General features: G+C 63.0%; 104 protein-coding genes, 5 tRNA genes, 1 pseudogene and 1 riboswitch (1 of these 111 cut by a window edge). Of the genes and pseudogenes, 46 read left to right on the top strand and 64 right to left on the bottom strand.

What is annotated here, in order from left to right; all coding sequences use genetic code 11:
• The 3 genes from AC56LW_RS20740 to AC56LW_RS20730 all read left to right on the top strand — a co-directional run.
• Positions 1 to 1,806 carry the 3' portion of a M28 family peptidase gene (locus AC56LW_RS20740; protein ID WP_499637237.1) on the top strand. The gene continues 447 nt to the left of window position 1, outside the view, so only the last 1,806 of its 2,253 coding nucleotides appear in the window; the start codon falls outside the window, past its left edge; its stop codon occupies positions 1,804 to 1,806.
• A 109-nt stretch (positions 1,807 to 1,915) separates the two neighbouring features.
• On the top strand, positions 1,916 to 3,547 hold the full coding sequence (locus AC56LW_RS20735) for a M28 family peptidase (RefSeq protein WP_499637235.1): 1,632 nt from the start codon (positions 1,916 to 1,918) through the stop codon (positions 3,545 to 3,547).
• 103 nt (positions 3,548 to 3,650) lie between these two features.
• Positions 3,651 to 4,502 carry an alpha/beta fold hydrolase gene (locus AC56LW_RS20730; RefSeq protein ID WP_332533316.1) on the top strand — a complete coding sequence of 284 codons (852 nt, stop codon included), beginning with the start codon at positions 3,651 to 3,653 and terminating at the stop codon, positions 4,500 to 4,502.
• A gap of 76 nt (positions 4,503 to 4,578) precedes the next feature.
• Here the strand turns inward: AC56LW_RS20730 and AC56LW_RS20725 are convergent, their stop codons facing one another.
• Entirely contained in the window at positions 4,579 to 4,860 is a 282-nt protein-coding gene (locus AC56LW_RS20725; protein WP_499637233.1) for a PEP-CTERM sorting domain-containing protein, read from the bottom strand.
• 236 nt (positions 4,861 to 5,096) lie between these two features.
• Here AC56LW_RS20725 and AC56LW_RS20720 point away from each other — a divergent pair, with 236 nt between their 5' ends.
• The 3 genes from AC56LW_RS20720 to AC56LW_RS20710 all read left to right on the top strand — a co-directional run bounded on the left by AC56LW_RS20720 (position 5,097) and on the right by AC56LW_RS20710 (position 10,542).
• Positions 5,097 to 6,122, top strand: coding sequence for an AI-2E family transporter (locus tag AC56LW_RS20720; protein ID WP_499637231.1), 1,026 nt, complete (start codon positions 5,097 to 5,099; stop codon positions 6,120 to 6,122).
• Positions 6,123 to 6,329: 207 nt separating this feature from the next.
• Positions 6,330 to 6,905, top strand: coding sequence for a hypothetical protein (locus AC56LW_RS20715; RefSeq protein WP_499637230.1), 576 nt, complete (start codon positions 6,330 to 6,332; stop codon positions 6,903 to 6,905).
• A 91-nt stretch (positions 6,906 to 6,996) separates the two neighbouring features.
• Positions 6,997 to 10,542: a pectinesterase family protein gene (locus AC56LW_RS20710; protein ID WP_499637228.1), complete on the top strand. Its 3,546-nt coding sequence runs from the start codon at positions 6,997 to 6,999 to the stop codon at positions 10,540 to 10,542.
• 83 nt (positions 10,543 to 10,625) lie between these two features.
• Here the strand turns inward: AC56LW_RS20710 and sodC are convergent, their stop codons facing one another.
• Together sodC and AC56LW_RS20700 are read right to left on the bottom strand one after the other, a co-directional pair.
• On the bottom strand, positions 10,626 to 11,147 hold the full coding sequence (sodC, locus tag AC56LW_RS20705) for a superoxide dismutase [Cu-Zn] SodC (RefSeq protein WP_258837106.1): 522 nt from the start codon (positions 11,145 to 11,147) through the stop codon (positions 10,626 to 10,628).
• 133 nt (positions 11,148 to 11,280) lie between these two features.
• On the bottom strand, positions 11,281 to 11,847 hold the full coding sequence (locus tag AC56LW_RS20700) for a cysteine hydrolase family protein (RefSeq protein WP_499637226.1): 567 nt from the start codon (positions 11,845 to 11,847) through the stop codon (positions 11,281 to 11,283).
• A gap of 331 nt (positions 11,848 to 12,178) precedes the next feature.
• Here AC56LW_RS20700 and AC56LW_RS20695 point away from each other — a divergent pair, with 331 nt between their 5' ends.
• Positions 12,179 to 12,520, top strand: a complete 342-nt coding sequence (locus AC56LW_RS20695; RefSeq protein ID WP_499637224.1) for a hypothetical protein — start codon at positions 12,179 to 12,181, stop codon at positions 12,518 to 12,520.
• A 57-nt stretch (positions 12,521 to 12,577) separates the two neighbouring features.
• The gene (locus AC56LW_RS20690; RefSeq protein WP_499637222.1) at positions 12,578 to 12,949 is read left to right on the top strand and encodes a hypothetical protein; all 372 of its coding nucleotides are present in this window, start codon (positions 12,578 to 12,580) and stop codon (positions 12,947 to 12,949) included.
• Positions 12,950 to 13,023: 74 nt separating this feature from the next.
• Here AC56LW_RS20690 and AC56LW_RS20685 read toward each other — a convergent pair.
• The 20 genes and pseudogenes from AC56LW_RS20685 to AC56LW_RS20590 form a co-directional block, all read right to left on the bottom strand.
• Positions 13,024 to 13,224 (bottom strand): annotated as a pseudogene (locus AC56LW_RS20685) (hypothetical protein); the annotation flags it as partial.
• Positions 13,225 to 13,273: 49 nt separating this feature from the next.
• Entirely contained in the window at positions 13,274 to 14,416 is a 1,143-nt protein-coding gene (locus AC56LW_RS20680) for a nucleotidyltransferase family protein (RefSeq protein ID WP_499637220.1), read from the bottom strand.
• The gene (locus tag AC56LW_RS20675; RefSeq protein WP_499637218.1) at positions 14,413 to 15,045 is read right to left on the bottom strand and encodes a Cap15 family cyclic dinucleotide receptor domain-containing protein; all 633 of its coding nucleotides are present in this window, start codon (positions 15,043 to 15,045) and stop codon (positions 14,413 to 14,415) included. The genes AC56LW_RS20680 and AC56LW_RS20675 overlap by 4 nt, the downstream gene beginning before the upstream one ends.
• 183 nt (positions 15,046 to 15,228) lie before the next feature.
• The gene (gene rpoC / locus AC56LW_RS20670; protein WP_183554430.1) at positions 15,229 to 19,476 is read right to left on the bottom strand and encodes a DNA-directed RNA polymerase subunit beta'; all 4,248 of its coding nucleotides are present in this window, start codon (positions 19,474 to 19,476) and stop codon (positions 15,229 to 15,231) included.
• 226 nt (positions 19,477 to 19,702) lie between these two features.
• Positions 19,703 to 23,812 carry a DNA-directed RNA polymerase subunit beta gene (gene rpoB / locus AC56LW_RS20665; protein WP_183554432.1) on the bottom strand — a complete coding sequence of 1,370 codons (4,110 nt, stop codon included), beginning with the start codon at positions 23,810 to 23,812 and terminating at the stop codon, positions 19,703 to 19,705.
• Positions 23,813 to 24,106: 294 nt separating this feature from the next.
• Positions 24,107 to 24,481 carry a 50S ribosomal protein L7/L12 gene (gene rplL, locus AC56LW_RS20660; protein ID WP_183554434.1) on the bottom strand — a complete coding sequence of 125 codons (375 nt, stop codon included), beginning with the start codon at positions 24,479 to 24,481 and terminating at the stop codon, positions 24,107 to 24,109.
• Between the two features lie 60 nt (positions 24,482 to 24,541).
• The gene (rplJ, locus tag AC56LW_RS20655) at positions 24,542 to 25,078 is read right to left on the bottom strand and encodes a 50S ribosomal protein L10 (RefSeq protein ID WP_183554436.1); all 537 of its coding nucleotides are present in this window, start codon (positions 25,076 to 25,078) and stop codon (positions 24,542 to 24,544) included.
• A 273-nt stretch (positions 25,079 to 25,351) separates the two neighbouring features.
• Positions 25,352 to 26,050: a 50S ribosomal protein L1 gene (gene rplA, locus AC56LW_RS20650; RefSeq protein WP_183554438.1), complete on the bottom strand. Its 699-nt coding sequence runs from the start codon at positions 26,048 to 26,050 to the stop codon at positions 25,352 to 25,354.
• Positions 26,050 to 26,481: a 50S ribosomal protein L11 gene (gene rplK, locus AC56LW_RS20645; protein ID WP_137172442.1), complete on the bottom strand. Its 432-nt coding sequence runs from the start codon at positions 26,479 to 26,481 to the stop codon at positions 26,050 to 26,052. The genes rplA and rplK overlap by 1 nt, the downstream gene beginning before the upstream one ends.
• A gap of 113 nt (positions 26,482 to 26,594) precedes the next feature.
• Positions 26,595 to 27,266 (bottom strand): transcription termination/antitermination protein NusG, encoded by a 672-nt coding sequence (nusG, locus tag AC56LW_RS20640; protein ID WP_499637216.1) that lies wholly within the window; start codon positions 27,264 to 27,266, stop codon positions 26,595 to 26,597.
• A 2-nt stretch (positions 27,267 to 27,268) separates the two neighbouring features.
• On the bottom strand, positions 27,269 to 27,655 hold the full coding sequence (secE, locus tag AC56LW_RS20635) for a preprotein translocase subunit SecE (RefSeq protein ID WP_183554440.1): 387 nt from the start codon (positions 27,653 to 27,655) through the stop codon (positions 27,269 to 27,271).
• 36 nt (positions 27,656 to 27,691) lie between these two features.
• Positions 27,692 to 27,767 (bottom strand) — tRNA-Trp (locus tag AC56LW_RS20630).
• A 102-nt stretch (positions 27,768 to 27,869) separates the two neighbouring features.
• A complete protein-coding gene (gene tuf / locus AC56LW_RS20625; RefSeq protein ID WP_183554297.1) occupies positions 27,870 to 29,063 on the bottom strand; it encodes an elongation factor Tu in 1,194 nt (397 codons plus the stop codon).
• Positions 29,064 to 29,149: 86 nt separating this feature from the next.
• Positions 29,150 to 29,224: transfer RNA gene (locus tag AC56LW_RS20620), tRNA-Thr, on the bottom strand.
• Between the two features lie 39 nt (positions 29,225 to 29,263).
• Positions 29,264 to 29,337: transfer RNA gene (locus AC56LW_RS20615), tRNA-Gly, on the bottom strand.
• Between the two features lie 36 nt (positions 29,338 to 29,373).
• Positions 29,374 to 29,458 (bottom strand) — tRNA-Tyr (locus AC56LW_RS20610).
• Positions 29,459 to 29,626: 168 nt separating this feature from the next.
• On the bottom strand, positions 29,627 to 31,162 hold the full coding sequence (locus AC56LW_RS20605) for an HDOD domain-containing protein (RefSeq protein ID WP_499637214.1): 1,536 nt from the start codon (positions 31,160 to 31,162) through the stop codon (positions 29,627 to 29,629).
• Positions 31,163 to 31,164: 2 nt separating this feature from the next.
• On the bottom strand, positions 31,165 to 32,817 hold the full coding sequence (locus AC56LW_RS20600) for a response regulator (RefSeq protein ID WP_499637212.1): 1,653 nt from the start codon (positions 32,815 to 32,817) through the stop codon (positions 31,165 to 31,167).
• A gap of 146 nt (positions 32,818 to 32,963) precedes the next feature.
• Positions 32,964 to 33,899, bottom strand: a complete 936-nt coding sequence (locus AC56LW_RS20595) for a J domain-containing protein (protein ID WP_499637210.1) — start codon at positions 33,897 to 33,899, stop codon at positions 32,964 to 32,966.
• Positions 33,900 to 34,032: 133 nt separating this feature from the next.
• Positions 34,033 to 35,181 carry a class I SAM-dependent methyltransferase gene (locus AC56LW_RS20590; RefSeq protein WP_499637208.1) on the bottom strand — a complete coding sequence of 383 codons (1,149 nt, stop codon included), beginning with the start codon at positions 35,179 to 35,181 and terminating at the stop codon, positions 34,033 to 34,035.
• A gap of 66 nt (positions 35,182 to 35,247) precedes the next feature.
• Here AC56LW_RS20590 and AC56LW_RS20585 point away from each other — a divergent pair, with 66 nt between their 5' ends.
• From AC56LW_RS20585 to ttcA, 3 genes are read left to right on the top strand one after another with little or no spacing between them, the layout of a single operon-like run.
• The gene (locus AC56LW_RS20585; RefSeq protein WP_499637206.1) at positions 35,248 to 36,084 is read left to right on the top strand and encodes an SDR family oxidoreductase; all 837 of its coding nucleotides are present in this window, start codon (positions 35,248 to 35,250) and stop codon (positions 36,082 to 36,084) included.
• Between the two features lie 2 nt (positions 36,085 to 36,086).
• Positions 36,087 to 36,485 carry a dihydroneopterin aldolase gene (locus AC56LW_RS20580; RefSeq protein ID WP_258837096.1) on the top strand — a complete coding sequence of 133 codons (399 nt, stop codon included), beginning with the start codon at positions 36,087 to 36,089 and terminating at the stop codon, positions 36,483 to 36,485.
• Entirely contained in the window at positions 36,482 to 37,435 is a 954-nt protein-coding gene (ttcA, locus tag AC56LW_RS20575) for a tRNA 2-thiocytidine(32) synthetase TtcA (RefSeq protein ID WP_499637204.1), read from the top strand. The genes AC56LW_RS20580 and ttcA overlap by 4 nt, the downstream gene beginning before the upstream one ends.
• Before the next feature lie 89 nt (positions 37,436 to 37,524).
• Here the strand turns inward: ttcA and AC56LW_RS20570 are convergent, their stop codons facing one another.
• From AC56LW_RS20570 to AC56LW_RS20560, 3 genes are all read right to left on the bottom strand, one after another.
• Positions 37,525 to 38,376 carry a transposase gene (locus tag AC56LW_RS20570; protein ID WP_499637203.1) on the bottom strand — a complete coding sequence of 284 codons (852 nt, stop codon included), beginning with the start codon at positions 38,374 to 38,376 and terminating at the stop codon, positions 37,525 to 37,527.
• 219 nt (positions 38,377 to 38,595) lie between these two features.
• Positions 38,596 to 39,024: a DoxX family protein gene (locus AC56LW_RS20565; protein ID WP_499637201.1), complete on the bottom strand. Its 429-nt coding sequence runs from the start codon at positions 39,022 to 39,024 to the stop codon at positions 38,596 to 38,598.
• A gap of 35 nt (positions 39,025 to 39,059) precedes the next feature.
• Positions 39,060 to 39,842, bottom strand: a complete 783-nt coding sequence (locus tag AC56LW_RS20560) for a DODA-type extradiol aromatic ring-opening family dioxygenase (RefSeq protein WP_499637199.1) — start codon at positions 39,840 to 39,842, stop codon at positions 39,060 to 39,062.
• Between the two features lie 122 nt (positions 39,843 to 39,964).
• Here AC56LW_RS20560 and AC56LW_RS20555 point away from each other — a divergent pair, with 122 nt between their 5' ends.
• A complete protein-coding gene (locus AC56LW_RS20555) occupies positions 39,965 to 40,828 on the top strand; it encodes a LysR family transcriptional regulator (RefSeq protein WP_499637197.1) in 864 nt (287 codons plus the stop codon).
• A gap of 19 nt (positions 40,829 to 40,847) precedes the next feature.
• On the opposite strand, the gene AC56LW_RS20550 is transcribed toward AC56LW_RS20555, so the two are convergent.
• Positions 40,848 to 41,954 carry an S-(hydroxymethyl)glutathione dehydrogenase/class III alcohol dehydrogenase gene (locus AC56LW_RS20550; protein WP_332531961.1) on the bottom strand — a complete coding sequence of 369 codons (1,107 nt, stop codon included), beginning with the start codon at positions 41,952 to 41,954 and terminating at the stop codon, positions 40,848 to 40,850.
• A gap of 104 nt (positions 41,955 to 42,058) precedes the next feature.
• Between AC56LW_RS20550 and AC56LW_RS20545 the strand changes: the two genes are divergently transcribed.
• From AC56LW_RS20545 to pqqE, 7 genes are all read left to right on the top strand, one after another.
• On the top strand, positions 42,059 to 43,123 hold the full coding sequence (locus tag AC56LW_RS20545; RefSeq protein ID WP_499637195.1) for a GlxA family transcriptional regulator: 1,065 nt from the start codon (positions 42,059 to 42,061) through the stop codon (positions 43,121 to 43,123).
• A gap of 129 nt (positions 43,124 to 43,252) precedes the next feature.
• Positions 43,253 to 43,696, top strand: a complete 444-nt coding sequence (locus AC56LW_RS20540; RefSeq protein ID WP_499637193.1) for a SixA phosphatase family protein — start codon at positions 43,253 to 43,255, stop codon at positions 43,694 to 43,696.
• A 143-nt stretch (positions 43,697 to 43,839) separates the two neighbouring features.
• Positions 43,840 to 43,980, top strand: a complete 141-nt coding sequence (pqqA, locus tag AC56LW_RS20535) for a pyrroloquinoline quinone precursor peptide PqqA (protein ID WP_499571611.1) — start codon at positions 43,840 to 43,842, stop codon at positions 43,978 to 43,980.
• 91 nt (positions 43,981 to 44,071) lie between these two features.
• Entirely contained in the window at positions 44,072 to 44,989 is a 918-nt protein-coding gene (gene pqqB / locus AC56LW_RS20530) for a pyrroloquinoline quinone biosynthesis protein PqqB (protein WP_499637289.1), read from the top strand.
• Positions 44,986 to 45,714: a pyrroloquinoline-quinone synthase PqqC gene (pqqC, locus tag AC56LW_RS20525; RefSeq protein ID WP_499637191.1), complete on the top strand. Its 729-nt coding sequence runs from the start codon at positions 44,986 to 44,988 to the stop codon at positions 45,712 to 45,714. Before pqqB ends, pqqC begins: the two co-directional genes overlap by 4 nt.
• Complete coding sequence (pqqD, locus tag AC56LW_RS20520; RefSeq protein ID WP_499637189.1) at positions 45,711 to 45,980, top strand: pyrroloquinoline quinone biosynthesis peptide chaperone PqqD; 270 nt, start codon at positions 45,711 to 45,713, stop codon at positions 45,978 to 45,980. The genes pqqC and pqqD overlap by 4 nt, the downstream gene beginning before the upstream one ends.
• Positions 45,977 to 47,149: a pyrroloquinoline quinone biosynthesis protein PqqE gene (gene pqqE / locus AC56LW_RS20515; RefSeq protein ID WP_499637187.1), complete on the top strand. Its 1,173-nt coding sequence runs from the start codon at positions 45,977 to 45,979 to the stop codon at positions 47,147 to 47,149. Before pqqD ends, pqqE begins: the two co-directional genes overlap by 4 nt.
• A 25-nt stretch (positions 47,150 to 47,174) precedes the next feature.
• Here pqqE and AC56LW_RS20510 read toward each other — a convergent pair whose 3' ends face one another.
• The 3 genes from AC56LW_RS20510 to AC56LW_RS20500 form a co-directional block, all read right to left on the bottom strand.
• The gene (locus AC56LW_RS20510; RefSeq protein WP_499637185.1) at positions 47,175 to 48,938 is read right to left on the bottom strand and encodes a M14 family metallopeptidase; all 1,764 of its coding nucleotides are present in this window, start codon (positions 48,936 to 48,938) and stop codon (positions 47,175 to 47,177) included.
• Positions 48,939 to 49,067: 129 nt separating this feature from the next.
• The gene (locus tag AC56LW_RS20505) at positions 49,068 to 50,681 is read right to left on the bottom strand and encodes a S41 family peptidase (protein ID WP_499637184.1); all 1,614 of its coding nucleotides are present in this window, start codon (positions 50,679 to 50,681) and stop codon (positions 49,068 to 49,070) included.
• 144 nt (positions 50,682 to 50,825) lie between these two features.
• Entirely contained in the window at positions 50,826 to 54,398 is a 3,573-nt protein-coding gene (locus AC56LW_RS20500; RefSeq protein ID WP_499637182.1) for an indolepyruvate ferredoxin oxidoreductase family protein, read from the bottom strand.
• Positions 54,399 to 54,587: 189 nt separating this feature from the next.
• Between AC56LW_RS20500 and AC56LW_RS20495 the strand changes: the two genes are divergently transcribed.
• Entirely contained in the window at positions 54,588 to 55,097 is a 510-nt protein-coding gene (locus AC56LW_RS20495; protein WP_183554481.1) for an Lrp/AsnC family transcriptional regulator, read from the top strand.
• A gap of 101 nt (positions 55,098 to 55,198) precedes the next feature.
• Here the strand turns inward: AC56LW_RS20495 and AC56LW_RS20490 are convergent, their stop codons facing one another.
• From AC56LW_RS20490 to AC56LW_RS20470, 5 genes are all read right to left on the bottom strand, one after another.
• Complete coding sequence (locus tag AC56LW_RS20490) at positions 55,199 to 55,849, bottom strand: GNAT family N-acetyltransferase (protein ID WP_499456350.1); 651 nt, start codon at positions 55,847 to 55,849, stop codon at positions 55,199 to 55,201.
• 48 nt (positions 55,850 to 55,897) lie between these two features.
• Positions 55,898 to 57,544 (bottom strand): diguanylate cyclase, encoded by a 1,647-nt coding sequence (locus AC56LW_RS20485; protein WP_499637180.1) that lies wholly within the window; start codon positions 57,542 to 57,544, stop codon positions 55,898 to 55,900.
• A gap of 110 nt (positions 57,545 to 57,654) precedes the next feature.
• Positions 57,655 to 58,752 carry a multifunctional CCA addition/repair protein gene (locus AC56LW_RS20480; RefSeq protein ID WP_499637178.1) on the bottom strand — a complete coding sequence of 366 codons (1,098 nt, stop codon included), beginning with the start codon at positions 58,750 to 58,752 and terminating at the stop codon, positions 57,655 to 57,657.
• A gap of 3 nt (positions 58,753 to 58,755) precedes the next feature.
• Positions 58,756 to 59,472: a glutathione S-transferase family protein gene (locus tag AC56LW_RS20475; protein ID WP_332531950.1), complete on the bottom strand. Its 717-nt coding sequence runs from the start codon at positions 59,470 to 59,472 to the stop codon at positions 58,756 to 58,758.
• Between the two features lie 150 nt (positions 59,473 to 59,622).
• A complete protein-coding gene (locus AC56LW_RS20470; protein WP_499637177.1) occupies positions 59,623 to 61,647 on the bottom strand; it encodes a lytic transglycosylase domain-containing protein in 2,025 nt (674 codons plus the stop codon).
• A gap of 32 nt (positions 61,648 to 61,679) precedes the next feature.
• On the opposite strand from AC56LW_RS20470, the gene AC56LW_RS20465 reads away from it, so the two are divergent.
• Positions 61,680 to 62,285 carry a 5-formyltetrahydrofolate cyclo-ligase gene (locus AC56LW_RS20465; RefSeq protein WP_499637175.1) on the top strand — a complete coding sequence of 202 codons (606 nt, stop codon included), beginning with the start codon at positions 61,680 to 61,682 and terminating at the stop codon, positions 62,283 to 62,285.
• Positions 62,286 to 62,430: 145 nt separating this feature from the next.
• Here the strand turns inward: AC56LW_RS20465 and metF are convergent, their stop codons facing one another.
• The 6 genes from metF to metK form a co-directional block, all read right to left on the bottom strand.
• On the bottom strand, positions 62,431 to 63,261 hold the full coding sequence (gene metF, locus AC56LW_RS20460; protein ID WP_332531947.1) for a methylenetetrahydrofolate reductase [NAD(P)H]: 831 nt from the start codon (positions 63,259 to 63,261) through the stop codon (positions 62,431 to 62,433).
• Positions 63,248 to 63,604: a phage holin family protein gene (locus AC56LW_RS20455; protein ID WP_332531946.1), complete on the bottom strand. Its 357-nt coding sequence runs from the start codon at positions 63,602 to 63,604 to the stop codon at positions 63,248 to 63,250. Before AC56LW_RS20455 ends, metF begins: the two co-directional genes overlap by 14 nt.
• Positions 63,605 to 63,693: 89 nt before the next feature.
• Positions 63,694 to 65,106, bottom strand: coding sequence for an adenosylhomocysteinase (gene ahcY, locus AC56LW_RS20450; protein ID WP_332531945.1), 1,413 nt, complete (start codon positions 65,104 to 65,106; stop codon positions 63,694 to 63,696).
• Between the two features lie 29 nt (positions 65,107 to 65,135).
• Positions 65,136 to 65,208, bottom strand: a riboswitch (S-adenosyl-L-homocysteine riboswitch).
• A gap of 96 nt (positions 65,209 to 65,304) precedes the next feature.
• Positions 65,305 to 65,928, bottom strand: a complete 624-nt coding sequence (locus tag AC56LW_RS20445) for a glutathione S-transferase family protein (protein WP_499637174.1) — start codon at positions 65,926 to 65,928, stop codon at positions 65,305 to 65,307.
• Positions 65,929 to 65,958: 30 nt separating this feature from the next.
• Positions 65,959 to 66,756: a PhzF family phenazine biosynthesis protein gene (locus AC56LW_RS20440; protein WP_499637172.1), complete on the bottom strand. Its 798-nt coding sequence runs from the start codon at positions 66,754 to 66,756 to the stop codon at positions 65,959 to 65,961.
• Between the two features lie 95 nt (positions 66,757 to 66,851).
• A complete protein-coding gene (gene metK / locus AC56LW_RS20435; protein WP_332531942.1) occupies positions 66,852 to 68,018 on the bottom strand; it encodes a methionine adenosyltransferase in 1,167 nt (388 codons plus the stop codon).
• A gap of 184 nt (positions 68,019 to 68,202) precedes the next feature.
• Between metK and AC56LW_RS20430 the strand changes: the two genes are divergently transcribed.
• The 3 genes from AC56LW_RS20430 to dapF are packed head-to-tail and all read left to right on the top strand — an operon-like array spanning position 68,203 to position 70,770.
• Entirely contained in the window at positions 68,203 to 69,054 is an 852-nt protein-coding gene (locus AC56LW_RS20430) for a lysophospholipid acyltransferase family protein (protein ID WP_499637170.1), read from the top strand.
• Entirely contained in the window at positions 69,051 to 69,914 is an 864-nt protein-coding gene (locus AC56LW_RS20425; protein ID WP_499637168.1) for an LpxL/LpxP family acyltransferase, read from the top strand. Before AC56LW_RS20430 ends, AC56LW_RS20425 begins: the two co-directional genes overlap by 4 nt.
• 4 nt (positions 69,915 to 69,918) lie before the next feature.
• Positions 69,919 to 70,770 carry a diaminopimelate epimerase gene (dapF, locus tag AC56LW_RS20420; RefSeq protein WP_499637166.1) on the top strand — a complete coding sequence of 284 codons (852 nt, stop codon included), beginning with the start codon at positions 69,919 to 69,921 and terminating at the stop codon, positions 70,768 to 70,770.
• A gap of 51 nt (positions 70,771 to 70,821) precedes the next feature.
• Here the strand turns inward: dapF and AC56LW_RS20415 are convergent, their stop codons facing one another.
• Positions 70,822 to 72,468, bottom strand: coding sequence for a tetratricopeptide repeat protein (locus tag AC56LW_RS20415; protein WP_499637165.1), 1,647 nt, complete (start codon positions 72,466 to 72,468; stop codon positions 70,822 to 70,824).
• A 483-nt stretch (positions 72,469 to 72,951) separates the two neighbouring features.
• Between AC56LW_RS20415 and AC56LW_RS20410 the strand changes: the two genes are divergently transcribed.
• The 4 genes from AC56LW_RS20410 to xerC all read left to right on the top strand — a co-directional run bounded on the left by AC56LW_RS20410 (position 72,952) and on the right by xerC (position 77,217).
• Positions 72,952 to 74,001 (top strand): porin, encoded by a 1,050-nt coding sequence (locus AC56LW_RS20410; RefSeq protein WP_499637163.1) that lies wholly within the window; start codon positions 72,952 to 72,954, stop codon positions 73,999 to 74,001.
• A 206-nt stretch (positions 74,002 to 74,207) separates the two neighbouring features.
• Entirely contained in the window at positions 74,208 to 75,488 is a 1,281-nt protein-coding gene (locus AC56LW_RS20405) for a porin (protein WP_332531936.1), read from the top strand.
• Positions 75,489 to 75,595: 107 nt separating this feature from the next.
• Positions 75,596 to 76,261 carry a DUF484 family protein gene (locus tag AC56LW_RS20400; RefSeq protein WP_332531935.1) on the top strand — a complete coding sequence of 222 codons (666 nt, stop codon included), beginning with the start codon at positions 75,596 to 75,598 and terminating at the stop codon, positions 76,259 to 76,261.
• 5 nt (positions 76,262 to 76,266) lie between these two features.
• Positions 76,267 to 77,217: a tyrosine recombinase XerC gene (gene xerC / locus AC56LW_RS20395; RefSeq protein ID WP_499637161.1), complete on the top strand. Its 951-nt coding sequence runs from the start codon at positions 76,267 to 76,269 to the stop codon at positions 77,215 to 77,217.
• Positions 77,218 to 77,252: 35 nt separating this feature from the next.
• Here the strand turns inward: xerC and AC56LW_RS20390 are convergent, their stop codons facing one another.
• Positions 77,253 to 77,975, bottom strand: a complete 723-nt coding sequence (locus tag AC56LW_RS20390) for an autoinducer binding domain-containing protein (RefSeq protein ID WP_499637159.1) — start codon at positions 77,973 to 77,975, stop codon at positions 77,253 to 77,255.
• Positions 77,976 to 78,113: 138 nt separating this feature from the next.
• Here AC56LW_RS20390 and AC56LW_RS20385 point away from each other — a divergent pair, with 138 nt between their 5' ends.
• From AC56LW_RS20385 to AC56LW_RS20350, 8 genes are all read left to right on the top strand, one after another.
• Complete coding sequence (locus AC56LW_RS20385; RefSeq protein WP_499637157.1) at positions 78,114 to 78,992, top strand: alpha/beta fold hydrolase; 879 nt, start codon at positions 78,114 to 78,116, stop codon at positions 78,990 to 78,992.
• 144 nt (positions 78,993 to 79,136) lie between these two features.
• Positions 79,137 to 80,216 carry a CobW family GTP-binding protein gene (locus AC56LW_RS20380; RefSeq protein ID WP_332531931.1) on the top strand — a complete coding sequence of 360 codons (1,080 nt, stop codon included), beginning with the start codon at positions 79,137 to 79,139 and terminating at the stop codon, positions 80,214 to 80,216.
• Positions 80,217 to 80,471: 255 nt separating this feature from the next.
• Entirely contained in the window at positions 80,472 to 80,921 is a 450-nt protein-coding gene (gene dksA / locus AC56LW_RS20375; protein WP_183554535.1) for an RNA polymerase-binding protein DksA, read from the top strand.
• Between the two features lie 267 nt (positions 80,922 to 81,188).
• Entirely contained in the window at positions 81,189 to 82,448 is a 1,260-nt protein-coding gene (locus tag AC56LW_RS20370) for an STAS domain-containing protein (RefSeq protein ID WP_499637155.1), read from the top strand.
• 373 nt (positions 82,449 to 82,821) lie between these two features.
• The gene (gene hslV / locus AC56LW_RS20365) at positions 82,822 to 83,358 is read left to right on the top strand and encodes an ATP-dependent protease subunit HslV (protein WP_183554537.1); all 537 of its coding nucleotides are present in this window, start codon (positions 82,822 to 82,824) and stop codon (positions 83,356 to 83,358) included.
• A 13-nt stretch (positions 83,359 to 83,371) separates the two neighbouring features.
• Positions 83,372 to 84,709 carry an ATP-dependent protease ATPase subunit HslU gene (gene hslU, locus AC56LW_RS20360; RefSeq protein WP_332531928.1) on the top strand — a complete coding sequence of 446 codons (1,338 nt, stop codon included), beginning with the start codon at positions 83,372 to 83,374 and terminating at the stop codon, positions 84,707 to 84,709.
• 20 nt (positions 84,710 to 84,729) lie between these two features.
• A complete protein-coding gene (locus AC56LW_RS20355; protein ID WP_499637153.1) occupies positions 84,730 to 84,933 on the top strand; it encodes a hypothetical protein in 204 nt (67 codons plus the stop codon).
• Positions 84,934 to 85,081: 148 nt separating this feature from the next.
• Complete coding sequence (locus AC56LW_RS20350) at positions 85,082 to 85,813, top strand: helix-turn-helix domain-containing protein (protein ID WP_183554543.1); 732 nt, start codon at positions 85,082 to 85,084, stop codon at positions 85,811 to 85,813.
• A gap of 47 nt (positions 85,814 to 85,860) precedes the next feature.
• Here AC56LW_RS20350 and AC56LW_RS20345 read toward each other — a convergent pair whose 3' ends face one another.
• The 16 genes from AC56LW_RS20345 to gpmA all read right to left on the bottom strand — a co-directional run bounded on the left by AC56LW_RS20345 (position 85,861) and on the right by gpmA (position 101,782).
• A complete protein-coding gene (locus tag AC56LW_RS20345; RefSeq protein WP_499637151.1) occupies positions 85,861 to 86,493 on the bottom strand; it encodes a hypothetical protein in 633 nt (210 codons plus the stop codon).
• Between the two features lie 44 nt (positions 86,494 to 86,537).
• A complete protein-coding gene (gene gspF / locus AC56LW_RS20340; RefSeq protein ID WP_258837063.1) occupies positions 86,538 to 87,758 on the bottom strand; it encodes a type II secretion system inner membrane protein GspF in 1,221 nt (406 codons plus the stop codon).
• 3 nt (positions 87,759 to 87,761) lie between these two features.
• The gene (gene gspE / locus AC56LW_RS20335) at positions 87,762 to 89,183 is read right to left on the bottom strand and encodes a type II secretion system ATPase GspE (RefSeq protein ID WP_183554549.1); all 1,422 of its coding nucleotides are present in this window, start codon (positions 89,181 to 89,183) and stop codon (positions 87,762 to 87,764) included.
• Between the two features lie 4 nt (positions 89,184 to 89,187).
• On the bottom strand, positions 89,188 to 91,587 hold the full coding sequence (gene gspD / locus AC56LW_RS20330; protein ID WP_499637149.1) for a type II secretion system secretin GspD: 2,400 nt from the start codon (positions 91,585 to 91,587) through the stop codon (positions 89,188 to 89,190).
• Entirely contained in the window at positions 91,587 to 92,360 is a 774-nt protein-coding gene (gene gspN / locus AC56LW_RS20325; RefSeq protein WP_499637147.1) for a type II secretion system protein N, read from the bottom strand. The genes gspD and gspN overlap by 1 nt, the downstream gene beginning before the upstream one ends.
• Positions 92,357 to 92,875, bottom strand: a complete 519-nt coding sequence (locus tag AC56LW_RS20320; protein ID WP_183554555.1) for a type II secretion system protein M — start codon at positions 92,873 to 92,875, stop codon at positions 92,357 to 92,359. The genes gspN and AC56LW_RS20320 overlap by 4 nt, the downstream gene beginning before the upstream one ends.
• Positions 92,872 to 94,089 carry a type II secretion system protein GspL gene (gene gspL / locus AC56LW_RS20315; RefSeq protein WP_499637145.1) on the bottom strand — a complete coding sequence of 406 codons (1,218 nt, stop codon included), beginning with the start codon at positions 94,087 to 94,089 and terminating at the stop codon, positions 92,872 to 92,874. Before gspL ends, AC56LW_RS20320 begins: the two co-directional genes overlap by 4 nt.
• 17 nt (positions 94,090 to 94,106) lie before the next feature.
• A complete protein-coding gene (gene gspK / locus AC56LW_RS20310) occupies positions 94,107 to 95,078 on the bottom strand; it encodes a type II secretion system minor pseudopilin GspK (protein ID WP_499637143.1) in 972 nt (323 codons plus the stop codon).
• Positions 95,078 to 95,740 (bottom strand): PulJ/GspJ family protein, encoded by a 663-nt coding sequence (locus AC56LW_RS20305; protein ID WP_332531921.1) that lies wholly within the window; start codon positions 95,738 to 95,740, stop codon positions 95,078 to 95,080. The genes gspK and AC56LW_RS20305 overlap by 1 nt, the downstream gene beginning before the upstream one ends.
• Positions 95,737 to 96,141, bottom strand: a complete 405-nt coding sequence (gene gspI, locus AC56LW_RS20300; RefSeq protein ID WP_499637141.1) for a type II secretion system minor pseudopilin GspI — start codon at positions 96,139 to 96,141, stop codon at positions 95,737 to 95,739. The genes AC56LW_RS20305 and gspI overlap by 4 nt, the downstream gene beginning before the upstream one ends.
• Entirely contained in the window at positions 96,138 to 96,605 is a 468-nt protein-coding gene (gene gspH, locus AC56LW_RS20295; protein ID WP_332531978.1) for a type II secretion system minor pseudopilin GspH, read from the bottom strand. Before gspH ends, gspI begins: the two co-directional genes overlap by 4 nt.
• 18 nt (positions 96,606 to 96,623) lie before the next feature.
• Entirely contained in the window at positions 96,624 to 97,079 is a 456-nt protein-coding gene (gspG, locus tag AC56LW_RS20290; protein ID WP_183554567.1) for a type II secretion system major pseudopilin GspG, read from the bottom strand.
• A 140-nt stretch (positions 97,080 to 97,219) separates the two neighbouring features.
• Positions 97,220 to 97,996 (bottom strand): HesA/MoeB/ThiF family protein, encoded by a 777-nt coding sequence (locus tag AC56LW_RS20285; RefSeq protein WP_499637139.1) that lies wholly within the window; start codon positions 97,994 to 97,996, stop codon positions 97,220 to 97,222.
• A gap of 39 nt (positions 97,997 to 98,035) precedes the next feature.
• Positions 98,036 to 99,514: a S41 family peptidase gene (locus tag AC56LW_RS20280; protein WP_499637137.1), complete on the bottom strand. Its 1,479-nt coding sequence runs from the start codon at positions 99,512 to 99,514 to the stop codon at positions 98,036 to 98,038.
• 17 nt (positions 99,515 to 99,531) lie between these two features.
• Positions 99,532 to 101,016 (bottom strand): murein hydrolase activator EnvC family protein, encoded by a 1,485-nt coding sequence (locus AC56LW_RS20275; protein WP_499637288.1) that lies wholly within the window; start codon positions 101,014 to 101,016, stop codon positions 99,532 to 99,534.
• Positions 101,017 to 101,035: 19 nt separating this feature from the next.
• The gene (gene gpmA, locus AC56LW_RS20270; RefSeq protein WP_499637135.1) at positions 101,036 to 101,782 is read right to left on the bottom strand and encodes a 2,3-diphosphoglycerate-dependent phosphoglycerate mutase; all 747 of its coding nucleotides are present in this window, start codon (positions 101,780 to 101,782) and stop codon (positions 101,036 to 101,038) included.
• Positions 101,783 to 101,871: 89 nt separating this feature from the next.
• Here gpmA and AC56LW_RS20265 point away from each other — a divergent pair, with 89 nt between their 5' ends.
• The 4 genes from AC56LW_RS20265 (at position 101,872) to AC56LW_RS20250 (ending at position 104,461) form a co-directional block, all read left to right on the top strand.
• Positions 101,872 to 102,273, top strand: a complete 402-nt coding sequence (locus AC56LW_RS20265) for a rhodanese-like domain-containing protein (protein ID WP_499637133.1) — start codon at positions 101,872 to 101,874, stop codon at positions 102,271 to 102,273.
• Between the two features lie 41 nt (positions 102,274 to 102,314).
• On the top strand, positions 102,315 to 102,578 hold the full coding sequence (grxC, locus tag AC56LW_RS20260) for a glutaredoxin 3 (RefSeq protein WP_183554577.1): 264 nt from the start codon (positions 102,315 to 102,317) through the stop codon (positions 102,576 to 102,578).
• A gap of 170 nt (positions 102,579 to 102,748) precedes the next feature.
• The gene (secB, locus tag AC56LW_RS20255) at positions 102,749 to 103,207 is read left to right on the top strand and encodes a protein-export chaperone SecB (RefSeq protein WP_183554579.1); all 459 of its coding nucleotides are present in this window, start codon (positions 102,749 to 102,751) and stop codon (positions 103,205 to 103,207) included.
• 225 nt (positions 103,208 to 103,432) lie between these two features.
• Entirely contained in the window at positions 103,433 to 104,461 is a 1,029-nt protein-coding gene (locus AC56LW_RS20250; RefSeq protein ID WP_332531915.1) for an NAD(P)H-dependent glycerol-3-phosphate dehydrogenase, read from the top strand.
• A gap of 215 nt (positions 104,462 to 104,676) precedes the next feature.
• Here AC56LW_RS20250 and AC56LW_RS20245 read toward each other — a convergent pair whose 3' ends face one another.
• The 4 genes from AC56LW_RS20245 to mscL are packed head-to-tail and all read right to left on the bottom strand — an operon-like array spanning position 104,677 to position 107,366.
• Complete coding sequence (locus AC56LW_RS20245; protein ID WP_332531914.1) at positions 104,677 to 105,018, bottom strand: cupin domain-containing protein; 342 nt, start codon at positions 105,016 to 105,018, stop codon at positions 104,677 to 104,679.
• A gap of 11 nt (positions 105,019 to 105,029) precedes the next feature.
• Positions 105,030 to 105,716 (bottom strand): DUF2461 domain-containing protein, encoded by a 687-nt coding sequence (locus AC56LW_RS20240; protein WP_499637131.1) that lies wholly within the window; start codon positions 105,714 to 105,716, stop codon positions 105,030 to 105,032.
• 28 nt (positions 105,717 to 105,744) lie between these two features.
• On the bottom strand, positions 105,745 to 106,956 hold the full coding sequence (locus tag AC56LW_RS20235) for a trypsin-like peptidase domain-containing protein (RefSeq protein WP_499637129.1): 1,212 nt from the start codon (positions 106,954 to 106,956) through the stop codon (positions 105,745 to 105,747).
• Positions 106,953 to 107,366, bottom strand: a complete 414-nt coding sequence (mscL, locus tag AC56LW_RS20230) for a large conductance mechanosensitive channel protein MscL (protein WP_183554587.1) — start codon at positions 107,364 to 107,366, stop codon at positions 106,953 to 106,955. The genes AC56LW_RS20235 and mscL overlap by 4 nt, the downstream gene beginning before the upstream one ends.
• A 224-nt stretch (positions 107,367 to 107,590) precedes the next feature.
• Between mscL and petA the strand changes: the two genes are divergently transcribed.
• The 6 genes from petA (at position 107,591) to AC56LW_RS20200 (ending at position 111,866) form a co-directional block, all read left to right on the top strand.
• A complete protein-coding gene (petA, locus tag AC56LW_RS20225) occupies positions 107,591 to 108,205 on the top strand; it encodes a ubiquinol-cytochrome c reductase iron-sulfur subunit (RefSeq protein ID WP_499637127.1) in 615 nt (204 codons plus the stop codon).
• Between the two features lie 2 nt (positions 108,206 to 108,207).
• Positions 108,208 to 109,620: a cytochrome b gene (locus AC56LW_RS20220; protein WP_332531910.1), complete on the top strand. Its 1,413-nt coding sequence runs from the start codon at positions 108,208 to 108,210 to the stop codon at positions 109,618 to 109,620.
• A gap of 30 nt (positions 109,621 to 109,650) precedes the next feature.
• Positions 109,651 to 110,415, top strand: coding sequence for a cytochrome c1 (locus AC56LW_RS20215; RefSeq protein WP_332531909.1), 765 nt, complete (start codon positions 109,651 to 109,653; stop codon positions 110,413 to 110,415).
• 98 nt (positions 110,416 to 110,513) lie between these two features.
• Complete coding sequence (locus tag AC56LW_RS20210; protein ID WP_183554595.1) at positions 110,514 to 111,125, top strand: glutathione S-transferase N-terminal domain-containing protein; 612 nt, start codon at positions 110,514 to 110,516, stop codon at positions 111,123 to 111,125.
• 132 nt (positions 111,126 to 111,257) lie between these two features.
• Positions 111,258 to 111,764, top strand: a complete 507-nt coding sequence (locus AC56LW_RS20205; RefSeq protein WP_332531908.1) for a ClpXP protease specificity-enhancing factor — start codon at positions 111,258 to 111,260, stop codon at positions 111,762 to 111,764.
• A 26-nt stretch (positions 111,765 to 111,790) separates the two neighbouring features.
• Positions 111,791 to 111,866: transfer RNA gene (locus tag AC56LW_RS20200), tRNA-Thr, on the top strand.
• 599 nt (positions 111,867 to 112,465) lie between these two features.
• Here the strand turns inward: AC56LW_RS20200 and AC56LW_RS20195 are convergent.
• A partial coding sequence (locus tag AC56LW_RS20195; protein ID WP_499637124.1) for an HNH endonuclease occupies positions 112,466 to 113,494 on the bottom strand: 1,029 nt, incomplete at its 5' end.

Below are 113,494 nucleotides of genomic sequence, written 5' to 3'. Positions count from 1 at the left end.
GCGGCGCCGCGTGACGCCCTGCCCGGCGCGGCCACCATCAGCGCCCTGCTCGAGACTGCCCGCGCATTGCGCGCCGCGCCGCCGGCCAACGATATCGTGCTGCTGTTTGCCGACGGCGAGCGCGTTGGCATGCTCGGATCCCGAGGATTTGTCGAACAGCACCCGCTGGCCCGCCGCATCGGCATGGCGCTCCGGTTCGATGGCGCCGTCGACGGTCCGCTACGCATGCTGGAGGCGAGCAGCGCGGGTGCACCGGCCCTGGCGGGCTGGATGCGGGCGGCGCCCGAGCTGCGTGGCGCATCCGCGAATACGACACTGGCATGGCTGCTGGGCGACGCGCCCCATATCGGCCCGCTCACCCGGCTCGATGCGCCGGTGCTGCTGTTCGGGGGCGGCGAGCCACGCGCGGCCGGCGCCGCGCCGCGTCAGTTGGGCGACGCCATGCTGCGGCTCGCCCGCGCCTATGGTGCGGCGCCGCTAACACCGGGCGGCCAGGCAGCACACGTCTACTTTTCGCTGCCCATCGTCGGCCCCGTCCACCACGCGGCGTGGCTGGTGTGGGCGCCGGCGATCCTGTCGTGCCTGATGCTGGCCGGCGCCTGGCGTGGACAGTTCGGCGAAGACGGCGTGCTGGACGCAGCGCAGGGCGCGTTCGGCGTGTGCTTCCTGCTGCTGGTGGTACGCGTGGGCACCTGGAGCTGGGATGGCGAACTGGCCGCCGCCGGCCTGGCCAGTGAACACCGGCTGCCTTTGACCGTTGCCGTCGTCACGGCCTGTGTGTTCGTGGCCGGGTTGTACCTGTTGCGGCGCAGTGTCGGCACGGCCGCGACGGTGCTCGGCGCGCTGGCCTGGCCGACGCTGGTGCTGCTCTTTGCCGCCGTGTTCCTGCCAACGCTCGCCCCGTTGCTGGCCTGGCCGCTGGTGGCGGCGCTGGGCGCCTTCACGCTGCTGCATACGCGCTGGGGCGAACGGCAAGGTCCAAATATACGCCTGCTGGTGCTGCTGGCCGGCCTGGTGCCGGCCGCGAGCCTGCTCCCGCCGGCCCTGCGCGATGCATGGACCCTGCTTGCACCGGGCCACATGCATGTTCCGCCGATGCTGATGGCGCTGCCCATGCTGTGCTTTGCCAGCCCGCTGCTGATGCTGCGGAGCAGGGCCGCCGTCACCGGCGCGCTGGCACTGGCGCTGGCGGCCTGCCCGGCACTGCCGGATAGCACTGCAGCACGATATGAACAGGCGGCAGAACCCGGGAACCTTGAGGGGCTGGTCTATTACAAGGACATGAACTCGTGGCGTGCCTACTGGCTGCTGCCGCAGCAGCCGCTCGACGACTGGCGCCGCGGCCTGTTCGCAGGCCGCACGAAGCCGACGGTCTTCGTCGAGATCTTCGGCCTGCGCAGCGCGCCCCAGTGGTACGCCGTCGCGCCGCGCGACGATACGATCGCCTTCCCCGAGTGCTTCATCCTGCGCAACCACGTCGGGAATGTACGGCTGGCCAGATTCACGGTGCGCTCGGCCAACCGCGCCCCGCATATCGCGTTGGCCATGCACGGCGCCAGGGCGCTGCGCTCGCGCGTCGACGGCGTGACGCTCAGCGCGACGGAAAGCGCGTGGTCGCTGTCGCTGTACGGGATGCAGGACCGGGTGCTGCAGCTGGAAATCGAAAGTGAGCCAAACGAGATCTTCGCCATCACGGTGCAGGAACACATCCCCGGCCTGCCACGGCATCTCTTGCCAGCGGACCGGCAAGGCGTGGCGCCGCAGCTGGGCACGACGATGTCGACCGATATCCTGCGGTTTTACTGACAAGTTGTCATAAAATGGCCGCGCGCGCCACGAGTGCGCCCTTCCCGATGAATGGCTTGATTAACCATGCAGCGTCAACTTCGCAGCATTCACTTCGCAGCAGGACTCCATGCACAAGATCGTCTCTTCCCTCATCCTCTCCGTCCTCGCCGGCAGCCTGGCGCTGGCCTTCCCGACCCATGCCCAGACCAGGGCCAAAGCCACCGTGCAAGAAGCGCCGCTGCGCGCGCACATGGCGTTCCTGTCGTCCGACGCGCTCGAAGGCCGCGGTACCGGCCAGCGCGGCGGCGAGCTGACCGTCACGTATCTTGAAACGCAGGCCGCCGCCGTGGGCCTCAAGCCCGGCAACGGCAAGAGCTTCCGCCAGCCGGTCAAGATCGCCGGCGTGCGCTCGCTGCCCGAGAAGAGCAATGTCGGCATCGTCGCCAATGGCAAAGCCGTGCCGCTGCAGTTCGGCGCGGACTGGGTCTGGGGCCCGGGCGACGGCAAGGCCGATCACACGCTCGACGCCGAGATGGTCTTCGTCGGCTACGGCATCGTGGCGCCGGAAGAAAAGTGGGATGACTTCAAGGGCATGGACGTCAAGGGCAAGGTGATCGTGATGATGGTGAACGATCCGGCGCCGACCGCCGCCGAAGCGAACCGCTTCAACGGCGCGGGCCTGACCTATTACGGTCGCTGGACCTACAAGCTCGAAGAAGCGGCGCGCCAGGGCGCAGCCGGCGTCCTGCTGATCCACACCGATGCATCGGCCTCGTACGGCTGGAGCGTGGTGCAGAACAGCTGGGCCAATGCCGAGCGCTTCCAGCTCACCGAAGGCAAAGTGGGCAGCGGCCTGCAAGGCTGGATGACCGACGACACGGCGCGCAAGGTGTTCGCGGCCGGCGGCCAGGATCTGGACAAGCTGCGCGCCGCCGCCGAAGACAGGAACTTCAAGCCGGTCGCACTGAATGCCCGCGTCAAGGGCGAGGCGCGCGCGCAGGTGCGCTCGCTGGAAGAATTCAACGTGGCCGGCGTCGTGCCGGGCACCGATCCGAAGCTGAAAGACGAAGTGGTGATCTACTCGGCGCACTGGGATCACATGGGCAAGCAAGGCACCGAAGGCGACACGATCTTCAACGGCGCCGTCGACAACGCATCGGGTACCGGCGCGCTGCTGGCGATGGCCGCCGAAGCGGTGAAGAACCCGGCCAAGCGCAGCCAGATGTTCCTGTGGGTCGGCGCCGAAGAGCAAGGCCTGCTGGGAAGCGCCGCCTATGTGGCCGCACCGCTGTGGCCGATCGCCAAGACCGCCGCCAACCTGAACCTCGATAGCCTGAACTGGGTTGGCCTGGTCAAGGATGTCAGTGTGCCAGGCAGCGAGCGCACCGAACTGGGCGCGATGGCGGCCAGCGTCGCCAAATCGATGGGCATGGTCATTGCACCGACCAAGCCAGACCTGAGCGGCGGCTACTTCCGCAGCGACCACTTCAGCTTCGCCAAGGCCGGCGTACCCGCCTTCTCGGTCGGCTACGGCAGCAGCTGGGTCAAGGATGCCGACGCGAACAACGCCAAGGCCAAGACCTACCGCGCCAAATACCACCAGGTGGGCGACGAATACGATCCGAGCTGGGACTTGTCGGGCATGGTGCAGCAGGCGCAGTTCACGCTGAACCTGGGCCGCGCAGTGGCCGATGCACCAAAGATGCCGACCTGGAAAGCAGGCGACCCGTTCGGCAAGGCGCGCGAGTCGGCGAAATAATTCGCTCCGGTAGCAGGACCTGAACGGGCTGGCGTGCATGACGAGTGCGCGCCAGCCCGTTTCTCGTTGTAGCATCACGCCATCGAGCGATGAAAGGCATGCAATGCAGGAGAACGAACTGACGCTGGGCGATGGCCGGGTGCTGCACTATTACGACTGGAAGCCGGAGTTCGAGGAACCCGAGCTGACGGTATTCTGGCACCACGGCACGCCGAACATCGGCAAGCCACCTGCACCGCTGTTTGCTGCCGCGCTCGAAATGGGCATCCGCTGGATCGGCTACGACCGGCCTGGCTACGGTGGCTCGAGCGCACGCAGCGGTCGCGATGTCGCCTCGTGCGCCGAAGACGTCGCGCGCATCGCCGACCAGCTCGGGATCGAGCACTTCGCCGTGATGGGGCATTCGGGCGGCGGGCCGCACGCGCTGGCCTGCGCCGCGCTGCTGCCCAAGCGGGTCATTGCCGCCGTCAGCATCGCGGGCCTGGCGCCGTTCGATGCGGCGGGCCTGGACTGGTTCCAGGGAATGACGGCATCGGGCGCGGCAGCGCTGCGGGCCGCTGCGCAAGGGCATGCGGCCAAGGTGCAGCACGAGGGGCTCAATCAGGAATTCGATCGCGAGATGTTCACGCCCGAGGACTGGGCCGAGCTGTCCGGGACCTGGTCGTGGTTCGACAGCGTGGTCCGGCCGGCGCTCAGCGAAGGCCCGGGTGGCCTGATCGACGACGACCTGGCGTATGTCGCGCCGTGGGGCTTCGACTGCGCGCGCATCGTGCAACCGGTGCTGCTGGTGCATGGGGCGCAGGACCGCGTGGTGCCGTGTGCGCACAGCGAATGGCTGGCGCGCAGCTGCCGCTCGGCGCGGTTGTGGCAGCGGCCGGATGACGGACATATCTCGGTATTGAACAGCGCGGCGTCGGCGCTGGCGTGGTTGCGGGAGCAGGCCAGCGACGGGTGAAGTGGCGCTCGAAAATTCCCACGTCAGACGCCTGGTCCGCGGCAGCTGTCACGTCGGAACCAGCAAGGGAAACAGATCAGATCGACTTGCGGCGGCGGGCAGCCTCCAGACCAGCCAGGCCAACACCCAACAGCATGATGCTGACTGGTTCCGGGACGTCAGCCCGAATCGGGGCGCGATTATGGTTCAGGATGGCCAATGCTTGCGTCCAGCCACTTTCAATATTGGCAGAGCCATTGCTGAAGCTGATTGAACCGATACCGCCAGTACCAGGGTGCCGTGCAACGGTCAGAGCATAGGTTGCGCTCACACTGGCAATGACGAGGAAAAGGCCGGCAACGGCTATTTTGATTTTCATTACAAGTTCCGGTGGAAATAAATTACAAAAATTACTTAGAGCAATTTTTATGCCAGTAGGAAATTAATAAGTAAAAACAGCTACTTACCGAGAATCACTTTTGTAGGACTAGTCCTATGTAAAGTTTTCCGACAGTCAACTTTATTTGAATGCCATACGATTGCTGTTCAGGTCTGTCGTCACACCAGTTTTCGCCGGTGGCCTGATGGGCGCAAGCAACTACCCTCCGCTAGACCATGACCACTTACAAATTCAATCTCCCGCGCGAGGCGGCGACCGCGATGTTCGCCATCTGCCTGCTTCTGGCCCTGATGCTGCATGCGGTACCGGCGCTGCTGGCCGGTCTCCTGGCATTCGTGCTCACGCGCGGCCTGCTGAGCATCCTGCGCACGCGTGACCTGTACAAAAAGCTGCGCTCGCATGAATTCATTGCGAGCTTCGTGGTCGGCCTGGGGTCGATCGCGGTGCTCGCCATCATCAGCGTTCTGGTGGTCCGGTTGCTTGAGGGCGAATCGTTGCGGGCGTTCTCGCTGAAGGTGGCCGAGACGATCACGCAGATCAAGCAATTCCTGCCGCCGGCGCTGGCCGAGTACATGCCTGAATCGCTGTTCGAGATGCGCGAAATGGCGTCGGACACCTTGAAAGAGCATGTCAATGCGGTCGCGGGCTTTGGCTCGGGCATCCTCCGCAGCCTGCTGTTGACTGTGATTGGCTGGATCACGGGGGTGCTGGCCGCGGTGAGCATTACCGTCACGCCAACCGACGAAGGGAGGCATTCCGTCTTTTACCGGACCTGGCACCGCCACTGGAGCATGCTGGCCACCGCTTTCAAGAACGTGGCCTGGGCACAGACCAAGATTGCCGCCATCAACGCGACACTGACGGGGGTGTACCTGTTGGCCGTCATGCCGGCCCTGGGCTGGGACCTCCCCTATGTCAAAACCCTCATCCTGGCGACGTTCCTCTTTGGCCTGCTGCCCGTCGTGGGCAATATCGTGTCGAACACCCTGATCTGCACGATCGCGCTGAGCGTTGCGTTTCCGGCCGCCGTCATTTCAGCGGTGTTCCTCCTTGTCATCCACAAGCTGGAATATTTCCTGAGCGCGCGGATTCAGGGTCATCGCATCGGCGCGAAAGTCTGGGAACTGCTCATCGTGCTGTTTGCGTTCGAAATCATGTTCGGACCGGCCGGTATGGTCGCCGCCCCCGTCATCTACGCCTTCGTCAAAGCAGAGTTGAAACGTGTTCGCTGGCTGAACTGACGCTGGGCAAGCTGGCGTGAGTTATTAAAATTGTTGTAAGAATCTTGTATCTTTGGTTTACCAAATTGCAAATTTGGTCAGGCCAATCTAGAATCGATGAACCGGTTAGGCGATGCATCGTCCGGTGGCCTGACGCATCAACCAGATCGGCACCGGCTCTGACATCGAGCCTTCTTCGCAGTTAAAAAACTACAAGCCGGAGACATCTTGAAAACCAAACATCTACTGCAGGCCCTTGCGCTCGTCGCACTGGGTCAGGGGGGCGTGCACGCGGCGCCCCTGATGCTGCAAGACGCCAGCATCATCGCCACCTACAACGGCTCCGCCGACGGCATGCTCGGGCTGGATCACGGCTTCGCGGCCGGCCCGGGCGCCAATACCAGCAAGCTCGACCCTACCGATACGGGCGTGGAGTTCTTCACGTCGGATTTCCTGTTCGGGATCGACTTTTCCGCTGACGGCTTGCTGACCGTGATCGCCAACTATGCCGTCGCGCCCGGCGCCTACAGCATGCGGTTCGATCTTGGGAGCGCACTGCCGGTCACGGCGTTTACATTGACCGGTGCCAGCGGCGTCACCGGCATCCCGGGCCTGTCGATCATCGACAGTCACACGATCGCGCTCGACCTGAGCGGGGTCGACTGGAGCGAATTCGGCGCACTGAGCGCGCGCCTGGAAACCGGTACGGCGGTGGCCGTGCCCGAACCCGGGGCGCCCGCGATTCTGATGGGCGGCCTGGCCGCACTGGCGCTCGTACGCAACGGGCGCAAACCACGCGCCTGACCTCGCGTCTCTCGCCATTCAAGGACAGTCCGGCAGCGCGTCAAGCGCGGCGGCGGGCTCGCGGCCTCATTTCCTCCACCAGGAGAAACACATGCACTATCCAGGTTTGCATGCAGCGCTGTGCGCTGCCCTACTCTTTGCCAGCAGCGGACACGCTGCGGCAGCAGTCGATCCGGCGCGCCAGAGCGCCCCCGCCGATGGCTGGGCCAGCCAGGCCGGCGGCACCGTCGGCGGCGCGAATGCCGTCCAGTCCCAGATCTACACGGTCACCAACCGCGCCCAGCTGCTGGCCGCGATCCAGAATGGCGGCGTCGACCACAAGATCATCAAGCTCGTCGGCGTGCTCGACATGAGCGAAGGCCAGCCCTATGCCAGCAGCGCGGACCAGGCGGCACGCGGCGCGGTGCGTCTGAAAAGCAATACGACGCTGATCGGCGACGCCAATGCGGGCATCGTCAACGGCCACATCATCCTGTCGAACGTCTCGCAAATCATCATCCGCAACCTCAAGCTCGTCAATCCCTGCGACGTCGCGCCCGTCTGGGATCCGAACGACGGATCGAGCGGTAACTGGAACAGCGCCTTCGACGCCATTTCCGTGACGGGCTCGACCCATGTCTGGATCGACCACAACAGCTTCACCGACGCCCCGCGCACCGACAATTTCCTGCCTGTCGAGAACGGCAAGGTGAAGCAGTGCCATGACGGCGCGGTCGATATCACGAACGCGTCCGACTACGTCACCGTGTCGTACAACGTCTTCGGCGAGCACAACAAGAACAATCTGGTCGGCAGCGGCGACGGTGCAACGGCTGACGAGGGCAAGCTGCGCGTCACGTTCAGCAACAACGTGTTCCGCGACGTCACCAGCCGCGCCCCGCGCGTGCGCTATGGTCAGGTGCACCTGTTCAACAACTACTATGCCGGCTCGACGTCACATCCGGTCTACGCCACCAGCTACTACGTCGGCGTGGGCCACGCCGCCAAAATCCTGTCGCACAACAATGTGTTCGAAGTCGCGGGCGCCACCGCCTGCAGCGACGTCGTCGAGAATTTCGGCGGCACGATTCCCGGCGCCTTCAAGGACACCGGTTCGCTGCTCAACGCCAAACCGCTGGGCGCCTGCGGCGTGCCCACGACCGTCACCTGGACCCCGCCGTATGCCTTCAGCGCACGGCCGATCCCGCTGGTCAAGGCCAATGCGCTGGCGCAGGCCGGCGGCGGCAAGCTGGTGACGACCATCAGCGGCACCGGCAAGGTCGTCGTCGATACCGGCCCGACGCTGGCCTGCCCCGCGACCGGCCTCTACTTCTGCGACGACTTCCAGAATGGCGGCAGCGCCAAATGGGACCTGAAACCGTTGCCGGGGCCGAACGGCACCTTCAGCGTGGTGACGGAAGCTGCCGGCAGCGCCAACAAGGTGCTGCAATACACGGCAGCCACCACCGGCGGCGTGCTCGCCCTGATCAAGGACAGCGAGATGGGCGCCGTGCCGTCGGGCGACTACTTCGTCGAAGCCCGCATCCGCCCGATGACCAATAGCACCACCGGGAACAAGTTCCTGTTCCTGGTCACCCGCTACGTCGATGTCAACAACTGGTACGGCGCCGGCCTGAACGTGCAGAATGCCACCACCAGTACCCAGGTCGAGATCGTCAAGATGCTGAATGCGGCGCTCAACCGGCAGCGCGCGGTGCGCAAACCGATCGCGATGGACGCCCAGTTCTATACGGTGCGGTTCGAGATGGTCGGCACCACGCTGACGGTGTATCTCGACGGTGAAAACCTCGGCTCGGTCACCGACAGCAGCTTTGCCGCGCGCGGACGGGTCGGCCTGTACACGGCCAACAAGAGCTTCCAGATCGACGACGTGCGCATTGGCGACCCGCGCATGAAACCGGTGCAGCTCACGCTTGCCCCCGGCACGCCTACGTGGGCCGCCGAAGCCGGCGATGCCCCGCTGCAGGTACAGGTCACCGCGGTGGCGGCCGACGGCACGCCCGACAGTTTCACCGCCGAGTCGAGCAACGCTGCGGTGGCCACCGTCACGCTCGACGGCGCGACAGCCACGATCACGCCAGTGGGCGCGGGCACGGCGACCATCCTGTTCCGGGCCGGTTCGGATGCGACCATGACGCGTTCGGTTGCGGTGACGATTTCGCCACAATTTGTCCAGCCGACCCAGGTGTACCAGCTCGATGGCGTGGTCGCTCCGGCGGCGATGGAAGGCGCCGCCTACATCGACAGCACGCTCAGGCTGGTATTCGACAAGCCACCGGTCCTTGGTACGGGCGGCACGATCCGGGTCTTCCGTCAGGCGGACGATGCGCTGGTGGATGTAATCAAGCTGACCGGCGAAACCGACATGCTGGGTTATCCGGGCCAGGACCAGATCCGCAAGGTCAACACGACGCCGATCCAGATTGCCGGCAACACGGTGACCATCAAGCTGCACAGCAACAAGCTGGACTACAACACAGGGTATTACGTGGCGATCGCCGACGGCGTCTTCACGGGCACCAGCCTTGGCGGTGTGCCGTTCCGGGGCATCGGCAAACCGGCTGGATGGGCGTTCACCACTCGTTCCACCGTGCCGAGCGGCGCGAGCGTGACGGTTGATGATGACGGGGTGGCCGATTTCCGCACCGTACAGGGCGCGCTCAGTTACGCGATGAAGAACTTCGCCAAGGCCGAACCGGTGACGATCCGGGTGATGAATGGCGCGTACGAGGAGCTGCTCTTTTTGCGTGGCAAGGACAATGTCAGCATCGTGGGCCAGAGCCGCGACGGCGTGGTGATCCGCTATACCAACCACAACACGCTCAACCCATTTACCGGTGCCAGCCAAGTGGCGAACGCTACTGCGGCGGCGACCGGCGGGCGCGCCGTGATGCTGGTCGAGACGTCGGACATGCTCGTGCTCGATACCCTCAGCATCGACAACACGACGCTGCGCGGCCCCACCACCGGCCAGGCCGAAACGCTTTACTTCAACAATGATGGCGGCCGCCTGATCGCGAAAAACAGTGCGTTCTACAGCGAGCAGGACACGCTCAACCTGAAGGGGTTCAACTGGTTCTACCGCAGCCTGGTATCGGGCAACGTGGACTTCATCTGGGGCGGCAGCCGCGCCGCGCTGTTCGAAGAAAGCGAAATCCGCACGATCGGCGACACCTCCAGCCCGACCAGCGGTGGCTATGTGCTGCAGGCACGCGTGATCAATCCGGCCGACAAGGGCTTTGTCTTCCTCAACAGCGCGCTGACGCGTGGTCCGGGCCGTGGCCCGCTCAAGAGCGAAGTGCCGGACGGCGCCACCTGGCTGGCGCGCAGCCCGGGCGGCACGGCGAGCTACGACAACATCGCGTTCATCAACACCCGGATGGACCGGCATGTGGCGCCCGCAGGCTGGGCCGGGCTGGGCGTGAACAGCCAGCCCGCACCCAACCCGGTGGTGCCCAATGCGGTAAGCGGCTGGCGTGAATACGGCAGCACCGACCTTGCCGGCGTGCCGCTGGACCTCTCGCGGCGGGTTGGCGGCTATTTGCTGAGCGCCGATGAAATGGAAGCCGGGTTCTCGACCCGCGCCCAGGTGTTCTCGGCGTTTGGGGCCGGAGAAGGCTGGAATCCGCAGCCGTAACGAACGGTTGAAATGACGCAGGGCCCATCGCTTGGTGTACAAGCGATGGGCCCTGCGCGTTTGCTGCTTGTGCGTCTACCGGATTACTGGATCACGCCGCAAGCCATGCGGGCGCCGCCACCACCCAGTGGCGCCGGATGATCAGCGTGATTGTCGCCACCGACGTGCACCATCAGGGCCTTGCCCTTGAGGTCCGCCATTTTCATGCGCGGGGCCAGCACCGGATTGGTGGCCATGCCTTTTGCGTCAACGGAGAGGCCCGGCAGATCGCCCAGGTGGCCATCGCCCCATGGGGTGCCGTGCTTCTTGGTGTTGGCCGGATCGAGGTGACCGCCGGCGGCACCTGCAGGCACGGTCTTGCCATCTGCCTGGTTCGGTGCGCAGCTGCCGTTGGCGTGCACGTGGAAGCCGTGCAGGCCTGGGGTCAGGTCCTTGAGTTCAGGAGTGAACACGACGCCGTATTGGGTTTCGCTGATCTTCACGGTACCGATGCTGGCGCCTTCGCCTTTATCAGTCGCCATTTTCAGCGTGACCGACATGTCGGCCGCGCTGGCGGAGGCGCACACGGCGCCGAACAGGACAGCACTCATCCATTGTTTGTTCATGGTTCACTCCTTGGCAAAATTTCGGGATATTGAAAAGACAAGTGAGTGTAGACCATTCCATCCGGAGGGGGTGTTCGGCTGACCAGGCTTCAGGGCAACGGAAGCAGCACGCTGGTCGGCGCCGGATTCCATGTCACCCGGTGCCCGCTTCGTAGCGACGCAGCACGTCATCACACGACATGACTTCGGCGTATTCGCCGTGCAGGTTCGCAAGAGCCATTAAATGGACGTCCTCGGCGCTACGGTGCGTGCCGCCGAAATCCGTCTTGTCGAATGTGAAGGCCGCATCCGACACTACGATGGTGGAAAAGCCCAGATTGCCTGCTGTGCGTGCAGTCGCCTCGACCGAATTGTTGGTGCTGACGCCGACAATCACCAGATGCGTGATGCCGCGGATATGCAGCCAGCGCTCGAGGCCGCTGTGGATGAAGGCATCGGGGACGTTCTTTTCGACCACATGCTCATGGGCCAGTGGATGGAAGCGGGGTTGGAATTCCACGCCGGATTGGCCCGGTGCGAAGACAGAGTCCGGTGAGCGGCTGATGTGGCGGACGCTGACAATAGGGTGCCCTGCCGCTCGCCAGGCCGCATGCAGGCGCGCGATCATGTCTTCGGCGGTCGGGTTGTTGCGGGGTGGCAGGGTCGCGGATTGCATGCCCTGTTGCATGTCGATGATGATCAGGGCTGGTGGCTGGGGCATGCTGATTCCTCCGTGGCGGAATGGCTAAGCTAACACAGCAGGATGTTCGGCAACCAGTGTCAATCTGATAGGTCGCGGACCTTGGAAAATCTGCATCTACCAGATATTGGCGGCGTCTTTTCGCTCGCCATTTTTGCGGCAGATATGCAGCCGTTCCTGAGACAGCGTCTGGACCCACTGCGGAGATAACTTTGCTGCTTGACTGCGCATAAGTCGCAACGAGGCGGAATGGCTGACTATCCTCAGGTGGTGCATTCCACCAAACCATCTGGTCAACGAGGACATCAATCATGAGGGCGTCCGGAATGCTACCTTCGATTCACTGTGCAATATGAAACTCGTCACGCTAACGATGCTGGTCTACCCAGCGACAGTGTTTGCCGAGGTCAGTGACAAGGCGCCCTCCGCAGAGTTCTTCTGGAAAATTGGTCTGGCTGCAGCAATCATCTGCTTCGTCGGCGCCCGCATGAAACCGTGGCTCGGCATCATCTGCTTCCTACCCGTTGCGATATGGTTTGGGGGCCTGTTCCTGGAACCTCATTCACGTGATGTTGGCCCGCACTTACGCCTCGAACAAGGCGCTGCTTACTTCTTGCAGGCATATGCGGCCTTTGGCATCTCGTTGTGTGGACTCTTCGCGGGTTATGTCTTGCATCGCAAAAGCGTGACCTGACGTATGCAGACAGAGCATGACGATCATGTCCACATCGATCTACGTTGAGACGACCTCATGAACATTCATCGCTTATACCCGTTCATTTTTCTACTCGTGTCACCTGTCATCGCCGCTGACACCGATCCCGGGCCATATCTGCAAACAGCGGCCTCGTACCGCATCTATGGCGGCGGACTTGGAGCTCCAACAGCGCCCAAGCCGAACGACAAGAAAGGGGCATTTTCCATCGAAGGCCATGCTGCCCGGCAGATCTTCGATGCCATCGGGCCGGACAAACATGACCCGTGCACGGAAGGCAGCGGGATGCGCGTCCGCCACAAGGATCACGAACATCTGACTTGCACCTTGAGCGAAAAGAACGACTACGCGTGCAGCTTCGGATTCGACCTTGTGAGCGGCAAGAGCATCGGTGGCAGTATCTGTTGATGGCGCTTGCCGAAAACGCAGGCGAAAAAAAACGGCACCCCTCAGGGTGCCGTTTTCGCTTTCAACTAAGACGATTACTCGCCGTCGTCGTGCTGCTCAGCCGAAGCCGAAGCCGAAGCAACTTGCTGGTCTTCCATCGCTTGCAGCTCGGCGGCCATATTGGCCTTCTCTTGCTGCAGCAGTGCCTGGCGCTCTTCCGCTTCCCACACTTCCTTCTCTTTGCGAGCGCAGTGGAATGCCAGACCCGTACCGCTCGGAATCAGGCAGTCGACCACCCTGATACACTCAACTACAAGCCCATAACTCCCTCAACGTTGAAACCCGTTACTGGAAATCAGGGATATAGCTCTCTCGCAAAATTTTAGTTCGCGCTTCGATTGACAGTGGACCGAATTGCAGAGCGGCCTTTTGCTCACGACTAACCCTCTCAGAAATATCATCCATTTCCAAAGAGAGCAAGGTAAGCGCTTCCCATTTTTTTTCGGAATCAAATATCACCCTAGATCCATCGGGAACCTTTAACCCTTGAGCCCAACTGCGATTTCTTGTTAGCAAGTCCAAAAATCGGGTTGTCTCTGCCAGAATAGCCAATTCATTTGCGATTCCGACAGTAAGGGCAGTAATATCAGAATGCCAAATTGCCGATGCGATATCAAAGCTTGACAACTCAATTTTGGCACCATCCACTTCTGCATCGGCTTTAACGTTCTTCACTAATCTAATAGCCTTTTTTAAACCACCCAGTGCCAAAGCATCCCTCTGACTTATTTTAAATATGTGTTTAAACGGCATATTTAAAATTCTGACGGGCACAGACTTATCGAGAATTTCAACGCCCCTATCGCTTTCGCTGTTAGTATCTTGGTACTCGTCAGTATCAAACCAGTTAGCAGGAACAACGTCTACGGGACGACGAAGAGAACCTCCAGTAAGGTTAATTGCTTTTGGACCATCAGTTTTTACTTTTGCGGCTGGAAATGCCGATTCCAAAATCGTTTCAGATTCTTTTCTCAGCAATACTAAGCTATCAAGCGTGTTATACGAGACAGGATTTTTATATGAGCCTTGTTTCGCTTTACTGCCTTCCGTGCTGTACCTATGATAACTTGAGTCAAGCGTTAGAATATCGACATCACTCACCCCACGAATATGTAGATTGGCAGCGACTGAACCCTGAATGCGGAATTCAACTGTAATATCCTTTTTTTCTAACCCTTTTTTTAGTTGATTACCGACGCGGTCAGCCTCTTCAAGGCTAATTTTTGTATAGTCCGGATCCACTTCCTGCATTGCACCGAGTACATATTGAGTATGTTTCTGACTTGGGCTCCGCTTTGTATAACTCTCGCTTTTCAAGCTTTTAGCTAATACCTCGCTAATAGATTCAAGGCTTATCTCTTCAAGCCGATCTGCTCCACTGCGACGGGAATTCAGTGACTTAAGCTTGCTTTCAATATCACGTTTCATGTGGCCAATTTCCTTGTGAGCTTCATGGTGCCGAAGGTGTATCTTCCATGGCCATTAAAATATTCTCCATGACCGATCTTTAGATCGTTATCAAAAGTAATCTCCGCAGATCCTTTATGAGAATGCAATTCCGCCTCCCCTATTCCTGGGTCATTTTTATAGTTATATAACAGTCTGAATCCTTCAGCCTGATCATGAACTAGTGCGGCAGCTATGCTATTTGAGCGCGATTGTTTGGTCTTAAGCTGAACTCTTAACTTGTCCCAGCTCTGTATAATGGTAACCTCAGCCTCCCACTTAAAGCCCATGGTTTTATCTGGGTTAATCGTTTGTCCTTCACACAGCCAAGCTCCGGCGAGATCGGGGACTTTTAACAGGCCTGCTAAGCGGGGCTGCTTCCAGACACTTGACTCAAACCACCAATACAATACTGCATAAATCAACCCTGCGGTAAGTGGCCATAAAACCAGCGGAGGAACATAGTTATTCCAACCGAATTTCTCTGCGAGATTTATGAGCATGATTACCCCGCCCCCAATAGCTGACGCGATAATCGATGCTGCTACGGTCAAATATCGCCCAATTGCTGCGCGGTTAAGTCCGCCAAGTACTGAATACTCATGCTCCATATGCAATTCTCCTTGTAAGGAAGTAATTATATATCATAATTAACATAAGTTGTAATTATGCTAATTGCATAGGAAATATTATCTACATTTAACTTGAATTCTTTACTCGTACGATGCTTCGTTATTATCTGGCCAAAAAAAACGGCACCCCGCAGGGTGCCGTTTCATTTTCAACTAAGACGATTACTCGCCGTCGTCGTGCTGCTCAGCCGAAGCCGAAGCAACTTGCTGGTCTTCCATCGCTTGCAGCTCGGCGGCCATATTGGCCTTCTCTTGCTGCAGCAGTGCCTGGCGCTCTTCCGCTTCCCACACTTCCTTCTCTTTGCGAGCGCGGTGGAATGCCAGACCCGTACCGCCCGGGATCAGGCGACCGACGATGACGTTCTCTTTCAGGCCGCGCAGACCGTCGCGCTTGCCCATGATCGCCGCTTCGGTCAGCACGCGGGTGGTTTCCTGGAACGATGCGGCCGAGATGAACGAATCGGTCGACAGCGATGCCTTGGTAATACCCAGCAGCACGTTTTCGTACGTTGCCGGCAGCTTGCCCACCGCGTTCATGCGGTCGTTCTGGTCCAGCAGCTCCGAACGCTCCACCTGTTCGCCGATGATGTAGTCGGTGTCGCCTGCTTCGACGATCTGAACACGACGCAGCATCTGGCGAACGATCACCTCGATGTGCTTGTCATTGATCTTCACGCCTTGCAGACGGTACACGTCCTGCACTTCGTCGACGATGTAGCGGGCCAGCGATTCGATACCCAACAGGCGCAGGATGTCTTGCGGGTCGGCCGGGCCGTCGACAATCATCTCGCCCTTGTTCACGACTTGACCATCGTGGACCAGCACTTGCTTGTCCTTGGTGATCAGGAACTCGTGCTTGTTGCCGTCCATGTCGGTGATCTCAAGGCGTTGCTTGCCCTTGGTCTCTTTACCGAATGCGACAGTACCCGTGACTTCCGCCAGCATGCCGGCGTCTTTTGGCGAGCGTGCTTCGAACAGCTCGGCAACGCGTGGCAGACCACCGGTAATGTCTCGCGTCTTCTGCGATTCAGTCGGGATACGTGCCAGCACTTCACCGACGGACACTTGCTGACCGTCCTTGACCATGATCAGCGAGCCGACCTGGAAACCAATGGCCACGGCGTGTTCGGTGCCCGCGATCTTGACTTCTTGGTTCTCTTCGTTCAGCAGCTTGACCTGCGGACGCAGCACCTTGCCAGCCGAACCACGACGCTTCGGATCGATCGCGACCAGGGTCGACAGACCGGTCACATCGTCCACCTGGCGAGCGACGGTGACGCCTTCTTCCACGTTTTCGAAGCGGATGGTACCAGCGTACTCGGTAATGATCGGACGGGTCAGCGGATCCCACGTTGCCAGGGCGATACCAGCTTTGACAGCCTGGCCATCCTTGACGATCAGGGTCGCACCGTACGGCACCTTGTGACGCTCGCGCTCACGGCCATGATCGTCCGTGATCAGCACTTCGCCCGAACGGGTAATGACGATTTGCGCGCCCTTGCCGTTGGTGACGTAACGCATGGTTGCCGTGAAGCGAACCGTACCGTTCGACTTGGCTTCGACCGACGATGCCACTGCTGCACGCGATGCCGCACCACCGATGTGGAACGTACGCATGGTCAGCTGGGTACCCGGCTCACCAATCGACTGTGCTGCCACGACGCCGACTGCTTCACCGCTGTTGACCAGCATGCCGCGGCCCAGGTCGCGGCCATAGCACTTGGCGCACAGGCCGAAGCGCGTGTCGCAGTTCAGTGGCGTGCGGACCTTCACTTCGTCGATGCCGACGCGTTCGATCTCTTCGACCATGTCTTCGTCCAGCAGCGTGCCGGCTTCGAACAGGGTTTCCTGGGTTTCAGGATTGACGACATCGGTACCGGTGACGCGGCCGAGGATACGGTCGCGCAGGGCTTCGATGACTTCACCACCTTCGACCAGCGCCTTCATGTGCGTGCCGTTGTTGGTGCCGCAATCGTCCTCGATCACCACCAGATCCTGCGTCACGTCGACCAGACGACGGGTCAGGTAACCCGAGTTTGCGGTCTTCAGCGCGGTATCGGCCAGACCTTTACGAGCGCCGTGGGTCGAAATGAAGTACTGAAGCACGTTCAGGCCTTCGCGGAAGTTCGCGGTAATCGGCGTTTCGATAATCGAACCATCCGGTTTCGCCATCAGACCACGCATACCGGCCAGCTGACGAATCTGGGCTGCCGAACCACGGGCGCCCGAGTCGGCCATCATGTAAATCGCGTTGAACGATTCCTGGGTGCCTTCGGTGCCATCACGCTTGGTGACCGGCTCGATCTTCAGCTGGTCCATCATCGCCTTGCCGACTTCATCGGAGGTCTTGCCCCAGATGTCGACGACCTTGTTGTAGCGCTCGCCGGCGGTGACCAGACCCGAGCTGTACTGCTGCTCGATCTGTTTCACTTCGGCTTCAGCGGCAGCGATCATGCCCTTCTTGACGTCCGGGATCATCATGTCGTCGACGGCGATCGAGATACCGGCGCGCGTCGCCAGGCGGAAGCCCGACTGCATCAGCTTGTCGGCAAACACGACGGTCGCACGCAGACCGCACTTGCGGAACGACGTGTTGATCAGCTTCGAGATCTCTTTCTTCTTCAGCGAACGATTCAGCACCGAGAATGGCAAGCCTTTTGGCAGGATCTCGGACAGGATCGCACGGCCGACCGTGGTCTCGTAGCGGGTCAGGGTCTGGTCGAAGCCACCTTCGGCGTTACGTGGGAATTCCACGATACGCACGGTGATGCGGGTCGCCAGTTCGACTTCCTTGTTGTCGTACGCGCGGATGACTTCCGACACGTCCGGGAACATCATGCCCTCGCCCTTGGCGTTGATTGCCTCGCGCGATGCGTAATACAGACCCAGCACGATATCCTGGGACGGCACGATCGACGGTTCGCCGTTCGATGGGAACAGGATGTTGTTCGACGCCAGCATCAGCGTACGTGCTTCCATCTGTGCTTCGATCGACAGCGGGACGTGGACAGCCATCTGGTCACCGTCGAAGTCGGCGTTGAACGCCGCGCAGACGAGTGGGTGCAGCTGGATGGCCTTGCCTTCGATCAGGACCGGCTCGAACGCCTGGATACCCAGACGGTGCAGCGTCGGCGCGCGGTTCAGCATGATCGGGTGTTCCTTGATGACTTCCTCAAGGATGTCCCACACAACTGGCTCTTGCACTTCGACGAGCTTCTTCGCAGCCTTGATGGTCGTAGCCAGACCCATCAGTTCGAGCTTGTTGAAAATGAATGGCTTGAACAGTTCCAGAGCCATCAGTTTCGGCAGACCGCACTGGTGCAGTTTCAGCTGTGGACCGACCACGATGACCGAACGGCCCGAGTAGTCGACGCGCTTGCCCAGCAAGTTCTGACGGAAACGACCGCCCTTACCCTTGATCATCTCGGCCAGCGACTTCAGCGGACGCTTGTTGGCGCCGGTCATCGCTTTACCGCGACGGCCGTTGTCCAGCAGCGAATCGACTGCTTCCTGCAGCATGCGCTTTTCGTTACGCGTAATGATCTCTGGTGCGCGCAGTTCCATCAGGCGCTTCAGGCGGTTATTACGGTTGATGACGCGGCGATACAGGTCGTTCAGGTCGGACGTGGCGAAACGGCCACCGTCCAGCGGGACGAGCGGACGCAGTTCTGGCGGCAGGACCGGCAGAACTTCCATGATCATCCATTCAGGCTTGATGCCCGAACGCTGGAACGCTTCAAGCACTTTCAGGCGCTTGGCGTATTTCTTGATCTTGGCTTCGGACTTCGACTCTTTGAGTTCCACGCGCAGCGCGTCGGCATCACGGTGGATGTCGATCGAGCGCAGCAGTTCACGGATACCTTCGGCGCCCATGAATGCGGTGAAGTCGTCGCCGTACTCTTCGTACTTGGCAGCGTAGTCGTCTTCCGACATGATCTGGCTCTTCTTGAGCGGGGTCATGCCTGGATCGGTGACGACGTATGCTTCGAAATACAGCACGCGTTCGATGTCCCGCAGCGTCATGTCCAGGACCATGCCCAGACGCGATGGCAGCGACTTCAGGAACCAGATGTGCGCGACTGGCGAGGCCAGCTCGATGTGGCCCATGCGCTCACGACGCACCTTGGCCAGCGTGACTTCAACGCCGCACTTCTCGCAGATCACGCCGCGGTGCTTCAGGCGCTTGTACTTGCCGCACAGGCATTCGTAGTCCTTGATAGGACCAAAGATCTTGGCGCAGAACAGGCCATCACGCTCAGGCTTGAACGTACGGTAGTTGATGGTTTCCGGCTTCTTGACTTCGCCGAACGACCACGAACGGATTTTTTCAGGCGACGCCAGGCCAATCTTGATGGCGTCGAAACTTTCGTTTTGCTGAACTTGCTTGAATAGATCGAGCAGTGCTTTCATGTATCACTCCAGGTGATTGAATTCTTTACTGACTTGCTTGCCGCCAGCTCCTCACTGATTTTCGCCAGTGCTTGCAAACCCCCGACCCTAGAAACCGTCATTCCCGCGCAGGCGGGAATCCAAGTGTGCCGGCTGATTCACCGGGCTTAGGCCCCGGACTGCTCCGGGGGCGACGACTTCGAAGGTCGAAGAGCCAGCCCGAAGGCTGGCGGCCTTGCTGGCCTGCTTAGTTGCGCTCGAGATCGATATCGATACCCAGCGAACGGATTTCCTTCACCAGCACGTTGAACGACTCTGGCATGCCGGCTTCGATCACGTGGTCGCCTTTGACCAGGTTCTCGTAGACCTTCGTACGGCCGTTCACGTCATCCGACTTCACAGTCAGCATCTCTTGCAGCACGTACGATGCGCCGTACGCTTCCAGTGCCCACACCTCCATCTCACCGAAGCGCTGGCCGCCGAACTGGGCTTTACCGCCCAGTGGCTGCTGCGTCACGAGCGAGTACGGACCGGTCGAACGCGCGTGCATCTTGTCGTCGACCAGGTGATGCAGCTTCAGCATGTGCATGAAGCCAACGGTGACCTTGCGCTCGAATGCTTCGCCGGTGCGACCGTCGAACATCGTGACCTGGTTCTTCGACGGGGTCATGCCGAGGTTCGCAGCGATGTCGTCCGGGAACGCCAGATCCAGCATACGACGAATGTCTTCTTCGTGGGCGCCATCGAAGACCGGGGTCGCGAACGGCACGCCGTTCTTGAGGTTGCCCGCCAGGGTCAGGATCTCTTCATCGCTGAAGCTGTCCAGGTCTTCCTTGCGGCCGGTTTCGTTGTAGATCTTGTCCAGGAACACGCGCAGGTCTTGTGCCTTCGCTTGCGCCTGCAGCATTTCGCCGATGCGCCAGCCCAGGCCCTTGGCTGCCCAACCGAGGTGGGTTTCCAGGATCTGACCGACGTTCATGCGCGATGGCACGCCCAGCGGGTTCAGCACGACGTCAGCAGGACGACCGTCCGCCATGAACGGCATGTCTTCCACTGGCACGATACGCGAGACCACACCCTTGTTACCGTGACGGCCTGCCATCTTGTCGCCCGACTGCAGGCGGCGCTTGACGGCCAGGTAGACCTTGACCATCTTCTGCACGCCTGGCTGCAGCTCGTCGCCTTGCGTCAGCTTCTTGCGCTTCTCTTCGAAGGCCAGATCGAACTGGTGACGCTTCTCGTTGATCGATTCCTTGATCGCTTCGAGGGCGTTCGCGGTGTCGTCTTCTGCCGGACGGATGTCGAACCAGTGGAACTTGTCCAGGTCCGCCAGGTACTCGGCAGTGATTGCCGCGCCCTTGGCCATCTTCTTCGGACCGCCATTGACGATCTTGCCGATCAGCATGCGCTCCAGACGCTCGAAGGCATCGCCCTCGACAATACGCATCTGGTCGTTCAGGTCCAGGCGATAGCGCTTGAGTTCATCGTCGATGATCTGCTGGGCGCGCTTGTCACGCTGGATGCCTTCGCGGGTGAACACTTGGACGTCGATCACGGTGCCGACCATGCCCGAAGGCACGCGCAGCGAGGTGTCTTTCACGTCCGACGCTTTTTCGCCGAAGATCGCGCGCAACAGCTTTTCTTCCGGTGTCAGCTGGGTCTCGCCTTTTGGCGTGACCTTACCGACCAGCACGTCGCCAGCCTGCACTTCGGCGCCGATGTAGACGATGCCCGATTCATCCAGGCGCGCCAGCTGGTTTTCTGCCAGGTTCGAGATGTCGCGGGTGATTTCTTCCGCGCCCAGCTTGGTGTCACGTGCGACGACCGACAGCTCTTCGATGTGAATCGACGTGTAGCGGTCATCCTTGACGACGTTTTCCGAGATCAGGATCGAATCTTCGAAGTTCAGACCGTTCCACGGCATGAACGCCACCAGCATGTTCTGACCCAGGGCCAGTTCGCCCAGGTCGGTCGATGCGCCGTCGGCGATCACGTCGCCACGGGCGACGCGGTCACCAACCTGCACGATCGGACGCTGGTTGATGTTGGTGTTCTGGTTCGAACGGGTGTACTTGATCAGGTTGTAGATGTCGACGCCGACTTCACCAGCCTGTGCTTCATCGTCGTTCACACGAATGACGACGCGACCCGCATCGATGTAGTCGACCATACCGCCACGCAGTGCCTGCACGGTGGTACCCGAGTCGACTGCCACGGTGCGTTCGATACCGGTACCGACAACGGCCTTCTCAGGACGCAGGCAAGGCACGGCCTGACGCTGCATGTTGGCGCCCATCAGTGCACGGTTCGCATCATCGTGTTCCAGGAACGGAATCAGCGACGCAGCGACCGACACGATCTGGCCTGGTGCAACGTCCATGTACTGGACGCGCTCTGGCGAGACCAGGATCGTTTCGCCGGCTTCACGCGACGAGACCAGCTCGTCGATCAGTTGGCCGTTTTCATTGATCGCGGCGTTTGCCTGGGCGATGATGTAGCGGCCTTCTTCGATGGCCGACAGGTAATCGATCTGGTCGGTGACCTTGGAACCGTCGACCTTGCGGTACGGGGTTTCCAGGAAGCCGTATTCATTCAGGCGGGCATACAGTGCCAGCGAGTTGATCAGACCGATGTTCGGGCCTTCAGGCGTTTCGATCGGGCACACGCGGCCGTAGTGGGTCGGGTGCACGTCGCGCACCTCGAAGCCGGCACGTTCGCGGGTCAGACCGCCAGGGCCCAGAGCCGAAACGCGACGCTTGTGCGTCACTTCGGACAGCGGGTTGGTCTGGTCCATGAACTGGGACAGCTGCGACGAACCGAAGAATTCACGGATCGCGGCCGAAATCGGCTTGCTGTTGATCAGGTCATGCGGCATCAGGTTGTCCGCTTCGGCCTGGCCGAGACGTTCCTTGACTGCACGTTCCACGCGGACCAGGCCAGCACGGAACTGGTTCTCTGCCAGCTCACCGACGCAACGGACGCGACGGTTACCCAGGTGATCGATGTCATCGACTTCGCCGCGGCCATTGCGCAGCTCGACGAGGATCTTGATTACGGCCAGGATGTCTTCGTTCGACATGGTCATGTCGCCGGTCAGTTCATCACGGCCGATACGGCGGTTGAACTTCATGCGGCCGACAGCCGACAGGTCGTAGCGTTCCGGCATGTAGAACAGGCCGTTGAACAGGGCTTCGACCGATTCTTCGGTTGGCGGTTCGCCAGGACGCATCATGCGGTAGATCGCCACGCGCGCCGCGGTGCGGTCGGCGGTGTCGTCGGTGCGCAGGGTTTGCGAGATGTAGCCGCCCTGGTCCAGATCGTTGGTGTACAGCGTCTGGATTTCGGTCACGTCTGCGTCGCGCAGCTTGCCCAGCAGTTCTTCGGTCAGCTCGTCGTTGGCAACGGCGATGACTTCACCGGTGTCCTGGTCGACGATGTTCTTGGCCAGCACGCGGCCCAGCAGGTAGTCTTCAGGGACCGAGATGGTCTTGATGCCGGCAGCTTCGATGTCACGGACGTGCTTCGCGTTGATCCGCTTGTCCTTGGTGACAATGGTCTTGCCCGACTTCGGATCGACGATGTCGAAACGCGCGACTTCGCCACGCAGGCGCTCAGGGACGAACTCGAGTTCGCCGCCGTCGTTGCGCACGACGAAGTTGTCGAAGACGAAGAAGTTAGCCAGGATCTGTTCCGGCGTCATGCCGATGGCCTTGAGCAGGATCGTCACTGGCATCTTGCGGCGACGGTCGACGCGGAAGAACAGGATGTCTTTCGGGTCGAACTCGAAGTCGAGCCACGAGCCGCGGTAAGGAATGATCCGTGCCGAGAACAGGAGCTTGCCCGACGAGTGCGTCTTGCCGCGGTCGTGCTCGAAGAACACGCCCGGCGAACGGTGCAGCTGGGACACGATCACGCGCTCGGTGCCGTTGATCACGAACGAACCGTTCGTGGTCATCAGTGGCAGCTCGCCCATGTAGACTTCTTGTTCCTTCATTTCCTTGACGACTGGCTTGGTCGGCGATTCCTTGTCCAGGATCACCAGACGTACCTTGGCGCGCAGCGGCGACGCGAAGGTCAGGCCACGCTGCTGGCACTCTTTCACGTCAAACGCAGGGTCACCCAGCACATACGACAGGAACTCGAGGCGCGCAAAACCATTGTGCGACACGATAGGGAAGATCGAAGAAAAAGCCGACTGCAGACCCTCGGCCTTGCGTCCCGATGGGACAGCATCAGCCTGGAGGAAGTTCTCGTAGGATTCCAGCTGGGTAGCCAGCAGGTAGGGAACGTTGTGAACGTTGGCGCGTTTCGCGAACGACTTGCGAATACGCTTCTTCTCAGTAAATGAGTAGTGCATGGACACTCCGTGAGTGACAGAAAGGATGAAGAATTCAGGATTTGCCAGTGGCACGCGCCACCACCACACACAATTCCTGAAGTCTTTACTCTTTCGCGCCAGATGAAAAGGACAAGCAAACTGCTGTGTTACGATATTTTTGAGCCGGTGTTGCCGCCTCTATTCTGTCATTCCTTGGCGACGTCTGTCGCAGGGACGACAAAAGAGCCAAAGCCGCAATTCCCGCCTTCCGGCAAGTTTTGCAAGCTTTGACTCCCGCATCAGGTGCTGCGAACAGCACCCTTTGCCTATGTATTACTTCAGTTCAGCCTTGGCGCCTGCATCTTCCAGCTTCTTCTTGGCGGCTTCAGCTTCTGCTTTTGGCAGGGCTTCTTTGACCGTCTTAGGAGCGCCGTCGACGACGTCTTTGGCTTCTTTCAGGCCCAGACCGGTGATTTCACGGACTGCCTTGATGACGCCGACTTTGTTCGCGCCGATTTCGGTCAGAACAACGTTGAACTCGGTCTGCTCTTCAGCAGCAGCGGCGCCAGCGCCACCACCGGCTGCAGGAGCTGCCATTGCAGCTGCCGACACGCCGAACTTCTCTTCGAATGCCTTGACCAGTTCGTTCAGGTCCATGACGGACATTTCGCTCACTGCGTTCAGGATATCGTCTTTGCTAATTGCCATTTGAAACTCCAGTTTTGATTTGTATGTAGTTCAGGTTGGTACTTGAAAAAAAAGGGAAGCTTACGCTTCTGCAGGAGCTTCTTCTGCGGCCGGAGCTGCTTCGGAAGAACCTTCGCCTTTTTTCGCTGCCAGGGCAGCCAGACCACGTGCAAAGCCCGACACCGGAGCCAACATGACGCCCAACAGCTGCGAGATGAGAACTTCACGGGATGGGATGCTTGCCAACGAGGTAACGCCAGCTACGTCGAGCTGCTTACCTGCGTAGTTACCGGCTTTGATGACCAGCTTGTCGTTGGTTTTAGCGAAGTCATTGATGACTTTAGCTGCTGCAACGGCATCGTCCGAGATCGAATAGATCAGCGGACCGGTCATGGAATCAGCCAGCGAGGCAAACTGCGTGCCTTCAACAGAGCGACGAGCCAGCGTGTTCTTCAGAACACGCAGGTACACGCCCTGGGCACGTGCGGATGCACGGAGCTTGGTCAAGTGACTAACCTGGATGCCACGGTACTCGGCGACGACGATGGTTTGCGCAGATGCTACTTTTGCGGAAACTTCTTCGACGACGGCCTTTTTGTCATTCAGATTAAGACCCACGGTCAATCTCCTTAAATGATGAGAACGAGATGTTCACATCGGTTCGAACACACGGCGTCCGAAGTTAAGAAGCCTTAAACTGAGCGGATGAATTCACGCAGCTGGACTACAAAACTTGTTCGGGTACACCATCTGCGTTGGGTTGTCTTTTAACCGCATGCCCAACCTCTGCACTTGGCCCAACGGTCTTTGATTGTCTGCCGCAGCGATCAGTTACTGCGACAGCCCAAAGAATCGCCCCGCACCAACGGCGCGAGGACTTGAATTTGCTGATTAAGCAGCAGCGATCGAAGCGTGATCGATGCGCACGCCAGCACCCATCGTCGACGACAGGGCGACCTTGCGCAGGTACACACCTTTCGACGTGGTTGGCTTGGCTTTGTTCAGGGCGTCGATCAGGGCAACCAGGTTGCTCTTCAGATCTTCGTCGGTGAACGATGCACGGCCGATCGTTGCGTGAACGATACCTGCCTTGTCGGTACGGTACTGGACCTGACCGGCTTTGGCGTTCTTGACGGCGGTTGCGACGTCTGGGGTCACGGTGCCGACTTTCGGGTTAGGCATCAGGCCACGTGGGCCCAGGATCTGACCCAGGGTACCGACGATACGCATGGTGTCTGGCGACGCGATGACGATATCGAAAGGCATGTCGCCGGCTTTGACGCGCTCGGCCAGGTCTTCCATACCGACGATGTCGGCGCCGGCTGCACGTGCAGCTTCAGCCTTCTCGCCTGTTGCGAACACAGCAACGCGCACGGTCTTGCCGGTGCCTGCTGGCAGCACGACCGAACCGCGAACCACTTGGTCCGACTTCTTTGGGTCCACGCCCAGTTGCACCGAGACGTCGATCGACTCGTTGAACTTGGCAGTGGCGAATTCTTTGACCAGCGACAGACCGTTGTCGAAGGCGTAGACTTTATTGCGGTCTACTTTAGCTTTGATAGCTTTGACGCGTTTGGACAGCTTAGCCATTACAGACCCTCCACCGTGATGCCCATCGAACGTGCCGAGCCAGCGATGATACGCACTGCTGCGTCCATGTCGGCGGCGGTCAGGTCCGGCTGCTTGGTTTTTGCGATTTCTTCAGCTTGAGCGCGGGTCAGCGATGCAACCTTGTCGGTATGCGGCTTGGCCGAACCCTTGGTGATGCCAGCGGCTTTCTTGATCAGGTACGTTGCCGGTGGGGTCTTCATCACGAAGGTGAACGACTTGTCGGCGAACGCGGTGATCACGACCGGGATTGGCATGCCTGGCTCGACACCCTGGGTCTGGGCGTTGAACGCCTTGCAGAATTCCATGATGTTCAGACCGCGCTGACCCAGTGCTGGACCGATCGGTGGGGATGGGTTTGCTTTACCAGCTGGAACTTGCAGCTTGATAAAGCCAATGATTTTCTTTGCCATGAAAGGCTCCTATCTTTGACTTGAGTAGTAGCGCCCCACCGCGACTACTCGTCTCCGGCGGGGCTCCTCTTACCGGATTCCGCCTACCTGCTGCGACGCTCCGATTAACGCGTTTAGACTTTCTCGACTTGCCCGAACTCCAGTTCCACCGGAGTTGCGCGGCCGAAGATGGTAACAGAAACTCGCACCTTCGACTTTTCGTAATTGACTTCTTCGACGTTGCCGTTGAAATCGGTGAACGGGCCTTCCTTGATACGGACCTGTTCGCCCACTTCGTACAGCGTCTTTGGCCGAGGCTTCTCGACACCTTCCTGGACCTGCTGCATGATCTTGTCGATCTCGCGCGCCGGAATCGGGGTAGGCTTGTTCGACTTGCCGCCGATGAAACCGGTGACCTTGCTGGTGTTTTTCACCAGGTGCCAGGTTTCGTCGGTCATTTCCATCTCAACCAGCACGTAACCCGGGAAGAAGCGGCGCTCGGTAACGGCCTTGGTGCCGTTGCGCATCTCGACAACTTCCTCGGTTGGCACCAGGATCTGGCCAAACTGTTCTTGCATGCCGCCACGTTCGATCCGCTCGGTCAGGGCGCGCATCACGCTCTTTTCCATACCCGAGTAGACGTGAACGACGTACCAGCGCTTGTTGCTGACCGGGACACTCACGGGTGCAGCTGCTTCCGGTGCTGCTTCCTGCTCTGGAGCATCGGCTGCCGGGACGCCGGCCGCCGGGACGCCAGCCGCCGGAATTTCTTCCGGCGCGGTATCTTCTTGTACGTTTTCGCTCATGTTTATTTCCAACCCAGGACAAAGTCGTACAACAGGAGCTCGAGAATCTTGTCGGTGCCCCACAGGAAAATCGCCATCACAACCACGAAGGCAAACACGATGCCGGTGATCTGCAAGGCTTCGCGGCGGGTCGGCCAAACGACCTTCTTGGTCTCGCGCACCGATTCCTTGGCAAAGCTCAGGAAATCACGGCCGGTGGTGGAAGTCCACAAAAGCAGGACAGCAAAAACTAAACCAGCCAAAAGGGCGCCTGCGGCGACCAAGGCTGGTTTGTTCTGGCCTGTCAGGTAAAAGAACCCGACGACGCCTGCAATCGCTGCAACCACCGCCAGCGCGACCTTGAACTTGTCATTCGAGGTGCTGACAGTTTGCACGGATTGATTAGACATTCTTCTTTACTTTCGGTGCCTGGCACCAGAATTCGGTGGCAGGGGCGGAGGGAATCGAACCCGCGACCTTCGGTTTTGGAGACCGACGCTCTGCCAATTGAGCTACACCCCTACGAAAACTTCCAGCTGAATCCAGCATTATACAGCAAGCGCGCGCTCACTGACAATGCTGTTCGAGGGAAACGGAAATGACTTCCGTTTCCCTCTGCTCTGCTTAGTTAGGCAGAATCTTTGCGACCACGCCGGCGCCGACAGTACGGCCGCCTTCACGGATTGCGAAACGCAGACCTTCTTCCATCGCGATCGGGTTGATCAGCTTGACGGTGATCGACACGTTGTCGCCTGGCATGACCATTTCTTTGTCTGCTGGCAGCTCGATCGAACCAGTCACGTCAGTCGTACGGAAGTAGAACTGTGGACGATAGTTGTTGAAGAACGGAGTGTGACGACCGCCTTCGTCTTTCGACAGAACGTAGATCTCGCCGGTGAAGTGGTTGTGCGGCTTGATCGAACCTGGCTTTGCCAGGACTTGACCACGCTGGACATCTTCACGCTTGGTACCGCGCAGCAGCAGGCCGACGTTGTCGCCAGCTTGGCCCTGGTCCAGCAGCTTGCGGAACATTTCCACGCCGGTGCAAGTGGTCTTGACGGTGTCGATGATGCCGACGATTTCGATTTCTTCGCCGACTTTAACAACGCCGCGCTCGACACGACCGGTCACAACGGTACCGCGACCCGAGATCGAGAACACGTCTTCCACTGGCATCAGGAACGCGCCATCAACAGCGCGCTCTGGCGTTGGGATGTAGGTGTCCAGTGCTTCGGCCAGACGGGTGATGCATTCTTCACCCATTTCGCCCGGCTTGCCTTCGAGGGCCATACGTGCCGAACCCTTGATGATTGGGACGTCGTCGCCTGGGAACTCGTACTTCGACAGAAGCTCACGCACTTCCATTTCGACCAGTTCCAGCAGTTCTGCGTCGTCGACCAGGTCGCACTTGTTCAGGAACACGATGATGTATGGAACGCCAACTTGACGGGCCAGCAGGATGTGCTCGCGGGTCTGTGGCATTGGGCCGTCAGCGGCCGAGCACACCAGGATCGCGCCGTCCATCTGCGCAGCACCGGTAATCATGTTCTTGATGTAGTCGGCGTGGCCTGGGCAGTCAACGTGAGCGTAGTGACGGTTTTCGGTCTCGTACTCGACGTGCGCGGTGTTGATGGTGATGCCGCGTGCTTTTTCTTCTGGTGCCGCGTCGATCTGGTCGTAGGCCTTGGCTTCGCCGCCGAATTTCTTCGACAGGACGGTCGCGATTGCAGCCGTCAGCGTGGTTTTGCCGTGGTCAACGTGACCGATGGTGCCGACGTTTACGTGCGGCTTGGTCCGTTCGAATTTACCTTTTGCCATTTCAGACTCCTAAGATCTAACGATATTTTTGAGAATTACCAGGCACACCTGACGGACGAGTGCAACGCGACTGCCGTACAAAATTCTGGTGCCCTTGACGTGGATTGAACACGTGGCCTCTCCCTTACCAAGGGAGTGCTCTACCACTGAGCTACAAGGGCTGATTTGGTGCGATGTTCAACTTGCACACCGCAAAACACTGGAGCGGGTGAAGGGAATCGAACCCTCGTCGTAAGCTTGGAAGGCTTCTGCTCTACCATTGAGCTACACCCGCGAGGTACAACTTCAATTCGACTTCACGATCTTCTTTTGGTGGTGGGGGCTGGATTCGAACCAGCGTACTCAGAGAGGGCAGATTTACAGTCTGCTGCCTTTAACCACTCGGCCACCCCACCGCGAAGAACCGCAGAGTATGAAGCAAGCTCAACGTACTGTCAATCAGGTTTGGGTAGAAGGTTTTTCCACTTCGCCTGACAGCGTTGCTTCGGGGCGTGATTGTAACGGTCCGACTCTAAAGCCGCAAGGGTCATTTTGCGCGGCATGAAAAAAACTTGGTTTGTTCGTCAAGCCGGCGCCAGTGCGGCCAGCACCTGCGCCTTGAGCGCCTTGATCAGCGCCGTCTCGTCCGGCGGCACGCCTTCGGGCGCCGTGAAGATGCGGTCCGCGTAGAACAGCCCCAGCTGCGCCTTGCCCACCACCAGCGGCAGCACGATGAAACTCTCGGCGTCCGGCAGCAGCGTCTTGTACCAGGCCGGCAGCAGATCGCGGATCTTCGGGCTGAAGGCATCCGGGATCATCATGTCGGCATTGTTTTCCAGCGCCAGGTGGAACAGGTCGCGTGTGAACGCGCACGGGAACGTGAAGCCGGCCTGCAGCTCGGCCTTGTTCTCCCCCAGCGACGCGCGCGCCCGGAAGGTGCCGGTCCGGCCGTCGCGCAGGCAAATGGTTGCGAAGCGAAAGCCCAGCGCGCCGTGCAGCGTTTCGAGCACGGCCATGATGACGTCATTGGCGCTCGTAGCAGATCCCCCCAGCACCGACACATCCTGCACACCGGCCAGCAGCAGGTCGCGCGCATTCTTCGGCTTGCCACTGGGGTAGAACTCGCCGTCGTCGGCCTCGCCTGCGTCCAGCATCGCCAGCGCCAGCACATTCGGCAGGCTGCTGCCGGCCTTCGGATCGGTCTTGGGGGCGCGCTCCATGTTCATGCTCTGCAGCATGCCGTTCATGCTTTCCTGGACGGTGTCGAACAGCGCTGCCAGCCCGGGCATGTCGAGCCCGAGCGCCACGCCGTAGCGTGCCAGCAGCACCCCGGCTTCGGGCGAATTGGCCGGATCATGGTGATGGCCCATCAGGCGCGCCACGTCCTGGCTGAATGCGGCCACCTGGCGCATCCACTCGGCGCGCTCCGGCGCGACCGCGAGCGTGCCGGGTGCCGGCGGGGCCTGGGCGTCGATAATCAGCGCGGGCAATTGCCATTCGCGCAGCACGGCCTCGGACAGGATCTCGAAGGTGCAGCCCAGGATCAGGCGCGACGCCTGCGCATGGGAGTGCTTGCCAGTGGCGACCAGAGCCGCGATCTCGCGGTAGCGCTCCGGCTCGTGGCTGGCCAGCAGCATCGGCCCCAGATTCTTGAACAGCGCGCAGATCCCCGCTTCTTCGGCGCCCGGATGGGGGCTGCGGTGCGCCATTTCCTGGCCCACCAGGCTGGCGCACAACGCCGCCTGGAGTTCGACCCGCACGCCGTGCTCGGCCACGTCGAGCGCGTCGACCAGCAGCATCGCCAGCGCGGCGGCGCGCACATTGTCAAAGCCGAGCAGGGAGATGGCGCGCGAGATCGTCGTCACCGGCGCGCCCAGCTGCGTGCGGTACGCCACCGTGTTCGACAGGCGCAGGATGCGCTGGGTCAGCGCCACGTCGGCCATCACGTAATACGCGAGGTCGGCCGAGCCCTCGTCGACGCTGTAGCCCATGCTGATCACGCGTGTCATGGTGCCGCCAAGACTGAACATGCGCTCGGTGCCGCTCAGCTTGCGCATCAGCGCATCGCGCACCCGGCCCGACGCGGAGTGGCTCTGGGCACCGTGGGGAAGGTCGGCCATCGTCAGTCCGCCTTGGGCGCGGGCATGCGCAGCCCCTGGCGCACGCCCTGGTCGTACTGCTTGAGCACTTGCTGGAACAGCGCGGCCAGCGCCGGCAGCTTGGGATTGAGCGGGTCGAGCTTGCGCACATTGGCGATCAGGATCGGTACCTGGCCACCAAGCCGCTCGTCCCAGCCGCCTGCTTCCAGGCAGCGCAGCACCGCGAGCGCAGCATTGAACGCCACCGACGGATTGTTCGGCAGTTTGTGCGCCGCCTCGAGCATCAGCGTGACCGCGCCCCGGTAATCGCCGCTCTTGGCGCGCGCGGCGCCGCTGGCGACCAGGTCGACCACGTGCTGGCGGCTTTCCTTGACCATCGAGCGGGCCAGTTCGCCCTTGCCCGCGCTTTCCATCACGCCTATCGCGCGCGCCATCACGGCCTCGTCGCCGGCATTGCGCATCACGTCGCGCACGACCGAGCAGGCGCCCTCTTCCATGCCATGGTCGAGGCATGTGCGGGCGAGCTCGAGCTTGATGTCGACCGACACGCCCGGCGCATCCTGGCAGGCCGCCACCGCCGTGGTCAATGATTCGCCCAGGCGCACGTCGTTGCCGGTGTATTCGTGCACCAGGGCCGAGGCTACCGCGCTGCACAGGACCGTCGTGGCGCGCCCGCCCATCGTGCGGTCGAGATCGCGCACCACCGCCGCTGCGCCCACCGGATCGCCCTTGCCCACCAGCGTGCGCACCAGCTTGACGTGGTCTTCGGGATCGCGGAACTCGGAATACTTGGCCTTGCCCACCACCTGGCGCAGCGACTTTTCGGCAGTGTCGATGTCGCCTGCGTCGAAGGCGATGTCGGCCAGCGTGCGCAGGCGCCGCACCGCATGGGGCGAGACGGCCACGGCGTCGGCGAGCACGGCCTGCGCTTTGTCGAGCTCGCCAGCCGCGGCGTGGGTGCGCGCCAGCCAGTCGAAGGCGTCGACGAAATTGCGGTTGGTGTCAACCAGCTCTTCGAGGATTTCCTTGGCTTCGGCCAGGCGCTTGCGCACGAACAGCGTCTTGGCCAGCCCCAGCCGGGCCCAGGCAATCGCCTTGATCTCGACCAGGTGCCGGTAGATCGGCTCGGCCAGCTCGGCCTGCCCCAGGAACATGTGCAGCTCGGCGCGCAGACGCAAAAAATCAATGGCGTAGCGCGTGTGCAGGCGCTGGCCCTCGATACAGGCAGCAACCGCCTCCACCTGGTCGCCCGCCTCCATCAGCGTGTACACGGGAAGGAAGGCATTGCGCTTTTCGAGTGCGCGCCCGATGCGCTCGAGCAGGCGATCGGCAGTGAACGGCTTGAGGACGTAGTCGGTCGGCGCGAGCTCGGCCGCGCTGACCACCTTGCTGTGGTTGCCTTCTGCGGTGACCATGAAGAACATCGTGGCCAGGCGCATCAGCTTGTGGTGGCGCAGGTCTTCGAGCAACTGCTGGCCATCCTGGCCGCCTTCGAGGTCGTATTCGCACAGGACGAGGTCGAACTGGCGCAGGCCCAGGTGCTTGATCGCCTGGTTGGACGTGCTGGCGTGCTCGATCCGGTTCAGGCCGCACAGCGTGAGCATGCTGTGGATGCTGGCACGCATCCCTGCGTGGGGCTCGATGATCAGGGCCGTCAGGCCTTCCAGTTCGTTCATTGTGGTCCGTGTTGGCCTGCGTTGGGCGTGGGGCGGCTGCATGGGCACGCAGTATCGACCCAGTATATTACGGCGCAGAACGAATTAAATGAAATTGGCATGATGCGCTGTGCCGCAAGCAGGCACGGCACATAAAAAACGACAACTTACGGAGCGGGCTGGCGGCTGTCGCACTCGCCCTTGCCGGCGCCGACGACGACGTTCTGGTAGTGCACCTCGTACTTGCCGGGCGTCAGCCTGTCGAGCGTGAACGTCGCACGCGGCTGCACGAAGGCGTGGCGCACGTTCGCGCGGCGCTCCAGGTCGTACAGCTTGACGAACACCGGCGACGCGTTCGCGCTATTGTCGATCGTCACCTGCATCCCGGCGCCCTCGTTCCCCACCGGGTAGCCCGGCAGATAGGCCGACTCGGCTGGCCACGGCTCGCCGCCTGGCGCCGTCAGGGTTTGCAGGTCGGTGCTGCAATCGGGCACGCGGTCAGGCACCACCAGCTGGGCGATGCCGAGTGTGCGAACGGCAGGCGTACCACGGCCGGCCCAGGTATCCGGCGCGGGCGCGGGCTCGGCGGGTGCGGTTGCAGGCGTCGCTGCGGCCGGCGGCGTGCTGGCCAGCACGCTCACGGGCTTTTGCACACCGCTCCAGGCCAGCGCGCCGGGCATCATGCCCGGTTGCCCGATGAGCAGGACGGCAGTGGCGGCGCCGGCCACGAAGCAGGTGGTCAGGCCCAGCCACCAGCGCGGATCGCGCATGAGGCGCGCACGGCGCGGCTTGTGGGCTGACGGGGCGTCGCCCGCGTCACCGCCCTTGCGCGACTGGCCGTCCTTGGCGTTCGAGCTTTCCAGCCACTCGACTTCCCATTCTTCGGATGCAATCCACTCGTCATGCTCCTTGCGGCGCACCGGATCGGCCAGGACGTTGTAGGCCGAATTGACGACGGCCATGATGCGGGCGGCCTTTTCGTCGCCCGGATTCTTGTCGGGATGGTATTTCTGGCTCAGCGCCTTGTACGATGCACGAATGACTTCCTGGGGCGCGTGACGCGACACCTTCAGGTTGTCATAGTGTGTGTGAATCTTGGCCATGGTGTGTCAAATCTGCCCGCTGATGCCTGCCATTGATGCTACGTCCTCGGCCGAGGCGGATGGCCGGACCCTGGCACTGGAATGTCGTACAGCTTAGACGCAATTGTGTCCGTTGTGCAAGATATCACAATTGTCACAGGCGATGACTGCGGTCGGCCTGGACGATTGCATGGGGCAATGTTACAGCCTGCCCGACCACCAGCACCTTGAATAATTCGCCCATTTCCGCTGGTGAGACGAGCTTTTGCACGGCGCGCGACTGTGGCAGGAAGCGCAGTGCATCCTCAGGGTTGTTTTCAAGCAACAATTCACCGATCCCGCCACCGATAAGGAACGCGGCCTGGCTCATGTAGGCCAGCACCGGCAGGCCGGCATCCTGGGCCGCCAGCGCCATCGCCGTGAAATCGACGTGGGCCGTAATGTCCTGCAGGCCCGGCAGATAGAACGGATCGGGGTGCGCGTGATGGCGGTAGTGGCACATCAGGGTGCCGCCGATGCGCTGATCGAGGTAGTACTCGTGGGCCGGGAAACCGTAGTCGAACAGGATTGCCGCGCCGCGGCCACCCGCGAACATCGTCGCCAGCGAGCCCATGAAGCCGGCGCCGACCGGGTGCAGCTCGGTGACATAGCCTTCGATCATCTGTTCATGGTCGGGCACCTGGCGCACCAGTTGCTCGTGCAGGGCGGCATCAAGCGGCGCCTGGACAAACGCGAATGCGCCATCCTCGATCGTGACCATCTGGCGGCGCCAGCCATCCCGGGTGCGGATCACCAGCTCGACCGGCATCGCATCGAGCACTTCATTGGCCAGCACCACGCCGCTGAAGTGCTCCGGCATGGCGTCCTGCCAGCGTACCTGCGGCAGATCGGCCAGGTTGGCCTTCTGGCGCGCACGCAGCTCGCCCGACAATTCGATGATCGTGTACGAGTTGACGACCACGCCCTGGCGCGCCAGCGCAGCCAGCACATCGCGCGCCAGGCGACCGGTGCCGGCGCCGAACTCGATGATGTCGGGCGCGCTTTGGGCGATAATAGCGGCTGCCACGCGCGCCACCGTTGCCCCGAACAGCGGCGTCATCTCGGGCGCGGTGATGAAATCGCCCTCGGCGCCGAGCTTGGCAGCGCCGCCGCTGTAATACCCGAGGCGCGGCGCGTACAGCGCCAGTTCCATGAACCGCGAAAACGCGATCTGCCCACCGGATTGTTCGATCTCGTCAGCGATGCGCTGTTGCAGGGCGTGGGACGCGGCAAGGGCGTCGTGGTCGGGGGCGGGCAGGGACATGCCGGCATTGTAGCCAGATTCGCTTTTATCAACAATTTACTGCCTGATGTTCAGGCTTGATCACCCATGATGACCGACACAGTTCCAACCGCCCTGCCCCGGGTTGCGCTGGTGACCGGCGCCGGCCGCCGTCTCGGGCGCGCCATTGCGCTGGGCCTGGCCCGGGCTGGCTGGGATCTCGCGCTGCACTACCGCCATTCCGAACAGGATGCCATCGCCACCCGCGACGCCATCGTGGCGCTGGGCCGGCGCGCCGTTCTGCTGCAGTGCGACCTGGCCGACGATGCTGCCGTGCGCCTGCTGGCGGGCCGCGCCATCGACGCGCTCGGCACGTTGACGTGTATCGTGAACAACGCGTCGTTGTTCGAATACGACAGCGCCACCGACTTTTCGCCGACTCTGTTGAACGCGCATATGGCCGCGAATGTCACAGCGCCACTGCTGCTGGCGCAGGCGCTGCATGCGGCCACGCCGCAAGGCGAGCAAGCCGTGATCATCAACCTGCTCGACCAGAAACTGTACAATCTCAACCCGGATTTTCTGTCGTACACCTTGTCCAAGGCAGCGCTGCACGCAGCTACCACGATGCTGGCGCAAGCGCTGGCGCCGACCGTGCGCGTGGTGGGCGTGGCGCCCGGCATCACGCTGGTCTCGGGCGAGCAGAGCGAGGACGGTTTTACGCAGGCGCACCGCGCCACGCCGCTGGGGCGCTCCTCGACACCGCAGGACATTGCCGACGCGGTCGTCTACGCAGCGGGCGCCCGCGCGCTGACGGGCACGACCCTGCTGGTCGATGGCGGCCAGCACCTGACGCCATCGACGCGCGACGTCATGTTCCTGACCGAACCGCGCAGCGACGACCCCAACAACCGCAGCACCGAATCATCTATCCAAAAGGCTTAACCATGTTGTCCGCCCTGTCCCACCCGAGCTTGCGCAATTGCCGCCGGCTGTTCCTGCGCAATTACGAAGTGATGATCAATATCGGCGTGCACGATTTCGAAAAGAAGGGCGAGCAACGTGTGCTGATCAATGTTGAGCTGTACATTCCGCTCGAGATGTCGACGCCAAAGGCCGATCAATTGGCCGAAGTGGTCGATTACGACTTCATGCGCGAGACGGTGGCCCAGCGCATTTCGAAGGGCCATATCCACCTGCAAGAAACACTGTGCGACGACATGGTCGAGGCCATGCTGGCCCATCCGCGCGTGCGCGCGGCGGGCGTGTCGACGATGAAACCTGACGTGTATGCCGATTGCGAAGGCGTCGGTGTCGAAGTATTCCGTATCAAGGACGAAGCATGAACGAAACCGTTATCGAGCGCCTGACCGAGGCCGATTTTCCGCTGGGCGAGGCCGCCCCCGTGATCGACGCCAGGAAGCAGGAAAAGATCGCCCACGAAAACCACAAGCTGCACAAGCGCCTGTGCCGCCAGGTCGGCCAGGCCATCGGCGACTTCAACATGATCGAAGACGGCGACAAGGTGATGGTGTGCCTGTCGGGCGGCAAGGACAGCTACGCGCTGCTGGACATCCTCCTGACGCTGCGCGAACGCGCGCCGATCCACTTCGACATCGTCGCGGTCAACCTCGACCAGAAGCAGCCGAACTTCCCGGCCGACATCCTGCCGGCCTACCTGGACAAGCTCGGCGTGGACTACCACATCGAAAACCAGGACACCTACAGCATCGTCAAGCGCCTGATCCCGGAAGGCAAGACCACCTGCTCGCTGTGCTCCCGGCTGCGGCGCGGCATCCTGTACCGCGTGGCCGATGAGCTGGGCTGCAACAAGATCGCGCTGGGCCACCACCGCGACGACATCCTCGAAACCTTCTTCCTGAACATGTTCTTCGGCGGGAAGCTGAAGGGGATGCCGGCCAAGCTGGTGTCGGACGATGGCAAGCACATGGTGATCCGCCCAATGGCATATGTGAAAGAGGCTGATACCGAGCGCTATGCTGAGGTAAAAGGCTTCCCGATCATCCCGTGCGACCTGTGCGGCTCGCAAGAGAACCTGCAGCGCAAGCAGATCAAGAACATGCTGCGCGAGTGGGAGAAGAAACATCCGGGGCGCGTGGAAAGCATCTTCTCGTCACTGTCGACCGTGGTGCCATCGCATCTGATGGACCGCAATATGTTTGGCTTCGCGGATCTGAAGACGGATGGCGTGGCCAATCCGCTGGGAGATATCGCGTTTGATGAAGAGCCGTGTTCGACGCCGGTAACGGGGACGATTTCGTTGACGCAGCTGTAATTGTCAAAGCCGGGGTCAGGTCTGACATTTGGACACGGCCTCAACGTCAAAGCCGGGGTCAGGTCTGACATTCGGACACGGCCTCAGCACTAAGCATGCGGTTTCGCTTTCTCGAAAGCAGCAACCGCCCGGCTGACCGTTTTGGTCGAGACGCCAAAAGCGATCGCAATCTGCGGCATGGTATAGGCGGTCGATCGATACGCGCGCGCCATCGCCTCATCCCTGGCGGGATAGGTGTTCTGATAGTCAGCCAAGGGAAGCGCCACTGCGCGCCGCGTCGCCCGCTTGGTTTCCATGAGCGCCTCAGATCGCTGCATCTGCTGGTGCGCCGATACGAAAACTTCATCCCCCAGAAGGATTTGATGGCGGGTGGCGTCCAGCGGATTTGCTTGTCCGACACCTGCCAGTACAAACGCCTGATATGCCTCAATGGCGCTGGTGCGTGTGTCACCGAAGCGCTCCAGGAGCCGATCTCGCGCCAACCATTCAGGCGGCGTTTCATCCTCAACGAAATAGCGATGACTGCTCCATCGCCATTGATCCAGTGCTTCGACAACATGTGCACGTAGTGGATTCAACACGATGTACCGGGACACTTCCAGAAGATAACTTTCCTTCTGCACCAGGATCGCCTTGTAGCGCCCTTGAAACAGGTGGCCAACGAGATGATGCCGTCTGTTGACATGCTGCGAATACGACCCGTTGAGTTGACGTATGCATTGCGGAAGATTTGCTTCGGCCGTTTCGATCAGCAGATGGTAGTGATTGGTCATCTGGCAAAAGCTATGGATCACGCAGTGGTGGCGTTCACACACCTTCGCAAGAACCTCCAACCAAATTCGGCGATCGGCTTCATCGCGATAGATCGTGTTACGCCGATTACCGCGCGACGTCACGTGGTACAGCGCACCGGGAAAGTCGAGTCTGAGTGGTCGTGTCATCCGGCCACGCTACCGGATGCGGGATCGCTGGCGCTGAGATTGCTCAGCATTCGAGGACGCCAGGGAGGTCATTTGACTAGCGCTGAGGTCGTGTCCAAATGTCAGACCTGACCCCGGCTTTGATCCGCAAATGTCAGACCTGACCCCGGCTTTGATCCGAGTAAAGCCGAGGTCGTGTCCGAATGTCAGACCTGACCCCGGCTTTGGATGCAGCCCGATTCAGTTCCAGCGGCCGTTGGCGCCACCGATGCTGTAACGCCCCGCCCCCAGCAGTGCGACCGCCACTGCGGCAAAGAAGAACATCCCCTGCAATTCCAGCGCCCAGCCGCCGGTCTCGTTGAGCGTGAAGAACTGGCTCGTGTGTGCCAGCAGCACGGCGACGATCATGTTGATGGCCACGATCAGCGCGGCAGGACGCGTGAACAGGCCGACCAGGATGAGCAGCGGTGCGACGACTTCGCCGATGTATACCCCATAACCAAACACTGCAGGCAAGCCGGCTTTGGCCAGCATGTCGGCAACAAAACCAATGCCGCCGCTCAGTTTGGCAACGCCGTGGAACAGCAGCATCGCGGCCAGGGCGACGCGCAGCACCAGCTTGCCAGCGTCGTTGGTATTGTTATTCAGTTGTGTGGAAGTGGTTTGCATGATCGTTCTTTCGTGAATGAAAACAAGGTAAATGATTAATTGAACGCGTAGGCATCCATGGCGAGCACGCCATGTTCGACACTCGTGTGCAGCACGGACGCCCTGGCATCCGGGCCGGCCGCGCCCATTGCCACGAACAGCGGCAGCAGATGTTCTTCGGTCGGATGGTTTTTTGCAGCCATCGGCGCCAGCTGGCGGTAGTCCAGCAGGGCGGCGCGGTCATTCGCGATCAGCCGATCGCGCATCCATGTGCCGAAGTCGCTGACCCAGGCTGGCGGCGGCGCAGCGGCGCTGTGCCCGCGGATTTCATACAGGTTGTGCGTCAGCGATCCCGAGCCGATGACCAGCACGCCCTCCTGGCGCAAGGCCTGCAGCGCCAGGCCCAGTTGCTGATGCAGCGCGGGGCTGGCGCCATGGACGATCGAGATCTGCATGACCGGCACGTCGGCGGCCGGATACATCAGGCTGAGCGGAACCCACGCGCCATGGTCCAGGCCCCGTGTCGCGCTGCGCCCGACCGGGATACCGGCCGCGTCGAACAGCGCCGCCGCGCGTTCGGCAGCAGCAGGCGCACCCGGCGCCGGATAGCGCATGTCGAACAGCGTTTGCGGAAAGCCGCCAAAGTCGTGGATCGTCTCCGGCTGGGTGGCCAGCGAGACGGCCGGGCCGCCAGCGGTTTCCCAGTGCGCCGAGACGACCGCAATCGCGCTCGGCCGTGGCAATGTCTGGCCCAGGCCCTGCAGGAAGCGGCGTGCCGGGCTGTCTTGCAGGGCAAGCATCGGCGAGCCGTGTGAGACAAAGATCGTGGGCAGGTTCATGGTGCACCTCGTTAAGTGATGCATGCATGGTACCTATGTCCCTGTCGTTGATAAAGCAGGGCAACGTGGTTAGACTATTTCCTTTTGATTGACAATCCCGACCAATGGACTTGCTCGGCTCGATGAAAACCTATGTTGCCGTGGTCGATAGCGGCAGCTTCGCCGCTGCCGCGCTCCGGCTTGACGTCTCACGCGCCATGGTGTCCAAGCAGGTACAAAAGCTGGAAGAGCACTTGGGCACGCGCCTGCTGAACCGCACCACGCGGCGCCTGAGCCTGACGGAAACGGGCCGCGCCTTCCACGAGCGCAGCGTGCAAATTCTGGGGGATGTGAACGAGGCCGAGCAGATTGCCGGCCAGATGACGACGCTGCCGCGCGGCGTGCTGCGCGTGACGATCCCGCTGTCCTACGCGCAGCATCGCCTGGGCAGCATCATCGGTGCGTACACCCAGGCCTATCCGCAGGTGCAGCTCGATATTGCGCTGTCCGACCGCAAGGTCGACCTGGTCGAAGAAGGCTTCGATGTGGCGATCCGGATCGGCGCCCTGCCCCAGTCGGATCTGATTGCACGCAAGCTGGGCGTCGCGCGCAGCATCGTGTGCGCCTCGCCAGCCTATCTGGCCGCGCACGGCACGCCGCAGACGCCGCACGATCTGAGCCGGCATACGTGCCTGAGCTACTCATTGAGCGGGGGTGGCGCCGACTGGCGCCTCGAGTCCGCAGGCGAACAGGTTATCGTGCCGGTGACTGGCCCGATGAAAGCCGACAATGGTGACATGATCCGCCTGGCGGCGCTCGCCGGGGCCGGCATCGTGTTCCAGCCGCACTTTATCGTGGGCGAGGATCTGGCGGCCGGGCGGCTCGTGCAGGTGCTGCCCGGCTGGGAGTCAGCCGAGCTGGGCATCCATGCGCTCTATCCAAGCCGCAAGCACCTGTCGGCCAAGGTGCGCACCTTCGTCGACTTTGTCGTGGCCGCGCTGGCCTGAACCACCGCGGCCAACGCCATCAGTACAGCACCACCGAGCGAATCGATTCGCCGCTCTTCATCAGGTCGAATCCTTCGTTGATGCGCTCGAGCGGCAGGCGGTGCGTGATCAGGTCGTCGATATTGAGTTTGCCTTCCATATACCAGTCGACGATCTTCGGCACATCGGTGCGGCCGCGCGCGCCGCCGAAGGCCGAACCGCGCCACTCGCGGCCCGTCACCAGCTGGAATGGGCGGGTGGCGATTTCTTCGCCGGCAGCCGCCACGCCGATGATGAACGACTTGCCCCAGCCCTTGTGCGTGCATTCAAGTGCCTGGCGCATCGTGTTGACGTTGCCGACGCACTCGAAACTGTAGTCGGCGCCGCCATCGGTAATCTGCACGATCGCATCGACGACATTCTCGACCTCTTTCGGATTGACGAAATGGGTCATGCCGAACTTGCGCGCCATGGCCTGGCGCGCCGGGTTGATGTCGACACCGATGATCTTGTCGGCGCCCACCATTTTCGCCGCCTGGATCACGTTCAGGCCGATGCCGCCCAGGCCGAACACGACCACGTTGGCGCCCGCTTCGACCTTGGCCGAAAACAGCACCGCGCCCACGCCGGTGGTCACGCCGCAACCGATGTAGCAGACCTTGTCGAACGGGGCATCTTCACGGATTTTCGCCAGCGCGATTTCCGGCACCACGATGTAATTCGAGAAGGTCGACGTGCCCATGTAGTGAAACAGCGGCTTGCCATCGAGCGAAAAGCGGCTGGTCGCATCCGGCATCAGGCCGCGGCCCTGCGTACTGCGGATCGCCTGGCACAGGTTCGTCTTTTGCGACAGGCAGAATTTGCACTGGCGGCATTCCGGCGTGTACAGCGGAATGACGTGATCGTCCTTTTTCAACGTCGTCACGCCGGGGCCCACATCGACCACGATGCCCGCGCCTTCATGGCCCAGGATCGCCGGGAACAGGCCTTCGGGATCGGCGCCGGACAACGTGTAGTAATCGGTATGACAGATGCCGGTCGCTTTTAGTTCAATCAGTACTTCGCCCTCGCGCGGGCCTTCCAGGTCGACTTCTTCGATGGTCAAGGGCGCGCCGGCGCGCCAGGCAATGGCTGCTTTGGTTTTCATGGTGATGGTCTCTGGCTGAGTAAAAAATGGAATGCAGCCATTCTGCAGGCGCGGGCATGGCCACCGGCGCCGCCCGGGCGGAAATGGCAGGATTTGGTGCAATAATGACCGGATCTTCGCCACTGACCGCCCTGCCGATGCCTTCTGCGCCACCTCTGGACACCATCACCGTCGACATCGTCGTCTACCCCGGCTTCAAGGCGATGGAAGCAATCGGCCCCATGTCGGTGTTCGAATACGCCAATCTGCACCTGGCGCGGCAAGGCAAGGCGGCCGGCTACGATGTGCGCGTGGCGTCCTTCAAGACCGGGCCGATCCGCTCGGATACCCTGATGTCACTCGAAGCCACCAAGGTAGTCAACACGCTGGCCCTGCCCCACACCGCGATGGTGGTCGGTGCGCGCCACATCCAGGCGGCGCTGGTCGAAAGCGCCGCCCTGATCGACTGGATCCGCGACGCCGCCCCGCGCCTCGAACGCTTGAGCGCCCTGTGCTCGGGCGCCTTCTTCCTGGCCGCCGCCGGCGTGCTCGACGGCAAACGCGCCACCACGCACTGGGGCGTGGCCGATCGCCTGCACGCCGATTTCCCGGCCATCGACATCGATGCCGACGCCATCTTCATCCGCTCCGGCAATGTCTGGACGTCGGCCGGCGTCACGGCCGGCATGGACCTGGCGTTGGCGCTGGTCGAACAGGACTTCGGCCGTGCACTGGCGCTGGACGTGGCCACCGAGATGGTCGTCTACCTGAAGCGCCCGGGCGGCCAGTCACAGTTCAGCGCCCACCTGCTCAGCGAGCGCACGGCGAAACCGACGATCCGCGAGCTGCAGGCCTGGATCCTGGACAACCTGCACGAGCGCCTGTCGGTCGCCCAATTGGCGGACAAGGCAATGATGAGCGAGCGCCATGTCGCCCGCGTGTTCCAGCAGGAGGTGGGCATGAGCACCCAGGAATTCATCGAAACCTGTCGCTTCGAGCGCGCCACGCAGTTGCTGGCCGACGTGACGCTGCCGCTGAAGACGGTCGCGGCGCGTGCCTGCTTCAGCGACGAGGCGCAGATGCGCCGCGTATTCCTGAAAAAGCTGGGGATTGCGCCGAAAGTGTATCGCGAACGCTTCGCCACTACGGGTGTCGCGGCCGATCGCGCCGCCAACGTGCACGACAACTGACCGCCCCGTGCTACGCTGCTTTTAACCACCACATGCTGAAAGACTGCGATGCAATTTTCCCTGACACGACCCTTGCAACTGTTGGGACAAATGGCACTGGTCGCTGCAGTGCTCGCACCCTGCGCTGCCATGGCTGAGCCAGACATGATCTACCTCGTGCGCCACGGCGAAAAAGCCGCCGACGGCAACGACCCGTCGCTCACGCCGCAAGGCCGGCAACGCGCGCAAAATATCGCAACGATGCTGCACCGTGCCGGCATCACGGCCATCTTCAGCAGCGCCACCGCTCGCACGCTCGAGACGGCGAAACCGCTGTCCACGTCACTCGGCCTGCCCGTGCAGCAATACGACGCAGGCAGGCCAGAGGCGCTGGTCGACAAGGTCAAGGCGCTGCAAGGGCCGGTGCTGGTGGTGGGGCACTCGAATACGCTGCCGCAACTGGTACGCCTGTTCGGCGGTGCGCCGGGGACAGAGATTGGGGACAACGAGTATGACCGGGTGTATCAGCTGGTCAATGGCGCCGATGGCAAAGTGACGACTGTGCTGTTGACGTCGCTGCCAGCAACGCCGTAAGGCCAGCGCACGTCATCTCCCCTGCGCCAGTCGATTTAATTGCTCTCCAGACAGGCCCGGCGCGATCGCCGGCCCCGTCGTACATACCCCCGCACGGCAGCGCCCGCCGTCGTGCAGAATCGACAAGATTGCGTCACAATCAGATGTCGTCGCGTAGCCGACGACCATCACTCGCAACATACCATCATGCATTCACTAGGAGGCTTACCATGCGCTGGGAAACACCTGAAGCAATTGATTTCCGTTGGGGTTTTGAAATCACCATGTACGTGCTGAACCGTTGATGTTTAATTCCGGCAGGTACCGATGAACGATCCTGTCATCGATACCTGCCACTCCGGTTATCAGCGATAACCATGTGAAAGGTTGGATACGCTGTTGAAAATCCGCATTCTTGGTTCGGCAGCGGGAGGTGGTTTTCCGCAGTGGAATTGTAATTGTCTGAACTGTGATGGCATCCGCAACGGCACCATCCAGGCTGTAAGCCGCACCCAATCCTCGATCGCCGTGAGCGACGATGGCATCGACTGGGTCCTGGTCAATGCATCCCCCGACATCCTGGTGCAAATCCGCGCTACACCTGCCCTGCAACCTGCCCGCGCCGTGCGCGACACCGGTATTGCGGCCGTGCTGCTGATGGATGCCCAGATCGACCACGTAACCGGCTTGCTGATGCTGCGCGAGCGCGGCACGCCTCTGCCCCTGTATGCGACCGCCGAGGTATTGGCCGACCTGTCGCACGCGCTGCCGCTCACGCGCGTGCTTGGCCATTATTGCGGCGTCGAATCGCACACGCTGGCAATTGACGGCCAGCCGTTCTCGATTGCGCCGCTGCGCGACACGACGTTCCTGCCGGTTCCGCTGTCGAGCAAGGCGCCGCCTTATTCGTCGCACCGCAACGACCCGCACCCGGGCGACAATATCGGCCTGATGCTGCACGACAGCGCCAGCGGTGCGCGCGTGTTCTACGCCCCCGGGCTGGGCCAGATGACCGATGCGGTGGAAGCGGCGATGCGCCGGGCCGATGTGCTGCTGGTCGATGGCACCTGCTGGAGCGACGACGAAATGATCACGCTCGGCCTGTCGAAAAAGACGGCCCACATGATGGGTCATCTGCCGCAATCCGGCCCGGGCGGCATGATCGAGGTGCTGGCGCGCATGCCGGCGCGCCGCAAGATCCTCATTCACATCAACAACAGCAATCCGATCCTGCGCGAGGATTCGCCCGAGCGTGCCGAACTGGCCACGCACGGCATCGAAGTCGCGTTCGACGGCATGGACATCACCGTATGACGCCCTCCCCCGATAGCAGCGACCAGTTGGCGCCCTGGTCGCGCGCCGAATTCGAACAGAAGTTGCGGGCGATGGGCAAGAGCTACCATATCCATCATCCGTTCAACCTGCGCATGAATGCCGGACAATGCTCGCCCGAGCAGCTGCGCGGCTGGATCGCCAACCGTTTCTATTACCAGTTCATCATCCCGAAAAAGGATGCCGCGATCCTGTCCAATTGCGACGATCGCGCGACGCGCCGCCTGTGGATCGCCCGCATCCTGGACCACGACGGCTACGACGATTACGAGGGCGACGCCCAGGGTGGCATGGAAGCCTGGACCCAGCTGGGCGAGGCGGCCGGCATTCCCCGCGCCGAACTGTGGTCCCTCCAGCACGTGGTGCCGGCGGTGCGCTTTGCCTGCGACGCGTATGTCGACTTTGCGCGCCGCTCGCCGTGGCAAGAGGCGGTGTGCTCGTCGCTGACCGAGATGTTCGCGCCGCAGATCCACAAGGACCGCCTGGCCGGCTGGCCCACCCAGTATCCGTGGGTGGAACCGGCCGGCCTGCATTATTTCCGCAGCCGGATTCCGCTGGCCCAGCGCGATGTCGACCATGGCCTGGCCGTGACGCTCGACTATTTCACGACCAGGCCACAGCAGCAGCGCGCACTCGAGATCCTCAAGTTCAAACTGGACATCCTGTGGGCCATGCTGGACGCCATCGAAAAAGCCTACCCGACATGAACGCTTCCCTCATCCCCGCCACACCGGCCCTGAACCGGCGCTTTCGCCTGCAATGGGAAGACGCCCAGCAGGCCTACGTGCTGCTGTACCCGGAAGGCATGGTCAAACTGAATGGCAGCGCTGGTGAAATCCTGAAATGCTGCGACGGCAAGACCACGGTCGACCAGATCGTGCACGACCTGGAAACCAAATTCCAGGCCACCGGCTTGCGCACCGATATCGAGGGCCTGCTGGCCCACGCCCACCATCACAAGTGGATCGAATGATGCTGCCCACCGATGTTGCCAACAGCGGCGCGCCGACCGTGTCGCCGCCATTCTGGCTGCTGGCCGAGCTAACCTACCAGTGCCCGCTGCACTGCGCGTTTTGCTATAACCCGCTCAACTACGATGCGGTGCGCAATGAATTGACGACGGGTGAATGGGTGCGGGTCATGCGCGAGGCGCGCGCATTGGGCGCCGTGCAGCTGGGGTTTTCGGGGGGCGAGCCGCTGATGCGCGACGACCTCGAAGAACTGGTCGCCGAAGCGCGCCGCCTGGGCTTCTACAGCAACCTGATCACGTCGGGTGTCGGCCTGAATGAAACCCGTATCGCCGCGCTCAAGAACGCCGGGCTGGATCATATTCAGTTGTCGTTCCAGGATTCGACCCGTGAGCTCAACGATTTCCTGAGCAGCACCAAGACGTTCGACCTCAAGCTCAAAGTCGCCAAGCTGATCAAGCAATACGATTACCCGATGGTGATGAATTGCGTGCTGCATCGGTATAACCTGCCGCATGTCGGCAAGATCATCGAGATGGCGCTGGCGCTGGGCGCCGAATACCTGGAGCTGGCCAATACCCAGTACTACGGCTGGGCCATGAAAAATCGCAACCAGCTGATGCCGACGCTCGAACAGGTGCGCGACGCCGAACGCGTGGTGGCGCAATACCGCGAGCGGATTGGCGACGCCTGCAAGCTGCTGTTCGTGGTGCCCGATTATTTTGAGGACCGCCCAAAGGCCTGCATGAATGGCTGGGGCGCGGTGTTTCTCGGCGTGGCGCCGGACGGCGTGGCGCTGCCCTGCCACAATGCGCGTGACCTGCCCGGCTTGAATTTGCCGAACGTGCGCGACGTGGGCCTGGCCGACATCTGGCGCACCAGCACCGCGTTCAACGCGTACCGTGGCACTGACTGGATGCAGGAGCCATGCCGCAGTTGCGACGAAAAGGGACGTGATCTGGGCGGCTGCCGCTGCCAGGCATTCATGCTCGCCGGTGACGCGGCAGCGACCGACCCGGTCTGCAGCAAGTCGCCCAAGCGCGGCGAAGTCGACAAGGTGATCCGCTTTGCCAGCCAGCGCCCGGCCGGGCTGGACAACGCCCATGTGATCGAGCAGCCGATCGTGTTTCGCACGAATGCGAATTCACGCAATCTTCTGCAGACCGACACGTAAGGCGGGTCGGTCCGCAGGGACCAGGTTACAGCGCCGTATCCGTGCGCAGCACCGGATACAGATTCAACCGCTCGTCATACGATGAATGCCGCTTGGCGAAGAACGCCAGGCGCGCCTGCGGATCCTTGGCAAACGCCGGGTCCGACGCCAGGCGCTGCGCAAATTCGGCGGCCACTTTCGGGTCGGCTGCCATCTGCTCGCGCGCCACGTCCTCGGCCACGTAGTCTTCCATGTATTCCTTGCGCTCGAAGGCCGTGTTGAACGTGCCCCAGGCCAGCAGCGAATCGGGCGCCTGCGGCTCGAACATGGCCACCACCAGCCGCGCCTTCGGCTGCGCGATCGGCACGAACAGCGAGCCGGCCGTTACCGCGCGCGGCTCCGCCATCCACTTGCCCGTGACCGTCAGGCGCTGGTGCCCTTCGACCGAGGCCGCGTCCAGCGTGGCCTTGTCGGCGCGGAAAGTCTCGACGTTGGCACGCGCCACGCCCTGGTCCAGCTTGCGGAACACGACGCCGTGCTGGCGCAGCTTCTCGCCGACGATGGCGGCCTGCGCCGCCGGCACGATGTAGCCGGCGCCCGGTGCGGTCACTTCCACATCGGCGACGACCTCGTCGCGCAGCGGCACGCGCCACACTTGCGGCCTGGTTTCATCGTAGCGCGTCATCAGGCCGCCCGAAATTTCGGACGGCTTGCGCGTGTATTCGTAGCCGTTGAAATTGACCATCTCGGTCTTGTCGGTGGTGCGGTAGTTCAGCGCCACCTTCTTGTTGCCCAGTTTTGCGGCGCGCGCGTCGGCCGCGTAGGCCGCCTTTTGCCAGTCCGCGCCGTGCTTTGCGACCTGGTTCAGCACCGAGACCACGGTGTTGCGGGTGATGCGCACACGCACCGGGTATTCTTTCCACGAGTGCGTTTCCACCAGCATCGCCATGCGGTTACGCAGCTGGAAGTAGCCGGTCGAAAAACGCGGATCCGACACGCTGTCCTCGAAGCCCGACATCGGATCGTCCTGCTTCACGAACGACATGTAGTACGACTGCGGCGTCGAGCCTTCCTTCGCAATGTCCTTGATGACATTGGTGCGCAGCGCCAGGCCGGCCTTGCGGAATTCCGGGTCACCCGAGTACACCGGCTCGACCTGGATCGAGATATCGTGCTGGAACTTGGCGCCGTTGGTCGCGTGCAGATCGACATACGTCAGCGGATCCCACGCGTTCACCAGGCCCAGCATTGCCTGCATTTCCGGCGCATCGGCCTTCAGGTAGTCGCGGTTCAGGTTCAGGTTCTGGGCGGTGGTGCGCCAGCCCATTTCCACCGGACCGCGCTGGTTCGGGCGGTTCCATTTGCCGAAGCGCTCGTGCCCGTCGACGTTAAACACCGGCACGAACAGCAGCACCTGCTTGTCGAGCGCGCCCTTGCCCGCGCGGCCTTCGAGGATCTCGCGCAGCGCCAGGAAACCCGCATCCTTGCCGTCGATCTCGCCGGCGTGGATACCGCCTTGAATCAGCGTGACAGGCAAGCCCGCTTTTTTGGCGGCCGCGGGCGTGAACACGCCGTTGTTGTTGGCCACCAGCGCCTTCATCGGGCGCCCTTCCGGCGTGATGCCGAAGTCGATGCACTGCACCTGCTTCGGATACGCCTGCGCAAACGCGGCGCACAGCGCGATCGTTTCATCGTAGCGGCCGGTGGCCTGGAAGCCGGAGCGTTCCGAAATCGTCGTCAGGTCGGGGGTAGCGGCGTGCGCCAGAGGGAATGCAGACAGCAGGGCCAGCAGTAACGCAGAACGAATCATCGAGAAGCTCCGGCAGGTGACAGGGAAGCCGACGATTATAGACGTGTTCTTGACGCAAAGTTAAGTTCTGGAAACACAAAGGGCGGCGCGCCGAATTGGCCACGCCGCCCGTCAATACGGCCGTTCCGCTCAGCGCGGCGGTGCGCCGGGCGTTGGCCTGATCGCGATTTCCTTCACCTGCGGACGCACGATTTCCATCGGCACGACGCGGGCGCGGCTTGTGGTCGAGACCGGGCACGCCTGCGTGGCGCGGTAGGTCAGCGCAGCAGCCAGCAAGCCTTCGCTCTCGTCGCCCACCGGCCGCGTCAGGTCATCGCTGACCTGGCAGGTCGGCGCGAAGCCATCGGTGAAGTCACCAAAGCCCTTGTTGTTGACGCCCTTGAACTCGATCGAGAAATACGTCGTGCCGCAGTTCGGCACCGGCGTGAAGCCATACGGCTTGCCGCAGGTGGTGCCGCCGATCTGGATGACCTCGACATCGGCGCCGCGCAAGCCATTGATCACCGATTCGCTGGCCGAGCAGGTGCCGGCCGTGCTCAGCACCGTCACGCGTTTCAGGCCCAGCGTCGGCAGCGGCGTGCCGGTGCGCACCGGGTTGCTCGAAGCGAAGCCCCACGCAGTCGAGCGGAACGGCAGTGGCGCTTCGCGCGGCAACTTGTCGTTGTACTGCGATTGCTCGAACACCTTGCCATTGGTCGACTCCGGCCCCGAGACCATATACGCCAGCTGGCTCGCCAGGTACAGCAGGCCCCCACCGTTGTAGCGGATATCGAGCACCAGGTCGTTCACGCCGGCCTGGCGGAACGTGGTGAACGCATCGATCAGCTGTTTTTCGGAAACCGCGTTGAAGGTGTCGAAGGTCAGGTAACCGACCTTGCCGCTCGCGGTGTCGATGACCTTGACGTTCTTGACCGGTGCGATGCGCACGTCGGCGCCCGTCATCGTTACTTCGAACGGCACGCCGCCGCGCTGCAGCGTGAAGCGGTGCGCGCTGCCGGCCGTCTCAGGGAACAGGGCCTCGTTGATGCGCGCGATCGATGCCGCGTCGGTCGTGTTGATGAAGTCGATGCCATCGATCTTCGTCAGCTGGTCGCCGCGCAGCAGGCCCGCGGCCGCGCCCGGCGAGCCCGGTTCCACGGCCGTGATCAGCCAGGTGCGCGGCGCCGTGCCGTTCGCGTTGCGCGACCACGTGATGCCATAGCCAAGATCGATGCCCTGGGTCTGCATCGCTTCCCATTCGGCGGTCGGATAGGTGAAGTGGTAGCGGTCCTTGGCTTGCCCGGTGGCCGTCACGGCCGGCGTCTTGAGCACGTCGAAATAGGCGATGGCGCTCTTGAAGTCGGCCATCTTGTAGGTGTTCGGGACTTCGTTGTACCAGAGGTAGTACTGGTTGGTCCAGGCACGCAAAAATTTGAGTTCGTCCAGCAGCGTGCCCTGCACATCGGGATATGCCTTGCCGCTGGCGTCAAAGCCCGTGCGCGGCACCGCGCACTTGTTCCAGTAAGTGCCGTAGGCGTCGCCGAGCAGGTTGGGATTGAGGTCTTCCGGCGTGGCGCCACTGGTGGGCGGGGTTGGGGTCGGGGCCGGCGTCACCGGCGCCGTGTCCGCCACGGGTGGACGGGCGCCGACACCGGGCGAGCCCCCACCGCCGCCGCAGCCGGCGAGAGCGAACAGCGCAGCGAGCGCGCCGGAAATCAGACGGACGGAAACTGCCTTGTGCGGGAGAGAAAATGTCGGGCTCATGCAGATGATTATAGACGGCGGTTTTCGTGCACAACACCACCAACTGTCACAGGTGAGGCCAGGCGACAACGAAGCATGCCAAGCCGACAAGCATCCATCAGACAACGCCGGCGCGTATGCCGCGCCGGCGTGATCAAAACACCATCAGGCCGCGCGCGGTGCCGCGCCCACCGGCGCATGGAATGCCGCCAGCAGCGCCGCTTCTTTTGCCTTCGCCGCTTTCAGGTGCCGTTCCTTGACGTGCCCGTAACCACGGATATCTTCCGGAATGCTGGCCACCGCCACGGCCTGCGCCAGGTTCTCGTCCGTGAGCTTGGGCAGCAGCGCCGCCACCGTCGCGCGGTATTCGCCGATCAGGGCGCGTTCGACGCGGCGCTCGGCCGTGTAGCCAAACACGTCGAACGCCGTGCCGCGCAGGCCCTTGAATTTCGCCAGCACGCCAAACGCGCGCATCATCCACGGGCCGAACTCCTGCTTGATGGCGCGGCCTTCCTTGTCATGCTTGGCCAGCAGCGGCGGGGCCAGGTGGAACTTGAGCGTGATATCGCCTTCGAACATATTGGCGATTTTTTCACGGAACGCCGGATCGGTGTGCAGCCGCGCGACTTCGTACTCGTCCTTGTACGCCATCAGCTTGTACAGGTACTTGGCCACGGCTTCCGACAGGCGCGTGCCCTTGCCCAGGCGCGCTTCCTGCGCCCTGACCTGCTCGACGAAGGCCGTGTACTGGCCCGCATACGCCGCGTCCTGGTACGCCGTGAGCAGCTCGACCCGGCGCTTGACGACATCGTCGAGCGTCTGCATGCGCTTGAACTCAATCACCTTGGCCGGCATCGCCGACTTGCTGACAGCCGCCAGGTCGTGCCCGGCGCTGCGGCCCCAGTTGAAGGCCGCCTTGTTGAACGCAACCGACACGCCATTGAGCTCGATGGCCTTGAGCAGCGAGGCTTCGCGCAGCGGCACGCGGCCCTTCTGGAACGCATAGCCGAGCATGAACATATTGGTGGCGATCGCGTCGCCCAGCAACGCGGTGGCGATGCTGCCGGCGTCAAGGAATTCGACGTTGGCCTTGCCGCAGGCCTGCTCGATCGCGCCGCGCGAACCTTCGGCCGGGAATTGCCAGTCCGGGTTCTTCACGAACGCGGCCGTGGTGGCGGTGCTCGAATTGACGGCGGCCCAGGTGCGGCCTTCACCCATGCGCGACAAGGCATCGCGGCTGGCCGTGACGATCTGATCGCAGCCGATCACGAGGTCGGCGCTGCCGGTGCCCACGCGGGTCGAGTGCAGGTCGGCCTGGTGTTCGGCCAGGCGCACATGCGACATCACGGGGCCGCCCTTCTGGGCCAGGCCGCTCTGGTCGAGCACGATCGCGCCCTTGCCTTCGACGTGCGCCGCCACCGCCAGGATCTGGCCGACCGTCACGACACCGGTGCCGCCCACGCCGGCCACGAGGATGCCGAATGGCGTGGCGACCGATGGAATGACGGGTTCCGGCAGCACGGGTGGCGCAGCGTCTGACGCAGCAGCCTTCTTCGGCTTTTTCAGGCCGCCGCCTTCGACGGTGACGAAGCTCGGGCAGAAGCCCGACACGCACGAATAATCCTTGTTGCACGAGGACTGGTTGATCTGGCGCTTGCGGCCCAGTTCGGTTTCGAGTGGCTCGACCGACAGGCAGTTGGACTGCACCGAGCAGTCGCCGCAGCCTTCGCAGACGGCTTCGTTGATCACGGCGCGCTTGGCCGGGTCGGGGAATTCGCCTTTCTTCCGGCGCCGGCGTTTTTCGGAGGCGCAGGTCTGGTCATAGATCACGGCCGATACGCCGGGCATCTCGCGCAGTTCGCGCTGCACGTCCATCAGTTCGGAGCGGTGACGCACCGTGGTGCCCGGCGCCCAGGCGTAGTCGCTCGGGTATTTGTCCGGTTCGTCGGTGACGACGATGATGGGCGTGACGCCTTCGGCTGCGATCTGGCGGCTGATCATGCCCGGGTCGAGCGGGCCGTCGACGTTCTGGCCACCCGTCATCGCGACCGCGTCGTTGTAGAGGATCTTGTAGGTGATGTTGACCTTGGCGGCCACTGCAGCGCGGATCGCCAGGATGCCCGAGTGGAAGTAGGTGCCGTCGCCCAGATTGACGAACACGTGCTTCTCGTCGGTGAACGGCGACTGGCCAATCCAGGTCGTGCCTTCGGCGCCCATGTGCGTGAAGGTCGACGTTTCACGGTCCATCCACAGCACCATGTAGTGGCAGCCGATACCGGCCATCGCGCGCGAGCCTTCCGGCACCTTGGTCGAGCTGTTGTGCGGGCAGCCCGAGCAGAAATACGGGATGCGGTCGGTTTCCGGGTTCGGCTTGGCCGGAATGTTACGCAGCACCAGCTCTTTGGCTTCGAGGAAGGCGATGCGCTGCGCGACGCGCTCGGCGACCGGGTGGCCGGCGCAGTAGTGCCCGATGCGCGAAGCAATGGCGCGTGCGATCTGCGCCGGGTTCAGCTCGTACGTGGCCGGCAGCAGCCAGTCGCCGTGGCCCATGCGGTTCTTGTTGCTCCACTCGCCCGTGTCGTCGAACTTGCCGACCACGCGCGGACGCTCGCCGTCGGGCAGGTTGTACAGCTCTTCCTTGAGCGCGTATTCCATGACCTGGCGCTTTTCTTCGACCACCAGGATTTCATCGAGGCCCCGTGCAAATTCGTGCACGCCTTCGGCTTCGAGCGGCCAGGTCATGCCGACCTTGTACAGGCGCAGGCCAATGTCCTGCGCGGCCTGCTCGTCGATGCCGAGGTCGGCCAGCGCCTGGCGCGTGTCCAGATAGCTCTTGCCGGCGGTGATGATGCCGATCTTCGGCTGCGGGCTGTCCCAGATGATGCGGTTGAGCTTGTTGGCGCGCGCATAGGCCAGCGCGGCATACCATTTGTGGTTGCTCATCCGAACTTCCTGATCCAGCACGGCGTCCGGCCAGCGGATGTTCAGGCCGCCCTCGGGCAGCTGGAAGTCGGTCGGGATCACGGTCTGCACGCGGTCCGGATCGAGATCGACGACAGCGCCCGACTCGATGATGTCGGTGACGCATTTCATCGATACCCACAGGCCCGTGTAGCGGCTCATGGCCCAGGCGTGCAGGCCGAAATCGATGTATTCCTGCACCGACGACGGATACAGCACCGGGATCCCGCAGTGGGTCAGGATGTGGTCGGACTGGTGCGCGGTGGACGACGATTTGGCCGCGTGGTCATCGCCGGCCAGTACCAGCACGCCGCCGTATTGCGACGAGCCGGCGTTGTTGCCGTGCTTGAACACGTCGCCGCAGCGGTCGACGCCCGGGCCCTTGCCGTACCACATCGAGAACACGCCGTCGTACTTCGCGTCCTTGTACAGATTGGTTTGCTGGGTGCCCCAGACAGCGGTCGCCGCCAGGTCTTCGTTCATGCCGGGATGGAACTTGACGTGGTGCGCGTCGAGGTGCGCCTTGGCCTTCATCGCGGTCTGGTCGACCGAGGTGACGGGCGAGCCGCGGTAGCCGGTGATGTAGCCGGCCGTGTTCAGGCCGGCCTTGACGTCGCGCTCGCGCTGCAGCATCGGCAGGCGGATCAGCGCCTGCGTGCCGGTCATGAAGGCGCGGCCGCGCTCGAGCGTCCATTTGTCGTCGAGCGTGATGTCTTGTGCAGGTGCGGATGCGGGCGACGGCGACGCCAGGTGGGCGCGGTCCAGGGGTGCGTTCATTGTGTCTCCAAGAAACTGGTGGCGGTTGCCGGAAGCGGTGCATTTCCTGCATCTCGCTTCTTGGAGGGAGTGGTCTCCCGTCTTGCGCCAGTATAGACCTGCCCCCCCAGCATTAAATTCCAAACAATTCCCCCTCCTTCTTGAATTGCGCAATAAAATTGCCATACAAAAGACGGACGTGGGGAAGGTATGTCAAAGATTGAGCTGGATAAAACAGATCGTAAAATCCTGGAGATTTTGCAGAACGATGGCCGGTTGTCGAACCAGGATGTGGCCGAGCGCGTGAACCTGTCGCCGTCGCCATGCCTGCGCCGCATCAAGCGGCTGGAAGAAGCGGGCGTGATTCGCCAGTACGTGGCGCTGCTCGACTCGGACAAGATCGGCCTCGGCCTGCTGGCGTACGTGAACGTGCGCCTGGAAAAGCACAGCGAAGTGGCCAGCACCACGCGCCAGCCGGGCTTGCCGGCAACGTCGCCCCGCAACGATTTCGCGGTGTCGGTGGGCAGCTGGCCCGAAGTCGTCGCCTGCTATGCGATGACGGGCGACATGGACTTTTTGCTGCGCGTGCATGTGGGCGACATGGACCACTTCTCGCGCTTCATGATGGGCACGCTGCTCAAGCATCCGGCCGTGCTGGATGTGAAGTCGAGCTTTGCGCTGCAGCGGATCAAGGAAACGACGGCGATGCCGCTGGTGTGAGGTCGGTTGCGCCGCCGCTCGTAGGAGGTGGTGCGTTGACCGACGTTGAACGCGTGGACGGCAGAGCCGCCTCGCCGGCCGCGTCCACCCTACGCGATAGCTTACTTTTTCGGCGTGAAAAACTTCACCGCGGCCCGCGTGTTGGCCTTGACCGTGTAATCGATCGCCGCGAACTGTTCCTCCAACGCCTCGGCCATCACGCTGCCCGGGCTGGGCGGCGGCAATTCAAGGTGGGCATCGGCCTCGCCGTATTCGCGCGTGACGACCATCCCGGCTTTCTTTGCGATATGCATCATCGTCTTGTTGGACGTCAGGCACTGCATGTAGAGCGTGTCGACGTCCGAATTGCGGCAGTGGATCGCCGCGCGCTGGAACAGGCGCGTGCCCACGCCCTGCCCGCGCGCCGAGGCCGACACCGAGACGCCAAACTCGGCCACCTGCGCCTTGGCCGTGCCGGTGCGCCCTTCGGTCGGCGCGAACGCCAGGTGCCCCATGCCCACCAGCTGGAACACATTGCTCACGACACCAAAGACAATGTCGCGCTCGAAATCGAGCTTGCCGACATAGGCCGTGATGCCGTCGTCGGACATCATGCTGCCAAAGCGCAGCAGGCGGTCATCCTTGTCGAGCGCGAGCAGATGGCGCAGCACGCGGCGGCGGTCGCGCTCGTGCAATTCCTTGACCAGGACCGGCGGCTGCCCCTTCTTGCCGCGCAAGCCCTGTAACCAGCGGCGTAATGGATTGTCCAGCATGTTCCCACCTTCCCGTGCGCGACAACCAGTCGATGTCGCCCGTAAATCTTAGCCGATCCGGTCGGCGTCTGCCTTGCTTGTCCCTGTGCCCGTACCAGTGCTGCCGACGGCGCCCTCCTTCGGACGCTCGCGCCGCGCCTGCTCCGGCGCTGGCCCTGCCGGCTCGTCTTCGTCGCGCCACTGCGCCTGCTCGCTGACGACGAAGCGGCCCTTGCCAGCCTGTTTGGCGGCGTACATGGCCTGGTCGGCCTCGGCCAGCAACGCTTCCTGTCCGCGCGCCGCGCCCATCTGGCCGCGCGCGCTGGCGATGCCGATACTGGCCGAGATCCTGATGGCATGACCATCGGCCTCGGTGATCGATTCGATTTCGGCCAGCACCAGGCGCGCTACGCGCAGCGCGCCGTCGCGCGACGTCACGTCTTCGAGCAGGATAACGAATTCATCGCCGCCCAGGCGCGCCAGCGCATCTTCGGCGCGCAGCCTGGCCTGCACGCGGTGCGCCACGGTCTTGAGCACCAGGTCGCCGGTCGCATGGCCCCAGGTATCGTTGACTGCCTTGAAGCCGTCCAGGTCGATGAACATCAGCACCACGACGCTGTCGCGGCGGTCGGCGCGGGCCAGCGCCCGTTCGAGCAGGCGGGTCAGTTGCCGGTAGTTGATCAGGCCGGTCAGGCTGTCGTGCTGGGCCAGGCGCTCGAGCTGGACCGACTGCGCCTGCAGCTCGGCAGTGCGCTCGGCCACGCGCTGCTCAAGCGTTTCGTTGGCCGCCTGCAGGCGGCGGTTGACGACGCCGATGATGCGGTAGCTACGGCGCAGGCGCACGCCAGCATAGGCCAGCAGCACCAGCAACAGGCCGGAATACGCCGCCAGGTAACCGCGAAAACGCTGGCGCTCGAGCAGCACGGTGGTGAACGAACGCTCGAATTCCTGCTCCAGGCGGTCGAGCACGATGTCGCTGCCGACGGCAGCGATCTGCGCTTCGAGCAGGTTTTCCAGCGGCCGCTTTTCGAGGATCACGCGGCTGCTCAGGATCACGGCGTCCATCTTGTCGACGACGGCGGGCGAAAAGGCGATCTCCTGGGCGGCGACATTACCCAGGATTTCTTCGATACGGCTGGCCAGCGCGGGCGATGGGGCGATGTTGTAGCGCAGGATGTCGGTCAGCAGCGCATTGAGGGTCGTATCGAGCCGCACGACGAACTGGGCCGGTGCCAGCGCGCCTTCGATGCCGGAAATTTCGGTCTTGAGGTCGGCCACCGCCGGTGGCATGTGCAGCAGCGCTGCGCGCAGGCGCGGATTGTGCCGCGCGAACTCGGCCACCAGCATTTCCTTGTTGCGCAGCGCCGTGCGCAGATCGGCGCAGGCCTCGGTGGCGGCGCGGCTGCCGGTCAGTGGCGCGGCTTGCTCCAGACGCGCCATCAGGATGCGCATGCGCGGCAGTTGCGAACTCAGGTCGGGCCGGACGCTGGCGCGGCCGGTGTGGGCGCGCAGCAGGTTGGCGTCCCATTCGGCGTCGAGCTTTTCGAATTCGCGCAGGTTGAGCAGGACGTTGCTGCGCACTTCGGGGTCGATCACCTCGGTGCGGGTGTACAGAAAGACCAGCAGCGCGCTCATCAATACGACGGCCAGGCTCGCCAATAACAGGCGGCGGCGCCGTAGCCAGCTCCCTACCCGCCGTACCAGCATCCTGAACATCGTTTTTCTCCAACGCAACAATTGACCATGTGGAAGAATAACAAACCGCTGGCCCACACTGTACGCAGGGTGTAACTACATGTAACTGTGACGCTCTACAGAGCGGTTTTTCACACTTTATTACAAATGGCAGCCACTGCCTCCACGCGCGCCTGGTGTACGGCCTGGGCAATTCGGTCGCGCTGGTCGCAGCGCGCCGCCACGGCGCCGGCGTCCACGCCACGCGCCGCGCCAAGGGCTTGCAGCAGCCAGTCCCCTGCCGGGTCGTGTTCAGTATTTTTGGCGTGACAACGCGTGGCCAGCAGCATCTGGACAAAGCGCGCGCTCTTGCGGAAGGCATCGCTGCGCTCGAACAGCGTGACGAGCGCGTCGGCATCGAGTTCGCGTGCCTGCGCAAGCACGCCATGCTCGCGCGCCGTCATCAGGGCCAGGTCGCGGCATTCATTGGGTACCTTCAAGCGCTTGGACACCGCCTCGACGGCCGCCGTGCCAGCGTCGCGCATCAGGGCCGCGAAACGGATCTCCAGCGGGTGATCCTGCTGCGCGGCGGTGTCGATGACGCGCAGCGTGCGCTCTTGCGTGTCGAGCTCGGGCAACAGGCGCGCGAGCGCGCCGCACTCGTCCAGCACGACCAGCATGCGCGACGGCTGGCGTTCCATCAGGCCGCGCGCCAGCTCTTGCCAGACACGCTCGGGCACGAGGGCGTCAACCTCCCCCGCCTCGACCATCTGGCGCATCAGAGCATTGGTGTCGCCCGCCACCTTGAATTCGGGCAGGCGCGCGGCAAAGCGCGCAACGCGCAGGATGCGCACCGGGTCTTCGGCAAAGGCGTCGGACACGTGGCGGAACAGGCGCGCTTCCAGGTCACGCTGGCCGCCCAGCGGGTCGACGATCACGCCATCCTCGCCCTGCGCCATCGCATTGATGGTCAGGTCGCGCCGCACCAGATCCTGTTCGAGCGTGACATCGGGCGCCGCATGGAACACGAAGCCGTGGTAGCCGGGCGCGGTCTTGCGCTCGGTGCGCGCCAGCGCGTATTCCTCGTGCGTCTTCGGGTGCAGAAAGACCGGAAAATCCTTGCCCACGGCGCGAAAGCCGGCCTCGATCATCTGTTCGGGCGTGGCGCCCACGACCACGTGATCGTGGTCCTTGACCGGCAGCCCGAGCAGCGCATCGCGCACGGCGCCGCCGACAACATAACTGCGCATTGTTTACTCCGGCAAATCGGCGTCGTGCAACGGCGTCGGGTGGTTTTCCAGCATCGCTTCGTTCACCCAGCGCGCCACGGCCGGATGGGCCAGCACGCGCTCGCAATAGGCTTGCAGCGCCGGGGCCAGCATCACGCCATAGGTCTGGAAACGCAGCACGATCGGCGCATAGAAAGCGTCGGCAACCGAGAACGCGCCGAACAGGAACTGGTGATGGCCGAAGCGCGACAGGCAGTCTTCCCAGATTTCGCAGACGCGGCCAATGTCGGCCTGCGCGCCGTGCGTGCGGCCGCGGCCTGGCAGGCGGGCCTGGATATTCATTGGCATGGCGCTGCGCAGTTCGCCGAAGCCGGCGTGCATCTCGGCCACGATCGAGCGCGCCAGCGCGCGCGCCGCCACGTCCTGCGGCCACATATGCTTGTCAGGAAATTGCTCGGCCAGGTATTCGGTGATCGCCAGGCTGTCCCACACCGTCATTTCGCCGGCCAGCAGCACCGGGACGCGGCCCGCGTGCGAGTAGCGGGCAATCTCGTTGGACGTATCGGGCTGGTCGAGCAAGACCTTGATTTCAGTGAACGGAATCCCGAACGCCATGGCCGCGACCCAGGGGCGCATCGACCATGACGACAGGTTCTTGTTGCCGATGATGAGCGTCAAGCCGGGGCTGCGGGTCTGGTCCAGGGTGTGCGTGAGAATCGGGTCGCGTTCGATGGTCTGCATGGGGTCTCGTCGGGTACGTGGCGAAGGGCGTCCCGGGCGGCGCATGAAAGCCCGGGACGGCTGCGGTAATCGACATCAGCTTGCGGCCCAATGCCACGGCTGTCAAGGCGCTCGCCCGGCGACCGGGCGAACCGCGGCCTGGTCAGCCTGTCAATCCAGCACGGACGTGGATGGCCGCGGCGTGATCGTGCCCAGGCGCGCCTTGAGCGACTGCGGCTTGCCTTCGAAGATCGACGCATAATTGGTGGCGTTGGCCATCACGTTGCGCACGTAGCCGCGCGTTTCGGTGAACGGGATGGTTTCGACGAAGATCGCCCCTTCCATTGGCGCGTCGAGCCGGCTGCGCCAGGTGCGCGAGCGGCTCGGGCCGGCGTTGTAGGCGGCCGTGGCCAGCACTTGCGAGCCTTCAAAATTGTTGAGCACCATCGTCATGTAGTTGGCGCCGAGCGTGATGTTCACGTGCAGGTCGTTGAGCATGCTGGTGACAAAGTTGTTCAGGCCAATCTTGGCCGCCACCCACTTGCCGGTGGCTGGCATCACCTGCATCAGGCCCGATGCGCCCACGCCCGACCGTGCATCGCGGATGAAGCGCGACTCTTGCCGGATCAGGCCATACACCCAGGCCTTGTCGAGACTCAGGCCCTGGGCCGTGGGCCGCAATACGTCGAGGTGCGGCGCCGGGAAGCGCTGGTCATAGCTGAACTCGGTGCGCGTGCGCAGCGATGTCTCGACCATGCGGTCGAGCAGCTCGTTGCGGCGCGCCAGCTCGGCAGCGGCCAGCAACTGGCGTTCGGACAGATTGCGCAGACCCCAGCTCCATTCGCGGTTGCCTTCGGCGCGCAGGCGCAGATCGTAGAATTTGATGGCCCGCTGCAGACTCTGGTTCGCCGTGGCCTGAGCCAGTTCGGCGGCCGTGATCGGCGCGATCGGGGGCGGCGCGACGACCTGGTTGCCCAGCTCTTCCTGCGCCAGCTGGGTATAGAAGGTCGTCTGGCCGGCAATGCTCTGCCACTGCGCGCGCGCCTCGGCCGGACGCCCTTCGCCCTGGTGCGCGCGCCCGAGCCAGTAGACCCAGGTCGAGTCGACGCGCAGGGCCGGCGGCATCGTCTCAATGGTGGTGCGCACGGTTTTCCAGTCGCCGCGGCGCAGCGCCATGCGTGTTTTCCACTGCATCTGGAAGTCGCTCAGGGGCGCGCCATTCGCCCGTTCCCAATACGCGTGCGCTTCGGGCGCCAGCACGATCGAGGCGGCCAGCGCCACATTGGCCCAGCCGATCGCGCGTTCTTCGGGCGTCAATTGAGCGCTGTTCTTTTCGAGCCCAGCCACGGCCAGGCGCAGCGTGGTGCGCGCCATGCGGCCCACGGCGACCAGGTACAGTTCGCGCTCGGCGCGGCTGTTGCCGATCCCGCGCGCCATCGCCACGGCGGGCAGGTCGACTGCCTGGGTGGCGCGGGTTTCGGGTAAGCCAAGCAAGACGGCAGCGCGGCGCGCCGGGCCGCTGGCATTGTCCAGACCCGCCAGACGCAGCTGCGTGAGCAGATCGGCTTCGGTGAACTGGCCATTGGCCACCAGCTGCGCAATCAGTGCGCCGCAGGCGTCACCATAGCCGGCAGGGGTTTTCAGGAGTACGCGCGCTTCGTCGGCGACGCGCTCACCGCGCTCGGCCCTGGCCAGCAGCGCGTAGCAGCGGATCGGCAGGCTGCCTGACTGGGCCAGCGTGCCCGCTTCGCGTTCAAAGGTGTTCCATTCGCGGCGCTTGCCCAGCTCCATCAGCCATTCGGCGCGCAGCTGTTCAGCCACCGCCGTGCCTTCGTGGCGCCGCAGCACTTGCAGCACCTCGTCCTGGATGGCATCGCGCAGGCGCGGTTTCAGACGATAATAGTCAACGTAGGACGCCAACGGGTAATTGGTCACCGGCAGGCGCGACGCAATGGCGTTGGCCCGTGCTTCGTCGTTCTGACGCGCCGCTTCGCGCAGCAACATGAAGTTGTCGTCGTCGGCGCGGCTGGCGGCGCCCGCCACTGTGGGCGCACCCGCCGGAACGGGAGACAGTGCTACCTCGGGCGCGGGTGCTTCCGGGTCTTCCTGGGCCGCTGCGCCTGGCGCAAACGCCAGACTCAGAACAAGGGCAATAGCAGCCGGCAACACGCCGACAGGCAATTTCGATTGAAACATCTACCACTCTCACAATACGCTGCATTGAAACCATGACCGGCGAACCAAGAATACCACGCGCCTCCGTGCCGCACCCAGACACAAGTGCTCTACAGCAACCACATCAAGACAAGGCGTTGTTGCGCGACACACTCAAGGCACGCCGGCGTGCGCTTGATCCTGAACAGAAAGCCGCATGGGACCAGCGCATCGGCGCGCGGGTGCTGGCGTGGTGGCAAGCCAATCCCCACGCCTCGCTGGCCGTCTACTGGCCGCTCGCGGGCGAGCCGGACCTGGGTCCAGCGTACGCGGAAATGGCGGCGGCAGGCGTACGACTGGCGCTGCCCGTGGTCGTGGCGCGCCATGCGGCGCTGGAATTTGCCGAGTGGCAGCCGGGCGAGCCGACCGTAGCCGACCGGATGGGCGTGGCGGTGCCAGCCGAGTTGCGCATGGTGGCGCGGCCGCCGGCATTGCTGGTGCCGTGCCTGGGGTTCAATGCTTTGGGATATCGCGTGGGATATGGCGGCGGGTTTTATGACCGGACGCTGGCGCCCGAGCCGCGCCCGAGCACGGTGGGCATCGCGTATGCGTGCCAGTTGGTCGAGTTTGTCGGCGACGCGCACGATGTGCCGCTCGATCGGGTGATTACCGAGGCGTGATGTAACCGGGCATATCGAAGGTGGGTTGAACGCGTGGACGGCAAGCCATCCACCCTACCCTTAGCAGATCACGATAGCGTAGGGTGGGCCGGGACGCGCAGTCGGCTCCGCCGCCCACGCGTTCAAATCACATTAGCGCAGCCGCTCAAGGCCTGAGCCGCTGCCAGATCGCCGTCGTCGGCACTGCCTGGTTCATGCTGTAGAAATGCAGACCAGGCGCACCGCCGGCCAGCAGCTTTTCGCACAAGCCAGTGACGACATCCAGGCCAAAGGCCTTGATCGACGCGCTGTCGTCGCCAAAGCTGGCCAGTTTGAGACGCACCCAGCGCGGGATCTCCGCGCCGCACATGTCCGAGAACCGCATCAGCTGCATGTAGTTCGTGATCGGCATGATGCCGGCCACGATCGGCACCGTCACGCCCAGCTTGCGCACATTGTCGACGAACGAAAAATACGCATCGGCATTGTAGAAGTACTGGGTAATGGCGGCGTCGGCCCCGGCGCTCACCTTGCGCGCGAACGCTTGCAGGTCGTCCTGCGGCGAACGTGCCTGCGGGTGCATTTCGGGATAGGCCGCCACTTCGATGCGGAACCAGTCGCCGGTTTCCTGGCGAATGAATTCGACCAGGTCGCTGGCATAGCGCAATTCACCGGCGCCGCCGTAACCGCTCGGCAAGTCGCCGCGCAGCGCCACGATGCGCCGGATACCGCTGTCCTGGTACTGCTTGAGGACGGCGCGGATCGACTCGCGCGTGGCGCCCACGCACGACAGATGCGGCGCAGCTTCATGGCCGGCGGCCTGGATTTCCTGCACCGTCTGCAGCGTACCCTGCTGGGTACTGCCGCCGGCACCGAACGTCACCGAGAAATACTTGGGCTGCAACTCGGCCAGCTTGGCCCGCGTCACGCGCAGTTTCTCGGCACCTTCCGGCGTCTTGGGCGGGAAGAACTCGATACTGAAATCAGGAGTTTCCATCTTTGTCGGAGAGAAGCAAGGAAGAAAGCGCCCACGAAATGATGCTGTACAGGATGGCTGCCAGGAAGGCCGACCAGAAACCGGCCACTTCAAAACCACCCACCACGTTCGCCACCAGCCAGAACAGCACAGCATTGATGACCAGGATGAACAGGCCCATCGAGAGCAGCGTTACTGGCAGCGTCAACAGCACCAGCACGGGCCGGATCAGCGTATTGACCAGGCCCAGCACCAGCGCCGCGATCAGGGCGGTGCCGACGCTCGAGACTTCGACGGAGTGCATCAGGTAAGGCAGGGCCATCAGGGCCGCGGCATTGATCAGCCAGGTGATTAACAGGCGCATCGTTACAGACTTTCGTGGAATTGGATAAACGAAACGCCCCGAAAGGCGTTTCACATGACAACGGAGACTACTGCACAGTCAGGGACTGATCAATAGCGGTAGTGTTCCGGCTTGTACGGACCGTCCTGGCTCACCGTGATGTACTTGGCTTGCTCGTCGGTCAGCGTGGTCAGCTGGGCGTTCAGCTTGCGCAGTTGCAGGCGCGCGACTTTTTCGTCCAGTTTCTTCGGCAGCGTGTACACGCCCACCGGATACTGCTCGGTGTTCATGAACAGTTCGATCTGGGCGATCGTCTGGTTCGCAAACGACGAGCTCATCACGTACGACGGGTGACCCGTACCGCAACCGAGGTTCACCAGGCGGCCTTCGGCCAGCAGGATGATGCGCTTGCCATCAGGGAAGATGACGTGATCGACCTGCGGCTTGATGTTGTCCCACTCATATTTCTTGAGCGCGGCAACTTCGATTTCGTTGTCGAAGTGACCGATATTGCAGACGATGGCCTGGTCTTTCATCTTGAGCATGTGCTGCTCGGTGATGACGTGGTAGTTGCCGGTGCAGGTAACGAAGATGTCGCCGTGTTCGCAGGCGTAATCCATCGTCACGACGCGGTAGCCTTCCATCGCCGCCTGCAGTGCGCAGATCGGATCGATTTCGGTAACCCACACCTGCGCCGACAACGCGCGCATGGCCTGGGCCGAGCCCTTGCCGACGTCACCGTAACCGGCGATGACAGCCACTTTACCGGCGATCATGACGTCAGTCGCGCGCTTGATACCGTCGACCAGCGATTCGCGGCAACCATACAGATTGTCGAACTTCGACTTGGTGACCGAGTCATTGACGTTGATGGCCGGGAAGGCCAGCTTGCCGTCCTGGTGCATCTGGTACAGGCGGTGTACGCCGGTCGTGGTTTCTTCGGTCACGCCCTTGATTTCTGGCAGGCGCTTCGAGTACCACTTCGGATCACGTGCCAGACGGCCCTTGATTGCGTTGAACAGGCAGATTTCTTCTTCCGAACCCGGCTTGTCGAGCACCGAGATATCGGTTTCAGCGCGCACGCCCAGGTGCAGCAGCAGGGTGGCATCGCCGCCATCGTCCAGGATCATGTTGGCGTGGCTGTCACCTGGCCATTCGAAGATGCGGTGGGTATATTCCCAGTATTCGTCCAGGGTTTCGCCCTTGACGGCGAACACCGGCGTGCCGACCGAGGCGATGGCCGCGGCAGCGTGGTCTTGCGTCGAGTAGATGTTGCACGATGCCCAGCGCACGGTGGCGCCCAGTGCTTCCAGCGTGCGGATCAGCACGGCGGTCTGGATCGTCATGTGCAGCGAGCCGGCAATGCGCGCGCCCTTGAGCGGTTGCGTGGCAGCGTATTCTTCCTGAATGGCCATGAGACCCGGCATCTCGGTTTCAGCAATGCGGATTTCTTTTTCGCCCCAGGCGGCCAGGGAAATGTCGGCGACCAGATAGTCGGCAGTTTCTTTGAGTACGGCGTTCATCACGCCCTCCTTTCAATGATTAGAAAAAAGTAACGTGAGCGCAGTTGCTGATATCCGAGCCTGGCTGAAAGAAGTCTTTCAGTCGCAACGCTCCTCGGAACGAAGTAGTTTAGCACGCCTGATCCGCAATGGATATGCTTGCCTGGACGAGCACCGGTACACGGCGTGACCCGACACCGGCGGCCGGCGGTTCGGGCTTCACGGCTCGCCGTTAGCGCCGAACGTGCGGAATCCCGAACGTTCATTCAGGCGTTCCATGTAAGCGAGCACGGCCGGATAGTGTGGCCGCTCAATCGGCGTGAGCAGCCAGCGGTTGACCGACAGGCCGATCACGACGTCCGCCAGCGAGAATTGCGCACCCGTGACGTAGGCGCCAGTGGTGGCCAGCTGGCGTTCGAGGATGCCGATATGCCGGTGCCAGCTCGCAATGCTGGCCGCGATCTGATCCGGATCGCGGTGCGCCGGGCTGCCCCGCACCAGTCCCATGAACGCATAGCGCCAGGCATTGTTCAGTTCGGTGGCTTGCCAGTCCATCCATTGCTCGACCAGCGCGCGGGCGCGGGGCGTGGGCGGCAACAGGTGTTGTTCGGCGCTGTTGGCGCACAGGTAGCGGCAAATCGCGTTCGATTCCCACAGCACGAAGTCGCCATCGACGATGACCGGCACCGTCGCGTTCGGGTTGAGCGCAAGGAAGGCTTCCTGCTGGGGAGACTGGAAGCCAGTTCCCCAGTCTTCGCGCTTGAACGGGATATCCAGTTCGCTGCAGGTCCACAAGACCTTGCGCACGTTGAGCGAGGCAGCTTTTCCGAGAATTTTGAGCATGGGGGTTCCTGTGAAATGAAAGCGGGTAATTCAGACGGTAATGCGGCCTTCGAGATACAACACGCATCCACCTTCGAGCTCGACGCGGCCGTCGACCAGCCGGCACGCCAGTTCGCCGCCGCGGCGCGATGCCTGGAAGGCGCGCAGTGTCGTCTTGCCCAGCCGCTCGCCCCAGTATGGCGCAAGCGCGCAATGAGCGCTGCCCGTGACGGGATCTTCCGGCACGCCCTTGGCCGGGGCAAAGTAGCGGCTGACGCAATCGTAGTCGCCATCGCCGGGCGCCGTCACGGCCAGGCCAGGCCGTGGCAGGCGCCTGATGGCATTGAAGTCCGGCGCCAGTTCGCGCACGGCCCGTGCGTCTGCCAGCACCACCGTATAGCCGAATCCATCGTCGAGGACGTCGAGCAGTTCGTGCGGATGGCAACCCAGGGCCGCCGCCAGGCCGGGCGGTGCCGCCACCGGCACGAGTGTGCGAGCAGGGAAATTCAGTACATAGCCGGTTGCTGAACGCCGCACCGGCAACGGACCGCTCGCCGTGTCGAACACGACCTCGGTACGACCGGGCTCGAGCCGTTCCATGACAACCGCCGCGCTCGCCAGCGTCGCATGGCCACACAGCGGCATTTCAACCAGCGGGGTGAACCAGCGCAGCCGGTACTGCCCGTCATGCGGTACCAGGAACGCCGTCTCGGACAGGTTGTTTTCGGCAGCGATCGCATGCATCAGCGCCGTGTCGGGAAACGCGTCCAGCACGACGACGGCGGCCGGATTGCCGCCAAACAGCCGGTCTGTGAAGGCATCGACTTGGTAGATGGGTAGTACCTGCATGGCGTCCTTGTAGTGCAATGGGCAAGAAAAAACCCCAAAAACTGCAGGGCAATTTTTGGGGCTCAGTGTGCGGTCGCGGTGTGCGCGCCAGGAACTCAGGCGATGCCGGCCGCTGCGCGCAGTTCGGCTGCCTTGTCGGTGCGTTCCCACGTGAATTCCGGCTCTTCGCGACCGAAGTGACCGTAGGCGGCGGTCTTGGTGTAGATCGGGCGCAGCAGGTCGAGCATCTGGACGATGCCTTTCGGACGCAGGTCGAAGTGCGCGTTGACGAGCGCTGCGATCTTGTCGTCCGGGATCACGCCGGTGCCTTCGGTGTACACGGTGATATTGATCGGACGCGCCACGCCGATGGCGTAGCTGACCTGCACCTGGCACTGACGCGCCAGGCCGGCGGCGACGATGTTCTTGGCCACATAGCGGGCGGCGTACGCAGCGGAACGGTCGACCTTGGTAGGATCCTTGCCCGAGAATGCGCCGCCGCCGTGCGGGGCTGCGCCGCCGTAGGTGTCGACGATGATCTTGCGGCCGGTCAGGCCGCAATCGCCCTGCGGACCGCCGATGACGAAGCGGCCGGTCGGGTTGACCAGGAAGCGGGTGTCCTTGAGCCACTCGCGCGGCAGCGTGGTCTTGATGATTTCTTCGATGACGGCTTCTTCGATCTGCGCGTGCGTCACGTCAGGATGGTGCTGGGTCGAAAGCACGACAGTGTCGACGGCCACCGGGCGGCCATCGACGTAGCGCAGCGTGACTTGCGACTTGGCATCCGGACGCAGCCATGGCAGGCGGCCATCCTTGCGCAGCTGCGACTGGCGCTCGACCAGGCGGTGCGCGTAGTAAATGGCAGCTGGCATCAGCTCTGGCGTTTCATCGCAGGCATAGCCGAACATCAGGCCCTGGTCACCGGCGCCCTGGTCGAGGTCGATACCCTTGCCTTCGTCGACGCCTTGGGCGATGTCCGGCGACTGCTTGTCATAGCAGACCATGACAGCGCAACCTTTGTAGTCGATGCCGAAATCGGTATTGTCGTAGCCGATGCGCTTGATGGTGTCACGTGCGACCTTGATATAGTCGACGTTGGCGTGGGTGGTGATTTCACCGGCGAGAACGACGAGGCCGGTATTGCACAGCGTTTCTGCAGCGACGCGGGCGGTTGGATCCTCGGTCAGGATCGCATCGAGGATGGCGTCGGAAATCTGGTCAGCCACCTTGTCTGGGTGGCCTTCGGAAACGGATTCAGAGGTAAAGAGGTAGTCGTTCGACATGAAGGCTCCTGTTACGGGTCATAATTCTGCCGCAGCAAACTGAGCCTGCGACGCTTTAGCGACATTTATATTCCGCTTCGCAAGTTGTCTGTTAACTCGGCGGATCCTGCATAAAGTGGTATTTTACGCTTCCTTGGAATTTTGGTGTGGAAACGCGCGTGGCGTCCGCTACCCAACAATCGACATGCTAGTTGTACTTTTCCGGATACTCTCCGTTTTTCCCTTGCCACTCCTGCACGCCCTGGGCGCAGCGATGGGTTGGCTGGTATATGGCCTGTCGCCATCGTATCGCAAGCGCCTGCGCGCCAACCTGGTTCAGGCCGGCTATGACGCCCACTGGCGCGCGGCCGTGGCCGAGGCCGGCAAGGCCGCCATCGAGCTTGCGTTCGTCTGGTGCGCCAACCCGCAGCGGGTTGCCAGGCATGCCACAGTAGAGAATTGGGACCTGGTCCAGGCGCGGCTCGACGCCGGTCGCGGGATTGTCTTTCTTACGCCACACCTGGGCTGCTTTGAAATGACGGCCCAGCAAATCGCGCTGCGCACGGCGTTGACGGTCATGTATCGCCCGCCGCGCAAGAGCGCATTGAAGCCACTGGTCGAAGGCGCCCGTGCGCGTCATAACCTGCATCTGGCGCCGGCCAATCTGTCGGGCGTGCGCATCCTGGCCAAGACGCTCAAGGGCGGCCAGCCGATCGGCTTGCTGCCAGACCAGGTGCCACAAGAAGGCGAAGGCGTCTGGGCGCCATTTTTCGGCCGCAATGCCTACACGATGACGCTGCCGGCCAAGCTGGCCCAGCTCGGCAAGGCCGACATTCTGCTGGTGTATGCCGAGCGCCGTGCGCATGGCGCCGGCTACATCGTGCGCTTCGTCGAGTTCGATGGCGACCTGTCCGGCACCGGTGCTGAACAGGCAGCGGCCATCAACCGCGCAATGGAGCAACTGATCGCCCGTGCGCCAGCGCAGTATTTCTGGAGCTATAACCGCTACAAGCAGCCGGACGGCGTGGCGGGCCCGGACACCGAGGTCGCACCATGAAGATCTTGCTGGGATTTATGTGGTTGCTGCATTTCTTGCCGTTGCCCATTCTGGGGCGATTCGGCGAAGCGGTGGGCAGCCTGATGTTCATGATTCTGGGCAAGCGCCGCAAGATCGCGCTGACCAATCTGCGCCTGTGCCTGCCCGAGCTCGATGAGCGGGCGCGCCGCACGATCGCCAAACAGCATTTCCGCGCCTACGCCCGCAGCATCTTCGAGCGCTCGATCCTGTGGTGGGCGCCGGAAGAACGCGTGCGCAGCCTGATCCAGATCGAACCATCGGTGCCGCTGGCCGCCATGCAGGACGGCCCGACGATTTTGCTATGTCCGCACTTCGTGTGCCTGGACGTGGCCGGCATCGGCGCCCGTGTGATTCCGGTGTGCAGCATGTACGTGCCGCAGAAAAACGAGGACTTCGACCGCCTGCTGCGTCACGGCCGCGAACGCTACGGCCCGGTACGCCTGGTCACGCGCAAGGAAGGCATCAAGCCGATCCTGCGCGCACTGCGCGACGGCCTGCCCTACTTCATGCTGCCCGACATGGACTTCGGCGAGAAGGATGCCGAATTCGTGCCGTTCTTCGGCGTGCCGGCCGCGACGCTCACTGCGCTGGGCCGCATTGCCGGCACGACCGGCGCCAAGGTCATTCCCGTGATCGCCACCTACCTGCCGAATTACCAGGGCTGGCGCGTGCGCTTTTATCCGGCCTGGGACAACTACCCGGGTGACGATATGGTCGAAGCGACCCGCCGCATGAACGCTTTCATTGAAGAGCGCGTGCGCGAGGCGCCGGAACAATATTTCTGGACCCACAAACGTTTTAAAACCCGGCCGCCGGGTGAACCTTCGCTGTACGATTGAAGCCATGAAACTGAAATTTACCAAGATGCACGGCGCCGGCAACGACTTCATCGTCGTCGATGCAATCAACCAGCAAGTCGACTTGAGCGTGGCGCAATGGCGCCGCCTGGCCGACCGCCGCTTCGGTATCGGCGCCGACCAGATCCTGGTCGTGGAACGCCCGACCGACGCTGGCGTGGACTTTCGCTATCGCATCTTCAACAACGATGGCGGCGAAGTCGAGCAATGCGGCAACGGCTCGCGCGCCTTCGTGCGCTTTGTCGTCGACAAGGGGCTGACACAGGCGCGCAGCATTCGCGTCCAGACCATGTCGGGCATCATCAATCCGCGCCTGGAAGACGATGGCAGCGTCACGGTCGACATGGGCGCGCCGCGCCTCGTGCCGGCCGACGTGCCGTTCGACGAGGCCGGCCTCGCAGGCATGGTCCAGGGCGACGACACACTTTGGCCATTGCCGGTCGGCGATGAGACCGTCTTCGTGTCGGTCGTGTCGATGGGCAATCCGCATGCGGTGCAGGTGGTCGACGATGTCGATGCGGCGCCAGTGGAAGAGACGGGTCCGCTGATCGAGCGCCACGTGCGCTTTCCAAAACGCGTCAATGCCGGCTACCTGCAAGTGATGGACCGGCACCATATCCGCTTGCGCGTGTTCGAGCGCGGCGCGGGCGAGACGCTGGCCTGTGGCACCGGCGCCTGCGCTGCGGTCGTGGCCGGCATCCGGCGCGGCCTGCTCGATTCGCCGGTGCGCGTCTCGGCCCGTGGCGGCGAACTCAGCATCGCCTGGGCCGGCCCGGACCAGCCGGTGTATCTGAGCGGCCCGGCCGTGTCGGTGTTTGAAGGCGAAGTCGAGATCTGAGCCTGATGCCGCCAAGTCAGGCGGCCTTGCCTTGATTGAACGACACGCGCGTCAGGCCGCCAATCCGACGTCGGTCCCGGCCCCGTCGTCGCTGTCAGGCTGCGCAATGTTGAGCAGCGTGCGCAGCCGGTACAGGCGCTGGCGGTAGTTGCCTTCCGGCCCGGCCGGGCCACAATCGACCGGGTCGAACAGGCGCACGATGCGGTCGAGCGCCTGGCGCTCGGGCCCCGGTGCCACCATCACCAACCGCCGCTTGCTGCGTCCGTAACTGGCGCGGATATCGATGACCAGGCAGTGGCCCTGGTCGGCGGCGACCACATCGAGCAGCAAGGCTTCGGGGCGCGACAGGTTGAACAGTTGTGCCAGTTCGAGGCGCGCCGCCAGCAGCGGATGCCCCGCCAGCGCCCCGGCGTGCAGCGCCAGCAAGGCACCCGTGTCGGTGTATGGTGTGGTGGTCAGGCGCGGCGCGATCTTGTGCAGCAGACCGGCCGCGTCCGGCGCATCTTGCTGCGCCGCCTTTTGCAGCCAGTACACGGCCCGCACATCGTTGTTTTCGTTTTCGCGGCGCGCGCGCCAGGCGTTGTGGCCGCATTCGAGCTGGGCATCGCGATACCCCATCTCGGCCGCGCGTTCGAGGTAGCGCTGGGCATCGGCCACGTTACGTTGTGAGAATTCTGGCTTGATACAGATGCGCGACAGCGCGTACCACGCCTCGGCCAGCCCCTGCTCGCCCGCCAGTGTCAGCCAACGGATCGCCCGTTTGAAATTGGCCACGTGCGCAGCACGCGCATCGCCACTGCCAATGCGCCGGCCATCCACCCGCATGCGGGCAGAACGCAGGCCCAGCGCCAGTTGCGCGTGGGGATCGTGTTCGGCGGCAGCCAGTTCCCAGAAGATGGCCAGCTCACCGGGATCGCAGGGCACCGGCGCCGCGCCGCCCCCCCCTACATCACCGACACCATCGACGCCATGGGCCCCATCGAGCGCGGGATCCATCAGACGCGCGCAACGCGACAGCAGCGCGATTTCGTCCGGCGCCAACCGGCGCAGTTCGCCGGGCTGGCCGCGCTCGCCGTGCTCATCGACCAGCGCTCGCGCCTGCGGTAACGCCAGTTGCAAATAATCGGCCCAGCGCCGCGCGAACCACAGGGCGTCGAGGCCTGCATGCTGCGCCATGGCGGCGTACTGCGCCGGCGCGGGCCGCGCGCCATGCAGCGCCCCCTGCGCCGCCGACGTACGCGCCGCCATGGCCGGCGTGACTGCCGCCCTGCTGGCGGCCTGCTCGTGTTGCCGGGTTAATAGCACCTGGGCATGCGAAAACCCGGCCCGCGCGGCGTCTTCGAGCGCACGCACGGCTTTGGGCTGCTGCTGTTGCGCGGTCGGCGCCAGGGGATCGAGCACCAGTTGAGCAAACACGAGGCCGGCATGCACGCTGCCATCGTCATACGCGCGTTCGTACCACTGCGACACACCGGCTGCGTCACGCTGCGCTAATTCAAGCGGGATATGGTTGCCGATTAATTGCCAGGCTGGCGGACAATCTTGCCGCGCCGCGCGCTCCAGCCAGTGCAGCGCGGTAGGAAGGCTTTGCGGCAAGCTGCTGCTGCCAAACAAGTACAGCTTGCCCAGCGCGAGCTGGGCTGCCACCTGGCCGGCACGGGCATTGCGGATGATCGCCAGTTCTTCGCGGTTAGCCATCGTTGGAATACGTGAGAGACATGACGTGAACGCCATGGAAAGTGTGCCTGCGACACACAGCGGCAACGTGGAAGTTGCAAATATACAAGCTATCGGCGCCACGCGGCGCTGCTGTGCGAACGAGGCCAAAGTCTACGCCGTGGCCGATGGCGATTCGATTGGATTCCAGAGCGGATTGAGAGGTCACAAAACAGCACGAATCCGATGAAACTGTTCCGGATATGCGCAAGACAAACAGTCAGGCCGAGGCCGGTAACGTCGGGTTGCCCCGTTGAAAGGCACTGCATTACCCTGATTGATGACGCTCGTTTCAAAAATACAACAGCACGGTTCGATTTATTGGCAAGGAGCGCGGCAGCCCCCCGATAATTGACGGATTAGCTAGTCTTGACGTTTGAAAGATTTAAGGTGCACGTATCGCGCGTTCAGCCAGGTCTCAACGCTCCAGATGTACGTGTTCACTTTATTGACAGGATTACCCCGATGAAGACCTCTCTCCTGGCTGTCGCACTGCTTGGCGCTTGCGCCGGTGCGGCCCATGCGCAGACGTCAGTACAGGTCTACGGCAACCTCGATGCCGGCATCGTCAAGCGCAGCAGCCAGAATGTCAGCATCGGCAAGCGCTCGGCCAACACCCTCGGTTTCAAGGGCACCGAAGAATTGGGCAATGGCCTCAAAGCCCTGTTCCAACTTGAAACGCGCTATGAGCCGGACACCGGCAGCGCCGAAATCGGCCCCGATGGCAATGGACGCCGGTTGTTCCAGGGCCAGAGCCGCGTCGGCCTGCAGGGTGACTTCGGCATGCTGCGCATCGGCCGCGGCCTGACCCCGTTCCACGAAACCATCGGTGCCTTCGAACCATTCCACGCGATCGAAACCGCAGGCGGCTTTTATACCGACCTGAGCGTGGCCGGCTACAGCTCGCAGCCTCTCGACCCGGTCGGTTCCACCGCCAACCGCTGGTCGAACGCGGTCTGGTACAACTCGCCGGTCGTGAACGGCTTCCAGCTCAACACGGCCATCGCCACCAAAGAAAACAATGGCGCCGTCGCCATCATCGGTCGTGGCAGTGCAGCGGCGCCGCAGTATGCGGCCGGTACTGAAGCCTCGACCAATCCGTTCTCCATCTCCGGCACCTACAACAACGGCCCGGCTGCGCTGATGGCCGCCTACGAGCGCAACGCCGTCGAATCGAAGGTCTGGTCGATCGGCGCCTCGGTCAGCCCGACGCCCGAACTCAAGCTGATGGGCACGTTCACACGGCTCGACGAAGACAATACGCGCCTGTTCAATACCGATACCAGTTCGTGGGTCGTGGGCGCGAATTACACGGTCGGCCCCGGGAAATTCCTCGCTGGCTATGGTCAGAAGGACACCGATGGCCTGGAAAAGGTCAAACAACTGTCGCTGGGCTATGAATACAGCCTGTCCAAGCGTACCTACCTGTATTTTGACGTGTCGCGCAAAAAAGGCGTCCCGACCGCCCCGGGCACGATCAACCAGTACGACATCGGCATTCACCACACGTTCTGAACCGACTGCGACGGATCGCAACCTCTTGAGGGCGGGCACCGGCAACGGTGTCCGCCCTTGTCGTTTGCAACGGTCTGTAGCCTTTTCACAACGAGGATGCGCTACCAGGGCCTTTCCGAACGAGCGTTCTGTACAGTGCAGCAAGGCAATGGCATATTTGCGTAGCGGGCCCATGCCACGCGACAAGAAAATAATATGGAGACACCATGAAAAAATGCCTTATCGCCGCCCTGCTCGGCGCGACCTTCGCAAGCACCGCCCTGGCCCAGACCAGTGTCCAGATCTACGGCATTGCCGACGCCGGCGTAATGTGGCAAAAAGGCGGCCCGACCAAGATCTACAGCGGCGGCGCCGATGGCTCACGCCTCGGCCTGCGTGGCTCCGAAGACCTGGGCAATGGCTACAAGGCGATTTTCAATCTCGAAGCCCGCGTCGAACTCGACACCGGTTCGCAGCAGCCGACGCTGATGAACGACAATCCTGGCCGCTACCTGCTGCGCGGCATGGAACGCATCCCGGTCGCCATCCGCGACCGTCTGCAAGCGGCCATCCAGCCGCCGGGCGGCCCTGCCGTCAATCAGGAAAAAGCCCTGTTCGACCGCACCTCGATGGTCGGCCTGATCACCCCGATCGGCGCCGTGCTGCTGGGCCGCATGTATACGCCTGGCTACGAAGTGTTCAATATGGCCGATGCGTTTGAGTCGGGCACGGCCGGCACCTGGGGCCACGTCACGGGCGGCACTGCCGGCTTTACCGCACTGGGCGCGGACATCCGCTCGCAGGAAGCCATCCAGTACCGCATCGCGTTGCCAAACGGCCTCGGCGGTTCGGTAATGTATGGCGCGCGCAATTCCGGTTACCTCGGCCGCTATAACAAGTTCCGCGCCGGCGCGGTGACGTACAAAGCCAACGGTTTCGACGTCGGCGTTGGCTACAACCATGGCTACGACCAGCAGAACCGGCCGAGCCTGCGCACGCTGACCGTTGGCGGCTCTTACGCACTGGGCGAAAGCTGGAAATTCTTCGCCGGCTTCCACAGCCAGCGCAACGAGAATTCGGCGCTGATCCCCGACTACCTGAATGGCTGGGACACGGCCGTGGGCCCGGCACTGACCGCGCAAGGCATCCCGCTCCCGACCCAGCAGGCCCTGCGCGGGATCTTCGCCAGTGCGATTTCGGCCAACACCAAGCAGGACGCCAACAGCTATCAGGTCGGTGTGCACTACAAGATCGGCAATGGCCGAATCGTCGCGTCGTACGCGCACCAGAACGACCGCACCGCGTCCAACAGCGATGCCAATCTGTATGCGCTGGGCTACAACTACTACCTGTCCAAGCGTACCGACCTGTACACGGCGCTGGCGTTCATCAAGAACGACAACGAAGCCCAGTATTCGCCGGGTACCTCGGGCAATCCGGGCGGCTTTACCGAAGCGCCGGGCGCCGATGGCCGCGCCTTGCAACTGGGTATCCGTCACCGCTTCTGAGCGAATCCCCATTCATCACAAGACGCCTGCGGGCGTCTTTTTTGTTCTCCGGTGCAACGCCCAGCGTCGGTTAAAATGACCCGATTCATCCCAACATTCATTCCGCCATGAGCACTGCACCACTGGACGCCAGCACTGTTGCGCAATACCTGACCGATCACCCGGAATTCTTCCAGGAGCAAGCGGGCTTGCTGGGTGAAGTGAAACTGTCGAGTCCGCTGACCGGTCGCACCGTGTCGCTCCAGGAACGCCAGATGGAAGTCATGCGCGACAAATACCGCGCGCTCGAACTGCGCCTGTCCGACCTGTCGCGCCGCGCCGAAGAAAACGCCGGCATCGCTAACCGCTTCCACGCCTGGACCCAGTCCCTGCTGGTGTCGAAAGGCGGCGCCGCGATGGCGCGTGACCTGACCGAGGGCTTGCGCACCCACTTCACCGTCCCGCAAGTGACCTTGCGCCTGTGGCATGTGGCGCCGGAACATGCCGACGCCTGGTTTGCCAGCAATGTCTCGGACGACGCACGCATCTTCGCCAACAGCCTGCGCGCGCCGTACTGTGGCCCGAACAATGATTTCGAAGCGGTGCGCTGGCTGGACGATGCCGACGCGATCCGCTCGACGGTGATGCTGCCGCTCGGCGCGCCGGGCCAGAGCTTTGGCCTGCTGGTGCTCGGCTCGCCCGATCCGGCGCGCTTCACCACCGCGATGGCGACCGATTTCCTGGTCCACATCGCTGCCACCGCCACCACCGCCCTGGCGCCGCTGCGCGCTTGACCAGCATGGACACGCGCGAGCCGCCATCCGACTGGGCCGCGCGCTACCTCGGCGAACTGGCCACCCAGCGCCAGTTGTCACCGCACACGATTGCCGCTTACCGGCGCGACCTGGCCGAACTCGCGGCGCTGGCCGGCCACAGCGACTGGGCCCGGCTGGTGCACGCCGACATCCGCCGTTTTGCCGGCAAGCTGCATGCCGGCGGCCAGTCCGCGCGCTCCATTGCACGCAAGCTCTCTGGCTGGCGCGGCTTCTATGAATGGCTCTCGCACCAGACGACCCTTGCCGCCAATCCGGTCGACGGCGTGCGCGCCCCCAAGCGCGCGCAGAGCTTGCCGAAAGCGCTCGCGGTCGACGACGCCGTGCAATTGATGGAAGCCAACCAGCGCGGCCATCTCGAGCCGTTCGAATTATGCAATCACGCGATGTTCGAGCTGCTGTATTCGAGCGGGCTGCGTGTGTCGGAACTGGCGGGCCTGGACGTGGCCTGGCAAGATGCACGCGGCGGCCAGCCGGGCTCACTGGGCTGGCTCGACCTGCAGGCGGGCGAAGTGGTGGTGACCGGCAAAGGCAACAAGATGCGCCGGGTGCCGGTCGGCGGCCCGGCGCGCGAGGCGCTGGCGCGCTGGCTCGCGGTGCGCCCTGCCGCCCGCGACGGGGGCGCTGCGCTGTTCCTGTCGGCGCGCGACACCCGCATCACGCCGCGCGTCGTGCAAACCCGTCTGAAACAGCACGCGCTGCGCGCCGGCACGCCGGTGCACGTGCACCCGCACGTGCTGCGCCATTCGTTTGCGTCGCACCTGCTGCAATCGTCGGGCGACCTGCGCGCAGTGCAGGAACTGCTGGGCCACGCCAGCATCACGTCCACGCAAATCTATACGGCACTGGACTTTCAGCACCTGTCCAAAGTGTATGACGCGGCGCACCCGCGGGCGAAAGCCAAGCCGGAGTCCTGAGCCGGCGTCTTGAACCAGCGTCTCGACCCAGCCTCTTAAAGCAGGCCGAACAACGCGGCCTTGACCACGGCGGCAGTCTTGTTGGCCGCACCCAGCTTGAGCAGGGCATTGGCAACGTGAAAGTTGACGGTCCGCTCGGACAGGCTGAGGATGGTGCCGGCCTCGCTTGAGGTCTTGCCGTCAGCCATCCAGCGCAAGACTTCGGCTTCCCGCGCGCTGAGCGCCAGCAACGGCGCACCTGGCGCCGGCCGCTGCAGGCGGGCCAATCCCTGATGCGCCGCATGCGCCAGCCACGACATATTGGCTTCGCTCTGGTCCAGCTCGGTCTCGGACAGGGCATCGTGCGAGCGCGCCAGCGTCAGCATGCCGACGCAACCGTCTGGCGTACGCGACGCCTGCGCCCAGCCCACCTGCAAACCATGGCCACGCGCGTCTTCCCACAGCGGGCGCGCCTGCGCGAATACCGGCTCGCTCCACAACAGCGGCAACAGCGATGCGGCGCCATGCCGGACCGTGGGATCCTGCCCCAGATAACCCTGGTCGGCATAGCGCGCCTGCCATACATCGGGGTAATTGTTCAGCATCACGGTCGACGGTTTCGACAGCGGCATTGGCTTGCGCATGCCGTAGGCGCAATAGTCAAAACCCAGTTCGCGCGCGGCGCCGGCGACGACCGCAAACAGCCCATTCGCATCCACGGCCCGGCCCATTGCGTCCAGATGACGGGCACGCCATTGCGCCATCGATTCGTTTGTCACCGCTTCCCCCATCCCCAGCCCGCTGCCCGACTGACATATTTGACAGTACCGGTGTCTTGCCGTGTTTCTTAGACTATTGCTTCACATCCAATTGTCGCCGCATGCAGACAGGATGACAACGCATTTGATGGAGTCAATATGGCCTACCTGTCCCGCACTGCCGGTGCCGTCCTGCTGGCACTGAGCACGTTTGCCAGTGCCCAAACACCTGCTGCCATGCCAAAGGACGCACCCGAACTGCTGGACGTGGGCCCGTACCGGGTGCAGCTGGCCAGCCTGGGCACCGGCCCCTACACCGTCATCTTCGAGTCCGGCTTCGGGCGCGACCTGAACGTGTGGCGCGATGTCGCGCCGCAGGTGGCCAGGTCGAACAAGGTGATCACGTACTCGCGCGCCGGCCATGGCCGCTCGGAGGCACGCCCCGGGACGCCCACCGTGGCCAGCCGTACCGATGAACTGGAACAAGTGATCGCCGCGGCAGGGGTGCGTCCACCCTTTGTGCTGGTTGGCCATTCCTACGGCGGCTTCCTGATTCGCAGCTACGCCGCACGCCATCCGGCCCAGATTGCCGGCATGGTGTTTGTCGACCCCAGCGACGAGCACCAGAACACCGAGCTGCGCAAGCTCGATGCGGCCGCGGTCGACAACGACGCCCGCCTGCTGGTGCAATACATGCCGCCCAAGTTCCAGCCCGAACTGGCCCAGGTACAGGCCATTCTCGACAGCGGCAACCTGCCCCTGGCCGGGCCCTTGCCGGATGTGCCGGTCGTGGTGCTCACATCCGTCCAGCGCCGCGAGCAGCCCCAGCTCTTTTTGGAAACCCCGGCAGCCGTCGACGTCTGGCGCGATCTGCATGCACGCTTCTTTCGCGGCTTCAGGCGCGGCAGCCACGTGGTGACGCCCGATAGCGGCCACAACATCCACCAGGAAGAACCGCAGCTCGTGGTTGCCGCAATTGCCCAGGTCATTGCAGCGGCCGACACCGCACGCGCTGACGAAGCGGCCGGCAAGAAGTAGCCACCCTGCCAATCCGGCGAGAAGTTACTCCATGGTTTGAACACGATCTGCGCGCCACACGCCAGATGGTGAGGTTGCAAGAATTGCGGCATAATCCCCCGGTTCTTTTGTCCAACCCTGATGTCAACCACGAGTAGCGAACCAATGGACCTGATCCCCAGCACCATCCTCACCGGCTTTCTCGGCGCGGGCAAGACCACCCTGCTCAACCGCATCCTGCAGGAAGACCACGGCATGCGCATCGCCGTCATCGAGAACGAATTCGGTGAAGAAAACATCGACAACGAAATCCTGGTGCAGGACTCCGGCGAGCAGATCATCGAGATGAACAACGGCTGCATCTGCTGCACCGTGCGTGGCGACCTGATCGAGGCACTCAACAGCCTGGCAAAGAAACGCGCCGCTGGCGAGATCAGTTTTGACCGCGTCGTCATCGAAACGACGGGCCTGGCCAATCCGGGCCCGGTGGCGCAGACCTTCTTCGTCGACGAAGAAGTTGGCGCCCACTACCTGCTCGACGCCGTCGTGACCGTGGTCGACGCCCGCCACGCGATGGAACAATTGACGGCGCACGAAGAAGCCCAGCGCCAGGTGGGCTTTGCCGACAAGATCCTGCTGTCCAAAACCGACCTGGTCGATGCTGCCGCCGTCGATGCGCTCAAGGCGCGCCTGCAGCGCATCAACCCGCGCGCCCCGATCGCCACGAGCGACTTCGGCCGCGCGCCGATTGCCGACGTGCTCGACCTGCGCGGCTTCAACCTGAACGACAAGCTGGACATCGACCCCGATTTCCTGCGTGTCGATGGTGAAGACGGGCACGATCACGACCATGATCACAAGCATGAGCATGGCGCCGATTGTGGCCACGGTCACGACCACGTGCACGATGCGTCGTGCAGCCACGATCATCATCACAGCCACCACAGCGACGACATCGCCGCGTTCGTGTTCAAGAGCGAGCGCGCATTCGACCCGGAGCGCCTGGAACAATTCCTCGGCAGCCTGGTCCAGGTCTTCGGCCCGCAAATGCTGCGCTACAAGGGTGTATTGCGGATGGATGGCGTCGATCGCAAGGTCGTGTTCCAGGGCGTGCACCAGATCATGGGCAGCGACGTGGGACCGAAATGGGGGGAGAATGAAACGCCCGCCACCAAGATGGTCTTTATTGGTAAAAATTTACCAAAAGACGTATTTATCCGCGGACTGGAACAGTGTTTGGTATAAACTGCATCAGTTTGACTGGCCATGCAGGCATGTCCGGCGCCATGCGTCGACAGTTTGCCAGGCCGGGCCGCACGGACCGCCACGACGCGCTTCAAACAGCCAGTGGTGAACCGCCCTTGCCGCCCATGCGGCGCGGACGGAGATAGGATGGCGTACCGTCGTCATCAAGGCAGCCTGCCCGGCATGCACCCATTTGTGCGGTGTTGCTGATTGGCAAGCTGATAAAATGCAAACCTCTGTCGTATCGAAGGCATCATGACTAAAACAACGAAACCGAATACCGCCCAGTCCGACGAACGCCTCCTGACGGAAGACGAGATTCGCGCGATGAGCGAGGGCGACTACATGAATGCGGCCCAGCTCGCATTCTTCAAGAATCGTCTGCAGGAACTCGAGCGCGAACTGCTCAAGAACGCTGGCGAAACCACGGAACACCTGCGCGAAACCGTGCTGGTTCCCGATCCGGCCGACCGCGCAACCATCGAAGAAGAACATGCGCTCGAACTGCGCACCCGCGACCGTGAGCGCAAATTGCTCAAGAAAGTCCAGCAATCGATCCAGTCGATCGACGGCGGCGAATACGGCTGGTGCGAAGAAACCGGCGAGCCGATCGGCATCCCGCGCCTGATCGCCCGTCCGACCGCCACGCTGTCGCTGGAAGCCCAGCAGCGTCGCGAACTCAAGCAGAAGCTGTACGGCGACTGATTGGCGTGCGTGCTGAACAGCGATTCAGCACCGACCAGAAAGCATGCGACCTCGTCGCATGCTTTTTTTGTTTGCAGACACCATTTCTTGATGTTTGTAACGACGCATGACAGCTGCCGTCCTGGTCATGCGTACACGCTACAATTGCTCAATATCCTACCAACATTGCCCTTCGGCTACACTGACGCCCGGCCACGTGTGCTCAGCATCCGTCGCCGGGGTCCGTGCTAAGGTCATGGTGGACACGTTATCGAGACAACGGTGAGCATGGGGCTTTTTTCCTTCCTGAAGAAAAAGAACGATGCGGTGGCCGCGCCCAGCTGGCCGCCCCCCGAGTCGCGCCTGCGCGGCGAACCGTCACGCCTGGCGTCCGACGCGGAGCGCGAACGCCAGCGTGAAATCGCCCGCGCCACCGCTGCCAAGATCGACGAAATCGAACTCGAATTTGCGTCCGACATGTTCGATGACGAGCCGGCCTGGGACAGTGGCCGCCGTCCCGCCAACGGCGTCACGGCGGCCGCCGTGCCCGATCCCGACGACATTCCCGACCAGGCCGCTGCGCCCGCGAGCGCTCCGGCGGTCGACGAAAGCGCCATCCTGTACGCCAACGGCCAGAGCGCCGCGGCCGAACACTTGCTGCGCGAGTCGCTCGCGACGCTGGGCCGCCACGAACGCCTGCCATGGTGGATGCTGTTCGATCTGTACCAGGCCGATGGCCGCGAAGAACTGTTTGAGAGCATCGCCATCGATTACGCCAGCCACTTCGAAACCTCGCCGCCCACCTGGAAGCCGCTCGCGCCCACCTCGGTGGCGAGCCAGCCGGCACAGGGACTGACCGCCACCGAAACCTTCGACACGCTGCTGGATGCAACCGTCGCGCCCCGCCTGCGCCGCGTGCTCGACGCGCGGGCGCCAAACGTGCGGCTCGACTTCGGCAAGGTGCGCAGCATCGACACAGACGGCGCCGACTGCCTGCTGACCGCCCTGCAAACGCTGCGCGCGAGCGACCGCGGCCTGGTATTGGCCGGGGCCGACACCCTGATCACGACGCTGCGCCCGATGCTCGTCATCGGCAAGCGCGGGGCCAGCCCGGCGCCGTGGCTGCTGCTGCTCGAACTGCTGCTGCTGACCAACCGCGAAAAGGATTTCGAAGAAGCGGCAATGGATTACTGCGTCACCTACGAAGTCTCGCCGCCCTCGTTCGAAGCGCCCCGCCACGTCTCGACGGCCGCACCGGCCCCAAGTCACGGCGACCGCTTCATGTTGCCTGCCATGATCACCAGCCCCGAACCAGCGCTGCTGGCGGCCATCGACGCCTACGCCGCAGAGCGCGAAACACTCGTGCTCGACTGCTCACGGCTGGCGCGCATCGACTACGTCGGCGCCGTCAGCCTGCTGGCGCGGCTCGCTGGACAGGCAGCAACCGGCCGCACGGTCGAGCTGCGCGAACTGAACCATCTCGTGGCCGCCCTGCTACGGCTGCTGGGCGCCGGCGAGAGCGTACGGCTCTATCCTCACCGCTACTGACGCTACAGCACACCAAAAACCCGGGTCACGATCTTAAAAGCCGGGGTCAGGTCTGACATTCGGACACGAGCTCTACCGAAAAGCCGGGGTCAGGTCTGACATTCGGACACGATCTCGACAGTCAGGTAGCCGGCACTAGTTGGCACTGGGCCATTCGGATACTGGGCAAAACACTGTTGGAAGTGGCGAAGGCCGAGGTCGTGTCTGAATGTCAGACCTGACCCCGGCTGTGTGGCTGTATAAAGCTGAGGTCGTGTCCGAATGTCAGACCTGACCCCGGCTGTGGCAGCGCATTGGTATTTCCCGTTCGGATAATCTTGCAATCCTGCGCACGGTCCCCACCTGCTGGTAGCCAGACAATCACGAGGTAAAAATGGAACAATTTCACGGTACAACCATCGTCAGCGTACGCCGCGGCAATCAGGTCGCGCTCGGCGGCGATGGGCAGGTCACGCTCGGTAACGTCGTCATGAAGGGCTCGGCCCGCAAGGTGCGCAAGCTGTATCAGGGCAAGGTCCTGTGCGGTTTTGCCGGCGGCACCGCCGACGCCTTCACGCTGCTCGATCGCTTCGAGGGCAAACTTGAAAAGCACCAGGGCAACCTGCTGCGCGCCTCGGTCGAGCTGGCCAAGGACTGGCGCACCGACCGCGTGCTGCGCCGCCTGGAAGCCATGCTGCTCGTGGCCGACCGCGAGTCCACCCTGATCATCACCGGCAACGGCGACGTGCTCGAGCCGGAAGACGGCATCGGCGCGATCGGCTCCGGCGGCATCTATGCCCAGTCGGCCGCCAAGGCCCTGTACGAGAACACCGACATGGCGCCTGCCGAAGTGGTCAAGAAGGCGCTGACCATCGCAGGCGAACTGTGCATCTACACGAATATGTCCCACATCATCGAGACCCTGGATTGATATGAACAGCTTCATGAACATGACCCCACCCGAAATCGTCTCCGAGCTGGACAAGCACGTCGTCGGCCAGGGCAAGGCCAAGAAAGCCGTCGCGATCGCGCTGCGTAACCGCTGGCGCCGCCAGCAGGTCGACGAATCGCTGCGCTACGAAATCACGCCGAAGAACATCCTGATGATCGGCCCGACGGGCGTCGGCAAGACCGAGATCGCGCGCCGCCTGGCCAAGCTGGCCGATGCGCCGTTCATCAAGATCGAAGCGACCAAGTTTACCGAGGTCGGCTATGTCGGGCGCGACGTCGACACCATCATCCGCGACCTGATCGACATCGGCATCAAGCAGACCCGCGCCAGCGAAGCGAAGAAAGTGCGCCAGCGCGCCGAAGACGCGGCCGAAGACCGCATCATCGACATCCTGGTACCGCCGGCACGCGACTTTGGCTTCAACACCGCCAATACGCCGGACAGCAAGGAAGGTGACGCCACGCGCCAGACCTTCCGCAAGCGCCTGCGCGAAGGCGCGCTCGACGATCGCGAAATCGAGATCGAAGTCTCCGATGCGGCGCCGCAGATGGAAATCATGGCGCCGCCGGGCATGGAAGAAATGACCGAGCAGATCAAGTCGATGTTTGCCGGCGCCAACGGTGCACGCAAGAAGCCGCGCAAGCTCAAGATCCAGGAAGCCATGAAGATCCTGATCGACGAAGAAGCCGGCAAGCTCCTCAACGAAGACGAGCTCAAGCAAAAGGCCATCGCCAACGTCGAGCAGAACGGCATCGTGTTCCTCGACGAGATCGACAAGATCGCGACCCGCTCCGAGCACGGCGGCGCCGATGTCTCGCGCGCCGGCGTGCAACGCGACCTGCTGCCGCTGGTCGAGGGCACGACGGTCAACACCAAGTACGGGATGATCAAGACTGACCACATCCTGTTCATCGCATCGGGCGCGTTCCACCTGTCCAAGCCATCGGACCTGATCCCCGAGCTGCAGGGCCGCTTCCCGATCCGCGTCGAGCTCGAATCGCTGTCGATCGAAGACTTCAAGAGCATCCTGACGTCGACCCACGCCAGCCTGACCAAGCAATACCAGGCGCTGCTGGCCACCGAAGGCGTGCAGGTCGAGTTCCTGGACGAAGGCATCCATCGTCTGGCCGAGATCGCGTTCTCGGTCAACGAGCGCACCGAGAACATCGGGGCGCGCCGCCTGTACACGGTGATGGAAAAGCTGCTCGAGGAAATCTCGTTTACTGCCGGGTCGGAAAAAGACCAGGTGGTTCGCATCGACGCAGCCTTTGTCAACGAACGGCTCGACGCGCTGGCGGTCAACGAAGACCTGTCACGCTACGTGCTGTAATTTTCTTGCGGGAGGCCGGCATGGCAAACAAGGCATTGGCGACGCGGCAAAAAATGCGGCTGCGGATCGAACCGTCGCAGCAGGCGAGCAAGCCGCGCAATCCCATCGCCGCGCTGGCCAAGGCGCGCGCCGCCGGCCCGCATGCCAAGCCGCTCTCGAGCGAGCGCACTGCCGCCAAGCAGGCGCTCAGGAAGGTCAGGCTGGTGGCCGGCGACGACGACTGACAGGCGCCAGTTCTACTGTGCATACACTCTTTGCGGACACCTCGGTGTCCGTTTTTTTTAGCCCGCGGCGTCCATTCCGGTGTACGTGCCTTGTCCGCACCGTGATTCAACGTTAAAGTCAGCCGTTGTCATTTTCTCTGGATCGCCAATGAGTTCTCCCGATCTGATCCTGGACGCGCTGCGCATACGCTTGCGCGCGGCCGGCATCACGTATAAAACGCTGTCCGAGCGCATTGGCGTGAGCGAGTCGAGCGTCAAGCGCATGTTCGGGCAAAAGGATATGGCGCTGTCGCGCCTGGCGGAGATTTGTCAGGCCACCGGCATTGGCCTGGAAGACCTGCTGCGCGGGGCGATCGAGGCGCGGCCCCAGCTCGATGCGCTGAGCCTGACGCAGGAACGCTCCATTGTTGCCAACCCGCGCCTGCTGTTGATGGCGATCTGCTGCCTGGGCCACTGGAGCATCGAACAGATCATCGAGACCTACGACCTGACCGAGGCCGAGTGCATCACGCTGCTCGCCGAGCTCGACCGGCTGGGCCTGATTGAACTGAAACCGCTGAACCGCTATCTGCTGCGGGTGTCGAATGCATTCCGCTGGCTGCCGGATGGTCCGGTGCAGCATTTCTTCCGCGAGAACGTGGTGAACGATTATTTCTCGGGCCGCTTCGATGGGGCTGGCGAAGCACTGCTGTGCCTGCCGGCGCGGCTGTCGCCGGCCAGTGCGCTCGAACTGTCGTTGAAGATTGATCAACTGGCGGCCGAACTGGCGCGGCTGCACCGCAACGACCGGCGCCTGCCAGCCGACGAGCGCAAGGGGCATACGCTGCTACTGGGCTTCCGGTCGTGGGAACTGGCGGCGTTTACGGCATTGCGGCGCTAAGCGGCGGCGGCTGCTGATGCGCGGCCACGCTGCCGACACCGAGCCGATTACATCACCGGCCGCTCTCCGTTCATTGGCTGCGCGTTCTGTGGCATCTGCGGCTGGCCCGGGTTGTCCTGCTCCGGTGGTGGATCGCGGGGCTGACCCTGCATGCCTTGTTGATTGGCGTCCGGTGGTGCGCTCTGCATCATCGGCGGCGCGCTGACCACGCCCGGCGCCATTTGCGGCTCCATCACCGGCTGCGGCGGCATCGCGCGCGGCACCGGCTGGCTGATCGCACTCGACTGGCCGGCATCGGGCGCCAGTTCGACGCGCTTCATGACACCGTTATCGGACAACATCACATAACGCCGATGCACTTCGGCCACCACGATGCCGGGCGCGATCTCGCGGCCGATGCGCACTGCTTTCGGCAGCGATCCGTCGGCCACCAGGATCACGGCGCTGTTGGCGCCGGCCGAGACCACGCCAGTCAACTGAAAACTGGAAATTGCCACTGTCGGCTGCCCGCCAAACAGCGTGGCCGCGGCTTCCGGACTCGGCTCTGGCTGGGTCGCCAGCGGCGCTGCAGCCAGCGGGCGCTGCTCGGGCTTGTACAGCTGCAGCACCCAATAGGCGCTGGAAGCGGCCAGCACGATCAGGGCCAGCAGGCTCAAAAGAAGGGGCAAACGCTTGTTCATGGTGTCTTTCGCATCTCGGTCATTGGCATCGCTACGCGATTGTCTTATTGCACCAGCTGATTGATTTCGATGATCGGCATCAGGACGGCCAGCACGATCAGCAGCACGACCAGGCCCATCGCCAGGATCAGCACAGGCTCGAGCAGGCCGGCGATGGTCAGCGTGCGGCGCTCGAGATCGGCCTGCTGCGAATTGGCGGCCCGTTCGAGCATGGCCGGCAGTTCGCCGGTGATTTCGCCGGCGCGGATCATGTGCACGAGCATCGGTGGAAACAGCTTTTGCGCCGACAGCGCGCGCGCCAGGCTCACGCCTTCGCGCACGCTGGCCGTGGCCTGCTCGACCAGTTCGGCCATCGCCACGTTCGACAGCGTCTCGCGGCTGGTGTCGAGCGCGCGCAGGATCGGCACGCCCGAGCCGGTGGTGATCGCCAGCGTGCTGGCAAAGCGCGCGGTGTTCAGGCTGCGCTCGAACTTGCCGTAGATGGGCGCGGTCAGCAGCCACGTGTGCCAGCGGCGCTTGAGCACCGGATTGCGCAGTGCGCGCCGCCACAGCCAGAACGCGCCGGCAATCAGGATGCCGACATAGATGCCATACGCGCGCACGAAGTCGGACACGGCCAGCATGACGACCGTGAGAAATGGCAGCTTCTGCTTGGTGTTGGCAAACACCGAGACGATCTGCGGCACCACGTAGGTGAGCAGGAAAATCACGATCGCGAACGCGACCACGGTGACGATCGCCGGATACGTAAACGCCAGGCGCACCTTCTGCACAAGAGCATTGCGGCGCTCGATGTAGTCGGCCAGGCGCGAGAGCACGCGCGACAGTTGGCCGATCTGTTCGCCCGAGCCGACCAGCGCCCGGTAAATCTCGGCGAAGTCGCGCGGGTGGTGCGTCAGGGCGGTGGAAAAGGCCGAGCCGCCGATGACTTCGGCGCGGATCGACGCGACCAGGTCGCGCACGTACGGGCGCTCGGCCTGTTCGAGCAAGGCGGTAAAGGCTTGCTCGAGCGGCAGGCCGGCCTCGAGCAGGCTGGCCAGCTGGCGCGTGAACAGCGCCAATTCGTTTTGCGACAGGCGCTCGCCGATGCCGCGCGAGCGGGCCACGCCGGCGGCGTCGAGCTGGGCCGCGATGGCTTCGACGCTCAGCGGCGTCAGGCCCTGCGCGCGCAGGTCAGCGCGCGCGGCGCGCGGGCTGTCGGCGTTGACCACGCCCTTGCGGGTGGCGCCCCCGTTGTCGACGGCCTCGTAACGAAATGCCGGCATCGGTTAGTCCTTGGTCACGCGCACGATTTCGGCCCGTGTGGTGGTGCCATCGAGCAGCCAGCGTTCGCCGTCCTCGCGCATGGTCTTCATGCCCACGCCCAGCGCCGCAACGCGGATGTCGGCTTCGGATGCCCGGTTGTGGATCTGGGCGCGGATCTGGTCGGTGGTTTCAAGCAGCTCGTAGACGCCGACGCGGCCGTGGTAACCGGTGTGGCCGCAGCGCTCGCAACCGACCGCGTGCCAGGTCGTGCCGTCGAAGGTCTTGCACTGCGAGCAGAGCTTACGCACGAGGCGCTGGGCCATCACGCCCAGCAGCGACGAGGACAGCAGGAACGGTTCGATGCCCATGTCGAGCAGGCGCGTTACGGCCGAGGCCGCATCGTTGGTGTGCAGCGTGGCCAATACCAGGTGACCCGTCAGCGACGCCTGCACGGCGATCTGCGCCGTTTCCAGGTCGCGGATCTCGCCGATCATGATGATGTCAGGATCTTGCCGCAGGATAGCGCGCAGCGCTTTTGCGAACGTCATGTCGATGCGGGCATTGACCTGGGTCTGGCCGACGCCGTTCAGGTCGTACTCGATCGGGTCTTCGACCGTCATGATGTTGGCCGTCGCCGCGTTCAGGCGCGACAGCGCCGCATACAGCGTCGTGGTCTTGCCCGAGCCGGTCGGGCCCGTGACCAGCACGATGCCGTGCGGCTGGTTGATCAGGCGGTCGAACTGCGGCAGCAGGTCGCTGGCCATGCCCAGGTGCGACAGGTCGAGGCGCCCTGCCTCTTTGTCGAGCAGACGCAGCACGGCGCGCTCGCCGTGGCCGGTCGGCAGCGTCGAGACGCGCACGTCGACTGGCTTGCCACCCACGCGCAGCGTGATGCGGCCATCCTGCGGCAGGCGTTTTTCGGCGATGTCGAGCTGCGACATGATCTTGATACGCGAGATCAGCGACGCGTGGATGGCCTTTTTGGGCCGCACGATATCGCGCAGCGCACCGTCGATGCGAAAGCGCACGACCGACGTCTGCTCGAACGGCTCGATGTGGATATCGGACGCGCCTTCGCGCAGCGATTGCGTGAGCAGCGCATTGATCATGCGGATCACCGGCGCGTCGTCGGACGATTCGAGCAGGTCTTCGATCGCCGGGACGTCCTGCAGCAACTTGGTCAGGTCGAGATCGGCGTCGAACTCGTCGACCACCTGCGACGCGTCGTTGCCGCCGCCGGCATACGCGCCGGCGATGACTGTGTCGAGCTCGTCCTTGTCCATCCGGCGCAGCTGGATGCGGCCGAAGCGGCGCGACACCTCGGCGATGGCGGCCGGCGCGGTCGCGCTGGAGACCAGCACTTCGACGCTCTGGCCCGGTTCGCCAGTGCCGCGCGCCAGGACGACGTGGTCACGGGCGAACGCGTAGGGCAAGAGATTGGTCATCTGATTACTCCCGGTTCGGTGGCGTCACCGGGCGAAACTGCGAGGCGGGCACGGCGGTGCCGGATGCTGCGCCTGGTGCAGTTTCTGCAGCATTGCTCGCCGGGTTCGCAGAGCTTGAACGCGAGGCGCCCGGACGATTGGCCGCACCATCGTTCGAGGCGCCCGGCGCGGCGTTGGCCGGGGGCGGCGCCTGGACCGGCACGGTGGCCATGCTGCCACCTGCCGGCGGCTGACCACTGACCAGCGGCGGCAACAGCGGCGCGCCCAGGTCACGCAGCAGCGGCGACGTTTCTGGCCGGCCGGCAGCGCCAGCGGCGCGCATGAATTCGTAGCGGTCCATCGCGATCGAGTTCGATGCATCCTTGCTGCGCACCACGACCGGGCGCAGGAATACCATCAGGTTGGTCTTGTTGCGCGTGCGGGTGCGGTACTTGAACAGGTTGCCCAGCACCGGGATGTCGCCCAGGCCGCGCACTTTTTCTTCGCCGTCGCCCTCGGTGTCTTCGATCAGGCCGCCCAGCACGATGATCTGGCCATCGTCGGCCAGCACATTGCTTTCGATGGCGCGCACATTGGTCGTCAGGCCCGAGGCCAGGTTGCGGGTGGACGCATCGACGCTCGAATTCTCGTGGTAGATGGCCATCTTGATGGTGCCGCCTTCCGAGATCTGCGGGCGCACCTTGAGCAGCAGGCCCACGTCTTGCCGTTCAACCGTCTGGAACGGGTTGCCGCTGTTGTTGCCCGACGTGGTGTACGAACCGGTAATGATCGGGACGTTCTGGCCGACCTTGATGGTGGCCAGTTCGTTGTCGAGCGTGATCAGGTTTGGCGTCGACAGGATGTTGGCGTTGCCATCGTTTTCCAGTGCGCGGGCCACGGCGCCCAGGCCGAGCTCGCCGCCGATCTGGCGGAACAGGCCGAAGGTCAGGCCCGACGGCACGCTTGGCGTGGTCGTCGCGCTGGTCCCCTGGCTGGCAGCCAGCGCCAGGTTGACGATGCTGCTGCTCGAGCCGCCGCCCGTGTAGTTCTGCAAGCCGCCGAAACGGTATTTGCTGTCGGAGTCGCCCGTCGCGCCAACCCACTGCACGCCGAATTCGGATGCCTTGTTGGACGTGACTTCGACCACCAGTGCCTCGATGTACACCTGGGCCCGGCGCACGTCGAGCTGGTCGATGACCGAGCGCAGATTGCGGTAGACGGCGTCCGGCGCGGTGATGATCAGGCTGTTGGTCGAGGCATCGGCCTGGATGAAGCCGGAACCCTGGCCGCCACCGGCGCCGCCCGCATTGGCGGTGAGCTGGCTTTGCTGGCCGAACGTGTTGCCGGTGCCACCCATGCCGGTGCTGCTCTGCTGGCCTTGCTGGCCGCCCAGCCCGCCGGCGCCGCTGCCGCCCTGCCCGCTGCCGGTGCCCGACGTGATCGAGCTGCCCGACGTGCCCTGCTGCTGCACCGGCACGGCCGACGCGTCTTGCGAGACAACAGCGCGCAGCGTCTGCGCGACGCGGCTGGCGTCGGCGTTTTTCAGGTAGACGACGTGGATATTGCCGCGGCTGGAGCTTTCCTGATCCAGGCGCGCGATCAGGCTCTTGGCCAGGTTGGCGCGGGCCTGCGACGGCGCGCGCACGATGACCGCATTGGTGCGCGGATCGGCCAGCACCGTGACGCGGCCCGAGTCGCCGCCCGCAGCCGGTTCCATCAGGCGCGTGACGAGTTGCGCGATATCGCTGGCGATGGCGTTGCGGATCGGAATCACGTCGAGCTCGGCCGCCACCGGCGCGTCGAGCGCGGCGATGATGCGCGCCAGGCGGCGCAGATTGTCGGCGTAATCGGTCACGACCAGGGTGTTGTTGCCCGGGTTGGCAATGATCGAGTTGTTCGGCGAAATCAGCGGGCGCAGCACGGCGGTGAGGTTGGCCGCCGATTCGTACGACAGGTAGAACACCTGCGTGGCAATCTGGTCGCCGGTAGCCTTGCTCGAGCGCACGCCGCCCACTTGCGTGGGTGACGATTGCAGCTTGGCTTCGGCCTCGGGCACCACCTTGGCATAACCGTCGCCGCTGGTGACCACTGCGAAGCCCTGCAGGCGCAGCGTCGACGTGAGCAGGCCAAAGGCTTCGCTCTTGCTGAGCGACTTTTCGGACACCAGCGTCAGCGTGCCTTTCACGCGCGGGTCGATGATGAAGGTCATGCCGGTGTAGTGGCCGATCGCCTTGATCACCGATTCGATGTCGGCATTCACGAAGCTGAGCGCTGCGGCATTCGCAGTCTCTTGCGCGGAGGCGGACAATGGCAGCGCCAGGGTCGTGACGGCGGAGGCGGCGCAGCACAGCATGGCGCCGGCGGCAAGACGGCGCAGGGCCGGAAGTTCAAGGTGCGCGAAGGTGGTGTGGTCTGTTTTCTTCATTATCTGAACTCGAGTGCGATTACGTTTTTGCCGTTCACCATCCGGCGCTGTCCCAGCAGATTCAACATGGTTCCCAGAGTGTCTTCATAGCCATCGGCGGCCGCTGCCTGGCCTGAAAAGCGCAGGCGGCCGTTCTGCAATGTGCCCGCGCCCGACAGCAGCAGGGCGCCGCGCACGGTACGCAGCGTCAGATCGGCCTGCGGTCCGCGCCAGTCCATGATCATTTCGTAGCTGCCCAGCGGCTTGATGGGCGACATGCGCGAACCCATGTCGCTCATCGACAGCGTGGTACGACCCTGCAGCGTCACGATGTTTTGCTGGCGCAGCAGGTCAAGCGTATTCCAGGAAAGCCGGATGCGCCCACTCGGCGCGAGCGTATTGAGCGGCGCGCCCAGGCCGGACAACCCCTCGGCTGGCAGCAGGAGTTCGCCGGCATTGACCTGCCACTGCGACCAGCTGCCCTGCACGCGTACCGGGCTGGCCAGCGCCTGCGGATTCTCGAGCGTCATGTTCACATTGCCCAGCACCACCAGTGGCGACAGGGTCCAGGCAAAACGGCCTGGCAGCAATGGCGTAACCGCACCACCCTGGCCCGGCGCCCCGCCAATAAAGGCCGAGCCGCGCCAAAGCGTACCCTGCGCATCCCCCAGCGTCAATCGACCGCCGGTCTGGCGTTCGACCATGGGGCCGAGCCAGGCCGCCGGCAGGAATGCCAGCACCGTTGCCACCACGGCCAGCGCCACCAGCAGGCCCCACGTCAGCGCCCGCCTCATGCAGCCGGCTCGGTGCTTTGACGCAGCGTGAGCGTGGCATCGACCTGGCCAAGGGCATCCTTGGCGGTAAATTGCGCGTCCTGCACCAGCAGGCGGCTGTCGCGGCGTTGCGCGTCGAGCCAGGCCATCAGATTGGCGAACGACACGCCATTGAGTTGTACCTTGGTGTATTCGCCACTGACCGACAGCGACGCGGGATTCAGGCCGCTGGCCGTCATGCTGGCGGCCAGCGCCTCGCGCGTGACGGGTGCGACGGCCGGCGCCGGCTGGGCCGCGACGGCCCGTGCTTCGGCCGCCAGCGCATCAAGCTGCGCGGCTTGCTGACGCAGCTCGGGCAGCGCGCGGCGCAATTGTTCGCGGCCGGTCAGCGCCGGCTCAAGCAGCACCAGGTACAGCAGCGTCAGCGCCACCACGCCGCCGCCGACGAGCAGGAACTTGCGTTCTTGCGCGGTGCGCGCGCTCCAGTAGCCGCCCACGCGTTCGCGCAGACCGCTCAGTTTGCCGATGGCGCTCATGGCTTGGCTCCTGTGCTGCGGATCAGCCAGGTGGTCGCGTCGGGCGACTCCAGGCTGAGGTTACGTGACGACAGGGACGCGCGGAGCTGGTCGGCCATGCCGGGGTTGGTGGACTCTGGTTTGACGCGCACGGTGAGGGTCCGTTCGCGGTAGTCGATTGATGCAATCGCAGGCGGCACGCCCAGTGTGCGTGTCGCTTCGCCGAAGGCGGCGGCCATCCAGTTGAACTCGTTGCCGGCCACCTGGCCGCTGCCGGCCTTGGCGCGATCGATGTTCTGGCGCATCTGCGCGACCGGATCGATGGCCGGCTGGTTCGGGTACACCGAGCGGAATGTTTGGCTCATCTGCAGGCGCACGGCATCGGCTTCGCGCTTCAGGCCCAGCCATTCGACATTCAGGCCGATCAGGTTGATCGCCACGGCCGCCAGCGCCAGGCGGATCGGCCAGCGCCAGCGGCGCCAGTCGCGCTGCGCGACGCCGGCCGTGCCCAGGCCCGGCACCAGGTCGAGCACGGGGCCGGTGCTGCCCCTGGCGCCGGCGATCCAGTGCGCCCAGTCATCGCTTTCCAGCGTGATGCCGGGGCCGGCTTCGGCCACCAGCGCATTGTATTCACCCAGCTGTTCACGGTCGACGTACAGCACCAGCGGTGCATCGCCCGACAGTGCGCGCGCCGTTTGCAAGGCCATCACCGGGCTGCCGTCGAGCGCCAGGCCCAGGCCGTCATATTGGCTTTGGCGCAGGATCAGTTCGCCGTTGCCGACGGCGGCGCTGACGCTGCCCGGATGCAGCGGCAGGCACAGTTGCTCGGGGATGGCCGCGATCTGGCGCGCACCGAGCGCGAGCAGCGCGCGCACGAGCGGCTCGAGCCAGGCCTGCTGCACCACGGCCACCGGCCGGCGGCCATCGGGCTGCACGGGGCCGGCTACCAGCACGCAATCGAGCGGGTCGCCCAGGATATGTTCTTCAACGAGCGCCGGCAGCGCCGCGCGCAGGCGGGCGCCGGCCAGCGGCGGGGCCTGCACGGACAGCAGCGTGACGTCGCTGGCGGCCAGCACCAGCACCACACGCCGGCTGGCGGCAACGGCGTCGCCCAGATTGCGCAGCACGCCCTCGCCCTGCTGGCCGATGACGCCGTTGTCGCCGACCAGCGCAAAGCGGCACAGGGCGCCTTCGCCCTGGCTGCGTGCCGGATGCCGGATATAAAGAGTACTCAAACTGTCTCGCTTTCTTCTCAGTTCTGGCGGGTCCAGATCACGTTCACACTACCGGAATTGACCAGATTGCCGCCGACTCGCACCAGCGACTCGGCATCCAATGCGGCCCGGTCGAGCCGGATCCGGCTCTGCACCAGGAAATACGTGCTCTTGACGGTGATCTTCGGCTGGACCTCGGGCTGCGGATTCTGCAACGAGGTCTTGAACTTCTCGACGTCGGCCCACGGCACGCGCTGGCGCTGCGCGACGATCGAATTGGCTTCGGCCATCGAACTTCCCGGCAGCACGGCGGCCAGTACCTCAGGCGCCGCAGTATTGACATTCACATCCGTATTCGATGCCGGCAGCACGATGACGAACGGCCGCAGCCGCTCGACCGCTTCGGGCTTGAGACCTGACACCATCAGCAAATCATCGACCCGCTCCAGCCGCATCGGCGCCCCCGTGCGCGGCTTCTGGGCTACCGGGGTTGTACCTTCTTGCGGCGGCTCGGCGACCAGGGGCTGACCGGCAGCAACAAACTCGGCAATCGGCTGCGCCAGCCGCGCTTCGAGGCGCAGATTGGTCAGCAGCCTGCGCATGACTTCGATCTCTGCCTTGTCAGGCGTGCCGCCCTTGGCCAGATTGTTCAGATTGTAACGCGCCGTGGCGTCCAGAACCTGCCCGGACAGCGACGCATCGAAGTTTTCGCCCTGGATCCGCTCACGCTCGATGTACTGGTCGAGCCGGGTTTCGGCCAGTGGCGTGGCCCAGACCTGGTCAAGCGAGGTGTAGTTGCTATTGTTATTGACGCGCAAAATCACGCTGGCCCAGTCGAGCGCGCCGCGCTGGATCCACCTGGTCTGCGACTGCAGGCGCTGGTTTTCCATCGAGCGTACCTGCACCTGCTGCTGCCAGAACAGGCTGGCAACAATGGAGATGGCCAGCGTGGTCAGCAGCATGGCGGTGACGACGGCAACGCCCCGCTGGTGTCTGAGGTGGCGATGCATCAGGTGCCTCCCAGCAGGAATGCCTTGACCATCGGCTGGGCCAGGCCCTGCACGGTCAGCGCCACCTGCACGCCGGTCGGATCTTGCGCGTTTTTGGCAGGCGACTCGTTCGAGGCGGGATCCGGCGCCCCGCCGCCCACGGCCGTGGGTTCGTTGCGCCAGGCATTGTTCTGCCAGCCCTGCACCTGCATGCCGACCACGCCAACCTGCAGCACGACGGACGGCGCATTCTCGGCCGCTGCATCGGATGCGATGGCTTGCCACAGCTGCTCGATCTGGATCAGGTCGCGCGTGCCGGGCGACTCGCGCCGCACCAATTTTCCTTCGACGACGCGGTAGCTCACCACTTGCAGGCGCGACGGTTCGTTCTCGACAAACACCTTGCGCACGAGGATCAGGCGGTCGGTATCCCACAGCAGCGCGGGACGACCGGCCATGATGTCGTTGCCGGCCGCGTGCTCGCAATCGTTTTCCATCTGGGCAAAGGCGAGCTGCATGCCGCGCGTGGTTTCCATGTCGGCAGTCAGCGCCACGCGCGCGCGGACGATGCCGTCCAGGCCGCGCCAGCCGAGCACGGCCACCATGGCGAGGATGGCGATCGCCACCAGGAGCTCGACCAGGGTAAAGCCTGCAGGGCGCCTGCTGCTCGGGATCCGCGTCATACCGGGGAAGGCCTCAGAACCAGTTGGATCAGTTTGACAATCCGGCGGCCAGGCTTGTCGACGTCAAACACGGAGACTTCGATCCTGCGCAATAGCGGGTTCGGGCTGGTCAGGACTTCTTCTTCGCACATCAGGTTCAGGCCGCCTTGCGGGCACGGGAAGCTGCGCTTGCCCACTTCGGGGAACTCGCGCCCCAGACGGATTTGCACGAGCCGGTTCTCGGCCGACCAGGTCGCCATCATCGATGCGCGCAAGCCCTGGCTGTTCGAGGTCAGACTGCCGACCGCGCGCAGGCCGGCGGCCAGCGCCGTGCCGACGATGACGAGCGCCACCAGCACTTCGAGCAGCGTAAAACCGGCAGCAGGTCGGGAAACGGGGCGCATGGTGACGGAGAATGTCATTCGACAGTGAAGTGGCCGACGCCGTCGGCGCGGATCGCGACCGTGTTGCCGCCTTTGGCCATCGTCAGCACGAATGGCCGGTCGACCGGCTCGCGCCCGAACGTGATGCGCAGCATGTCGGGGTTGCCGGTACCAGATGGTTCCAGAATCAACTGCAGGGGTGAATTCTTGAATTCACGCTCGCGCAGCAGGTCGTCGCGCGTGACCGGCTCCCAGCCGGCGTCGCCGCGCACCATGAAGCGGTAGCGGTCGCCATTGGCCTCGAACGCGACCAGGCGGTTGCGCACGATCGCTTCGTCGCGCGCCAGTTGCAGCAGCAGCGCCAGGCGCTGCGCTTCTTTATCGAGATCCTGGCGCGGACTCGGGATGGCGTTGAGCGTGGCCATGCCCAGCGTGAGGCCGATGATGACCATCACGACCAGCAGCTCCACCAGGGTGAAGCCGCGTGTGCGCGCTGTGCGCATGGCCGGCATGGAAATAACTTAGTCCCAGGAACCGACGTCGGTGTCTTCGCCAGTACCGCCCGGCTGCCCGTCGGCGCCGTACGAGAACACGTCGACTTCGCCCTTGACGCCCGGCGACAGGTATTGGTAAGCGTTACCCCATGGGTCTTTCGGCAGTTTCTCGATGTAACCGCCTTCTTTCCAGCCATTGGCCGACGGACCCGAGGTCGGCTTGGTAGTCAGTGCGACCAGGCCCTGCTCGGTGGTTGGGTAGCGCTGGTTGTCGAGCTTGTAGAGCTTGAGCGCCTGCATCATCGTGGCGATGTCGACCTTGGCAGCCGTGACGCGCGATTCACCCGTGCGGCCCAGCAATTTGGGCACGACCAGCGCGCCAAGGATGCCGATGATGACCACGACAACCATGATCTCGACCAGGGTAAAACCGCGTGCACGACCTGTGCTGCGCGTGTTGCGCTGAGTACGTTGAAAATTCATAAGCTCTGTGTGATGACAAGGGAATCGATGGAACCGGCACAGTATAAGCCCGAAATATGACAAGCGTACCTGCGAAAAGTACGCAATTGTAAGTCACGTTCACCTGCACACCACGTTTCGCCATGCCCGTTAAGACACCACTAATCAACAGTGTTGCCGCTCTCACCATGGCGCGCCGCACACACGGGACACGCCGGGTTGCGCGCCACACCGATCGCGGTCCATTCCATGTACTTGCCGTCGAGCATCAAGAGGCGGCCGACCAGCGGTTCGCCGATGGCCATGATGAGTTTCATCGCCTCGGCAGCCTGGACCGCGCCGACGACGCCGACCAGCGGCGCGAACACGCCCATCGTGCTGCATGCCACATCCTCGAAGCCACTGTCTTCGGGGAAAAGGCAGGCGTAGCACGGCGCCGCGGGGCGACGCGCGTCGAACACGGCCAGCTGGCCGTCGAAGCGGATCACGGCGCCCGACACAAGCGGTGTGCCGGCCGCCACGCAGGCCCGGTTGACGGCGTGGCGAGTGGCGAAGTTGTCGCTGCAATCGAGTACGACCGTGGCGGTGCGCGCGAGTTCCACCAGCCGCTCGGGACCGGCGCGTTCGCGCAGGGCGGTGACCTCGATCTCGGGATTGATCGCCAGCAGCGCAGCGCGGCCGGACTCGACTTTCGGCTCACCGATGCGCCCGGTCGTGTGCATGACCTGGCGCTGCAGATTGGTCAGGTCGACGGTGTCGTCATCGACCAGCGTGATGTGGCCGATGCCGCTGGAGGCCAGGTACAGTGCCGCGGGCGAACCCAGGCCACCGGCGCCGATGATGACGACGTGGGCGTCCAGCAGGCGCTGCTGGCCTTCGATGCCGATGTCGTCGAGCAGGATGTGGCGCGAGTAGCGCAGGAGTTGGTTGTCGTTCATGGGGAAAGCGCGGTGGAAGACGCGCTCCTCCACCAGACGTTACTTTTTGGCTGGCGCATGCAGCTCGGGCGGTTTGTTTTCCGCACCCGGCAATGGCGCCGGTGCCGGTTTTTCTTCGGCAGGCTCGCCCTTGGCCAGCACCACCTTCAGGCCCTTGAAGTGATTGATGGCCTGGGCCAGCTGGAAATCGTCCTTGCTGCCGAACTCGAGCGGCTTGCGGTCTTTCATCAGTGCCAGCGCGCGTTGTTGCTGGGCCAGGCTTGCCGACTGGTCCTTGCCAGCGGCCGCAGGCTGCTCGCCTTCGGCCACCAGGTGGCGCTGCAGATCAGATTCGCGCACGCGCAGCGCATTGAGCAGGTCGCCGTCCGCCGTTTCGTCCACCCGCAGATCGGGCTGCACGCCCGTGGCCTGGATCGGCCGCCCTTTCGGCGTGTAATAGCGCGCCGTGGTCAGCTTGATCGCCGTGTCGGGCGACAACTGGCGCAGCGTCTGCACCGAGCCCTTGCCGAACGTACGGCTGCCCATCACGATCGCGCGCTGGTAATCCTGCAGCGCGCCGGCGACGATTTCCGACGCCGATGCCGAACCGCCATTGACCAGCACCACCATCGGCACGGTCTTGAGCCCGGCCGGCAACCCGGCCAGCGGATCGCCACGCTGGGCATAGAATTCGCGCCGGCCGTAGAACGACTGGTTCGAATCGGGCAATTGCCCTTTGGTGCTGACGATGACCTGATCGGCCTTGGGCAGGAACGCCGCCGTGACGCCGATCGCGCCCGGCAGCAGGCCGCCCGGATCGTTGCGCAGGTCGAGTACGAGGCCCTTGATGTCCGGTTGTTCGGCGTACAGTTCTTTGGTTTTCTTGGCCAGCTCGTCGAGGGTATTTTCCTGGAACTGGCTGATGCGCAGCCACGCATAGCCGGGTTCGACCACTTTCGCCTTGACGCTGACGACCTTGATTTCGCGGCGGTCCAGCGGCACGACCCACGGCTTGTCGTCGCCGGGCCGGGCAATAGTCAGCGTGACCTTGCTGCCGACCTTGCCGCGCATGCGCTTGATGGCGTCGTCGGACGACATATTGCGCACCGGGACATTGTCGATCCGGGTGATCAGGTCGCCCGACTTGATGCCGGCCCTGAACGCGGGCGTGTCCTCGATCGGCGAGACGACCTTGATATACCCGTCTTCATTCGAGATTTCAACGCCCACGCCGACGAACTTGCCCTGCACCGCTTCGCGCATGTCGCGAAACGCTTTCTGGTCGAGGTACACGGAGTGCGGGTCGAGCGACGCCACCATGCCGCCGATGGCTTCAGTGAGCAATTTCTTGTCTTCGACCGGCTCGACGTAGTCGGTCTTGATCAGGCCATACACATCGGCCAACTGGCGCAGCTCGTCCAATGGCAGTGACGTGGCCGTGCCGGTTTTTTGTGCATAAGCAGACAACTGGAACGACGCCGCCACACCCAACACCATCCCCACGCCAACCAGCCCGAACCCCTTTGCTTTCATGCCCATGTGTACCCTGTGGTGACCTAGAACCGGACCCAGCCTGCCGGGTCGAACGCCTTGCCGTTACGCCTGAGCTCAAAGTATAGCCCCGATTCTTCGTTGCCACCGGTGTTGCCCGCGCTGGCCACCGCCTCGCCCGCGCGCACACTGTCCCCGGGGCGTTTGAGCAGCGCCTGGTTGTAGCCATAGATCGACAGGTACTCGCCGCCATGGTCGATGATGATCAGGTTGCCGAAGCCGCGCATCCAGTCGGCATGCACGACGCGGCCCGGGGCCACGGCGCGTACTTCCGTGCCTTCGGGCGCCTTGAAGAAGGTACCTTTCCAGTTCGGACCATCGCCGCGGCGGGTGCCGAAGCGTGCCACGACGCTGCCATTGATCGGGCTGCTCATGCGGCCCTTGAGCGAGGCAAACGAGCCGGACGGCGCCGCCGGACCCAGCGCAACCTCGGGCGCCGGATCGGGCCGGGTTGGCGCTGGCTGCGGCTGTTCAGCCACGACCGGCGCTTCCTTGACCGGTGCGGGGAGCGGCGCCGGCAGCGGCTCGGGCTTGACGCCCGGCTTGGCGTTGGCGTTCTGGCGCGCGATGCGTTCACGCTCACGTTCGCGCTCGGCGCGCCGGTCGGCCGCCGCCTTGGCGCGCGCCTGCGCCAGCAGACGGGCTTTTTCATCGGCCTCGGCCTTGGCTTTGGCCTTCGCGGCAGCCGCGGCCGCAGCCGCTACCTGACGCTTGCGCTCGGCTTCGGCCTGTTCGCGGATCAGGCGCGCCAGCCGGTCGACGAGGCCGGACATGCGCTCTTCGTCGCCCTTCAGGCGATCGGCCTGCTTGCGCTGGTCGGCCAGCTTGCTCGACAGCGTACCCAGCAGCGCCGCACGGCGTGCCTTTTCCTTCTCGAGCATGGCTTTCTGATCGAGTTGTTCCTGGGCGATTTCTTCCAGCTCTTGCTGGGCGTTTTCAACCTTGTCGCGGTTGACTTCGACCTGCGCCAGGTTGCTGCGCACCGAGTCCAGCAGGCGCGCCTGGGCCTGCGACACGTAGGCCATCAGTTGCAGGTCGCGGCTGATGCGGTTCGGGTTATCCCCCGAGAGCAGCAGCTTGATGCGGTCTTCGTTGCCAGCCACATAGTGCTCGCGCAGCAGCTTGGCCAGCTGCTGTTGCTGGGCGCCGATAGTCTGCGCCAGCTGGGCTTGCTGATTCGCCAGCGCTTGCAGGCGAGTTGCCGTCGTATCCTGTTCCTCGGCCAGATCGCGCAGCGCGCGGTTGGCGTCGGAAATGGCGGCCTCGGACTCGGCCAGCGTGTCGGCCGCGTCTTCCTTGGCGTTTTCGGTCTGGTTGATGTCGCGCTTGATGGCTGCCAGCTGTTGCTGGATGCCGGCGCGCTGCTTCTCGGCCGCCGCTTTCTGGCGGCTGCGCTCGGTCTGGCGCTGCGCCCACGCGTCCGACGCGAACGCGCCGGACAGCGCGACCGCCAGCAGTGTGCACAACAGCTTGCTGCCGGCGTCCTTCATGGTTGGCAAACGCAAAAGATTACTTCGCCTTCCCTTGGTTTGCGACCGCGGCCATGGCAGCGGCAATCGCCGCCTGGTCGCCCAGGTAGTAGTGCCTGATCGGCTTGAGGTCGGCGTCGAGTTCGTACACGAGCGGCTGGCCGTTCGGGATGTTCAGGCCCACGATGTCGGCGTCGCTGATGTTGTCGAGCATCTTGATGATGGCGCGCAGGCTGTTGCCGTGGGCCGAAATCAGGATGTTCTTGCCAGCGCGGATGGCCGGGGCGATCTCGTCGTTCCAGGCTGGCATCACGCGTGCCACGGTGTCTTTCAGGCATTCGGTCAGCGGAATCTGGCTCTCGTCCAGGCTGGCGTAGCGCGGGTCATTGAACGACGTGCGCGAATCGTCCTTCTCGAGCGCCGGCGGCGGCGTGTCGTAGCTGCGGCGCCAGACCAGCACCTGCTCGTCGCCGAACTTGGCGGCAGTCTCGCCCTTGTCGAGGCCCTGCAGCGCGCCGTAGTGACGCTCGTTGAGGCGCCAGTCGTTCTTGACCGGCAGATACATCGCATCCATCTCGTCCAGCGCCAGCCACAGCGTGCGGATCGCGCGCTTGAGCACCGAGGTATACGTGAGATCGAAGGTGAAACCGGCTTCCTTGAGCGCGCGGCCAGCGGCCTTTGCTTCAGCCACACCCTTGGCGGTCAGGTCGACGTCGACCCAGCCGGTGAAGCGGTTTTCCAGGTTCCAGGTGGATTCGCCATGGCGCATGAATACGATTTTGTACATGAAAGCTCTTTTCGCAAAATTTCTGGTTGATGTCCGGTCCAGCATCTATTTTATAATGCCCCGATTCAGTTCAACCAATCGGAACCCTTGTGAAATTCATTATCGATAACATTTTCCTCGTAGCGATCGCCGTTCTTGCTGGCGGCGCGCTGTTGTGGCCAGCCCTGGCGCCGCGCGGAAAACGCGCATCGCCGCTGCAGCTGACGCAGATGATCAACCGCGGCAAGACCACGATCGTCGACGTGCGCAGCAGCGAAGAATTCGCCGCCGGTCACCTGCGCGACGCGAAACACATCCCGCTGGCAGACTTGGGTGCTCGCGTTGGCGAACTGGACAAGTCGAAAACCCGGACCGTCGTCATGGTCTGCCAGACCGGCGCACGCAGCGACAAGGCAGCGCGCCAGTTGCAGGCGGCCGGTTTCGAGGACGTCCACAGCCTGGAAGGCGGCCTGGCGGCCTGGAAGGCTGCAGGCTTGCCGCTCACCAAATAAACCGCCCCATCGAGTCGATCGGGCACACGAAAGGATTCATCATGGCAGCTCACGTCGTTTTGTACCACACCGCATCTTGCCCTTACTGCGTCCGCGCCGAGCGCCTGCTCGAAGCCAAGGGTGTCACCGAGATCGAAGGCATCCGTGTCGACCTGGATCCCGAGCAGCGCCAGGTCATGATGCAGCGCACCGGTCGCCGCACGGTCCCACAGATTTATATTGGCGATACGCACGTCGGCGGCTTTGACGAACTGTATGCGCTGGACCAGGCAGGCCGCCTGGACCCGCTGCTCAAGGGCGAGTAAGCTGCATGCGCGCTGCGTAGCGCGGCCGTCGGCGGCAAGACTGCTATTGCAAGCAAGTTGATTTTGCTACAATTGCCGTCGTGTTCGATCCGACGGCCCGTTCACGACGTCGCGCTCGACCAGGCAACCGGAGTGGCCCGCCACTTCCCACTATTATTAGAAAGCGTTCCATGTCCGACGAAACTCTGCAACCAGTATTCCAAATCCAACGCGTCTACCTGAAAGACATGTCGCTGGAGCAACCGAACTCGCCATCGATCTTCCTGGAGCAAGAAGCGCCAGCGATCGAAGTGTCGCTCGACGTGGGTGCTGAAAGCATCGCCGAAGGCATCTACGAGTCGACCGTGACGATCACCGTCACCGCCAAGGTCAAGGACAAGGTTGCGTTCCTGGTCGAAGGCAAGCAGGCAGGCATCTTCGAAGCCCGTAACATCCCGGCTGACCAGATGGATCCACTGCTGGGCATCGGCTGCCCGAACATCATCTATCCTTACCTGCGCGCGAACATCGCTGACGTGATCAGCCGTGCCGGCTTCCCGCCAGTGCACCTGGCCGAGATCAACTTCGAAGCCTTCTACCAGCAGCGCGCCCAGGCCATGGCCGAAGCCGCAGCAGCGCCGTCGAACTAAGCAGCAGTCGTACCCGACGAACGCGGCGCCACGCCGCGTTCGTGCCAGATGTCCGGTGTCCCGGTTTCAACCACCATCCAGGCCCGCCATGTTCTCCGCCCGCCGTCTTGCCCGCTCCCCATTGATTGCCTCATGCGCCGCATTGCCGGTCGCCCCGCGCGCATTCGCCTTTGATCACATCATGGTCTCGAATGTCTGGGGCCTGTAATCCTCTGCAGGAGTTCCATGCAACAGAATAAGCTCACCAAAATCACTGTCCTGGGCGCCGGCGCCTGGGGCACTGCCGTGGCCATCGCCCTGGCGGCGCGCCACGACGTGCTGCTGTGGGGCCGCAATCCCCAGCAGATGCAGGACATCGAGGCCGCGCGCGACAACCGCGCCTACCTGCCGGGCCATCCGCTGCCGGCATCCCTGCGCGTGAGCGCCGACTTCGACGCGGCGCTGGCCCATGTCGCCACGAGCGCGCCGGACGAGACGCCGCTCCTGATCCTGGCCTGCCCGGTGGCCGGCCTGCGCCCCCTGCTCGAACAATTGCGCGGTCGCTCGATTCCCAACGTCGTCTGGCTGTGCAAGGGCTTCGAGGCCGGCACCGCCCTGCTGCCGCACCAGGTGGTCGCGCAAGTCCTGGGCGACGCCGTGCCGGGTGCAGCGCTGTCCGGCCCGTCGTTCGCCCAGGAAGTGGCGCGCGGCCTGCCGTGCGCGCTGACCGTCGCATCGAGCTCGCGCGCCTTGCGCGAACGCGTCGTCGCGCTGGCGCACGGCGACAACCTGCGCGTGTATTCGTGCGACGACCTGGTCGGCGTGGAAGTCGGCGGCGCCGTCAAGAACGTGATGGCCATTGCCACCGGCACATCGGACGGTCTGGGCCTGGGCCTGAATGCCCGCGCCGCCCTGATCACGCGCGGACTGGCCGAGATCACGCGCCTGGGACTGGCGCTGGGCGCGCAGCCGGGCACGTTCATGGGCCTCAGTGGCATGGGCGACCTGATCCTGACGTGTACGGGCGATCTGTCGCGTAACCGGCGCGTGGGCCTGGCGCTGGCCGAGGGGAAGGCGCTGGCCACCATCGTGGCCGAGCTGGGGCATGTGGCCGAAGGCGTGCCATGTGCCAAGGCTGTGCGCGAGCTGGCGCACAAGCTGGGCGTGGACATGCCGATCACCGAGGCGGTGGCGGGCGTGCTGTTCGATGGGGTCGATGCCGCGCGGACGGCGGCGGGCTTGCTGGCGCGCGATCCGAGGATCGAAGTCGCGTAAAACCTACGGTGGGCAGCATTGCCGTACACCGTACCCATCAGGCGTAGGGTGGACGGGTTACCCGTCCACGCGGTGATCGATACCGGCGCCGTTCGCGCGCCGGATGATCTTGCCGCCAATTATCACCGCGTGGACGGCGTAGCCGTCCACCCTACGCATCAAGCAATTTGTTGCGGCGTGTAGTAAGCCACCAAGCAATTTGTCGGAGCCGCGTATCAGGCAGCTTGCTGCGGCCCGATCAGAATGGTCATGAGCGCCACTGCGTCCTTCACGGCGCGGACCGTGTGCGGCACACCGCCGCTCAGATACACCATTTCGTTGGGCAGCAGCGACGTCGTTGCTCCATGCGCATCGACGGCGATTTCGCCTTCCAGGCACAGTACCGTCACTTCGCCATCGACCCGGTGCTCGGGGATGGGGCGTTCCACCGGCAGTACCAGCCGGATCAGTTCCATATGCTCGGTCTTGACCAGGGCCACCGAGGTGAAATGGGCGATATCGTTATCGCCGCGTTGCAATGCGATTTTCTCGCCGGATGTAGCGTGATGCAAGGCCATGTCGCCCTCCTCTATTCGTCGTGTTGTTCTGGAACGCTGCGCAGCCAGGTGACCAGCGCAAACGCGTCCTTGAATCCCTGCGCCAGTTGCGGCACCAGTTTTTCCGGCGCATTGAGCGCCAGATCGACTTCAGTCCACACGAAGAAGCTTTTCAGCTTCAGGTATTCGACATGCGGATGGTCCGCATCGAAACCCTTTGGTGGACGCTGCAACTTGTCCTCGTCCGGGAGGTCACCATAGGTGGCGCGGAGATGCTTATTCTTCAACATTTTGCCAAAACCCGTCGCATCGTTGACCACATGCTCGCGAATGGCCTTCAGGCGCGGTGGTGGCGGCAGGTATTCGCCGACGCCAAAACCGAGCTTGCCGCTGGCATCGATCTGGAAATAATAGGTCGAGCCACCGCCGGCACTGGGCCGGCGCTTGTCGTTCGGCGTGATGCCGGCCGAAAAGCGCGTCTTGTACGGCGTCTTGTTCTTTGAAAAACGGATGTCGCGGTTGATGCGGAACATCGCCTTCTTCGGGTTGCAGGCCGCGACCTGCTTGTCAAAGGCCGTGATGGCCCGGATCAGTTCAGTGACAACCTCCTGGAATTCTTCGCGCAGGATATCGTAGCGCGGCTTGTTCATGATGAACCAGGGGCGGTTATTGCTCTCGGTCAGTTCGTTCAAGTATTGCGTCAGGTCGCGCAGGTGCATGTGGGTCCGAAAATAAAATTCAAGAAGTTCAGGGCGTCTGGCGTGGACGGCGGCCGACCTTGACGGCGATCGCTGTTTCACGCCCCTGGCGCACAATCGTCATCGGTACGGACGCGCCCGGCTCGAGCTGGGCCACCAGCTTGAGCATCTCGCTCGTGTCAGCCACTTTTTTACCAGCAACTGCCACCAGGATGTCGCCCGGCTGAATCCCCGCGCGCTCGGCCGGCCCGCCACGCACCACGCCGGCAATCATGGCGCCGCTGCGTTTGGACAAGCCAAAGCTCTCGACCATTTCGGGCGTGATGTCCTGTGACTCGATGCCGATCCAGCCGCGCACCACCTCACCGTTCTTGACGATGGCGTCCAGCACGCTCTTGGCGGTGGACACGGGAATGGCAAACCCGATGCCCACCGAGCCGCCGCTCTGCGAATAGATCGCCGAGTTGATGCCAAGCAGGTGGCCATTGGTATCGACCAGCGCCCCGCCCGAGTTGCCGAAGTTGATCGCGGCATCGGTCTGGATGAAATTCTCGACGTGGTTGATGTGCAGGTTGTTACGCCCCAGCGCCGAGATGATCCCCATCGTGACCGTCTGGCCGACACCGAACGGGTTGCCGATGGCCAGTACCACATCGCCCACGCGTGCCAGTTCCGGGTCGCCCAGCACCATCACCGGCAAGTTGCGCTCCTTGATGCGGATCACGGCCAGGTCGGTTTCCGGATCGGTGCCGACCAGCGTTGCCGCTGCCTTGCGGCCATCGGCCAGGCCCACCTCGATCGCATCGGCGCCATCGATCACATGGAAATTGGTGACGATGTACCCGTCGCTGCTGACGATGACGCCCGAGCCGAGGCTGGCCAGCTGCTCGGCCTGCGGCGCGCGGTCGCCGCCGAAGAAGCGGCGAAACAGCGGGTCTTTCAGCAGCGGATGCGCCTCGCGCGACGCCTTGCTCGTGTAGATATTGACTACCGACGACATCGCCTTGGCGGCAGCGTCGCGGTAGCTGCCGGTGGCGGGCCGGGGTGGCGCCTGCAGCATGGGCACCGGTTTGCCCGGGGTACCCACCTGCACTTGCTTCGGTGCCGGCGTCGATTCGAGCCAGCCCGGCCGCAACGCGGCCACGACAAACCAGATGGCCAGCGCCACCGTGACCGTTTGCGCAAACAGCAGCCAGGAACGTACCCAGAAACGCCGCAACGGATGCGGGGGCCTTATGTCGCGGACGATGTCATCTTTCACTTTTTGAGGGCGTCCCGGATCTCGCGCAGCAACAGTACGTCTTCAGGCGTGGCGGCCGGTGTCGGTGCTTCGACGGGGCCGCGCAGGCGGTTCATCAGGCGCACCATCTGGAAGATGACAAATGCAAGAAGGATAAAGTTCAGCATGATCGTCAAGAAATTACCGTACGCCAGCACGGCCCCTGCCTTTTGCGCCTCGGCAAGTGGTAGGTTATAGCCCTGGCCATTGAGGGGGATGTAATAATTGGCGAAATCAAGACCACCGAACATCGCGCCGATCGGCGGCATGATGACGTCCTTGACCAGCGAATCGACGATACGGCCGAAGGCTCCACCGATGATCACGCCGACGGCCAGGTCCATCACATTGCCGCGCATCGCAAACTTCTTGAATTCGTCCATCATTGCCATGACTAACCCCTCTCATTGTTGTTGAAATAAGTCGTTGCATGATAACCGATGCCTTTCGGCGGCGGCGTCAACCGAGGCACAAGTGTGGTGCAAAAGACCATTTTTGCAAGGCGTGTAGGCAAGACAATATTTTTTCTATAGGTGTTGCCGTTCACATATAATTTTGCAAGCTGGAAGCTCGGACTTAATTCTTATAATTCGTATATTCACGGAGTGGGGTTGGTATGAGTACTCAAAAGCAGGTCGATCCTGGTCGACGGGGCTTGCTGGTCGCGACATGCGCCGCAGGTGGCGTCGTCGGCGTGGCCACGGCGGGAGCCCTGGTCAGCACCTTCCAGCCATCCGAGCGCGCCAAGGCCGCAGGCGCACCGGTTGAAGTCGATATCGGCGACGTCGCCCCCGGCGAAATGAAAGTCGTCGAATGGCGCGGCAAGCCAGTCTGGATTCTGCGCCGCACCCCCGCCATGATGGCCACGCTCGACAAAGACCAGGACGAACTGGCCGACCCCGCCTCCGAAAAGATATTCCAGCTCGAGATGCCGGAATACTGCAAGAACCCCCACCGCTCGCGCGTCGAACACAAGGAAGTGCTGGTCACCGTGGGCATCTGCTCGCACCTGGGCTGTTCGCCCTCGTCGCGCCTGGCCGCCGGCCCGCAGCCGAACCTGCCCAACGACTGGCCGGGCGGCTTCCTGTGCCCGTGCCATGGCTCGACCTTCGATTTGTCCGCACGCGTCTTCAAGAACAAGCCGGCGCCGACGAATATGGACGTTCCCCCGTACATGTATCTCTCCGATAGCAGGATCGTGATCGGCAAAGACGAGAAAGGCGAGGCATAACCATGGGCGCGTTCAAGGAGACAAAGCTGCCCGCCGATGCACCGGCGGCCCGGAAGGCACTGGCCTGGGTCGACGACCGCTTTCCGGCCACCAAGCTGTGGAACGATCAGTGGGGCAAGTACCACGCGCCCAAGAATTTCAACGTCTGGTATCTGTTCGGTTCGCTCTCGGCCTTGGTCCTGGTGCTGCAGATCGTCACCGGCATTTTCCTCACGATGCACTACAAGCCCGACGCGGCGCTGGCCTTCGGCTCGGTCGAGTACATCATGCGCGAAGTGCCGTGGGGCTGGCTGGTGCGCTACATGCACTCGACCGGCGCGTCGGCCTTCTTCATCGTCGTCTACCTGCACATGGCGCGCGGCCTCATGTACGGCTCGTACCGCAAACCGCGCGAGCTGGTCTGGCTGTTCGGCTTCGGCATCTTTTTATGCCTGATGGCCGAGGCGTTCTTCGGCTACCTGCTGCCGTGGGGCCAGATGTCGTACTGGGGCGCGCAGGTGATCGTCAACCTGTTCGGCGCAATTCCCGTGATCGGCAGCGATTTGTCGCTGTGGATCCGCGGCGACTACGTGGTGTCGGACGCCACGCTGAACCGCTTTTTCGCCTTCCACGTGATCGCCCTGCCCCTGGTCATTATCGGCCTGGTGGTGGCCCACCTGACGGCGCTGCACGAGGTGGGTTCGAACAATCCGGACGGCATCGAAGTCAAGGACCACATCGGCCCGGACGGCTACCCGCTCGACACGATCCCGTCGCACCCGTACTACACCACCAAGGATCTGTTCGGCGTGAGCGTGTTCCTGCTGCTGTTCTCGGCGGTCGTGTTCTTCGCGCCCGAGATGGGCGGCTATTTCCTCGAGTACAACAACTTCCTGCCAGCGGACTCGATGAAAACCCCGTCGCACATCGCGCCGACCTGGTACTTCACGCCGTTCTACTCGGTGCTGCGCGCCACCACGGCCGACTTCATGTACGTGCTGATGGCAGCGGTCGCGGCCTACGTCGTCTTCATCTGGTTCAAGTCGCGCCTGGCCTTCACGACCAAGGCAATCATCGCCGTGGTCGGCCTGCTGCTGGTCATCGGCATGCTGCCACAGGTGCTCGACGCCAAGTTCTGGGGCGTGGTGCTGTTCGGCTCGTCAGTGATGATCATCGCCGGCATGCCATGGCTGGACCACTCGCCGGCCCGCTCGCTGCGCTACCGTCCGGACTGGCACAAGTGGGTGTATGCGGTGTTTGCCGTGGTGTTCGTGACGCTGGGCTACCTGGGCACGCAATTGCCGACGGCCGCGTTCACGCTGATCTCGCAAGTGTGCACGCTGGCGTACTTCGGGTTCTTCCTCCTGATGCCGTGGTGGAGCACGATGGGCACCTTCAAGCCGGTGCCGACCCGTGTCACCTTCACCCCGCACTGACGCCTTCGGACCCGCGCACAAGGACATCCCATGACATTGCTTGTGAAAAAACTGATCGCCATCCTGGCCCTGGCGCCCGGCCTGGCATTCGCCGCCGAAGGCAGCTTCCCGCTCGACCGCGCCCCGGACCGCGCCGACCTCGCGTCGCTGCAAAATGGCGCCAAATTGTTCGTCAACCATTGCCTCAATTGCCACTCGGCCGCGTCGATGCGCTACAACCGCCTGCGCGACCTGGGCCTGACAGACGACCAGATCCGGCAAAATTTGTTGTTTTCTGCCGACAAGGTCGGCGACATGATGACCACGGCCATGCGCCCGAACGATGCCAAGGCCTGGTTCGGCGCGGTACCGCCGGATTTGTCGGTGATCGCGCGGGCCAAGGCGTCGCCGGGCGGCTCGGGCGCCGACTACCTGTACACCTATCTGCGCACGTTCTACCAGGACGACACGCGCCCGACCGGCTGGAACAATATGGTGGTGCCGAATGTGGCGATGCCGCATGCGATGTGGCTGCAGCAGGGGATCCGTACAGCAAAGTTCACGGAGCAGCCCGATCCGCATGAAGCCGGCAAGATGGTCCACACCTTCACCGGCTTCGAGCAAGTGAGCCCCGGCACCATGAGCCAGCAGGAGTTCAACACCGCCACGGCCGACCTGGTCGCCTACATGGTCTGGATGGCCGAGCCGGCCCAGGCAACACGCAAGCGATTGGGGGCATTCGTGCTCCTGTTCCTGACGATTTTCGCCTTTTTGGCCTGGCGATTGAATGAATCGTACTGGAAAGAAGTGAAGTAATTCGCTTTCGTTGTCCGGTTGGCTATAATACGGGCAATCATTTCTCTGGGGTGAGTGCTCGGCGCTGCACCCCTTTGTTTCTTAAGGAACTATAAACCATGATGGTTCTCTACTCCGGCACCACGTGCCCGTTCTCCCAACGCTGCCGCCTCGTCCTGTTCGAAAAGGGCATGGACTTCGAAGTGCGCGACGTCGACCTGTTCAACAAGCCGGAAGATATTTCGACGATGAACCCGTACGGCCAGGTGCCTATCCTGGTCGAGCGCGAACTGATCCTGTACGAATCGAACATCATCAACGAGTACATCGACGAGCGCTTCCCGCATCCGCAACTGATGCCGGCCGATCCGCTGATGCGCGCCCGTGCCCGCCTGATGCTGTTCAACTTCGAAAAAGAGCTGTTCGTCCACGTGCACACGCTGGAAAGCGAGCGCAACAAGTCGAACGACAAGATCCACGACAAGGCCCGCACCGAAATCCGCGATCGTCTGACCACGCTGGCACCGCTGTTCCTGAAGAACAAGTACATGCTGGGTGACGAGTTCTCGATGCTCGACGTGGCCATCGCGCCGCTGCTCTGGCGCCTGGACCACTACGGCATCGAACTGTCGAAGACGGCTGCACCGCTGATGAAGTACGCCGAGCGCATCTTCTCGCGCCCTGCCTACATCGAGGCGCTGACCCCGTCCGAGAAAGTGATGCGTCGTTGATGGACCTGGGGCGGGCTTGTTGCCGCCCCTGTCCTCAGCCGCACCGTACGCGCCGGAATCGGACGTTCTTCGGGCGAATCCGATAGACTGGCGCGAACGCCCGTTTTGCCTGTATTGCTAGCCCATACCACCATGTCAGAGATCTCCACCAAACCCTACCTGCTGCGCGCCATCTACGAATGGTGCACCGACAGTGGCTTTACGCCGTACCTCGCAGTCAAGGTCGATGGATCGACGACGGTGCCGATGGAATACGTCCGCAAGGGCGAGATCATCCTGAACATCAGCTTCGGCGCCACCTCGGCACTGAAGATGGATAATGACGCAGTTCACTTCCGTGCACGCTTCAACGGCGTGTCGCGCGAGATCTACATCCCTGTGCACAATGTGCTGGCGATTTATGCCAACGAGAATGGCCAGGGGATGGCGTTTGAAGTGGGTGCATTGCCTGCTGCGTCATCGGATGGTTCGGCGCCAGAAGTGGGTACCGCGCCTGCGGGGCCATCGCTGTCGGCGGTGCCGTCCAAGGGCGTGGATTCGCCGGTGGTGCCGGATACGGAAGTGTCTGCCCCGCCGTCGGGTGGCGATGACGAGCCACCGAAGAAGGGTGGACGACCGACCCTCACGCGGATCAAATAGCGTATAATTCTTGCTCTAAAGATCACGCCGGCTTAGCTCATTTGGTAGAGCAGTTGATTTGTAATCATCAGGTGGCCAGTTCGAAACCGGCAGCCGGCACCAGTAAAATCAAGCACTTAGCCCAGCCGCCATGGCTGGGCTTTTTGCTATCTGTGCTCTGTGTAACTCATGTGTAACCCATCTGCGAGGACGATTCATCTGGCCATCAGAATCCACGTAGCGGGTCTGTGTAAGCTTGAGGTGGATAATACTTACGCTCATGTACCGAGGGTGCCTGCTGCCAAGCGGCTTCGGTCCAAACTAGACGTTTTCGATTCACTAAGAAACATACGATACCAAACCTGCAGGTAGAGCAGCATGCCATGGCCTCCCCGGTTCAGGCGCTCGAGCGCCACCCAAGATGCACCCGAGACCACGGCCACACATGGCCGCCATTGCCGGACGCTAGGCAGTTTGCTTTCCTTTAGGCATCCTCCATCAGACCATTGCTGCGGGTTGCGCAGCCCGAACACAGCAGGTAATAGCGCCAGACGTGGTCAGCGATGGCGACAACGCTTAAATTAGAATGCCTGCCTATGGCCGGTTGCAGCCAGTCAATGTAGCAGTTGAATGGCGGCTCATGGCCAAATGCGAACGGTTGGAATGGCTCAATGTATGAAGTTGTTGCCTATAGGGCGAGTTGCGGGTTTTGTTAGGTGCTTTTAGTCATCGTCCATGAGGCCGCAAGATACGCATCGAGCGCCGTTGAAGTAAGCGAATCCGCAGCCTGGGCACTGCATCGCTGGTGAGACGTGGTTCGTGGAAGGACCGCCGCCTACGCCATAAGGGCCGCGAACAATTCGGATACCGTCTTTGTCAGCCAAGAGTTCTAGGCCGGGGCCAACCAGAACGGGCTTTCCAACCATCTCCGGAGCCCGGTAGATACTCTGGAACCTGAGTAGCGCTGCCAGTTGGGTCTTGATCTCCTCACCGAAGAGAGCGTCGTTGTGAATGACCCGCTCCAACGTGTTCAAGGCTTTTTGGACATTCTGCTCACTTACGGCTTTCTCTGCTATAGCCTGAGCCTTCGATGCCTTCTCCGAGGCTTTTTTCAACAGCACTAAGACGATAGGCACAGGCTCGAATACCTGGTCTTTTTTTAAGTTGTTGCATGGGCCGCACGCGGGCAGCCAGTTCTCATATGACTGCAGGTTGAAGGTGGACGGCAACCCAAGCTGGATGAGTACCTCAGCTAGCCTAACCATACCTTCGAGCGAATCAGGAATGATGTGATCTATCTGCATAGTTTTCAGGTAGATCGGCTTAGTGCATAGGTAGCATTTCTCGCCATGGGCCGTGTAGACGGCTAGTCTTTCGGTAGCTGAGAAGGCTTTTCTTGCCATGATATGTTTGTGCTTAAGGTAAGGGTAACAACGCGACTGCGCGGAAATCTCTGCCGGCATTCTAGCGTGACATTCGGGAAGTGCGTGATAGTTTGCGTCGGTCGAGACGGTAGCATACACACAGAGCTCAGTCAGAGTGGACAGTGCGGCACCGATGCGGCTATCTCTTCGATATGCTCGAGTATGGGCGTTATCTTCGACCAAGGCGTGAAACTCCAGAGGTCCGTTCTCGGCCCAGGCTGTGTAAAAACGTAGCGTCGTGTAAACGGACGTCGTCCGGTAAACGTTAAGCCAGTATCTCATCAAGACGGATGCAAAATGAAGCGCTTTATTGAAGGCGAGGATCGT

Source organism: Telluria sp. LT2P80 (assembly GCF_059685955.1).
This window is presented reverse-complemented; position numbering and strand designations above follow the sequence as displayed.

Excerpts from the sequence above, each read along its gene's own strand:
- AC56LW_RS20735 (WP_499637235.1), top strand. The coding sequence starts at position 1,916 with ATGCACAAGATCGTCTCTTCCCTCATCCTCTCCGTCCTCGCCGGCAGC.
- AC56LW_RS20730 (WP_332533316.1), top strand. The coding sequence starts at position 3,651 with ATGCAGGAGAACGAACTGACGCTGGGCGATGGCCGGGTGCTGCACTAT.
- AC56LW_RS20725 (WP_499637233.1), bottom strand. The coding sequence starts at position 4,860 with ATGAAAATCAAAATAGCCGTTGCCGGCCTTTTCCTCGTCATTGCCAGT.
- AC56LW_RS20720 (WP_499637231.1), top strand. The coding sequence starts at position 5,097 with ATGACCACTTACAAATTCAATCTCCCGCGCGAGGCGGCGACCGCGATG.
- AC56LW_RS20710 (WP_499637228.1), top strand. The coding sequence starts at position 6,997 with ATGCACTATCCAGGTTTGCATGCAGCGCTGTGCGCTGCCCTACTCTTT.
- sodC (WP_258837106.1), bottom strand. The coding sequence starts at position 11,147 with ATGAACAAACAATGGATGAGTGCTGTCCTGTTCGGCGCCGTGTGCGCC.
- AC56LW_RS20700 (WP_499637226.1), bottom strand. The coding sequence starts at position 11,847 with ATGCCCCAGCCACCAGCCCTGATCATCATCGACATGCAACAGGGCATG.
- AC56LW_RS20695 (WP_499637224.1), top strand. The coding sequence starts at position 12,179 with ATGAAACTCGTCACGCTAACGATGCTGGTCTACCCAGCGACAGTGTTT.
- AC56LW_RS20690 (WP_499637222.1), top strand. The coding sequence starts at position 12,578 with ATGAACATTCATCGCTTATACCCGTTCATTTTTCTACTCGTGTCACCT.
- AC56LW_RS20680 (WP_499637220.1), bottom strand. The coding sequence starts at position 14,416 with ATGAAACGTGATATTGAAAGCAAGCTTAAGTCACTGAATTCCCGTCGC.
- AC56LW_RS20675 (WP_499637218.1), bottom strand. The coding sequence starts at position 15,045 with ATGGAGCATGAGTATTCAGTACTTGGCGGACTTAACCGCGCAGCAATT.
- rpoC (WP_183554430.1), bottom strand. The coding sequence starts at position 19,476 with ATGAAAGCACTGCTCGATCTATTCAAGCAAGTTCAGCAAAACGAAAGT.
- rpoB (WP_183554432.1), bottom strand. The coding sequence starts at position 23,812 with ATGCACTACTCATTTACTGAGAAGAAGCGTATTCGCAAGTCGTTCGCG.
- rplL (WP_183554434.1), bottom strand. The coding sequence starts at position 24,481 with ATGGCAATTAGCAAAGACGATATCCTGAACGCAGTGAGCGAAATGTCC.
- rplA (WP_183554438.1), bottom strand. The coding sequence starts at position 26,050 with ATGGCTAAGCTGTCCAAACGCGTCAAAGCTATCAAAGCTAAAGTAGAC.
- rplK (WP_137172442.1), bottom strand. The coding sequence starts at position 26,481 with ATGGCAAAGAAAATCATTGGCTTTATCAAGCTGCAAGTTCCAGCTGGT.
- nusG (WP_499637216.1), bottom strand. The coding sequence starts at position 27,266 with ATGAGCGAAAACGTACAAGAAGATACCGCGCCGGAAGAAATTCCGGCG.
- secE (WP_183554440.1), bottom strand. The coding sequence starts at position 27,655 with ATGTCTAATCAATCCGTGCAAACTGTCAGCACCTCGAATGACAAGTTC.
- tuf (WP_183554297.1), bottom strand. The coding sequence starts at position 29,063 with ATGGCAAAAGGTAAATTCGAACGGACCAAGCCGCACGTAAACGTCGGC.
- AC56LW_RS20605 (WP_499637214.1), bottom strand. The coding sequence starts at position 31,162 with ATGGCCGACCTTCCCCACGGTGCCCAGAGCCACTCCGCGTCGGGCCGG.
- AC56LW_RS20600 (WP_499637212.1), bottom strand. The coding sequence starts at position 32,817 with ATGAACGAACTGGAAGGCCTGACGGCCCTGATCATCGAGCCCCACGCA.
- AC56LW_RS20595 (WP_499637210.1), bottom strand. The coding sequence starts at position 33,899 with ATGGCCAAGATTCACACACACTATGACAACCTGAAGGTGTCGCGTCAC.
- AC56LW_RS20590 (WP_499637208.1), bottom strand. The coding sequence starts at position 35,181 with ATGTCCCTGCCCGCCCCCGACCACGACGCCCTTGCCGCGTCCCACGCC.
- AC56LW_RS20585 (WP_499637206.1), top strand. The coding sequence starts at position 35,248 with ATGATGACCGACACAGTTCCAACCGCCCTGCCCCGGGTTGCGCTGGTG.
- AC56LW_RS20580 (WP_258837096.1), top strand. The coding sequence starts at position 36,087 with ATGTTGTCCGCCCTGTCCCACCCGAGCTTGCGCAATTGCCGCCGGCTG.
- ttcA (WP_499637204.1), top strand. The coding sequence starts at position 36,482 with ATGAACGAAACCGTTATCGAGCGCCTGACCGAGGCCGATTTTCCGCTG.
- AC56LW_RS20570 (WP_499637203.1), bottom strand. The coding sequence starts at position 38,376 with ATGACACGACCACTCAGACTCGACTTTCCCGGTGCGCTGTACCACGTG.
- AC56LW_RS20565 (WP_499637201.1), bottom strand. The coding sequence starts at position 39,024 with ATGCAAACCACTTCCACACAACTGAATAACAATACCAACGACGCTGGC.
- AC56LW_RS20560 (WP_499637199.1), bottom strand. The coding sequence starts at position 39,842 with ATGAACCTGCCCACGATCTTTGTCTCACACGGCTCGCCGATGCTTGCC.
- AC56LW_RS20555 (WP_499637197.1), top strand. The coding sequence starts at position 39,965 with ATGAAAACCTATGTTGCCGTGGTCGATAGCGGCAGCTTCGCCGCTGCC.
- AC56LW_RS20550 (WP_332531961.1), bottom strand. The coding sequence starts at position 41,954 with ATGAAAACCAAAGCAGCCATTGCCTGGCGCGCCGGCGCGCCCTTGACC.
- AC56LW_RS20545 (WP_499637195.1), top strand. The coding sequence starts at position 42,059 with ATGACCGGATCTTCGCCACTGACCGCCCTGCCGATGCCTTCTGCGCCA.
- AC56LW_RS20540 (WP_499637193.1), top strand. The coding sequence starts at position 43,253 with ATGGCTGAGCCAGACATGATCTACCTCGTGCGCCACGGCGAAAAAGCC.
- pqqA (WP_499571611.1), top strand. The coding sequence starts at position 43,840 with ATGTCGTCGCGTAGCCGACGACCATCACTCGCAACATACCATCATGCA.
- pqqC (WP_499637191.1), top strand. The coding sequence starts at position 44,986 with ATGACGCCCTCCCCCGATAGCAGCGACCAGTTGGCGCCCTGGTCGCGC.
- pqqD (WP_499637189.1), top strand. The coding sequence starts at position 45,711 with ATGAACGCTTCCCTCATCCCCGCCACACCGGCCCTGAACCGGCGCTTT.
- pqqE (WP_499637187.1), top strand. The coding sequence starts at position 45,977 with ATGATGCTGCCCACCGATGTTGCCAACAGCGGCGCGCCGACCGTGTCG.
- AC56LW_RS20510 (WP_499637185.1), bottom strand. The coding sequence starts at position 48,938 with ATGATTCGTTCTGCGTTACTGCTGGCCCTGCTGTCTGCATTCCCTCTG.
- AC56LW_RS20505 (WP_499637184.1), bottom strand. The coding sequence starts at position 50,681 with ATGAGCCCGACATTTTCTCTCCCGCACAAGGCAGTTTCCGTCCGTCTG.
- AC56LW_RS20500 (WP_499637182.1), bottom strand. The coding sequence starts at position 54,398 with ATGAACGCACCCCTGGACCGCGCCCACCTGGCGTCGCCGTCGCCCGCA.
- AC56LW_RS20495 (WP_183554481.1), top strand. The coding sequence starts at position 54,588 with ATGTCAAAGATTGAGCTGGATAAAACAGATCGTAAAATCCTGGAGATT.
- AC56LW_RS20490 (WP_499456350.1), bottom strand. The coding sequence starts at position 55,849 with ATGCTGGACAATCCATTACGCCGCTGGTTACAGGGCTTGCGCGGCAAG.
- AC56LW_RS20485 (WP_499637180.1), bottom strand. The coding sequence starts at position 57,544 with ATGTTCAGGATGCTGGTACGGCGGGTAGGGAGCTGGCTACGGCGCCGC.
- AC56LW_RS20480 (WP_499637178.1), bottom strand. The coding sequence starts at position 58,752 with ATGCGCAGTTATGTTGTCGGCGGCGCCGTGCGCGATGCGCTGCTCGGG.
- AC56LW_RS20475 (WP_332531950.1), bottom strand. The coding sequence starts at position 59,472 with ATGCAGACCATCGAACGCGACCCGATTCTCACGCACACCCTGGACCAG.
- AC56LW_RS20470 (WP_499637177.1), bottom strand. The coding sequence starts at position 61,647 with ATGTTTCAATCGAAATTGCCTGTCGGCGTGTTGCCGGCTGCTATTGCC.
- AC56LW_RS20465 (WP_499637175.1), top strand. The coding sequence starts at position 61,680 with ATGACCGGCGAACCAAGAATACCACGCGCCTCCGTGCCGCACCCAGAC.
- metF (WP_332531947.1), bottom strand. The coding sequence starts at position 63,261 with ATGGAAACTCCTGATTTCAGTATCGAGTTCTTCCCGCCCAAGACGCCG.
- AC56LW_RS20455 (WP_332531946.1), bottom strand. The coding sequence starts at position 63,604 with ATGCGCCTGTTAATCACCTGGCTGATCAATGCCGCGGCCCTGATGGCC.
- ahcY (WP_332531945.1), bottom strand. The coding sequence starts at position 65,106 with ATGAACGCCGTACTCAAAGAAACTGCCGACTATCTGGTCGCCGACATT.
- AC56LW_RS20445 (WP_499637174.1), bottom strand. The coding sequence starts at position 65,928 with ATGCTCAAAATTCTCGGAAAAGCTGCCTCGCTCAACGTGCGCAAGGTC.
- AC56LW_RS20440 (WP_499637172.1), bottom strand. The coding sequence starts at position 66,756 with ATGCAGGTACTACCCATCTACCAAGTCGATGCCTTCACAGACCGGCTG.
- metK (WP_332531942.1), bottom strand. The coding sequence starts at position 68,018 with ATGTCGAACGACTACCTCTTTACCTCTGAATCCGTTTCCGAAGGCCAC.
- AC56LW_RS20430 (WP_499637170.1), top strand. The coding sequence starts at position 68,203 with ATGCTAGTTGTACTTTTCCGGATACTCTCCGTTTTTCCCTTGCCACTC.
- AC56LW_RS20425 (WP_499637168.1), top strand. The coding sequence starts at position 69,051 with ATGAAGATCTTGCTGGGATTTATGTGGTTGCTGCATTTCTTGCCGTTG.
- dapF (WP_499637166.1), top strand. The coding sequence starts at position 69,919 with ATGAAACTGAAATTTACCAAGATGCACGGCGCCGGCAACGACTTCATC.
- AC56LW_RS20415 (WP_499637165.1), bottom strand. The coding sequence starts at position 72,468 with ATGGCTAACCGCGAAGAACTGGCGATCATCCGCAATGCCCGTGCCGGC.
- AC56LW_RS20410 (WP_499637163.1), top strand. The coding sequence starts at position 72,952 with ATGAAGACCTCTCTCCTGGCTGTCGCACTGCTTGGCGCTTGCGCCGGT.
- AC56LW_RS20405 (WP_332531936.1), top strand. The coding sequence starts at position 74,208 with ATGAAAAAATGCCTTATCGCCGCCCTGCTCGGCGCGACCTTCGCAAGC.
- AC56LW_RS20400 (WP_332531935.1), top strand. The coding sequence starts at position 75,596 with ATGAGCACTGCACCACTGGACGCCAGCACTGTTGCGCAATACCTGACC.
- xerC (WP_499637161.1), top strand. The coding sequence starts at position 76,267 with ATGGACACGCGCGAGCCGCCATCCGACTGGGCCGCGCGCTACCTCGGC.
- AC56LW_RS20385 (WP_499637157.1), top strand. The coding sequence starts at position 78,114 with ATGGCCTACCTGTCCCGCACTGCCGGTGCCGTCCTGCTGGCACTGAGC.
- AC56LW_RS20380 (WP_332531931.1), top strand. The coding sequence starts at position 79,137 with ATGGACCTGATCCCCAGCACCATCCTCACCGGCTTTCTCGGCGCGGGC.
- dksA (WP_183554535.1), top strand. The coding sequence starts at position 80,472 with ATGACTAAAACAACGAAACCGAATACCGCCCAGTCCGACGAACGCCTC.
- AC56LW_RS20370 (WP_499637155.1), top strand. The coding sequence starts at position 81,189 with ATGGGGCTTTTTTCCTTCCTGAAGAAAAAGAACGATGCGGTGGCCGCG.
- hslV (WP_183554537.1), top strand. The coding sequence starts at position 82,822 with ATGGAACAATTTCACGGTACAACCATCGTCAGCGTACGCCGCGGCAAT.
- hslU (WP_332531928.1), top strand. The coding sequence starts at position 83,372 with ATGAACATGACCCCACCCGAAATCGTCTCCGAGCTGGACAAGCACGTC.
- AC56LW_RS20355 (WP_499637153.1), top strand. The coding sequence starts at position 84,730 with ATGGCAAACAAGGCATTGGCGACGCGGCAAAAAATGCGGCTGCGGATC.
- AC56LW_RS20350 (WP_183554543.1), top strand. The coding sequence starts at position 85,082 with ATGAGTTCTCCCGATCTGATCCTGGACGCGCTGCGCATACGCTTGCGC.
- AC56LW_RS20345 (WP_499637151.1), bottom strand. The coding sequence starts at position 86,493 with ATGAACAAGCGTTTGCCCCTTCTTTTGAGCCTGCTGGCCCTGATCGTG.
- gspF (WP_258837063.1), bottom strand. The coding sequence starts at position 87,758 with ATGCCGGCATTTCGTTACGAGGCCGTCGACAACGGGGGCGCCACCCGC.
- gspE (WP_183554549.1), bottom strand. The coding sequence starts at position 89,183 with ATGACCAATCTCTTGCCCTACGCGTTCGCCCGTGACCACGTCGTCCTG.
- gspD (WP_499637149.1), bottom strand. The coding sequence starts at position 91,587 with ATGAAGAAAACAGACCACACCACCTTCGCGCACCTTGAACTTCCGGCC.
- gspN (WP_499637147.1), bottom strand. The coding sequence starts at position 92,360 with ATGAGGCGGGCGCTGACGTGGGGCCTGCTGGTGGCGCTGGCCGTGGTG.
- AC56LW_RS20320 (WP_183554555.1), bottom strand. The coding sequence starts at position 92,875 with ATGAGCGCCATCGGCAAACTGAGCGGTCTGCGCGAACGCGTGGGCGGC.
- gspK (WP_499637143.1), bottom strand. The coding sequence starts at position 95,078 with ATGCATCGCCACCTCAGACACCAGCGGGGCGTTGCCGTCGTCACCGCC.
- AC56LW_RS20305 (WP_332531921.1), bottom strand. The coding sequence starts at position 95,740 with ATGACGCGGATCCCGAGCAGCAGGCGCCCTGCAGGCTTTACCCTGGTC.
- gspI (WP_499637141.1), bottom strand. The coding sequence starts at position 96,141 with ATGACATTCTCCGTCACCATGCGCCCCGTTTCCCGACCTGCTGCCGGT.
- gspH (WP_332531978.1), bottom strand. The coding sequence starts at position 96,605 with ATGCGCACAGCGCGCACACGCGGCTTCACCCTGGTGGAGCTGCTGGTC.
- gspG (WP_183554567.1), bottom strand. The coding sequence starts at position 97,079 with ATGAATTTTCAACGTACTCAGCGCAACACGCGCAGCACAGGTCGTGCA.
- AC56LW_RS20285 (WP_499637139.1), bottom strand. The coding sequence starts at position 97,996 with ATGAACGACAACCAACTCCTGCGCTACTCGCGCCACATCCTGCTCGAC.
- AC56LW_RS20280 (WP_499637137.1), bottom strand. The coding sequence starts at position 99,514 with ATGGGCATGAAAGCAAAGGGGTTCGGGCTGGTTGGCGTGGGGATGGTG.
- AC56LW_RS20275 (WP_499637288.1), bottom strand. The coding sequence starts at position 101,016 with ATGAAGGACGCCGGCAGCAAGCTGTTGTGCACACTGCTGGCGGTCGCG.
- gpmA (WP_499637135.1), bottom strand. The coding sequence starts at position 101,782 with ATGTACAAAATCGTATTCATGCGCCATGGCGAATCCACCTGGAACCTG.
- grxC (WP_183554577.1), top strand. The coding sequence starts at position 102,315 with ATGGCAGCTCACGTCGTTTTGTACCACACCGCATCTTGCCCTTACTGC.
- secB (WP_183554579.1), top strand. The coding sequence starts at position 102,749 with ATGTCCGACGAAACTCTGCAACCAGTATTCCAAATCCAACGCGTCTAC.
- AC56LW_RS20250 (WP_332531915.1), top strand. The coding sequence starts at position 103,433 with ATGCAACAGAATAAGCTCACCAAAATCACTGTCCTGGGCGCCGGCGCC.
- AC56LW_RS20245 (WP_332531914.1), bottom strand. The coding sequence starts at position 105,018 with ATGGCCTTGCATCACGCTACATCCGGCGAGAAAATCGCATTGCAACGC.
- AC56LW_RS20240 (WP_499637131.1), bottom strand. The coding sequence starts at position 105,716 with ATGCACCTGCGCGACCTGACGCAATACTTGAACGAACTGACCGAGAGC.
- mscL (WP_183554587.1), bottom strand. The coding sequence starts at position 107,366 with ATGGCAATGATGGACGAATTCAAGAAGTTTGCGATGCGCGGCAATGTG.
- petA (WP_499637127.1), top strand. The coding sequence starts at position 107,591 with ATGAGTACTCAAAAGCAGGTCGATCCTGGTCGACGGGGCTTGCTGGTC.
- AC56LW_RS20220 (WP_332531910.1), top strand. The coding sequence starts at position 108,208 with ATGGGCGCGTTCAAGGAGACAAAGCTGCCCGCCGATGCACCGGCGGCC.
- AC56LW_RS20215 (WP_332531909.1), top strand. The coding sequence starts at position 109,651 with ATGACATTGCTTGTGAAAAAACTGATCGCCATCCTGGCCCTGGCGCCC.
- AC56LW_RS20210 (WP_183554595.1), top strand. The coding sequence starts at position 110,514 with ATGATGGTTCTCTACTCCGGCACCACGTGCCCGTTCTCCCAACGCTGC.
- AC56LW_RS20205 (WP_332531908.1), top strand. The coding sequence starts at position 111,258 with ATGTCAGAGATCTCCACCAAACCCTACCTGCTGCGCGCCATCTACGAA.